Genomic DNA, 115,343 nt, shown 5'->3' with positions numbered 1-115,343 from the left:
GCGGGCGGACGGTCAGACCGTGGCGGCCTTGGCGCGGGTGGTCGTGGCGATGGTCGCGGAGCCGACCACGCGCGTGCCGTCGTACAGCACGACCGCCTGGCCGGGGGCGACGCCGCGGACGGGCTCGGTGAAGGTGACGCGCAGTTCGCCGTCGACCAGCTCGGCGGCGACCTCGGTCTCGCCGCCGTGGGCGCGCAGCTGGGCGGTGTAGGTGCCGGGTCCCTCGGGCGCGGTGCCGCACCAGCGGGGCTTGATCGCGGTGAGCGCGGTGACGTCGAGGGCGGCGGCCGGGCCGACGGTGACGGTGTTGGTGACCGGGGAGATGTCCAGGACGTAGCGCGGCTTGCCGTCGGGGGCCGGGGTGCCCAGGCGCAGGCCCTTGCGCTGGCCGATGGTGTAGCCGTAGGCGCCCTCGTGGGTTCCGACGCGGTTGCCGTCCTCGTCGACGATGTCGCCCTCGGCCTTGCCGAGCCGGCCGGCGAGGAAGCCCTGGGTGTCGCCGTCGGCGATGAAGCAGATGTCGTGCGAGTCGGGCTTCTTGGCGACGGCCAGGCCGCGCCGCTCCGCCTCGGCGCGGATCTCGTCCTTGGTGGTGACGGTGTCGCCGAGCGGGAAGAGGGCGTGCGCGAGCTGGCGGTCGTCCAGCACGCCGAGGACGTAGGACTGGTCCTTGGCCATGTCGGAGGCGCGGTGCAGCTCGCGGTTGCCGTCCTCGTCCACGAGGACCTTGGCGTAGTGGCCGGTGCAGACGGCGTCGAAGCCGAGCGCGAGCGCCTTGTCCAGCAGCGCGGCGAACTTGATCTTCTCGTTGCAGCGCAGGCAGGGGTTGGGGGTGCGGCCGGCCTCGTACTCGGCGACGAAGTCCTCGACCACGTCCTCGCGGAAGCGGTCGGCGAGGTCCCAGACGTAGAACGGGATGCCGATGACGTCGGCGGCGCGGCGTGCGTCGCGGGAGTCCTCGATGGTGCAGCAGCCCCGCGCGCCGGTCCGGAACGATTGCGGGTTCGCGGAGAGCGCGAGGTGGACACCGGTCACGTCGTGACCGGCTTCCGCGGCGCGCGCGGCGGCGACGGCGGAGTCCACGCCACCGGACATGGCGGCGAGGACGCGGAGGGGGCGCGGCGAGGTCTCAGTCATAGCCCTTCCAGGGTACGGGGCGGCGGGAACCGCGGACGCCGGGTGTGCGTTGACGATCTCGAAGGGACCGGGGAACGGGACGTACGGGGTGGAGATGGACGACGGGGACCGGCGGCCGAGCCGGCGCGCGCTGCTCATCGGCGGCGCGGTGGCCGCCGCGGGGGCGGCGGCGCTGGCTCATGAGGAACTGACCCGGCTGTACTGGCGGCTGCCGGGCGTGGAGCGGGCCAGGGTGCCGGGCGCGGTGGACTTCGCGGGCGCCCGCTGGGTGGCGGCCGCCTCCGCCAACTACCGCCACGCGGACCGCCCGGACGACTACGCGGTGGACCGGGTGGTCGTCCATGTCACCCAGGGCGGGTACGCCTCGGCGGTGAAGGTGTTCCAGGACCCCGCGCACCAGGCGGCGGCCCACTACATCGTGCGGCAGGACGGCAGGGTCACCCAGCTCATCCGGGAGCTGGACGTGGCCTTCCACGCGGGCAACCGGTCCTTCAACGAGCGCAGTGTCGGCATCGAGCACGTCGGCTTCGTGGACGACCCGAAGTCCTTCACGGACGCGATGTACGCCGCCTCGGCCCGGCTGACGGCCGCCATATGCGCGCGGTACGGCATGCCGGCGGACCGGGAGCACATCGTGGGGCACGTCGAGGTGCCGGGCACCGACCACACGGACCCCGGCCCGCACTGGGACTGGGACCGCTACATACGCCTGGTGCGCGGCGCGCGTACGGCGCCCGGCGGGACCTCGGCCTAGACCAGGCCGGCCGCGCGCACGTTTCGTTCGCGCAGCTCGGCGACCACGCGGGCCACGGTGGTGAAGTCGTCGCCCAGGTGCAGGACGGTCAGATCGTGGTGCACCGCGGTGGCACAGACCAGCAGGTCGAGGGGCCCGGCCGATCGATGCTGCCCCTTCTGTGTCAGCTTGTACTGGGCCGTATCGACCCAGCGCCAGGCGCCCTTCGGCACGGGCGCGAGGGAGCAGAGCGCGTCCAGTTCGTCGGCGAGTTCGTCGCGGTGCGCGGAGTTCACGGCCGAGTACAGGAACTCGGTGCGCGTCGGCTCGGAGATCCAGAAGCCGCCCGCTTCGATGTAGCCCTCCCAGGGCCCCAGCGCGCCCGGGGTGCGGAACAGGTACCACAAAGCGGAGGTGTCGAGCAGGAACCTGTTCACCCGGCGGCGTCCGTACGGGCCCGCTTCGCCGCCGCGTGCGCCCGCGCGGCAGCGTCGAACTCTCCGCGCGCACCGCGTTCGGCGAGGGCCTCGGCCGCCCGGAGACGCTCGACGCGCCGCACATACTCACGCAGGGCCGTGTTGACGGTCTCCTTCTTCGTCGCAGTGCCCATCAGCCGCATGGCCGCGGCCAGCGTCTCGTCGTCCAGGTCGATCTGCGTGACGGTCATGAGCCACCTCACCCACAGCAATGTCGGCTATATACATGGGAAGCGTACATCATCCACATAGGACGGAGGGCTGCCCGAACGGAGTCCGTCCGTGCCTCTCAGGTCAGCCCGGCCGCGCGGGCGCGTTCCACGGCGGGGCCGATGGACTTGGCGACGGCGTCGACGTCGTCCTGGGTGGAGGTGTGGCCCAGGGAGAAGCGGAGGGTGCCGCGGGCGAGGTCGGGGGCGGTGCCGGTGGCCAGCAGGACGTGGCTGGGCTGGGCGACGCCCGCGGTGCAGGCGGAGCCGGTGGAGCACTCGATGCCCTGGGCGTCCAGCAGCAGGAGCAGGGAGTCGCCCTCGCAGCCGGGGAAGGTGAAGTGCGCGTTGGCGGGGAGCCGGCCGCCGGGTGCGGGGTCGCCACCGAGCAGGGCGTCGGGGACGGCGGCCCGTACGGCCTCCACCAGGCGGTCGCGCAGGGTGCCGATCTCGCGGGCGAACCACTCCTGCCGCTCGGCGGCGAGGCGTCCGGCGACCGCGAAGGAGGCGACGGCGGGCACGTCCAGCGTGCCGGAGCGGACATGGCGCTCCTGGCCGCCGCCGTGCAGCACGGGCACGGGGCTGTGCTCGCGGCCGAGCAGCAGGGCGCCGATGCCGTAGGGGCCGCCGACCTTGTGACCGGAGACGGTCATCGCGGCGAGCCCCGAGGCGGCGAAGTCGACCGGCACCTGACCGAAGGCCTGCACGGCGTCGGCGTGCAGCGGAATCCCGTACTCGGCGGCGATGTCGGCGAGTTCACGCACCGGCATCAGGGTGCCGATCTCGTTGTTGGCCCACATCACGGTGGCCAGCGCCACGTCGCCGGGGTCGCGGGCGATGGCCTCGCGCAGCGCCTCGGGGTGGACGCGGCCGTGGCGGTCGACGGGGAGGTACTCGACGGTGGCGCCCTCGTGCTCGCCCAGCCAGTGCACGGCGTCCAGCACGGCGTGATGCTCGACGGGGCTGGCCAGGACCCGGACCCGGGCGGGGTCGGCGGCGCGGCGGGACCAGTACAGACCCTTGACGGCGAGGTTGTCGGCCTCGGTGCCGCCGGAGGTGAACACGACCTCGCTGGGGCGGGCGCCGAGCGCCTCGGCGAGGGTTTCGCGGGACTCCTCGACGGTGCGGCGGGCCCGGCGGCCGGAGGCGTGCAGGGAGGACGCGTTGCCGGTCACGCTCATGTGGGCGGTCAGCGCCTGCGCCGCCTCGGGAAGCATGGGGGTCGTGGCCGCGTGGTCGAGGTAAGCCATGGTGACGCCGATTCTACGGGCCGCGCGGAGGCGGTCCGGGCCCGGCGTCGGTGCCTCACAGGCTCCAGGACACGGTGTCGGTCAGCTGCATGGTGAGGACCAGGACGACGACGTCGGCCGCGCCGAGGGCCATGCCGAGGCAGGCGCGGCCCCGGCGGCGCGTGCCGCGCCAGAGGGAGACGGCCGCGAGGACGACGGCGACCGGCCCGAGGACGAGGTTGAGGACGAGCAGGCCGAGCAGGCCGAGGACGAAGGACGCGACGGCCATGCCGTCGGCGTCGCGCGGGCGCGGCCTCGCCTCGACGTGACCGGTGGCAGGTGCGGTGAGGTGCAGCATGGTGCTCAGCTCCTGATGGTCGCTCACGGGCGGTCGGATCAGTCGGCGGAGGTGTGGCGGCGGCCGTGCCGTTCACGGACGGCGAAGATCACCAGCCAGACGCCGATGAAGGCGGCGGCGGCGACGCTGACCGGCAGCGGGGCGTGGGCCACGGTACCGAGCACGACGCCGAGCAGCATGAGTGCGGCGACGAGGAACAGCATGGTTCGATCCCCCCTCTGGGACGTCTTGGTGAACAGTTGTAGTAACACTTGTTCACTGACTCCGAGTCTAACCCTCCGCACGGCTTTTCAATTCCGGAGAACAATTGTTAACTGGATGACATGAGTCACACCGTCGGCATCCGGCAGGCACAGAAGCAGAAGACCCGTCAGGCGTTCCTGGACGCGGCCCTGCTGCTGCTGGAGGAACAGAGCCTGAGCAGTCTGGGCCTGCGCGAGGTGACCCGTGCGGTGGGAGTGGCGCCGACCGCGTTCTACCGGCACTTCCGCTCGACGGCGGACCTCGGCGTGGCCCTGGTCGACGAGTCGCTGGGCAGCCTGCACCCGATGGTGGGACCCACGGTGTCGGCGGCCGACGACCCGGAGGAGCGCATCGGCCGCGCGGTCGAACTGATCGACCAGCATGTCCGCGCCTTCCCGGCGCACGTCCGCTTCATCGCCCGTGAGCGGCACGGCGGGGTGCAGCCGGTGCGCGAGGCGATCCGGGCGCAGCTGGCGCGGTTCGCCGAGGAGGTCAAGGCCGAGCTGGCCGAGGGCCGGGAGGCGGAGGGCTGGGGGGACGACGACCTGACGATGCTCGCGCATCTCTACGTCGACCAGATGCTCATCACGGCCCAGCTCTTCCTGGAGGCGCTGGAGGCACCCCGGGGCGAGTGGGAGCGCGTGTCCCGGCTGGCCACCCGGCAACTGCGCCTGATCAGCCTCGGCAGCAGGCACTGGCTGGACCGGGACACGCCCCCCGCCCCCTGAGGGGGCGCGCTCAGCCCAGCCGGACGCGGGCGAGCTGGCGGGACTGCGCGACCAGCCGGTCCTCGCTGTCCCAGACCTCGGCGTCCTCCTCCAGGAAGCCGCCGGCCAGATTGCGGGTGGTGATGGACACCCGCAGCGGCCCCGGCGCGGGCCGGTGCCGGACGTGCACGGTCAGTTCGACGGTGGGCACCCAGCCGGTCAGCCCGATCTCGAACGCGGTCGGCGGCAGCGCGTCCACCGCGAGCAGCAGCGAGAGCGGGTCCGCGTCGCGGCCGTCGGCCAGCCCGAACCAGGCCCGCATCTCGCCCTTGCCGGAGGGCGCGCCGACCGCCCAGCCGACGGTGGCCGGGTCCAGCTTGAGCATCAGCCGCTCGGTGATGGCCGAGCTGCCGTCGACCGGGGCCGGGCCGTCCGCGGGGCCGAGGCACCGGTCCAGGGGCGGGATCGCGGGCGGGGTGGCCGTCGTCCGCACGTCGTCGGGCAGGGCGTCGAGGTCGCCGTAGGAGGCGAGGACGCGGATGCGCTCCACCTCGTTGCCCTCGGCGTCGTACTGGAACAGCGACGCCTGGCCGGTGGAGAGGGTGCGGCCGGTGCGCACGGTCTCGGTGCGGACGACCGCGGGGCCGGGCTGGGAGGCCGTCAGGTAGTGCGCGGAGACGGTGAACGGGTCCGGATGCGGGAGCGCGTCCGCGAGGGCCCGGCCGAGCACAGCCAGCAGGTAGCCGCCGTTGACGGCGCTGATGATGGTCCAGCCGGCCGAGAGGTCGATGTCGTAGACGCCGGGCGCGCGCCGGACGACCGCCGTGTCACGGTCGAACTCGCTGTCGCCGATCACGGCTCGGGTGGCGGATGCGGAGGCTGCTTCTGGCATGGATGAACGGTACAGCAGTTCATTACTAAGCGGTAGCTTTCTGCGTTGCGACCGCGTGAACAGCGGGTCTCACTCCTCGGTCACGGTGGAGCGCCGGTTCCAGGCGCGCGGCGCCCGCCAGTGGAACCTCATGGCCAGCAGCCGCAGGAGGAACGCCACGGCGGCGGCGAGCCCGCTGGTGAGGGAGGTCAGGGCGTCGAAGCGGATGCAGAGCACCACCATGGTGGCGCCGACGATCGCGGGCACCGCGTACAGGTCGCGGTCCCAGCGCAGCAGCGAGGGCACCTCGTTGGCGAGCACGTCGCGCAGCACACCGCCGCCGACGGCGGTGGCGAGGCCCAGGGTGGCGGAGGCGGTCAGGCCGAGGCCGTGGCTGTACGCCTTGGTGGTGCCGGTGACGCAGAACAGGCCGAGTCCGGCCGCGTCGAAGACGAGCACCGCCGCCTGGATGCGCTCCACGTGCGGGTGGAGGAAGAAGACCACGACCGTGGCGATCAGGGGGGTGACGAAGAACCCGAGGTCGGTGAAGGCGGCCGGGGGCACGGCACCGATGATCAGATCACGGAAGAGCCCTCCGCCCAGCGCGGTCACCTCGGCGAGCACGGCCATGCCGAAGACGTCGAAGTTCTTGCGGACGGCCAGCAGGGCGCCGGAGATGGCGAACACGAAGATGCCGATGACATCGAGCGTGTGCTGGACGGAGGGACTGAAGATCTGATCGAGCTGCACCCGCACATTCTGACCTGTCGCGGGGCGTGCGCCTTGCGAAGCAAGGCGGGAGCGGCGGCCGCCGGGTGAACGGCGGCCGCCCCCTCACTACTTCTCGTCCGTCTTCTCGACCTTCTCGGCCGTCTCCACCGGGGCGGCCGTCTCGGGCTTCTCGGCCGTGTCGGTCTCCTTGACCGCCTCAGCCTTCTCGGCCGTGTCGGCCTTCTCGACCTTCTCGGCCTTCTCGGTCTTGGTGACCGCCGGCTTCTCCGTCCCGGTCTTGGGGGTGGCGGTCTCCGCCACCTCCGCCGCGACGGCGGCCGACGTCTCCGCCGACTCCTCCAGCACCGCGTCCGGCACCAGCTCGGAGGCCTCCTTCGCCGCCGTCAGCAGGACGGTGTCCTGCGGGGCCTGGTCGGCGAAGTTCTCCGGGTGGTGGCAGGCGACCCGCTGGCCCGGGCGCAGCTCCAGGAGCAGCGGCTCGGTGGTCTTGCAGATCTCCGTCGCCTTCCAGCACCGGGTGTGGAACCGGCAGCCCGAGGGCGGCGAGATCGGCGAGGGCACGTCGCCGCGGAGCAGGATGCGCTCGCTCTTGGCGCCCCGGCGCTTGGGGTCCGGGATCGGCACGGCCGACATCAGCGCCTTGGTGTACGGGTGCATCGGCGCCGCGTACAGCGAGGTGCGGTCCGCGATCTCGACCATCTTGCCGAGGTACATCACCGCGATCCGGTCCGAGACGTGCCGGACGACCGAGAGGTCGTGCGCGATGATCACGTACGTCAGACCCAGTTCCTCCTGGAGGTCGTCCATGAGGTTGACGACCTGGGCCTGGATCGACACGTCCAGCGCGGAGACCGGCTCGTCGGCGACGACCAGCTTCGGCTTGAGCGCGAGCGCGCGGGCGATGCCGATGCGCTGGCGCTGGCCGCCGGAGAACTCGTGCGGGTAGCGGTTGTAGTGCTCGGGGTTGAGACCCACGACCGACAGCAGCCGCTGGACCTCCTTCTTGATGCCGCCCTCGGGCTCGACTCCCTGGAGCCGGAAGGGGGCCCCGATGATGGTGCCGATGGTGTGCCGGGGGTTCAGCGAGGAGTACGGGTCCTGGAAGACCATCTGCACGTCGCGGCGCATCGGGCGCATGCCCGAGACCCCGAGGTGGGTGATGTCCTTGCCCTCGAACTCGATGGTGCCCGCGGTCGGCTCGTCCAGGCGGGTGATCAGCCGGCCCATCGTGGACTTGCCGCAGCCCGACTCGCCCACGACGCCCAGGGTCTCACCGGCGCGCACCTCGAAGTCGATGCCGTCGACCGCGTGCACCGCGCCGACCTGCCGCTGCAGCAGCCCCTTCTTGATGGGGAAGTGCTTCTTCAGGCCGCTGACCTTGAGCAGGATCTCGCCGTCCGCGCCGGCGTCGCCTTTGGCCTGCGCGGGGATCGTCACTGCCTTCTCGTCGCTCACAGCTTCGGCGCAATCTCTTCGGTCCAGATCCGCTCCCGCTGCTCCGTGCTCATGTGGCAGGCGGCCCAGTGCGTGCTGCCGACCTCGGTCAGCTCGGGGCGGACCGTGCGGGTCACGTTGTCCTTGGGGAGGTCGGCGTACGGGCAGCGCGGGTTGAAGGCGCAGCCGGACGGGATGTTGATCAGGGAGGGCGGAGAGCCCTTCACCGGGATCAGGCGGTCCTGCTGCTCGCGGTCGAGCCGCGGCATCGAACCGAGCAGACCCCAGGTGTAGGGGTGCCGGGGCTCGTAGAACACCTTCTCCGCCGGGCCCCGCTCGACACAGCGGCCGCCGTACATCACCAGGATGTCGTCGGCGAGTTCCGCGACGACGCCCAGGTCGTGGGTGATGACGATGACCGCGGAGCCGAACTCCTTCTGCAGGTCGCGGATGAGGTCGAGGATCTGCGCCTGGACGGTCACGTCCAGGGCGGTCGTCGGCTCGTCGGCGATGAGCAGTTCGGGGTTGTTGACCAGCGACATGGCGATCATGGCGCGCTGGCGCATACCGCCGGAGAACTCGTGCGGGTAGCTGTCCACCCGCTTGTCCGGCTGCGGGATGCCCACCCGGTCGAGCATCTCGACCGCGCGCTTGCGGGCGGTCTTCTTGTCGACGTCGTGGTGGATGCGGTACGCCTCCACGATCTGCTGGCCGATCGTGTAGTACGGGTGCAGCGCGGACAGCGGGTCCTGGAAGATCATCGCCATCTCGCGGCCGCGCATCCGGCGCACCTGGTCGGGGTCGGCCGACAGCAGCTCGGTGCCGTTCAGCCAGATCTCGCCGGAGATGCGGGCCTTCTGCTTGCCGTACTGGCCGGCGGTGTGCAGGCCCATGATGCCGAGCGAGGTGACCGACTTGCCGGAGCCGGACTCGCCCACGATGCCGAGGGTCTTGCCCTTCTCCAGCGTGAAGGTCAGGCCGTCGACGGACTTGACCAGGCCGTCGTCGGTCGGGAAGTGCACCTTGAGGTCGCGCACGTCCAGGAACGCCTTGTCGGCGGACTTGGTCTCGGCGGGCTCGCCCACCGCGGCTCCGGTCTTGCTGAGTTCGGTCATGAGAGCCTCACGCGCGGGTCGATCACGGCGTACAGGATGTCCACCAGGAGGTTGGCCACCAGCACCGCCACCGAGGTGATCAGGGTGACGCCCAGAATGACGGGCAGGTCCTGGTTCTTGATGGCGCCCAGGACGGCCTGGCCGAGGCCGGGCAGGCTGAACGTCGTCTCGGTCAGGATCGCGCCGCCGATGAGGGCGCCGAGGTCCATGCCGAGCATGGTCAGGATGGGGGTCATCGTGGAGCGCATGGCGTGCTTGCCGATGACCGTCTGCTCCTTGAGGCCCTTGGCACGCGCGGTGCGGATGTAGTCCTCGCCGAGGATCTCCAGCATGGTGGCGCGGGTGATCCGGGCGTACATCGCCGCGTACAGGAAGGCCAGGGTGATCCAGGGCAGGATCATGCCGCCGAACCAGCCGCCGATGCTCTCGTCCAGGGGCACGTACTGGGCGTCGATCAGCCCGAGCCCGTAGGAGAAGACCGCCAGGGAGAGCAGACCGGTGAAGTAGATGGGGAGCGAGACGCCGCCCAGGGCCACCACCATGGCGGTGCGGTCCCACAGGGTGCCCCGCTTGAGCGCGGAGAGGACACCCGCCGCGACACCGAAGACCAGCCACAGGACCGCCGCGCCGAGCGCGAGGGACAGCGTGACCGGGAAACGGTCCGTCAGCACCGGCCAGATGGCCTGTTCGCTGCGGAACGAGTAACCGAAGCAGGGTGCGGCACAGTGGGTGACATCGCCGCCGGCCGCGTACGTGCGGCCCACGAAGATGCCCTTGAAGAACTCCCACACCTGCTGGAAGATCGGGTCGCCCAGACCGAGCTTCTCCCGGATCGCCTCGACTGCCGCGGGGTCGGCCTGCTTGCCCACGAAACTCGTGGCGACGTCGACCCCCGCCCACTTGGGGACGAGGAAGAAGATGCCGAAGACCACCATGACGATGACCACGAGCATCACTGCGGCGGCGAAGAGCCGCCTGATGAGGTAAGCGAGCACAGCTTACGGCCCGCCGCGGACCGTGAACCGCCGGAGATCCTCCGGCGGTTCACGGTCTCGCCGCGCCGGCCTTCACCTGCCTTTCGTGCCGTTCGGCGGGTGTGCCGGGGTTACTTCGAGGACTTCAGACCGAGGTTGACGAAGTCGTACATGCCGCTGTAGCCGTTCGACGTGTAGATGTTCGCGACGCGGTCCGAGCGCCAGTTGATGAACTTCTCGAAGACGAAGGGCAGGTAGTAACCGCCCTCCATCACCTTGTGGTTGATCTCAGTGGCGATCTTGGTCTTGCCGGCGTCGTCCAGCGTCTTCACGTAGTCGCCGAAGAGGCCGTCGATCTTCTTGTCCTTGATGAGGGCGTAGTTGTTGTTGCCGCTCTCGAGGACGTACTTGCTGTTCCACAGCGGGAGACCGTAGCCCTGCACGGACGGGAAGTCCGGGCCCCAGCCCATGATGATGATGCCGTAGCCCTTCTTCTTCACGTTGGCGGGGCTACCGATGATGCCGGGGGTCTGCGCACCGTCGAACTGGTCGATCTGGACCTTGACGCCGATCTTCTTCAGCGAGGCCTGCAGCGACTCGGCGGTGGCCACCTCGACCGGCTTGTTGTTGCGGACCGCGATGGTGGTGCTGAAGCCGTTCGGCTTGCCGCAGGCCTTCAGCTCCTCCTTGGCCTTGGCGACGTTGCCGTTCTTGTTGGCACCGGCCACGCCGTACGGGTCGTACTTCTGGCCCTCGGCGCCGGGGACCGACGGCGGGAGCATGTTGGTGCCGATGTCGCCGCCGGCGACCGGGCCGCCACGGGCGGTCTGGAGCGAGACGTGGTCGGCACCGTAGATCACGGCCTTGCGGCAGTGCTCGTTGTCGAACGGCTTCACGCTCTGCGGGAAGGTGGCGTAACGGACGTAGCCGGAGACCGGGTTGTCCAGGTTGCCCTTGTGCTGCTTGAGGGCGGCCGTGCGGCCCTGGGGCGACATGCCGGTCTGGGCCAGGTCGATGTCCAGGTCGCCGTTGATCAGACGCTGGTCCAGGTCGTTGGCGTTGGAGAAGAACTTGATGGTGATCGCGTCCGGGTACGCCTTGCGGACCGGGTCCGAGGACGCCTTCCAGTTCTCGTTGCGGACCAGCTTGAGGTCCTTGCCGGGGGCGTACGAGGCGAACTTGTACGGGCCCGAGGAGAACGGCTTCAGGCCGTACTTGGACTTGGTGTCCATGTCCTGGCGGACCGGGGAACCCGAGGTCAGCGCCAGCATCTCCTCGAAGTCCGAGTTGGCCTCGGGGAGGTGGAAGACGATGGTCTTGTCGTCCGGGGTCTCGATGGCCTTCAGGCCCAGGTGGTCCTTGGCCTTGTCCTTGTAGGGGCCCTTGTACTCGGCCTTCGGGTCCAGGACCTCCTTCAGGTAGGTCGGACCGCCGGACAGCACGTCCTGCGCCCACACGCGCTCGATGCCGTACTTGACGTCCTTGGACGTGATCGGCTTGCCGTCCTCCCACGTCACACCGTCGCGCAGGGTGTACGTGTAGGTCTTGCCGTCGTCGCTGACCTTGGCGGCGGCGGTGGCGAGGTCCGGGGTGATCTCGGCGCCCGCGGCACCCGGCTCGGTCTTGTTCGTGACCAGCTGGCGGCTGTAGTAGCGGGAGAAGTTCCACATGAAGCCGTAGTAGCCGCGCGTGGTGTCCCACGAGTCGGCGTCCTGGACGGACCCGAAGCGCAGGGTGCCGCCCTTCTTGGCCTCGGACGCCTGGGCGACCTTGTTGTTGGCCGCGTCGAAGCCGGCCGCACCGTTCTTCGAACCGCCGCCGTTGTCGTCGCCGCCGCCGCACGCGGCCGTGGTCAGCAGTGCCGCGACCACGGCGGCAGCGGCCGCGGTCCGCTTGGCCCGCCCTGAGGTGCGTTGGGTAGTCACGATCTCGGATCCTCCGGATTTGATGAGAGACCCCGTGCTGGTTCCACGGGTCGCTTGGGGGTACGGCGTGGTCAGCGGGAAGCCTTGGGGTCCAGGGCATCCCGGACGCCGTCGCCGAACAGGTTGAAGGCAAGAACGGTGATGAAGATCGCCACACCGGGGACCACCATGTACATGGGGTCCGAGTCGTAGTAGTCGATCGCGTTCGAGAGCATCTGGCCCCAGGAGGCGGTGGGCGGCTTGACGCCCACGCCCAGGAAGCTCAGGGCCGCCTCGGTGAGGATGTTGGTCGGGATCATCATCGTGGAGTAGACGATGATCGGCGCGACCAGGTTGGGCAGCAGCTCCTTGAACAGGATGTAGAACCGTCCGGCGCCCAGCGAGCGGGCCGCGTCGACGTACTCGCGCTCACGCAGCGAGAGGGTCTGGCCGCGCACCACGCGGCCGATGTAGGGCCAGCCGAAGAAGCCGATGACCAGGATCATCACGAAGACACGGACCGCCGAACCGCTCAGCCCCAGCATGCTGCTGGGCATCACCGAGACGAGCGCGATGATGAACAGCAGCTGCGGGAAGGCGAGCAGACCGTCCATCACCCGGCTGATCACGGAGTCGACCCAGCCGCCGAAGAACCCGGCGAGGATGCCGAGCACGGTGCCGAGGAAGACGGCCACCACGGCCGACAGGAAGCCGACCAGGAGCGAGATCTGCGCACCGTAGAGGATGCGGGAGAGGATGTCGCGGCCGTTGACCGGCTCGACGCCCAGCAGGTGCTCGCCGCTGATGCCGCCCAGGGAACCCTTGGGCGTCCCGAACAGCGGATCGATCAGGTCCTCGTGGTGGAGGTCCGGGTCCTGGCCGAGCAGCTGGCTGAGGACCGGCGCCAGCAGGGCGATCACGATGAGCAGGACGACCACGGTGCCGCCGGTCAGGGCGAGCTTGTCCCGCTTCAGCCGCTCCCAGGCGATGCGCCCCAGCGAACGTCCCTGGACGTCCTTCGCCTTGGCGCTCGCCACCTCGGCTTCCTCGAGCGCGTTCGGGGCCGCGTCAGCGGTCGGCTCGTGCAATGGTGCCGTCATTCTGACAGGGACCCCTCTCAACCGGCCTGAACCGGCCCACACTTGCCGCGCGAGCGGCTTCGAAGACTGTCGTACACGGGGTGAGCACCCCTGGATCGGGAGTCTTCAACGCCTGGGCGATCGGTTTCCAGAGTTGACGATGAATGGATGCCTAAACGTGATGCAAGCAGGCACGTTCCGATATCCGAACGACGGGTAACAGCGGTAGGACACAGGTGAATTCGGGACGACGCGCGCCAAAGGCAGCCAATCACTGGCATTTGCGCGTGAACACGTCCTAATACCTGGGCAGTTCACACCGTCGCAACACGGGACCTCCACGTGACCTACCCGGAACAGGGCGTGACGAACACCTGGTTCACACAGATCTTCCGGATCGCCCGGGCACAGTTCGCAGCCGGCCTTCGGGCATGCCGAAATGCCGGAGCGGCCCTTGAAATGCGGGATTCCGGAAGAGGGGAATTACCAGGGAAAGGTAAAAAGACAAAAGAGAAAGGGGCGCGGCGCCGCGCCCCCGGGGTCAGTAGGCCCCGCGCGGGGGCGCGACCGGATAGCCGCCCGTGACCGACGCCCCGGCGCCGTGCGCCTCACGGTCGTAGAACGGCCGGGAGTTGGCGCGCATCCACATCACGACGGGGTCGTACTCGTCGGTCATGGCGACCGTGGAGACCGGCAGACCCTCGGGGACCGCGCCGACCGACTGCTGCATCATCGCGCGGACGGAGTCGACGGCGGCCGGGGTGGTGTCGTACACGTCCAGGCCCAGGGCGAGGTACGGGGCGCCGAGGGCGGGCTGCACCCAGGCCCGGCGCAGTGAGCGCAGGGCCGGGGTGCGGTGGGCGTTCTGCGCCAGCAGGGCGTAGAACTGCGGTACCTCGATGGCCGGTTCGGACAGCCGCAGCGGTCCGGCGGGCCGGCGGTCGAGGCCGGTGGCGATGCGGCGCAGGTCCAGCCAGGGGATGCCCACGCCGCCGCCGGGGGCGTGCGGGTTGAGCCAGAGGCCGTAGTGGTCCGGGTAGAGGGTGCGGGCGACGTCGAGGCCGTCGACCACCTCGTAGGACCGGCTCCAGCCGCTGGCGGAGAGTTCCTGCGCGGAGGTCACGCAGGGGGCGTAACCGAAGTCGTCGACCCGCATGTTCGCGTACTGCGCGTCGGGCGAACCGGCCTGGCCGTGCCACAGCAGCATCCAGATCTGGCCCGACGAAGGGGTGGCGAGGGCGCGGAGCAGTGCCTCGTAGGCGTCATAGCGTCCGGGAGTGACCTGGCGCAGCATGTGCTCGACGCTGCCGCTTGGGCTCGCGCTCACCTGTCCTACCGCCCCTTCGTTCTGTTCCCCGCGTGTGATGACAGCTTAAGCGCCTGCCCGGGCGAGGGGTTGAGCCGGTTCGCGGGTGCGGGTGCGTCGTGGCTTGTCGCGTCCGTTCCCCGCGCCCCCGCGAGGCCGGGACTGCGCTGGTCAGTTGCCCCATTGGTAGAAGGGGCGGACGTTCGCCCGCAGCCAGTCGGACACCGGGTCCTGGGCGGCGTCCAGGAGGACCAGGTTGACGGGCCAGGGGGCCGGGGCGCGGCCGAGGGCCTTGCCGAGGGCGTCCAGGGGGAGGGCCTGGGCGTCCCCCTCCCACTGGGAGAGTTCGACGCCGACGAACAGGACCGGCTCGGCGGTCTCGATGACGGCGAGGCAGCGGCGGGCGCTGACGACCACGCCGGTCGCGGCGAACTCGGCGGAGGCGGCGGTGAGGAAGTCCACCGGGTCCTCCTGCCAGTCGGGCTCGAAGAGCCGGACCCGGCCGCCCGTGGCCGGACCGTCCAGCGGAGTGCGCCCGGAGCGGCTCAGTTCGGCCACCGCCTCCGGGGGCAGCGGGAGTCCGGCCACCCCGCCGGGGTTGATGACGACGCCCGCCTGCGGCGGCAGGCCGCGCGCGAACTCCACGGCGGGGGCGACGGTGTGCGGGAGGTGCCCGCCGGGCGACTGGCGGAACTGCTCCTCGGAGGAGAAGACCGGGACGTACACCTGGCCGTCGATGTCGACGGTGGGCAGGTCGAGGGGGCCGCTGTGCGGGCCGCCGCCGTTGGGCAGGGGTATCCACACGAAGCTGCGCGCCAGCACCTCGACGACGCGGGCGCCGGCCGCGGGTATGCCGAGGGAGGCGGAGAGGACCTCCTCCAGTTCGTTGCCGGGCCATCCGCCGTGCGGGTGGGGGTGTGCCTGTGCCGGGAAGTCCGCGGGAAGGTCCGCCGGGAAGTCCATGTGCCTACCGCCTGCTGGGAGTCGTGCTGTGGTGCAGAAGGCTAACCGGTACGGGTGCCGCGGTTCACTCGGCGAACTCGATCCGGCTCAGGCCGTTCGCCGAGGCGCGGTCCATGAGGACCACCGCGTCGCAGCCGGCGGGGCGCTCGCCGTGCTCCAGGGCGTCCAGCAGGCGGGCGGTGACCGAGCGGTGGCGCCGGAAGGCGTACCGGGAGACGCCCCGGCCGCGTTCGCGCTGGCCCTGCCGGGCGGTGGCGGCGGGCACGTCGAGCAGGATCAGGTGCAGGGCGCCGCCCCGGCGGCGGGCCTCGCGGGCGAGCCAGGCGCGCACCCAGGGCTGGGTGCCGCAGTCGTGCACGACGACGCCCTCGCCGCTGCGCAGGGCCCTGCGCAGCCCGGCGTAGTGGGCGAGGCGGACCAGGGGGCGGTAGAGCGCGTAGGGGAGGGCGGCGGGGAGGCGGGCGGCCCAGCGGTCGCGGGCGTCCTGGGAGTCGACGCGGTGGCCGGGGACCGTACGGCGCATGAGGGTGGACTTGCCGCTGCCGGGCAGACCGGTGACGACGGCGAGGTCGCGGGGGCCGAAGCGCAGGGTGCGCGGGCCGCCGCCGGGGCGGTCGCGCAGGTCGCGGACGGCCGGCACCGGCCCGGCCCGGCGCTCGCGGACGGGCGCCGCGGGCTGCTGCGGCACCGGGATGCCGGTGGTCGTGGCGTACACCGTGGGTCTGTTCACCGTGATCGTCCTCCCCCTGTGGGCTTCAGTCATCTGGTGCCCAACCAATGTAAAGAGAAGGTAATGCGCGAGGTCGCCGGTTGGGTCCCCGGACGGCTACGGGCATGTCACAGCCGGTGGGCCCTTCAGGGCCGGGCCCGGCCGTGCGATGATGTGCCCGCCAACTGCATACCGGCCGTTTGAATCCGCGCGGGAGAGTCCCCAGCCGGGGCGCCGAAGGAGCAAGTCCCTCCCTTGAATCTCTCAGGCACCGTTACCGCGTGGGCGAGGCACATCTGAAAAGCGGGCCGCTGACGGCAGTGGCCCCACCCAAGGTGCAAGCCGTGACGACCCCCCTCGGGGAGGGTCATGGCGAACCTCTCAGGTTCCGATGACAGATGGGGAGGAACGTTCCTCGCCCCATCCCCGTTGTCCTGGGAGACGACCGATGAGTAGCACCGAACTCCGTCACACCGCGCTCGACGCCGTGCACCGCTCGCACGGCGCGACGATGACCGACTTCGCCGGCTGGGACATGCCCCTGCGCTACGGCTCCGAGCGTGACGAGCACGTGGCGGTGCGCACCCGGGCCGGACTGTTCGACCTCTCGCACATGGGCGAGATCACGGTGACCGGCCCCCAGGCCGCCGCGCTGCTCAACCACGCCCTCGTCGGCGACCTCGCCTCGGTCGGTGTGGGCCGCGCCCGCTACACCATGATCTGCCGGGCCGACGGCGGCATCCTGGACGACCTGATCGTCTACCGCCTCGCCGAGCACGAGTACATGGTGGTGGCCAACGCCTCCAACGCCCAGGTCGTGCTGGACGCGCTGACCGAGCGCGCGGCCGGCTTCGACGCCGAGGTCCGCGACGACCGCGACGCCTACGCGCTGCTCGCCGTCCAGGGCCCGGAGTCCCCCGGCATCCTCAAGTCCGTCACCGACGCCGACCTCGACGGCCTGAAGTACTACGCCGGGCTGCCCGGCACCGTCGCGGGCGTGCCCGCGCTGATCGCCCGTACCGGCTACACCGGCGAGGACGGCTTCGAGCTGTTCGTGAAGCCCGAGCACGCGCCGCAGCTGTGGGAGGCGCTGATGGAGGCCGGCGCCGCCGTCGGCCTGGTCCCGTGCGGCCTGTCCTGCCGGGACACCCTGCGCCTGGAGGCGGGCATGCCGCTGTACGGGCACGAGCTGACGACCGGGCTGACGCCCTTCGACGCCGGTCTGGGCCGCGTGGTCAAGTTCGGCAAGGAGGGCGACTTCGTCGGCCGCGAGGCGCTCGCGCAGGCCGCCGAGCGCGCCGAGGCCGAGCCGCCGCGCGTCCTGGTCGGCCTGGTCGCCGAGGGCCGCCGGGTGCCGCGCGCCGGGTACGCCGTCGTCGCGGACGGCGTGGTGATCGGCGAGGTCACCTCCGGCGCCCCCTCCCCCACCCTCGGCAAGCCGCTGGCCATCGCCTACGTCGACGCCGCGCACGCGGCGCCCGGGACCGCGGGTGTGGGCGTGGACATCCGGGGCAGCCACGAGCCGTACGAGGTCGTGGCGCTGCCCTTCTACAAGCGCGCCAAGTAGGACACCGGCGCCGGGTGCGGCCGCCCCGCGGCGTGACCCTGCGCACATTTCACCCGCTCTTCAGCGGTTCGAGCCCTTTTCCCCCGACGAGCACGTCCTCGCGTACAGGAGAATTCTGGTCATGAGCAACCCGCAGCAGTTGAGCTACAGCAAGGAGCACGAGTGGCTGTCGGCCGCCGAGGGCGGCGCGTCGACGGTCGGCATCACCGAGCACGCGGCCAACGCGCTCGGCGATGTGGTCTTCGTGCAGCTCCCCGAGGTCGGCGCCGAGGTCACCGCGGGCGAGTCCTGCGGCGAGCTGGAGTCCACCAAGTCGGTCTCCGAGCTGTACTCCCCCGTCTCCGGTGAGATCACCGAGGTCAACCAGGACGTCGTGGACGACCCCTCGCTGGTGAACTCCGAGCCCTTCGAGGGCGGCTGGCTGTTCAAGGTGCGCGTCGCCGCGCAGCCGGAGGACCTGCTGACCGCCGACGAGTACACCGCCTACATCGCAGGCTGAGGAGCCGGAAGCCGTATGACTGACGTCCTGAACACGCCCCTGCACGAGCTGGACCCGGAGATCGCCGCCGCGGTCGACGCCGAGCTGCGCCGCCAGCAGTCGACCCTGGAGATGATCGCCTCCGAGAACTTCGCACCGCTCGCGGTGATGGAGGCCCAGGGTTCGGTCCTGACCAACAAGTACGCCGAGGGTTACCCGGGCCGCCGCTACTACGGCGGCTGCGAGCACGTCGACGTGGCCGAGCAGATCGCCATCGACCGGCTCAAGGAGCTGTTCGGCGCCGAGTACGCCAACGTCCAGCCGCACTCCGGCGCCTCCGCCAACCAGGCGGCGCTGTTCGCGCTGGCCCAGCCCGGTGACACCATCCTCGGGCTCGACCTGGCGCACGGCGGCCACCTCACCCACGGGATGCGGCTGAACTTCTCCGGCAAGCAGTTCGACGTGGTCGCGTACCACGTCGACGAGGAGAGCGGCCTGGTCGACATGGCCGAGGTCGAGCGCCTCGCCAAGGAGCACCGCCCGAAGGTGATCATCGCGGGCTGGTCGGCGTACCCGCGGCAGCTCGACTTCGCGGAGTTCCGCCGGATCGCGGACGAGGCCGGGGCGTACCTGTGGGTGGACATGGCGCACTTCGCCGGTCTGGTCGCGGCGGGCCTGCACCCGAACCCGGTCGAGTACGCGGACGTGGTGACCTCCACCACGCACAAGACGCTCGGCGGCCCGCGCGGCGGCATCATCCTGGCCAAGAAGGACTTCGCCAAGAAGCTGAACTCCTCGGTCTTTCCCGGCTTCCAGGGCGGCCCGCTGGAGCACGTGATCGCCGCCAAGGCGGTCTCCTTCAAGGTCGCGGCCTCGGAGGGCTTCAAGGAGCGCCAGCGTCGTACGGTGGAGGGTGCCCGCATCCTGGCCGAGCGGCTGACCGCGCCGGACGCCCGCGAGGCCGGGGTGAACGTGCTCTCCGGCGGCACCGACGTGCACCTGATCCTGGTGGACCTGCGTGAGTCGGAGCTGGACGGGCAGCAGGCCGAGGACCGTCTCCACGAGGTCGGCATCACGGTCAACCGCAACGCCGTCCCGAACGACCCGCGGCCCCCGATGGTCACCTCGGGTCTGCGGATCGGCACGCCGGCCCTGGCCACCCGCGGCTTCACCGCCGAGGACTTCGCCGAGGTCGCGGACGTGATCGCGCTGGCGCTGGGGCCGTCGTACGACGCGCAGGCGCTCGCGGCCCGCGTGCGGGCGCTGGCGGACAAGCACCCGCTGTATCCGACGCTGGGCGAGTAGTACCCCGTATGTGTCACCCGGGTGCCCCGCCCACTGCCGGTGGGCGGGGCACCCGTGCCGTGTCCGCACCACCTTTCGCACCTGTCTGTACCTGTTCGTATTGAGGAGTCACCGTGGCCGTCTCGGTCTTCGACCTGTTCTCGATCGGCATCGGCCCGTCCAGCTCCCACACGGTCGGCCCGATGCGGGCGGCGCGCATGTTCGCCAGCCGTCTGCGCAACGAGGGTCTGCTGGACCCCGTCGCCGCCGTCCGCTGCGAGCTGTACGGCTCGCTCGGCGCCACCGGCCACGGCCACGGCACCCCGAAGGCGGTGCTGCTGGGCCTGGAGGGCGCCTCCCCGCGCACCGTGGACGTGGAGGGCGCCGACGCCCGCGTCGAGGCGATCCGCGAGGCGGGCCGGCTCAGCCTGCTCGGCGAGCACGAGATCGCCTTCTCCTTCGACGACGACCTGGTCCTGCACCGCCGCGAGACCCTGCCGTACCACGCCAACGGCATGACGCTGTGGGCGTACGACGCCTCGGGCGCGGAGCTGCTGACCAAGACGTACTACTCGGTCGGCGGCGGCTTCGTCGTGGACGAGGAGGCGGTCGGCGCGGACCGGATCGTGCTGGACGACACGGTGCTGAAGTACCCGTTCCGCACGGGTGACGAGCTGCTGCGGCTCACCAAGGAGACGGGTCTGTCGATCTCCGCGCTGATGCTGGAGAACGAGCGGGCCTGGCGCACCGAGGACGAGATCCGCGCGGGCCTGCTGGAGATCTGGCGGGTCATGCGCGAGTGCGTGGCCCGGGGCATGTCCCGCGAGGGCATCCTGCCGGGCGGCCTGAAGGTGCGCCGCCGCGCGGCCGTCTCGGCCCGCCAGCTCCGCGCCGAGGGCAACGCACTCGCGCACGCCATGGAGTGGATCACCCTCTACGCGATGGCGGTGAACGAGGAGAACGCGGCGGGCGGCCGCGTGGTCACCGCGCCCACCAACGGCGCGGCCGGCATCATCCCGGCGGTGCTGCACTACTACATGGACTTCATTCCCGGCGCGGACGAGGAGGGCGTGGTCCGCTTCCTGCTGGCGGCGGGCGCGATCGGCATGCTCTTCAAGGAGAACGCCTCCATCTCCGGCGCCGAGGTCGGCTGCCAGGGCGAGGTCGGCTCCGCCTGCTCCATGGCCGCGGGCGCCCTCGCCGAGGTCCTCGGCGGCTCCCCCGAGCAGGTGGAGAACGCGGCCGAGATCGGCATGGAGCACAACCTCGGCCTGACCTGCGACCCCGTCGGCGGCCTGGTCCAGATCCCCTGCATCGAACGCAACGGCATGGCCTCGGTGAAGGCCGTCACCGCCGCCAAGATGGCGATGCGCGGCGACGGCTCCCACAAGGTCTCCCTCGACAAGGTCATCAAGACCATGAAGGAGACGGGGGCGGACATGAGCGTCAAGTACAAGGAGACGGCGCGGGGCGGGTTGGCTGTGAACATCATCGAGTGCTAGGGACACGGTCCCTGAGCGGCGCTCGCGAAATCGCGGGTACGTGACAGGGTGGCGTCGGCGGCGCGGAAGCGGAGCGACGATCCGTCGGAGGAGGCGGACACCTGGACCGTGCCGTCGGGTGCTCTTTCGACGTGGACGTCCTTCCGCCCCGGGGCGCCCCAACCCCGCACGCGCACGTCCCGTACATCGGGGAAGCGCAGATAGAACTCGAAGCCCTCGGTGCCGTGCGCACGGGAGAATCCGAGGGTGACGGAGCGGCCTCGTTCGTCGAAGTGGACGTAGAAGAGGTCGCTGGCGCTCAGGATCTCGTGCGTGCACAGCGCTGGGAGCTCCGGGCTGTTCTCGGCGGCGCCCTCAGAGGTGTTCATAGAAGGTCTTCTCGCTCGGGTCGGGAACCGTGGTGTGGAGCCTGGTGCCGAGTCTGCCGCGGAAGTGGTGAGGCCCGCTGTCCTCGCCCTCCGGGCCGACGCGGAATCCGCTGATGTGGCCGGCGAGCACATCGGTACCGCAGGTGAAGCGGAGGAAGCCGGGCTTGCCGCCGTGCGACACCGCGACGCGCATCCTGTGCCTGCTCTCACCGAGCACGGCCAGTTCGACGGACATGAGCGGTCCGGGTTCCCAGGTGTCCAGTTCCAAGTCCTCCACGGCCAGGAACTGGAGCTGTCCCTGCACCGTGTCGACGCCTGCGGCCGCCCATTCCTCCGGCAACGGCAAGGGCGGAGCGGGCAGGTCCAGCCGCAGTGTCACGGTGGGGCCGTGCCAGTCGAGGTGGACGGACCGGAGTCTGACGGAACTCAGGTCCAGAGGGTCCGGGCCGTAGAGCGGGGCGAGAGCCTCGCTGTTCCGGGGGGAGAGTTCGGCGGTCACCGCGACAGTGTCGCTCGTGTCCGGGGAGCTGGCCGTTCCGGGGCCGCCGGGCGCTGACCCGGCTGGGCCGCGAGGAGTGGGGCACGGTCGGCAAGGTGCTGGACCGGCCCCGCGTCCGCCGCCGCGACTGGCAGGAGGGCGCGCGGAGCTGACCGCGCGGTTCAGGGCGTGCCGTCCAGGCCCCAGGCCTCGGCGAGGAGGGTGAAGGAGCGGGCGCGGTGCGCGGGGTCGTAGGTGTAGGTCGTGATGATGAGTTCGTCGGCCTCCAGGTCCGCGACCAGCGCCTCCAGCTCGGCTACCACCGTCCCGGGTGAGCCGACGGCGCGTACCTGCTGGAAGTCGTCCGCGAACCGGGCGGCTTGGGGGCCGATCACGGTCTCCAGGTCCCGGACGGGCGGGCGCAGGGGGCCGCGCCGGCCGGTGTAGATGCCGGCGACCATCTGCTGGGCCGTGGTGAACAGGTGGTGCGCCTCGTCGTCGGTCGGCGCCACCAGGACGTTGACGCCGGCCATGGCGTAGGGACGCTTGATCTCGGCGATGCCGGACTCCGTCGTGAAGCGCTCCCGGTACAGCGCGAGCGCCTCGTGCCGCAGCTGCGGGGCGAAGTGGGAGGCGAAGGCGTAGGGCAGTCCGAGGTAGGCGGCGACGGCCGCGCCGTCCAGGCTCGACCCCAGCATCCACAGCGGGACCTGGGTGCCCCGGCCCGGCACGGCCTGCACCTCCGCTTCGGGCCCGTCGTCGGGGCCGAGGTAGCGGTGCAGGTCGACGACGTCCTGGATGAACGTGTCGGTGGCGGCCGCGCCCCGGCGCAGCGCGGCCGCCGTGGTCGGGTCGGTGCCCGGTGCGCGGCCGAGTCCGAGGTCGATGCGGTCGCCGTACATCTCGGCGAGCGTGCCGTAGTACTCGGCGACCATCAGCGGGCTGTGGTTGGGCAGCATGACGCCGCCCGAGCCGAGCCGGATGCGGGTGCTGTGCTCGGCGGCCCGGCCGATGAGCAGGGAGGTCGCCGAGGAGGCGAAGGTGATGACGTTGTGGTGCTCGGCGTACCAGTACCGGTGGTAGCCGAGGGAGTCCGCGAGCCCGACCATCTCCACGGACTGGTCGAGGGCGGTGGCCGTGTCGGTGCCCGATGCCACGGGTACGAGGTCGAGGACCGACAGCGGAACGCGCGAGGCCGTCATGTGGGCGCCCCCCGTCTTCGCGTGCGGAGTGCCTCCACTGCGAAGGTGTCACAGCCGGGACCGGCCCGCAATCAGAGCCGGTGCCCGTGGGCCTCCGGTCAGCACATGCCCCGAAGGAACCCTGATACTTAGCCTGCTAACTACTTCCTTGAGTAAGCCAACAGTCATGGCAGAGACGAGCAACCGCACCGGGGAGGACCCGCGGGACCCCGCCGGGGCCGACGCGGGCGTACGAGAGCTGGCGCAGGCCGCCGACCGGCCGTTCTACGCGATGCGCCGCTCCCGCGCGGCCACCATGGGCCGCTCCGGGGCCGGGCTCTCCATGGCCCAGCTCACCCTGCTGGAGCCCCTCGCCGCGGCCGCGCCCGAGGACGGCCTCCCGGTCGGCAGGCTCGCCGCCACCGCCGAGGTCAGCGTCCCCACCGCCACCCGCATGCTCAAGCAGCTGGAGACCGCGGGTGTGGTCACCCGGCAGCGCTCCCCGCACGACGAGCGCCAGGTCCTCGTCCGCCTCACCGAGGACGGCGCCGACCGCCTCACCGCCATGCGGACGGAGCTGCGGGGCCGCCAGACCGAGGCGCTCTCCCGCTGCTTCACCCCGCGCGAGCGCCACGAACTCGCCACCCAGCTCGGCCGGTTGACCGAAGTCATTGGCGACACGGTGCCGGCGACGGAGCGCGAGGACCGCTAGCCGGGCGCGCGCCGTGCGGGACCCGGAGCACCCGCACCCTCAACTCGGCAGCGATGAGCGGAACTTGACTTCCTCACCTGGGGCGAAGAGACTCGGGTGAGTCTGGTGTGGTGTGCCCGGACGCCCTCTGCCTTGCCTCTTCTCCCCCCTCCTTCCCGTCCCGCCGCGGTGGAAGACGCCGTCGCCGGATCGGCTCCGCCAGCCAGGAGAACACATGTCTCTGACCCTCCAGTTCACCGTCCGCACCGACAAGGGGCTCATCCGGGAAGTCAATGAGGACTCCGTGTACGCGGCTCCCCATCTCCTCGTGGTGGCGGACGGGATGGGCGGTCATGCCGGGGGCGAGGTGGCCAGCTCCGTCGTCATCTCGCACATGGCCGAGCTGGGGCCGGAGCGCACCCGGGCGGAGCCCATGGAGGCGCTCCGCGAGGCGATACTCGCCGGGAACCTGGCCATCGCCCGCGCGGTGCGCTCCTCGCCGGAGCTGGAGGGGATGGGGACCACCATCACGGCGGTCCTGATGGAGGCCGACAGCGACCGGTTCATCGTGGCCAACGTCGGCGACTCGCGTACGTATCTGATGCGCGACGGCGAGCTGGTGCTGCTGACCCGCGACGACTCGCTGGTGCAGACCCTGCTGGACGACGGCCGGATCACCGCGGCCGAGGCGCTCGCGCATCCGCAGCGGTCCATGGTGACCAAGGCCCTGGTGGGCGGGGAGTCGCTGAGCCCCGCGCTGTTCCGGCTGGAGACGCTGCCCGGCGACCGCTTCCTGCTGTGCTCGGACGGGCTGAGTGATCTGGTGGCCGAGTCCGAACTGGCCGTGACGCTCGGCCTGCCCGGCCGGGACGACGCCGCCGACCGGCTGGTCGAGCTGGCGCTCGGCGCGGGCGGCAACGACAACGTCTCCGTGGTGGTCGCGGACGTCGTCCACGGCGACGCCTACGCCCCCGACGAGGCCCCGGTCATCGCGCGCGCTCCCCTGCAGGAGGACACCCCCGCCCCGGAGCGCCGGGGGCGGCGGGGACGCACCGTGCTCGTGCTGGCCGCCGTCGTGGTGGCGGCGGCCGTCGCGTACTACGTGTTCGGCTGAGCCTGCTGGAAGACGCAGCCCGCGTGGGCGCCGGCGGCGTAGGAGATGACGTCGGCGCGGCCGGCGGGCAGGCCGCGCAGGAAGGCGCCCGCGTAGGCGCGGCCGATGAGGAAGGCCCCCCAGTTCAGCACCCAGGGCTCGGGCTCCCCGCTCTCCCGGCCGGGGAAGGTCTCGGGGAGCGGGGTGACCAGTTCCTGCACGATGTGCGGGGTGGCCAGGGCCTGTTCCAGGCTCGCCGCCCAGCGGGCGTCGTCGACCGCGCGGCCCAGTACGGTGCCGGAGCCGCCGAGGCCGTGCGCGGGCTTGAGCACCAGGCGCTCGCGGTGGCGCCGGCAGTACGCGAGCAGGTCGGCCCGCTCGCCGTCGACGCGGGCCGTGCCGGGGCGCAGTTCGTGGGTCCACGGGAGCAGGCGGCGTACGAGGTCCCGCTCCCCCGCGTCCAGGGTGTCCTGGCAGCGGTCCTCCCAGAGCATGGCCAGGGCCCGCTTGTTGCCGTGCATGGAGGTGCGCAGCGGGGACAGCACGGGCACCCCGCACCGGGCGAACAGGTCGAGCAGCGCCTCGGCCTCGACGAGCGTGGCCGCGTCGGCGGTCAGCTCGCCCAGGGTGAAGTAGCGGTACACCAGGTCGGCGGGGCGTCCGCCGGCCAGGAGGCGGCCGCCGGACTCGCGGACCTGGCCGGTGTGGCAGCCGTACGCCTCGATGCCGTGCGGGGCGAGCAGCGCGGCGAGCGCGGTGATCTCCGGTTCGGTGGCGCGGTAGCCGTCGGGGCAGTCCATGAGGGCGACCCGGCAGGTCTCCCCCGTACGGCCCGCGGCCTGCCGCAGCTGTCCGGCGAGCACGGCGGCCGGGTCGGGGAAGCGCAGGTGCTCCCGCGCGGCGAACGCGGCCAGTTCGGGGTCGGCCAGGGTGAGCCGGTTGAGTTCCGCGATCTGGAGGCCGCCCAGCGCGCTGCTGATGTTGAACTCCAGCATGCGGAAGCCGGTCCGGTCCCGGTAGAGGTCGGCGCGGCCGATGCGGGCGGGCTCGGGCACCGGGGGCCGCAGGGCGAGCCGGGACTGTTCGGGGCGCAGTCCGACCGCCGCAGCGAAGGCGTGCGGGTCCCCGCCGAAGAGGCGTTCGGGCAGGGTGAACAGCAGGTCGGTCACCCCGTCGAGGTCGGCCTGGAGCCGGCCGGCCTCGTCCGCGGTGAGGAAGGCGGGCCGGCTGAGGAAGCGGTCCTCCAGGGCCTGGTGGACGAGGTCCAGCCGGGCCGGGTCCGGGTCGCGGAGGGTGAGGGGGCGGCGTCCGGGGCCTGCCAGGTAGCGGTCGGTGAGAGTGGCGGGCGGGGCGGTCGTCATGGGGCGGGTGTCTCCTCGCCCGGTACGGGCCTTGTCGTGATGCGGATCTCGGCGGCGGCGGCACGGGCGCGGGCCAGGGCCTGGCCGGGGTCGTCGCCGACCGCGAGGACCCAGCCGCAGCGGTCGTCCGAGCCGCGCAGCTCGGGAACCGTGTCGCCGGGGGCGACGTCCAGGGCGGTGTCGACCACGCCCGGACCCGCCGCGGCGGCCTCCTCGCCGGTGATCTCCGTGACCGGGCCGGGCGGCGCGGTCAGGAACCATACGGCGGCCGCGCCGGCGGTGGCGGCGGGCGCGGGCGGCACGGCTCCCGCCACGTGCGCGGCGAGCAGGTCGCGTACGTCCGCGCCGGTGACCTCGCGGACGAGGTCGATGATGCCGTCGCCGCCGGGGCGGTCGTGGGACTCCACGACGCGCGGCCCGCGCGGGGTGACGATGATCTCCGTGTGCGCGGGCCCGTCCGTCAGCCCCACCGCGTCGAGGAAGGCCGAAGTGGCGGCCTCCAGCGCCCGGTGCCGGGCGGCGTCGACGCGGGCGGGCACGAGGTGGCCGATCTCCACGGCGTTGTCGCCGGTGAACTTCTCGGTGACGGCGAGCACGTGGTGCTCCCCGGCGCGGGAGAAGGACTCCACGCTGTACTCGGGCCCGGCGAGGAACTCCTCCGCGAGCAGCGTGTCCGGCGCGGCCTCGACCAGCCGGGCGGCCCGCTCCACGTCGGCCGTGTCCCGCAGCACGTGGATGCCCTGACTGCCCGAGCCGTCGCGCGGCTTGAGCACGACGGGCAGTCCGGCCCGCTCGGCGAAGGCGGCCAGGTCGCCCGGCGCCCGCATCAGCGCGGCTTGGACGGCGGGCGCGCCCGGCGCGTCCGCGAGGGCCTCGCGCATCCGCGCCTTGTCCTTGAGCAGCAGCACGGTGCGCGGCGGGTTGCCGGGCAGGCCGAGGGCGTCGCGGATGCGGGCGGCGGTGGTCAGGAAGCGTTCGCGGACGGTGACGACCCGGTCGAAGGGGACGGCCTTGTGCAGGGCGAGGGCGTGGTCGAGCCAGGCGTCGCCGTCGGCGCCGGACAGCAGCAGCGCCTCGTCGCAGGCGTCCTGGTGGCCGGGGCCGAACTCGGCGAGCGTGCCGCCGTACAGGACGTGGCAGCCGTGGGCGCGCAGTGCCCTGGGCAGCCGGGTGCCGCCGCCGAGCACGAGGACGGTCGGGGCGGCGGAGGGGCCTGTGCCGTTCATACGGATTCCTGGGTGAGCGCCGGGTCCTTGGTGACCCGTGGGACGACGGGGGTGGCGGGGGCGGGCCGGGCCCGGCGCGCGGCGTGCGGGGCGGCGGAGGCGATCAGGGCGACGACGGCGCCCAGCAGCAGCCAGCCGCCCACCGGGCGCCAGTCGGGGCCGGGGGCGAGCAGGAGCGTGGTCAGCGCCAGCGGGGCCACGACACCGGTGACGCCCCGGCCGAGGGAGAAGAAGCCCTGGTACTCGCCGTGCGAGCCGTCGGGGGCGAGTTCGTAGCTGAGGCCGTACCCGCCCGCGGACTGCCAGAGTTCGCCGGCCGTGTGCAGGACCATGCCCGCCAGCAGCAGGCCGACCGCGGCGAGCGGCGCGGAGGTGAGGACGGCGCAGGCGATGGCGGCCCAGCCCGCGAGGAGCACGAGGCCGGCGCGGCGGACCGCGCGGGCGGCGGTGTCCACGTCCCCGGTGCCCCGGGAGAACGGCACCTGGAGCAGGACGACCAGCACGGTGTTGGCGAGCACCACGGCGGAGATGGTCCACTCCGGGGCGCTGGTGTGGTCGGCGATCCACAGCGGCAGGGCCAGGGACAGCACGTCGTAGTGGATGCTGGTCAGTCCACAGATCAGGGTGACCAGGGCGTAGGGGCGGTCGCGCAGGACGGTGCGCCGGGCGGGCACCGCCTCGCCGGTGGGCGCGGGCCGGACCGGGGGCACCTTGCGGAGCGGCAGGGCGGCCAGTACGTAGGCGCAGGCGTTGAGCAGGACGACGGTCAGATAGGCGGCGCGGCTGTCGGCGGCGAGGGCGAACGCGGCGAGCGCGGTGCCGATGCTGAGCCCGGCGTTGGTGACGGACTTCAGCAGGGCGCGCAGCCGCACCCGGGCCTCGCCGACGCCGACGCCGCTGATGACGGCGCCGCGCGCGGCCGCGCCCCCGCGTTCGGCGACGGCGGCGGCGCAGGTGACGAGGATGAATCCCCACAGGGAGTGGACCAGCGCGAACGAGGCGGTGGCGAGGGCCTGTCCGGCGAGGGCGGCGGCATAGGTGCCGCGCGCGCCGAAGCGGTCGGCGACCCGGCCGGCCGGGACGGCCGCCGCCAGGCCGGTGAGCCCGGCCACGGCGAGGCCGACGCCGACCTGGGCGGCGGAAAGGCCGACGGAGCGGGTGAAGAAGAGCGCGCTGACCGGGAGGAGGAGCCCGCTGCCGGTCTGGCCCACGAAGGTGGACAGGACGAGCGCGCGCGGCGCCCCCCGCTCCGGCAGCAGGGCCCGTATCCGGCCGGACCACCTGGCTGACGGTGCGTCAGTCATGTACGTCCTCACCGATAAGCCGGGCCAGTTCGCCGAGGACCAGCTCGGCGTGGCGCTCGGGGTCGGGCACGGGGTGGACCAGGGAGCGGACGGCGCCGGTGCGGTCCAGGACGACTCCGGCGCGCTCGAACAGGGTCCGGCCCTCGGCGCGTACCTCGGGCACGCCGAGCGCGCGGCCGAGGGAGAGGTCCTTGTCGCCGATCAGCGGGTAGCCGAGGGCGCGTTCGGTGGCGAACTCCGCCAGCTCGCCCGGCGCGTGGGCGCTGACGCCGAGCACCCGCGCGTCGGCGCGGGCGAACCGGGCGGCCGCGTCGCGGGCGGAGCACAGTCCCGTGGTGCAGCCGCCCAGTTCGGGCACGCGCTCCCCGATGCCGGGTTCGGTGATGAAGAACAGGACGGTCCACTCGTGGTCGGGCGACGGCACGGCGAGAGGGCCTTCGGGCGTGCTGACGGTGTGCTGCATGGGGTTCCTTACGGGTGGGGTGCGCGGGTGCGACGGGGGATGCTCACACGGAATCCGCGTACCGTTCCACCTCCCACGGGGTGACGATCCGGTGCCAGGCGTTGAAGTCGGCGCGGCAGTGCTGTTCGTGGGCGGAGGCGGCGAGGTCCCCGAGGGCACCGCGTACGACGGTGTCCTCGGCGAGGGCGCGCAGCGCGGTGGGCAGGTCGGTGGGGAGCGGGGCGATGCCGCGGGCGGCGAGTTCGGCGGCGCCGAGGGTGTCGGCGGGCTCCTCGCAGGCGTCGGGCAGCTTCAGCCCGCGCTCCGCGCCGTCGGCGAACGCGGCGAGGACACCGGCGAACAGCAGGTGCGGGTTGGCGGCCGGGTCGGGGCTGCGCAGTTCCAGCCGGGTGGAGCCGGGCACGGCCGGGTCGCCGACGACCTTGAACGCGGTGGAGCGGTTGTGCCGGGCCCAGCTGACGTGCACCGGCGTGCCGGAGGCGGGGACCATCCGCTTGTAGGAGTTGACGGTGGGGTTGCCGAGCGCGGTGAGCGCGGGGGCGTGGTCCAGGACTCCGGCGAGGCAGGCGCGGAACAGCGCGGACATGCCCTGCTGGTCGTCGCCGTCGTGGAACAGGGGGCGGTCGTCCTCGGTGCCGCGCATCGAGACGTGGACGTGCAGCGCGTTGCCGTACAGGTGGGCGAGCGGCTTGGGCATGAAGACGGCCTTGAGGCCCCGGCGGCGGGCCATGGCCCGGGCGGTGTGCTTGAGCAGGAGCAGCCGGTCGGCGGTGGTGAGGGCGTCGCCGTGCAGGAAGACGATCTCGCGCTGGCCGGGGCACACCTCGTGGTGGTGGCCGGTGACGGTCAGGCCCATGCGGTCCAGGGCCTCGCTGATGTCGCGGCAGACCTCGTCGGCCTCCTCGGTCTCGCCCAGGTCCCAGTACCCGCCCCGGTCGGAGGGGTCGAGGCGGCCGGGGGCGGACTCGCGCAGCAGGTAGAACTCGGCCTCGACGCCGAACACGGGCCGCAGTCCGCGGCGTTCGGAGTCCTCGACGGCCCGGCGCAGCACGGCCCTGGGGTCGGCGGCGAAGGGGCGGCCCGCCGCGTCCCGTACGTCGCACAGGACCATGCCGACGGTGCGGCCGGCGGGGGTGGGCCAGGGGCGGACGACGAAGGTGTCCGGGTCGGGGACGAGCCGCAGGTCGCTGTGGTCGGGGTCGCCGAAGCCGAGCAGGACGGAGCCGTCCAGGGTCCAGCCGTCGGCGCGTACCGCGTCCCAGCGGGCGGCGGGGATCTCCAGCGTCTTCAGCCGTCCGGCGATGTCGGTGAAGAGCAACTGGACGAAGTCGGTGTCGGCGGGCTGCTGCCCGGCCGGGACGGCGGTGGCCATCACGCTTCTCCTCGGTAGTACGGGGCCGGCGTGCCCGCCCGGCCGGGCACGGCGCACGCGACCGCGAGGCCCGGACGGGACCTCGGCGGGACATGGGCGCACAGGACCCGGTCGGCGAGCAGGCCGAGGGAGCTGAGGTTGGGGAAGCCCGGACCCTGGGCGAGGGCCGCCAGGTTGGGCAGGTGCAGCGGGGCGGGCAGGCCGGGCACGGCGAGCGAGCGGTCCACGGCCCGCTCCACGGCGGTGCGGGCGAGGGTGCCGCCGACGGCCGCGGTGAGGGCGGCGCGGGCGCGCGGACCGAGCAGTGCGGTGAACCACATGGGGTCGCCGCCGGTGGCGTCCACCACGAGGTCGGCCTCGATCGCGCCGGGCCGTCCGCCGTACTCGTAGGTGAGCGCGACCGGGGTGCCCGGGCGGGTGCCGGTGGCCCGGCCGGGCCGCCAGCTCACCCGTGCGGTGCGGGCCAGGTCCTGCTGGACGTCGAGGGAGAAGACGGCGCGGTCGGTGCGCCGGATGAACTCCCTGCGGTCGCTCTCGGTGAGCGCGGTCCAGCCGGTGGGGTCGCTGTAGTAGCGGTTCTCGAAGGGGCTCTCGCCGCGGCTGTAGAGGGCGGCGCGCGGGGTGACGACGGTGACCTCGCGCTCCTGGGCGACGGCGAGTTCGCGGACCACGGTGCCTGCGGTCTCGCCGGAGCCGACGACCACCACGTGCCGTATCCGGGAGGGCAGTCCGGCGACCGCGAGCCGCCAGAAGCCGGCGGTGTCCAGCACCCGGTCGTCGTCGGCGGTGAGCGCGGTGCCGGAGGGGCCGGGCCCGGACACCACCAGGGCCCGGCCGCGTACGGTGCCGTGTCCGCCGGGGGCGGTGTGGCCGAGGGTCCAGCCGTCGTCGTCGGCCTCGGCGCTGTGCACCTCGCCGGTGACGACGCGCAGACCGGCCTCGCGGGCGGCCCAGTCGAGGTAGTCGGCCCATTCGCGGTGGCTGGGCTGGGGGCGGCCCCGGTCGACCCAGCGGGCGTAGCCGCCGCGGCTCATGAGGTGTCCGGCCCAGCCGTAGCCGGAGGTGAGGCGGACGATCTCGGCGACGAGCGGATCGTGCGGGTCGCCCCAGGCGGTGGCGTCGTAGGGGAAGCCGAGGTCCTTCTCGGGCAGGGTGCCCAGGCTCTGGCGGCCGTTGGTCCAGCCGTGTCCCTCGCGCCAGTGGGCGGCGGTGCGGTCGCGTTCGACGGCGACCACCTCGGGCGCGTCGAGCCCGGCCTCCCGGAGCACCTTGGCCTTGACGGCGAGGGCGACGGCCTTGGGGCCGGCGCCGATGACCAGCAGGGGCAGGGCGTCGCCGGAGCCCCCGTGTGCGAGGGCCGGGCCGGCGGACGGGGCGGGCGGGTGCGGTGCGAGGTGTCTCATCGCCGCCCTCACCGGAATCTGGCCGGGTCGAAGGCGGCCGGTATGCCCGCGCCGTGGCCGCCCTGGAGGCGTTCGGCGAGCTGGTGGGCGAGGACCTGGGAGTAGGGCATGCCGTGTCCGCTGAAGGCGGCCATGACCCACAGTCCGGGGCGGCCGGGCAGCTCGCCGACGAGGGGGCAGCGGTCCGGGGTGAAGGCCATGACGCCGCTCCAGGCGCGCACCACGGGGACGCCGGCCGTCTCGGGCAGCAGGGACGGCAGCGCGGTGGCGAGCCGGTCGGCCAGCTCGGGCGAGAAGGCCGGGGTGTTGTCGTCGGCGGGCAGGTCGATGCCCTCGTCGCGGCCGGGCACGGTGGCGCGCAGGCCGCCCAGGAGCAGGGAGCCGTCCATGTTCTGGCCGCCGTAGACCAGGCCCCGGTCCAGGCCCCACTGCGGGATGCGGAAGGGCACGGGCGCGGTCTGCACGAGCTGGCCGCGCACCGGGGTGATCAGGGCGTCGAGTTCGGGCAGCAGCCGTCCGGTCCAGGCGTTGAGGGCGACCACGACATGGTCGGCGACGACGTCGCCCGCGTCGGTGGTGACGCGCCAGGTGCCGTCGTCCGTCCGCTCGACGGAGGTCGCGGTGACGCCGAGGCCGAACACGGCGCCGTGGCGGCGGGCCGCGTCGGCGATGCCGCGCACGTAGCCCACCGAGTGCACGGCGTCCTGGTCGGGCCGGTGCAGTCCGCCGAGCACGGTGTCGGGCAGGTCGGTGCCGAACACCCGGCGGGCCTCGGGCAGGTCGAGCCACTCGGCGGCGATGCCGTCGGCGCACAGGGCGTCGGCGGTCCGCTTGAGTTCGAGCGCCTCGTCCTCGCTGTCGGTGAGGTCGAGTTTGGCGGTGGTGGTGCGGTGGGCGTCGATGCCCTCGCGGGCGGTGACCTCGCGGACCAGGTCGCGGTTGACGAGGGTGGCGCGGTAGACGGCGAGGGCCTGCTCGTGGCCGAGCCGGTCGATGGCGGGCGCGTGCTGGGCGTTGCCGCCCTGGATGACGCGTCCGGCGTTGCGGCCGGACGAGCCCTCGGCGGGGCTGTCGTTGCGGTCGACGACCAGGGGTGCGCGGCCGGCCCGGGCGAGCCAGTAGGCGAGCGTCGAGCCCATGACACCGGCGCCGAGCACGAGGACGTCGGCGCGGCCCGGCAGCGGCGTGCCGCCGCCCGTCCAGCGCGGTCCGCTCGCCAGCCAGCAGGAGTCGGGGGATCGCATGGGGTTCCTTGCGTACGAGGATGTGGTCACCGGGGCTCAGGTCCAGCACTCGGAGCTGGGCAGCCGGCGCGCGGGCGGCTCGCCGGGCGCGGGCGGTGACGTGACGATGCCGACCAGGGCGGCGGCGCGCTCGGCGCGGGCCACGGCGGTCTCGGTGTCCGGGCCCACGGTGAGGACGTAGCCCAGGCGGTGCAGGTTGGTGGTGACGGGTTCGACCACGTCGCCGGGGCGGGTGAGCAGCACCAGCCGCTCCCGGGCCGGGTCCAGCAGCGCGGCGGCCTCGGGCACCCCGTCGATCCGGCGGACGACCCCGGCCGGGGCGGTGAGGAAGCGGATCGCGGCGCCCCCAGCGGGCCGGGCGGCGGCGAGCGCGTCGAGGTCGACCGGTTCGCCGAGGGCGAGGTCGGCGGCGAGGCCGTACACGTCGGTGCCGGTGGTGAGGTGGACGAGGTCGAGGATGCAGTCGCCCGCGGGGCGGGGGTTGACCTCGACGATCCGGGGGCCGTCGGGGCCGAGGATCATCTCGGTGTGCGCGATGCCGTGGTCGAAGCCGACGGCCTTGAGCGCGGCGACGGCCACCTCCTCGACGCGCTCCGCGAGTGCGCCGGGCAGCCGGGCGGGCACCGCCTGGCCGAGTTCCACGAACGAGTCGTCGCGGGTGGCGAGTTTCTCGGTGCGGGCGAGGACGACGGTGCGGCCGTCGATGGTCAGCGTCTCCACGCTGATCTCGTCGCCGAACAGTTCCTCCTCGGCGAGCAGGGTGCCGTTCTTGGTGAAGGCGGCCGCGTGCTCCCAGGCGTCGTCGGTCTCGTCGGGTCCGGCGACGCGGATCACGCCCCGGCCCGCGGAGGAGTCGGCGGGTTTGAGGATGAAGGGGTGGCGCAGGCCGGCCAGGGCCCGCGTGCGCGCGCCGGTCCCGGTCAGGGCGGCGTCCAGCACCCGGAACTCCGGTCCGGGGACGGAGCATTCGGCGAGGCGGGCGCGGGCCCACGACTTGTCCGTCAGGTTGCGCAGCGTGCCGGGCGGGCAGCCGGGCAGCCCGAACTCCTCGGCGAGGCGGGCCACCACGGGCAGGGTGGAGTCCAGGAAGCCGATGACGCCCTTGCGGCCGGGTGCGGCGGCCAGTTGGGCGCGGCAGGCTTCGTAGATCTCCTCGGCGGGCCGCTGAGGTGAGAGCGGGACCTGGCGGTCGGCCAGGCGCAGGTAGGCGGCGGTGGCGCTCTCGGCGAGCGCCAGGTCGATGTCCGGACGGGCGGTCCAGGAGCGCAGGGCCTGCTCGCGCAGGCAGCCGACGCGGACGAGCAGCAGAAGGGCGCGGGTGTCCAGTGCCATGTCTTTCCTAGGTGGTGGGGTGACTGCGGCGGCGGTCGTGTGCCGCCGCTCACCCCCAGCCGGTGTCGGCGGCCGGTACGGCCCGGCCCGCGCGGGTGCGGCGTCCACCGTGTGGTGTTCCGGATGGCCGCGCCGCCGGCGCCAAGGCCGTCGCGGACGCGGTCGGTTGCTCGAAATGGATGCTCACGCACCCCATGGGCGTAGTCATGTGCCCGTTATCTCCCCGTTGTCGGAATCTCGTTGTCCGAAATCCGGACTCGATCCTTGCCATCGAGGGGGTGTGGTCGCCACGTCCTGGACGGATCATGGATAGGCACTGCCGGATGCGGAAGGCTGAATGAATGACAACCAAACATGAGGAAAACGACGAAAGCGGACTGGACGCGGTCACCCACGCGATGCGGTTGCTGTACGCCGTGGCGCTCCGGCAGGGTGCCTGGGACCGGGACGAACTGCAGCGGGGCCTCGGCCTGTCCGAGCCGCTCGCCGAGCGCGCGTTCCGGCGGCTGGAGGAACTGGGTCTGCTGGTACCGGAACCCGGGCGTCCGGGTGTGTACAGCCGCCGTCTGCTGGAGGCCGCCGAGGCGCGCGCGGTACCCCCGCTGCGGCGCGCGGCGCGGGACGCGCAGGACCGGATCGACACCGTGCGCGGGGAGTTCGCGGCGCTGCGCGAGGTACGGGACACGGAGCGGCGGTCCGGCGACCGCTCCGGCGACCTGCTCACCGTGGACGTCCGGGACATCGACGCGGTGCTGGAGGAGCAGGCCCTCGACTGCCGTACGGAGGTGCTGACGGCCCAGCCGGGCGGTCCGAGGCCGGTCGGCGTGCTGGACCAGGCGCAGCACCGGGACATGGCGATGCTCCGGCGGGGCGTGCGGATGCGCACCGTCTACCAGCACAGCGCCCGCTTCAACCCGGCCACGGAGGCGTACGTGGAGCGCCTGACCGAGGCGGGCGCGGAGGTGCGCACGCTGCACACCCTGTTCCCCCGGCTCATCGTCTTCGACCGGCGCACGGCGTTCGCGCCCGCGCACGACGGTCCCGGCGTGCTGCGGATCAGCCACCAGGGAGTGGTGTCGTTCCTGGTCAGCGCGTTCGAGACGGCCTGGCGGACGGCCGCGCCGTTCGCCTCGGCCTACGCCAGCCGCCGGGACGGCCTCGTCATCTCGGACATGCAGCGGGCCATCGCCCGGCTGCTGCTGGAGGAGCCCAAGGACGCGGCCGTCGCCCGTCACCTCGGCATCAGCGAGCGCTCCTGCCGCCAGCACATCGCCAAGCTCATGACTCAGCTCGGGGCGCACAACCGCACCCACCTGGGCTTTCTGCTCGCCTCGGCGCTCCGGGAGGACGACGCGCACGCCTCCGGGTGACCGGTTCAACCGATCGGGTCACAGCCCGAGTTGGCGGGTGTGGGCTACTGTGGACCCGAGACGGACCTCGACGCGGGGCAAGCCCACCCCCCACCCGTACTTCCCGCCCGGCACCCCACCCCGGCACCTGGTCCGCCGCCGCGCGAGAGCCCAGCCCGTGCCGGCCGGCGCGAACTCCGCCGACGCGAAAACCGCGAATACCGTTGCCTTATCCCTGCGAATGTGTCCGCCCCAACAGACCGAGCAAAGGCTCTTGCCCCGGCATATTCACCCGCCCTAGGGTGGGGCGGAAATCCTCGGGCTCCAGGAATTCACGTCACCGGCAAGGAGGCTGCCGCACGATGTGGGACACATCTCCTGACCACCTCTTTTTAGGCAGATAGTCAGTACGGGACGGGCCTGTCCCGTCCCGACCTTCGGCCATCCTCTTCACAGAGATTAAAACGGGGGCAACATTGGACGGCAGTGCGCCGCTTCCGGAGGAAGAACACCGAGGAGGCGGGACCCTTGTCGACGCTTTACTGCATTCTTTCCGGACCAGAGGCGACAGCGTCGCCGTGGAGTGCGGGGACGACCGGCTGACCTACGCGGGGCTCGACCTGTGGTCCGACGCCGTCCGCGCCGCGCTGGCCGGTCTTGGCGTCCGGCCCGGCGACCGGGTGGCCGTCCGGCTGGCCCCGGGACCCGGCGCGATCGCGGCGATCGCGGGCATCGTCCGGGCGGGCGCGGCCTACGTCCCGCTGGACGTGCGCAATCCGCCCTCGCGCAACGCGTTCATCCTCGAAGACTGTGCCGCCTCCGCGCTGATCGGCGACCACGGCGACACCGCCGACGACACCGCCGGTGGTGACGCGAGCGGCCTGCCCGTCCTGACCGGGCGGGAGCTGGAGCTGCTGCGGACCGCTCCCCCGGCACCGCCCGGCGTGAGCGCCCCTGTGCCCGGGGACACCGCCTACGTCATCTACACCTCCGGAACCACCGGCCGTCCCAAGGGCGTTCCGGTGACGCACGCGGCGGTGTCCGCCCTGCTGGCCGCCGCCTCGGGCCTGTTCGCCTTCACGGCCGAGGACCGCTGGCTGCTCTTCCACTCCCTCGCCTTCGACTTCGCCGTGTGGGAGATGTGGGGCGCGCTGACCACCGGCGCCCGCCTGGTCGTCCTCCCGCAGGACGCGGCCCGCTCCGCCGAGAGCACCCTGGCCGTGGTCGCCGGGCGGGGGGTGACGGTGCTGAACCAGACCCCGACCGCGTTCGCCGCGCTCTCCGCCACGGCGCTCGCCTCGGGCACCGCGCTGCCCGCCCTGCGCTATGTGGTCTTCGGCGGCGAGAAGCTGACGCCGGGACTGCTGCGGCCCTGGGCCGGCCGGTACGGCCTGGACGGTCCCCGGCTGGTCAACATGTACGGGATCACCGAGGTCACCGTCCACGCGACGTACCACGAGGTCACGTCCGAGGATCTGGCCGGGGACGACTCGCGCGTGGGCCGGCCGCTGCCCGGGTTCCGCACGCGCGTGGTGGACGAGGACGGCCGGGACGCCGCGCGGGGCGAGCTGTGGCTGGCCGGGCCGCAGGTCACCGCCGGCTACCTGGGGCGCCCGGAGCTGAACGCCGAACGGTTCGTCACCGTCGCCGACGGAGAGCGGGCCGTGCGCTACTACCGCTCCGGGGACCTGGTGAGCACCCGCCCCGACGGGGGCCTGCGCTACCACGGCCGGGCCGACCTCCAGGTGAAGCTGCGCGGCCACCGCATCGAGCTGAGCGAGATCGAGTCCGTGGTGCGCGACCACCCCCGAGTCGGTGACGCGGTGGTGTGGGTGCACACCTTCCGGCCGGGTGACGAGCGGCTGGTGTGCGCGTACACCACCTCCGACGGCGACCCGGTGGAGGCGGGACCGCTGCACGAGCACGCGGGGCGCGATCTGCCGCCGTACATGCGGCCCGCGCGCTATCTGCATCTGCCGGAACTGCCGCGCACGGTCAACGGCAAGGCCGACCGGGCCGCGGTGGCGCTGATCGACCCGGCGCCCCGCCGGAGGACGGCCGCCGCGGCGGATGCCGCGAGCGGTACCGAGACTTATCTGTCCCGGTTGTGGGAGGAACTCCTCGGCACGGAGGAAATCACGCGAGATGCGGATTTCTTCCAGCTCGGCGGGCATTCCCTCATGGCGTTCCGGATGCAGATGCGGATATCGCGCGATCTCGGTGTCCGGGTCTCTCAGAAGGATTTGCTGGCGAATCCCCGGCTGGCGGACATGGTCCGGCTGGTCGAGGCGCGCCGCGCCGAATCCCCCGCACTCCCCCGCACCTAGCGCGGAACCTCTCTCCGTCACGTTCCGCCCCTTTCTCCCGATTCCCGTTGGCGTGTCCGCAGGCGAGTGGACACCCGAGAACATCAGGGACTGATGTGTCATGCCTCCGATCCACACCTGTGTGGGCTGCCGCCGTGTGATCCGGCCGGACGTGACGGCTTCGAGCCGCCCGCACGGCACCCTGTGCGCGCGGTGTTTCGACGCCCTCCAGACCACCCTGTCCCGGCTGCCGCGCCTGTACGCGGAGGCGGAGCAGGCCCTCTCACCCGCCGGTGCCCCCTCTCTCCTGCGTGTCTCGGGGACCTCACGCACCGAGGCACTGCCCGTGCGCAGCCAGGCGGTGGAGGCGCGGTCGGCCCTCATGGCGGTCCTGTCGTCGTGGTCGGCGCTGGTCGCGGACGAGCGCCGGGTCGGCGCGCCGGACCGGGAGGTCCGGGAGATGGTGGCGTTCCTGCGCCGTCATCTGGAGTGGCTGGCCCGGCATCCCGCACTGCACGAACTCCTCGGTGAGCTTGAGGAGTCGGTGGCGCTGGCCGGGCGCTGCGTACAGCCGGGGCAGTCCCGGCAGGTGTCCGTGGGCGCGTGCCGGGAGCCGGAGTGCGCCGGGAACCTCGTCGCCCACATGCGCTCCGGGGGCGCCGCGGCGGCGTCCGAGATCCGGTGCGACAGCGATCCCGCCCACCGCTGGGCCCCGCACGAGTGGCACGCCTTCATCCCGCGCGCCGCCTGCCCCGTCTGACCGTCCGAGCAGGGAAGAACCACCCACATGGCAAGTCCACTGGGACTGAGCGTCACCGACGTCGTCGAGATCTGGCGGGTTCCCGCCGGGACCGTGTACCGCCTGGCCAGTCAGCACGGCTGGCGCCGCTACCGGGAGTCGGGCCGCACGCTGTACCACCCGATCGATGTGAGCACCACGCTGAGCGAGCGGTCCGTGGATCGGGGTGAGCGGTGCGAGTCGGCGTAGTGATCCTGCCCGAGCACACCTGGCCGGAGGCGCGGGCCCACTGGCGGGCGGTGGAGGAGCTGGGCTTCGACCACGCCTGGACCTACGACCACCTGGCGTGGCGGAGCCTTGCGGGCGAACCCTGGCTGGGCACGGTCGCCACGCTGGCCGCTGCGGCCGCGGTCACCTCCCGGATCGGGCTCGGCACCTTCGTCACCTCCCCCAACTTCCGCCATCCGGTGCCCTGGTCGCGGGAGGTGATGGCGCTGGACGAGATCTCGGGCGGGCGCTTCTCGTGCGGGGTGGGCGCGGGCGCCACCGATGTGGACGCGGTGATGCTGGGCCGGCCCCCGCTGTCGCCGAAGCAGCGGGCGGACCGGCTGACGGAGTTCACCGAGCTGCTGGACCGGCTGCTCACCGAGGACCATGTCGACTTCGGGGGCGAGTACTTCACGGCTGTGGACGCCCGTACGGTCTCCGGGCGGGAGCGCCGGTCCCGGGTGCCGCTGATCGTGGCGGGCAGCGGTCCGCGGACCCTGCGTCTGGCCCGCCGGCTGGGCGACGGCTGGGTGACCATCGGTCCCGAGGGCGCGGACGGCGAGGAACGCTGGTGGGCCGGGGTCGAGCGGCTCGCCGGGTACATGGACGAGCTGAAGCCCGAGCCCGGTTTCCAGCGCCATCTGTCGCTGGACGCGTGTCCCGGTTACTCCCTCAGCAGTGCCGCCCGGTTCGCCGAGATGCGGGAGCGGGCGGCCGGGCTGGGTTTCACGGACGTGATCGTGCACCATCCGCGCGCCGAGGGCGTGTACGCGGGCCGGGTCGCGGTGCTTCAGGAGGTGGCTCAGCTCCGCGCGGGCGCGGCCGGGGGTGCGGCGGGGTCGAGGCAGCCCTGACGCAGGGTGCGGAAGAACCACTGGTTGAGCCGGGCCACGGTGGTCCGCTCGAAGAGGTCCTTGCGGTACGTCCAGATCGCCTTCAGCCCCTCGGGGCGTTCCTCCAGCCACAGGGTGAGGTCGAGCCGGGCCTCGGCGTCGTCGTCCGGGGCGGGTTCGCCGGTGAGCCGTATGCCGCCGTCGTAGGTGGCGGGCTCGGTGTTCTGCACCCCGAACGCCACCTGGACCAGCGGGTTGTGGGTGAGTGAGCGGGGCGGGTTGAGGGCCTCGACCAGCTTGTCGAACGGTACGTCCTGGTGCTCGGCGCCCCGCAGCACCCCTTCGCGCACCCGGTCGACGTGGGTGTCGAAGGGGGCGCCGGTGTCGACGGCGAGCCGGAGCGGGACGACGTTGATGAAGCAGCCGACGCAGTCCTCGGCGGCGAGGCTGGTGCGGCCGGCGAAGGCGCTGCCCACGACGATGTCGCCGGTGCCGGACCAGTGCGCGAGCACGGCGGAGAACGCGGCGAGGCCCACCATGTTCAGCGTGGTGCGCCGTTCACGGGCGAACTCGGTGATGTCCTCGGCGAGTTCCCAGGGCAGCGTGAAGTGGAGTCCGGCGCCCGCGTGGCCGCCGTCCGGTCCCTGGGCGGAGCGCGGACGGTCGGTGGGCACGGCGAGCAGGTCGGGGGCGCCGCGCAGCAGCCCGGCCAGGGAATCGACCCGTGCCTTGCCCTCGGGTCCGGCCAGCCAGGCGGCCTCCGCCTCGGCGAAGGCGGTCATGCCCGGCCGCCCCGACAGGTCGGCCCTTCCCCCGGCGGCGCGGGCGTCGTAGGCGAGTCCGAGGTCGCGGACCAGGATGCCCAGTGACCAGCCGTCGAACACGATGTGATGTGCCGTCAGCTCCAGTGCGATGACGGTGTCGTCGCGGTGGACCGTGCGGAAGCGGACGAGCGGGGCGTGTTCCAGGTCGAAGGGCTCGGCCGGGCTGCCGGGTTCCGTCGCGCGCTGTACGGGGAGTTCGACGCGGTCGCGGACGAACTGGGCGGGGTCGCCGTCGTCGTCCCAGCCGAACTCGGTGCGGAAGGCGTCGTGCGCGGCGGCGACGTCGGCGAGCGCCGCCCGGAGCAGGCCGGGGTCGGCGCCGGGTTCGATGCGGACGACGGCGTCGATGAGGTAGGCGTCGCTGCCCGGATTGAACTGTTCGGTGACCCACAGTCTTCGCTGCGCGGCCGTCAGCGCGGCCGGTCCTCGCACGCCGGTGCCGTTCACGAGCACGCCGCCTCCATCCGCAGTTCGCTTCCGTCGCCGGAGAGTTCCAGCGTGATCCGCACCTGGCCGAGTTCGCCGGTACGGGTGACATGGGTGCCGCCGCACAGGGCCGACGCCTCACCCTCGGCGAGCCCGCACCGGAAGTGGCGCAGGGCGTCGATGCCGGGCCCCTCGGCGGCCACGCCGACCGGGGCGTCCTCGGCGATCCAGCCGGCCATCAGGGTGTTGACCCCGGCCTCGATGCCGGGCAGCCCGGCGGCGAGGCCCTCGGCGGAGAAGCCCTTGCGGCGCAGCGACTTGCCGAGCCGGTAGTGGTCGACGCTGGCGCGGGCGGAGATCCGGGAGTCGGTGATGGCGAGCTTGTCGAAGTCGGGGGCGCCCAGGGCGTCCGGCTTGGCCTCCTTGGTCCAGTGGGGGGCCAGCATCCGGTTGAGCGCCAGTCCGGCCAGCTCGCACAGGGTGTGCCCGGCGGAGAGTCCGTACCGCCGCTCGGCGTCCACGTCCAGGCGGACCCGCTCGCCGGTGAGCGGGCCGGGGTCCGCCGCGAGGACGTGGACGACGTGCCAGTCCCAGCCCTCCTCGCCGCGGCGCACCGGGATGCCGGGGCCGACGGCGAGGGGCGCGGAGCCGTCGCGGGGCGCCGCGCCGATCAGGCAGTCCTCGACGGCGTACGCCTCCGACCGGGCGGTGAGCACGCCCCGGTCGGCCGGCTGGTCGGGCCAGGTGTGGTCGACCGGGTGGAAGGGCGTGGTGTCGCAGACGACACCGAACCCGCCTTCCAGGGCGAGCACTTCGCGGACCACGGCTTCGCCGGTGAGCGCGCCGGAGGGGAAGGTGACCAGGGTGTTGCCGTGCATCGGGTCCTATCCGAGGTCGAGGCCGAGCAGGTCGTCGTAGGTCTCCCGGCGGAGCCACACCGAGGCGGTTCCGCCGCGGACGGCGACGACGGGCGGGCGCGGGGTGTGATTGAAATTGTTGGACAGGCTACGGCAGTAGGCGCCGGTGCAGGGCACGGCGAGCAGGTCGCCGGAGTGGATGTCCGAGGCGAGGTAGTCGTCGCGCACCACCACGTCGCCGGCGTCGCAGTGCACGCCGACCACGCGGGAGAGGCGGGGCGCGGCGGTGGTGAGGCGGTCGGCGAGGACGGCCGAGTAGATGCCGTCGTACAGGGCGGGGCGGATGTTGTCGCTCATGCCGCCGTCGACGGAGACGAAGGCGCGCAGGCCCTCGACGTTCTTGACGGTGCCGACCCGGTAGACGGTGCAGGCGGACCGGCCGACCACCGCGCGGCCGGGCTCGATGGCCAGCCGGGGTGTCGGGACGCCGAGTCCGCGGCAGCTCTCCTCGCTGAAGCGGCGCAGCGCGTCGGCGATCTCGGCCGGGGTGAGGGGCTGGTGGTGGTCGCGGTAGGCGATGGCGAAGCCGCCGCCCACGCTGACCTCGGGGAGTCCGGCGCCGCAGGCGCGGATGAAGTCGGCGCGGACCTTCATCATGCGGGCGACGCCGACCTCGAAGGAGTCCATGCCGAAGATCTGCGAGCCCAGGTGCATGTGCAGCCCGGCGAGTTCGATCTCGTCGGCGTCGTGCGCGTAGGCCACCGCCGCGGCGGCGTCCCCGGTGCGCAGGGAGAAGCCGAACTTCTGGTCGTCGTGGGCGGTGGCGATGTTGGCGTGGGTGTCGGCGCGCACGCCGACGTTGACGCGGACCAGCACGGTGGGCCGTACGCCGGTGTCGGCGGCGAGCTCCTTCAGCAGGGCCAGTTCGTCGAAGGAGTCGACGACGATGCGGGCGACGCCGTGCCGCAGCGCGGTGGTGAGTTCCTCGGCGGACTTGTTGTTGCCGTGCAGCACCATGCGCTCACCGGGGAATCCGGCGGCGATGGCCGTCTTCAGCTCGCCCAGGGTGCACACGTCCAGGCCGAGTCCGGCCTCGGCGCAGATCCGGGCGACGGCCTTGCACAGGAACGCCTTTCCCGCGTAGTACACGTCGAAGTCGTCGAAGGCGGTGCGGAACTCGGCGCAGCGGGCCCGGAAGTCGTCCTCGTCGAACAGGTACATCGGGGTGCCGAACTCGGCCGCCAGGTCGGTGACGCGCAGCCCGCCCACGGTGAGGACACCGGAGGAGTCGCGGGCGGCGGTGGCCGGCCACAGGTGCGGGGAGAGGGCGTTGAGGTCGGCCGGTTCGGTCAGCCAGTCGGGCTTGAGGGTGTCGCTCATGTCGTTCATTCGCCTTCCGCCGGGAAGAACCCCGGGATCTCGGTGGCCGTGCCCGCCTCGACGGCCCGGTCCAGTACGTAGGAGCCCACGGCGAGGTCGAGGACGCCCATGCCGAAGGGGGAGAAGATGACGGGCCGGCCGGGGTCGGGGGCGACCCTGCCGTGCAGGACGTCGGCGAGGGTGCCGGTGATGAAGTCCCGGCCGCCGGTGAGCTGTTCGGCCAGGTGCGGGGAGGTGTTCGCCTTCAGGCAGTGGTCGACGTCGTCGCAGAGGTTGGCGGCCTCCAGCAGGGTCTCGGGCGCCAGGTCGCGCAGCGAGACGTGCAGCACGGTCTGGCCCGGCTTGAAGCGGTGGCCGGCCGGGACGTACGGGGCGAGCGCGGTGGTGGCGAAGACGACGAGGTCGGCGTCGAGGGCCGCGTCAAGGCCGGTGGCGGTGCCGCCGGGGAAGCGGGCGGCGAAGGCGGCGGCCGCGGCGGGGTCCAGGTCGTGGCAGTGCACGCGCTCGGCGCCCAGGCCGTTCGCGGTGAGGTAGCGGCAGATCTCCCGCGCGATCACCCCGGTGCCGACCACGCCCCAGCTCGCGGGCGGGCCCGGCACCAGGGTGCGGGCGGCGAGCGCGGCGGAGGCGGCCGTGCGGGCGGCGCTGATCGCGGCGGACTCCAGCAGGGCGACGGGGTAGCCGGTCTCGTAGTCGTTGAGCACCAGGACGGCCGAGGCGCGGGGCAGGCCGCGTCCGGTGTTCTTCGGGAAGCTGGATATCCACTTGATCCCGGCGACGTCGGCGCCGCCGCCGAGGTAGGCGGGCAGGGCGATGATGCGGCTGTCGGGCTTGTCGGGGAAGCGCAGGAAGTAGCTGTCGGGGTTGATGGTGTCACCGGCGTCGTGCAGCAGGTACGCCTCGCGCACCCGCTCGACCACCTCTTTCTCGTGGCCGGCCAGCGCCTCGCGCACGGCCTGGCCGCCGACCACCGTGAAGGGGCGTGTCGTCGCTGTCACTTGCTGCTCTCGCTCTCTGCCGTCACCGGCGTGCGGGCGGGCGGCAGCGGCCGCCCCCCGATGTCCTTCAGGAAGTCCGGGCCGTAGTGGGCGGCCACCCAGGTGTCGTCGTAGACGGTGTCGAGGTAGGCGTGGCCGTGGTCCGGGGAGACGGCCAGCACCCGGCTGCCCGCGGGTATCCGGTGGGCGCTCGCGCGGACGGCGGCGAGCACGGTGCCGGTGGAGCCGCCGACGAGCAGTCCGTGCTCGGCGGCGGTGCGGCGGCAGGCGACGATGGCGTCCGGTTCGGGCACCAGCATCCGTTCGTAGCCGACGTGCCGGCCGTGCCGGAAGATCTCCGGGACCCGGCTGGAGCCGAGGCCGGGGATGAGGCGCCGGGCGGGCGGGCCGCCGAAGGTCACGGAGCCGACCGCGTCGACGCCGACGACGACCGTGGACGCGCCGATCCGGTCGAAGTGCTCCAGGCAGCCCATCAGCGTGCCGGAGGTGCCGACGCCGACGAAGAGCCGGTCGGGCACCCCGAACCCCTCGGTGATCTCGACCGCGGTGCCCTCGCGGTGGGCGGCGACGTTGGCCGGGTTGGCGTACTGGTTGAGCCACACCAGCGCCGGGTCGGCGGCGAGCTTGAGGCTGATGTGGGCGATGCGGGAGCCGAGGAAGCCGTCGTTGGCGTCGCGCTGGTCGACGATGACCACGTCGGCGCCGAGTGCCCGCATCTGCTGCACGCTGCGGTAGTTGGCGTTGGGGTCGGTGACCAGGGTGACCGGGTAGCCGCGGGCGGCGCAGATCGAGGCCAGCGCGATGCCGAGGTTGCCGGAGGTGGACTCGATCAGCCGGGTGCCGGGGCCGATCCGGCCGGCCTGCTCGGCGGCGGCGATCATCGCGCGGGCGGCCTTGATCTTGATGGAGCCGGCCGGGTTCTGCGCCTCCAGCTTCAGCCAGGTCTCGGCGTGCGGCAGGAATCCGGGGAGCCGCACGAAGCAGTGCGGGTCCCCGGCGTCATGGGCGCTGTCGTACAGCATGCGGGCCCTCCGGTGCTCGGCCGGCGGCGGACCGTCGTAGGACGTCGGCCAGCAGGTGGGGTCGGGACTGGTTGAGGTAGTGGCCGCCGTCCTCGGTGCGGACGACGTGCGGGGTGCGGGCCAGCAGGCCCCAGCGGCCGGCGGTGTGTTCGTGGTCGCGGGTCACCGGGTCGTCGGCGGCGAGCACCACGGTGAGCGGGTGGTCGGCGCGGCTCGGGCCGGTGAGCAGCTCTTGCAGGAAGGCGTTGCCCAGCGCGGTGTCCCGGCGCAGCGCCCGGAGCACGGCGGGCGCGGTGTCGGGTGCGGGGGCGCCCGGCTCACCGGGTACGACCCATCCGGCGACGGTCTCCTCGGAAGCGGCGCTCACCTCGGTCACGGGGTGGTCGGCGGGGTCGGTGGACTTCAGGGTCTTGCCGAACAGGACGACGGGCGGCGGGGTGGGCAGCGCGCGGGCGAGCGCGAGCGCGGCTCCGGCCCCGGCGCAGTGCCCTAGGAGGACCAGCGGGCCGTTCGGATCGCCGATCTCGGCGGCGAGGTCGCGCAGCAGCGCGCCGGTGGCCGGTACGTCGTCCTCGCGCAGGTCGAGCACGCGGAACCGGACCGGCCCGGTGTCCTGCAGCGCCTTGGCGAGCGGCAGGTAGCCGACCGGGGTGCCGCCCGCGTACGGGAAGCAGACCACGGTCAGCCCGGGGTCCGGGGCGTCGGCCAGCTCCACCAGCAGCCCGCCGGTGCCGGCGGCGCCGCGGGCCAGGGCGCGGGCGGTACGGCTCTGGAGCAGCCCGCGCACGGTGACCAGGCCCTCGGAGCGGGCGGCCACCGTCATCGCGGCCAGGGAGTGGCCGCCGAGGTCGAAGAAGTCGTCGTTGGCGCCGACGGACTCCTCGGGCACGCCCAGCGCCTGGGCGAACAGCCGGACGATCGCGCGTTCGGTGTCGTCGGCGGGCGGTTCGGGGGTGCGGGCGGTGAGCACGGGCAGCGGGCGGGCGGCCAGGGCGTTGCGGTCGGCCTTGCCGTTGCGGTTGAGCGGCACTCTCTCCAGCCGGGCCACCACGTCGGGCAGCATGTAGGCGGGGAGCAGCCGGGCGGCCTCCTCGCGCAGCCGGCCGAGGTCGGGCTCGGCGGTGCCGGTGTACCAGACGGCGAGCACGGTACGCCCGCCGTGCCGGCGGACCTCGGCGAAGACCTGGTCGACGCCGTCGAGCCGGGTCAGCGCCTGCTCGATCTCGGGGAGTTCGACGCGGTGGCCGCGCAGCTTGACCTGCTGGTCCCGGCGGCCGACGCAGTCCAGGGTGCCGTCGGGCAGCCAGCGGCCGAGGTCGCCGGTGCGGTAGGCGCGGGCGGAGGTGGTGTCCAGGGTGTTGGCGGGGAAGGCGGCCGCGGTGCGCTCGGGGTCGCCCACGTATCCGGCGCCGACGCAGGGGCCCGTCACATGGATCTCGCCGAGGGTGCCGGGCGGGACCGGGGTGCCGTTCTCGGCGAGGACGTGCAGGGTGGTGTTGATGACCGGGGTGCCCACGGGGACGCGTTCGGTGTGCGCGGGGCCGCGCAGGACGTGGTGGGTGATGTCGTCGGACGCCTCGGTGGGCCCGTAGGCGTTGACCACCGGGATGTCGGGGAACGCGGCGAACCAGCGGCGGGAGAGGGCGGGGGCGAACGCCTCGCCGGTGACCATCAGCCAGCGCAGGTCGGGCAGTTGGCGCGGGGAGCCGCCGAAGGTGTCGAGCAGGGCGTCGAGCAGGGAGGGCACGACCTCCAGCACGCTCACGCCCTCGGCGACGACGGTGTCCAGGAACTCGGCGGGGTCGGTGACGGCGTCGTGGATGACGCTGCGGCCGCCGGTCAGCCACGGGGCGACGAGCTGCCACACGGAGATGTCGAAGCACTGGGAGGCGACCTGGGAGACCACGTCGTCGCCGGTCAGCGCGAGGTCGTCGACCTTGGCCTGGAGGTGGTTGAGCATCCCGCGGTGCTCGACGACGGCGCCCTTGGGTTCGCCGGTCGAGCCGGAGGTGAAGATGACGTAGGCGGGGTCGTCGGGGCCTGGTTCACGGGCGGGCCGGGCCCCGGGCGCGGCGAGCAGGGCGGTGTACTCGGCCTCGGTGACGACGTGGCGGCAGCCGCTGCGGGTCACGGCGTGCCGGAGCCGGTCGGCGGGGTCGCCGGGTTCCTGCGGCAGGTAGACGGCGCCCGCCTTCATGACGCCGAGCAGGGTCACCGCCCAGGGCAGCCCGCGCGGCATGCGCACCGCGACCACGTCACCGGGTCCGGCGCCGCGCGCGGTAAGGGCGTGCGCCAGCCGGTCGGAGACGCGGTCGAGTTCGGCGTAGGTGAGCGTCGCGGTGCCGTGGCCGACGGCGGTGCGGTCGGGGTGGCGGGCGGCGGTGCCGGCGAACCGGTCGAGCAGGGTGGCGCCGGGCACCTCCCGGACGGGACCGGACCGGTGCCGGGCGAGCCAGTCGCGTTCCTCCTCGCTCATGAAGGTGCGGGCGAAGGGCGCGGCGTCGGGGTCGGCGGCCAGGGCTCGCAGCGCGCGCAGGTAGTAGCCGCCGAAGCGTGCCGCCCCGGCCCGGTCGAAGACCGAGCCGTCGTAGTGGAGTTGCAGGGCCACGGAGTCGTCGAGGGCGTCGCGGGAGAACTCGGCGCGCAGCGGGAACTCGGTCTGGCTGTGCACGGAGACCCGCCGCAGCCGGGCGCCGTGGCGGCGGGCGAGGGCGCCGAGGACGTGGAAGTGGGTGAAGTTGAAGACGGCCTCGAACAGCGGGCGGCGCAGGTGCCTGGTCGTCTCGCCCAGGGGGTAGCGGCGGTGCGGCAGGAGCGCGCCCTCCTCGTCGTAGACCCGCCGGACCAGCTCGGCCCAGCTGGCCGCGTCGGTGCGGACGCGGAAGGGGAGGGTGTTGAGGAAGAGGCCGAGGGTGCGCTCGGCGTCCTGCCGTTCGGGGCGGCCGCTGTGTTCGTAGCCGGTGGTGATGTCGTCGCGTCCGGCGGCGAAGGAGAGCACGGCGCTGTGCGCGGCGAGCAGCACGGACTTGAGGGGGACGCCGAGCCGGGCGGCGGTGGCGAGCAGGGCGGTGCCGAGGTCCGCGTCGAGGGGGACGTCGAGGGTGCGGACGGTCTCGGCGGGGTCGAGGGCGGCGCCGGGGGTGCGGGGCAGGGTGGTGGCGTCGGCGCCGTCGAGCCGGCCGAGCCAGAAGTCCCGGTCGCGCGCGGAGTCGACGGCCCGCTGCTCCAGGGCGACGAACTCCTCGTACCCGGTGCCGGGCGGGCCGTCCTGGCCGGTGCTGCCGAGGCAGAGGTCGAACAGGTCGTAGAGGAGCCGGTTGACGCTCCAGCCGTCGAGGGCGGCGGCGTGGTAGCTGAGCAGCAGGTGGTGGCGGTCGCCGCCGAGCAGGACGAGCCGCATCCGTACGGGGCCGACGGTGCCCTCGGGGAAGCCGGTGGCGAGTTCCGCGGCTCCGGCCCGCTCCAGGTAGGCGCGCTGGGCGTCGGCGTCCTGGCCGGTGAGGTCGACGACCGCGCACCAGTCGGGGGCGTCGCGGTGGACGACCTGGACGGGCCGGGAGAAGCCGGTGGTGTGGAAGGAGGTGCGCAGCATGGGGTGCGTCCGCGCGGCCTCGGCGGCGGCCCGCAGGAAGAGGGCGGGGTCCAGCGGGGCGTCGTAGCGGTAGCCGGAGACGTCGTGGTACACGGCGGCGTCGCGGGTGGCGATCTCGTAGAGCAGCCCGGCCTGGAGGCTGGAGAGGGGGTAGGCGGCCTCGGCACCGGCGGGCAGCGCGGCCCGGTCGGCGGCCGGCAGGCCGGGGAAGGGGGCCGGGGTCTCGGGGGTGCCGGGTGCGCTGCGGCGGACCAGGGGGGCGAGCAGGGCGACGGTGGGGTGGGCGAACAGCTCCTGGAAGGTGAAGTCGAGCCCGGCGCGGCGGGCGGCGGCCAGGACGCCGATGAACTTGATGGAGTCGCCGCCGAGTTCGAAGAAGTTGTCCGTGGTCCCGAGGTCCTCGCGGCCTAGCGCGGCGGCGAAGATCCGGGCCAGCTCCTCCTCCAGTGGGGTGCGCGGGGCCACCCGGCCGGTGCCGGAGCCGGAGCCCGCCGGCAGCGCGGCGAGGGCCTTCAGGTCCCGTTTGCCGTTGGGGGTGCGCGGGATCGCCGGGACGGGGACGAACCGGGCCGGGACCATGTAGGAGGGCAGCTGCCGGGCCAGCCCGGCGCGCAGCGCGTCCGGGTCGGGCCGCGCCGACACGACGTACGCGCACAGGGCGCCCTCGCGCAGGGCCACCGCGCACTCGGTGACGCCGGGCAGGGCGGCGAGGGCGTGCTCGATCTCGCCGGGTTCGATGCGGTGGCCGCGCACCTTCACCTGGTCGTCGAGGCGGCCCAGGTACTCCACCGTGCCGTCCTCCCGCCAGCGGGCGGCGTCCCCGGTGCGGTAGGAGCGCTCGCCGGGCGCGGTGGGGTCGGGAACGAAGCGTTCGGCGGTGAGTCCGGGGGCGCCGAGGTAGCCGCGGGCCAGGCCGGTGCCGCTCAGGTACAGCTCGCCGGGGACGCCGACCGGGGCGGGGCTGCCGTCGCGCAGGAGGACGCGCAGCCGGATGTTGTCGATGGGGGTGCCGAGCGGGACCGGGCGGCGCGGGTCGTGGCCGGTGCAGTCGTGGTGGGTGACGTCGACGGCGGCCTCGGTCGGCCCGTAGAGGTTGATCAGCGCCGGGGCGCCGGGGCCGGGGAAGGCGCGGGCGAGGGCGGGTATCGCGTCGGCGGGCAGCGCCTCGCCGCTGGCGAAGATCCGGCCGAGCCCGGCGGGCGCGGTGCCCTCGGCGCAGTGCGCGAGGAACGCCTGGAGCATGGAGGGCACGAAGTGCACGGTGGTCACGCCGTGTTCGGTCATGCGGGCGGCGAGGGCGGCCGGGTCGCGTTCGTCGCCGGAGGGCAGGGTGGTCACCGCGCAGCCGGCGAGCGCCCACCAGAAGATCTCCCACAGGGAGACGTCGAACGCGGTGGGCGTCTTGTGCAGGACGACGTCGGCGGGGGTCAGTGGGTACTGCCGCTGCATCCAGCGCAGCCGGTTCACGATCGCCCGGTGTTCCACCATGACGCCCTTGGGGCGGCCGGTGGAGCCGGAGGTGTAGATGACGTAGGCGAGGTCGCGTCCGGTGGCGAGCGGGGGCAGGTCGGTGCCGTCGAGCGCGCCGAGCGCGGGGTCGGCGGGGTCCACGAGGTGGGCGGCGCCGGGGCAGTCGGCGCCGACGGCGATCCGGACGCCGCTGTGGGTGACCATGTGGCGGCGGCGCGCCTCGGGCAGCGCCGGGTCGACGGGCAGGTAGGCGGCGCCCGCCTTGAGCACGGCGTGGAAGGCGGTCAGCGCCTCGGGGCCGCGGGGCAGCGCGACGGCGACGATCTCGCCGGGTCCGGCGCCCAGCTCGCGCAGCCGGCGGGCGAGCCGGTTGGCGCGGGCGTTGAACTCGGCGTAGGTCAGGCCGTCCCCGTCGAGCACGGCCGGCCGGCCGGGGTGCCGGGCGGCGGCGTGCTGGACGAACTCGTGCAGCAGGACGGCGGGCCCGTGGTCGCGGGCGGTGCGGTTGGCCCGCTCGACCGGCTCCGCCTCCGCGGCGTCCGGTGTCCCGCGCACCGGGCCGAGGGCGGCGATGCGGGCGTGGGCCCGCGCGAACCGGGCGGCCAGGCGGCGTGCGGTGCCGGGCAGCAGGAGGTCGGCGCGGTAGGTGAGCTTCAGCCTGCCGCCGCGCACCGCGAACCCGACGGTGATCCCGTCGGGCAGTCCGGTCCGGGTGTACGGCAGCACCGCGAGGTCGGTGGGGACGACGCCCTCGGCGGCCAGCACCTGCGCGGGCGGGACGTCGAGGTGGGCGGCGCCCTCGCGGTAGGCGCGGCGGACCTCGGTGAGCAGGGCGCGGGCGTCGGTGCCGACGTCGACGAGGACGGGGAAGTCCCGGTCCCCGGCGCGGGTGCGGACGCAGACGCGGGCGCTGTCGGTCTCGCCCGCGGCGACCGCGGCCGCCGCGGCGGTGACGAACACCTCGGTCAGGGTGGCCTCGTCACCGGTCAGCGCGCTCGCGCGGGTGACGGCCCCGGGGTCGAGGTCCTGCTCCCACACCCCGGTGTCCGGTTCCTCCGGGCCGGTGCCCGCGAGGAGGTCGTGGTGGAGCAGGGTGGCCGCGTCGAGCGCGGTGGCCCAGCGCCGCCAGTACCGGGTCTGCTCCGGGTACTCGTTCAGGGCCTGGCTGCCGCGCAACGTGGTCATCGTGCTGCTCCAAAGTCGAAGTCGGCGTCACTGGCGTAGGTCCGCGCCGTCGGGCGCCGCAGCACCGGGCCCTCGGGGGCGGTGGCGATCTCGTCCAGTGCCAGCAGGACGGAGTCCAGCAGGTGCTCGGCGGAGGCCCGTTCGTACAGCTCGGTGGAGTGCTCCAGGTCGCACACCAGGCGGTCGGGGCGGACGTGGACCTGGAGGTTGAGGTCGAAGCGGGTGGTGCCGGGGTGGAGGAAGTCCAGCGAGGCGGTGAGCCCGGCCTCGGCGAACTCGTAGGAGTCGAGGTTCTGCAGGCCGAAGAAGGCGTCGATCAGCGGGTCGCGCAGTCCGGGCCCGGCGGTGCCCAGTTCGCGCACCAGCCGGTCGTAGGGGACGGCACCCCGGTCCAGCGCGTCCTGGTGGCTCTCGCGCAGGGCCGCGACCAGGGCGCCGAGCGTGGTGTCCGCGCCGAGCCGGACCCGCAGCGGCACGGTCTGCACGAACATGCCTACCACGTAAGCGAGTTCGTGGTGGGTGCGGCCGTGCACGGGGGTGCCGACCACCAGGTCGGTGAGGCCGCCGACGCGGGCCAGTGCGGTGGCGTAGGCGGCGAGCAGCACCACGAACGGGGTGGTGCCGTGCACGCGGGCGGTCTTCTCCACCGCGTCGGCGGCGACCGGGTCGCGGCGCACCCGGCCCCCGGCGTCGGTGGGGCGCGGGGGGCGCGGCCGGTCGGTGGGCAGGGTGCCGCCGCCGGGCGCCCCGGCGAGCGCGGTCAGCCAGTGGCCGAGGTCGTCGTCGCGTCCGGCGCACCAGCGGGCGGCGTCCAGCCAGCGCAGCGGCACGGGCGGGGGCGTCCGCCCGGCGAGCAGGACGAGCAGTTCCCGCACGAGGACGCGGACCGAGACGCCGTCCGCCACGGTGTGGTGCAGATCGAGCAGGAGCCGCCGTTCGCCGGCCAGGCGGGCGCGGAGCAGCGGGGGCGCGGCGAGGTCGAAGGGGCGCACGAACTCGCCCTCGGTGTCGACCGGTTCGAGTCGTACGGTGACGCCGTCGAGGACTTCCTGCCGGATGCCGTCCGTGTCGGCGGTGAGCCGTGTGCGCAGGGCCTCGTGCCGGTCCGCCAGGGCGTCCAGCGCGGCCTGGAGCCGCTCGGGGTCGAGGGGCGCTGCGAAGTCCAGGCGCAGCGGGATGTTGTAGGCCACCGAGTCCGGGTCCGCCTGCCAGAGCGCGTACAGCCCGCGCTGGGCGGGGTGCGCGGGCCCGGTGCGCCCGGTGCCGCGCGGCACGGGCACGGTGGCCTCCCCCGGGTGGGCGAGCAGGGCGCGCATCCCGGCCGGGGTGGGGGCCGCGTAGACCTCGCGGAAGCCGAGCCTGCGGCCGAGGCGGGCCTCGATCCGGTCCAGCAGCACCCCGAGGCGTACGGAGTCGCCGCCGAGGGCGAAGAAGTCGCTGTCGGGGCCGATGGCGGCCGGGTCCTGGCCGAGCACCCGGGCCCACAGCCCGGTCAGTTCGTCCGCAGCCGGGGTGTCCTCGTGCGTCCGGGGCGCGGGCAGCAGGGCGGTGTCGACCTTGCCGCTGGCCTTCAGCGGCAGCCGGTCCAGGACGGTGAGGTGGGCGGGGAGCAGGTAGCGGGGCAGCCGCTCGGCGAGCGCCGTGCGCAGGGCGCCGGGGTCGGCGCCGGTGACGGCGTAGGCGCTCAGCCGGGCCTCCCCGGTCTCGTCGCGGACGGCGACGGTGTGGGCCTGGCGCACGCCGGGCAGGGCGAGCAGGGCGGCGGTGACCTCGGCGGGTTCCACCAGGTTGCCGAGGATCTTGACCTGCTGGTCGGCGCGTCCGTGGAAGCGGACCACTCCGTCGGCGTCGCGGGTGACCAGGTCGCCGGTGCGGTAGCGGCCGCCCGGGAAGCGGGCCGCCGTGAGTGCGGGGTCGCCGAGGTAGCCGCGGGCCAGCCCGGCGCCGCCCGTCCACAGTTCGCCCTCGGTGCCGTCCGGCACCGGCTGCCCGGCCTGGTCGCACACGTACAGCTCGGTCCCCGCCACGGCCCGGCCGATGGGCAGCGGGTCGGGGACGGGGGCGGTGACGCGGTGCACGGTGGTGAAGACGGTGTTCTCGGTGGGCCCGTAGCCGTTGTAGAGGGCCAGGGAGGGGCAGTGGGCGAGCACCGCTGCCGCGTGCCCCGGGGAGACGACGTCACCGCCGGTCATCAGGGTGCGCAGGCCCGCGAACATGGCCGGGTCGTGGTCGGCCATGCGGTGGAACAGGGGTGCCGTCAGCCAGGCGAAGCCGATCCGCTCCCGGCGCAGGAACGCGGCGTACGCGGCGGGCCGGGCCATGGTCTCCGCGTCGGCGATGTGCAGCGAGCCTCCGTTCAGCAGCGCGCCCCACACCTCCAGCGTGGCGGCGTCGAACTCGGGGGCGGCGCCGTGGGCGGCCCGTGTCCCGGTGGGCAGCCAGGGGTGCGTGGGCTCGCTCACCAGCCGCAGCACGCCCCGCTGTTCGACCACGACACCCTTGGGGGCGCCGGTGCTGCCGGAGGTGAACATGACGTAGGCCGGGGGTGTGTCCCCGGTGCCGTCGGGGACGGGACCGGCGGCGCGGGCCGCCGCCGTCACCTCGGACATGGTGCGCACGTCCCGCCCCAGGGCCGGATCCGCGGCCGCGTCCGGGAGGCGGACGACGAGGCGGGGCCGGGCCAGGTCCCCGATCTGCCGCAGCCGGGCGGCGGGCCAGCCGGGGTTGAGGGGGAGGTACGCGGCTCCCGCGAGCACCGTGCCGACCAGTGCGGTCACCCCGGCCGCCGAGCGCCCGCCGAGCAGACCGACCAGGTCTCCCCGGCGCACGCCCAGCCCGGCCAGGCCGCGAGCGAACTTCTCCGCCGCCACGGCCAGTTCGCCATAGGTCAGCGTCGTCGTGCCGTCGCTGACGGCGAGGGCGTCCGGCTCCCCGGCCGCCCGGTCCCGAAACAGTTGCGCGATCACCGCGTGCTCCTCCCCCGTCGTGCGCCGCCCGGTCGGGCGGGTCAGATCTGCTCGGCCAGGGCGCGCAGCCGCGCCGCGAACTCCCCGGCTCCCTCCGCGCCGCCCTCCTCGGCGGCGCGCCGGCCCACCTCTGCGGTGAAGGCGCCCAGGGTCGGGTTCTCGAAGAGCGCCCGCACCGGCACGGCGAGGCCGAGCAGGTCCTCGACGCCGTAGGTGAGCTGGGTGACCAGCAGCGAGTGGCCGCCGAGGACGAAGAAGTCGTCCCCGGGCTCCGGTGCGGCGTCGGTGAGCAGCACCTCGGCCCACAGCGCGCCCATCACCCGGCCGAGCAGCTCCCCGTCCGGGCCGGGCGGCCCCGGGGCCGGGGCGGGCGCCTGCGCGGCCGGGGTCTTCGGCGCGGTGCCGAGCGCGGCCAGCTCGGGCAGGTCGTACGCGGAGATCCGGCGCCCGGTGTCCGCCGCGAGCTGCCCGAGCAGCCGCAGCCAGGCCGCGCACAGGGTCTGCACGGTGGCCGCGTCGAACAGGTCGGTGCGGTAGGTGAAGGTGCCGCCGAGGGTGCCGTCGCGCTGCTCCAGCATCAGTTCCAGGTCGAACTTGGCGGTGCTGTAGGCGGGCCGCACCTCCTCCGCTTCCACGCCGGGCAGGCCGAGCGTGCCGGTGCCCGCGTCGTCCAGCGAGAACACCACCTGGAACAGGGGGTTGTGGCCGAGGTCGCGGCGCGGGCGCAGCTCCTCCACCACCCGCTCGAAGGGCACGTCCTGGTGGGCGTAGCCGTCGAGCGCGGTGTCCCGGACGCGGGTGAGCAGGTCGGCGAAGACGGGGTCGTCGTCGACGCGGGTGCGCAGGGCCAGGACGTTGGTGAAGAAGCCGATCACCGGCTCCAGTTCGACCCGGGTACGGCCCGAGGCGGGTGTGCCGACGACGAGTTCGGGGTCGCCGCCCGCGCGGGCGAGGAGCACGTCGAAGGCGGCGAGCAGCGTCATGAACAGGGTGGCGCCGCGCTCCCTGCCGTAGGCGCGCAGCGCGCCGTACACCTCGTCCGGGACCGTGAAGGCGACCGAGGCGCCGGCCCGGGTGACGGCGGGGGTGCGGGGCCGGTCCAGGGGCAGCGTGGTGGTCTCGGGGGCCCCGGTGAGCCGTTCCCGCCAGTGCGCGAGTCCCGCGCGGCCCTCCTCGCCGTCGAGCCAGGCGCGCTGCCAGACCGCGAAGTCGGCGTACTGCAGGCTCAGCGGGGCGAGCCCGGCCGGGCGGGACTCGGTGTGCGCGGTGTACAGCTCGCCCAGTTCGCGCAGGAGCAGCCCGGAGGACCAGCCGTCGGTGGCGATGTGGTGCTGGTTGAGCAGCAGGAGGTGCTCGTCCTCGCCGGTGGCGACGAGGGTGGCCCGGATCAGCGGCCCGTGCTCCAGGTCGAAGGCGCGCAGTTCGTCGGCGCGGATCAGCTCGCGCAGGGCCGCCTCGCGGGTGGTGCCGTCCAGTCCGGAGAGGTCGGCGCGCCCCAGCGGCACGCTCACCGTGTCCCGGACGAGCTGGACGGGCCGCCCGCCGGTGCCGCGTACGTACACCGTGCGCAGGGCCTCGTGCCGGTCGGTCAGCGCCTGGAGGGCGGCCGCCAGGGCGTCGGTGTCGAGCGGGCCGCGCAGCCGGAGGGTCTCGGGGACGTTGTAGCTGACGTCGCCCTCGCCGAGCCGGTCGAGGAACCAGAGCTGTTCCTGCGCGTAGGAGAGCGGATGTCCGGCGGGGTCCCGGGGGACGGCCGTGACGGGCCGTTCCGCGCGGCCGTCGCCCGCGCGGGCCAGCTCGGCGGCGAGGGCGGCCACGGTCGGGTGCTGGTAGAGGGTGCGCAGCGGCACGTCCCGGCCGAGCACGCGGCGCATCCGGGAGACGACCTGGGTCATCAGCAGCGAACTGCCGCCCAGGGCGAAGAAGTTGTCCGAGCGTCCGACCTCGGTGAGCCCGAGCACCTCGGCCCAGATCCCGGCGAGGATCTCCTCCACCGGGGTCCGGGGCGCACCGCCCGCGGCGGCGCGTCCCGCGGCGGAGGCGGGTTCGGGCAGCGCGCGCCGGTTGATCTTGCCGTTGGCGTTCAGCGGCATCTCGTCCAGGGTGACGAGCACCGAGGGCAGCATGTAGGCGGGCAGCCGGTCGATCAGGTACGGGGTGAGGTCGGGCCGGGCGGCGGCGACGAAGGTGACGTAGCCGACAAGGCGGGTCTCCCCGGTGCCGCTCGCGGTGTGGACGACCACGACGGCGTTGTCCACGTCGGGGTGGGCGCGCAGCACGGACTCGATCTCGCCCAGTTCGATGCGGAAGCCGTTGACCTTCACCTGGTTGTCGATCCGGCCGAGGATCTCCAGCACGCCGTCGGGCCGGTACCGGGCGAGGTCGCCGGAGCGGTAGAGCCGGGCGCCGGGCTGCGGGGAGAACGGGTCGGGCAGATAGCGCTGGGCGGTGCGGGAGGCGTCGCGGTGGTAGCCGCGGCCGACGCCGGCCCCGCCGACGTACAGCTCGCCGGGCACGCCGACGGGCTGCGGCTGGAGCCGGTCGTTGAGGACGTAGACCTGGTTGTTGCCGGTGGGGCGGCCGATCGGGACGATGCCCTCGATGACCTCGGGCACCTCCGCGCGGGCCAGGGTGGCGTTGTCGATGGCGGTCTCGCTGAGCCCGTAGGCGGCGACGATCTGGGTGTCGGGGCGGCACAGGGCGCGTACCCGCATGTAGTCCCGCGCGTACCAGATGTCGCTGCCGGCGACGAGCAGGTCCAGGAAGGACAGGTCGGCGCCGGTCTCCTCCAGGTGGTCGACCAGCGCGGCCAGGATGGGGGTGATGAACTCGGCGCTGTTGACGTCCTCGGCCACCATCAGCCGGTACAGGTCCGGCGGGGACATGACCGTCTCGTGCGGGACGACGACCAGCTTGGCGCCGCTGAACAGGGCGCGGGTGGCGTCGGCGATGAAGATGTCGAAGGCGAAGCTCGTCATCTGCAGGTGGGAGCGCATCGGGTGGCCGCCCAGATACGCCGACTCCCAGAAGCGGAAGTAGTTGACGTAGTTGGCGTGCGTGACCATCGCGCACTTCGGGGTGCCGGTGGAGCCCGAGGTGTAGAACATGCAGGACAGGTTGTCCGGGGCGACCTCGGCGTCCGGCGCGGTGCCGGGCAGCCCGGCCAGCGCCGCGGCCTCCTCGTCCAGCAGCAGGGCGCCCTCGACCGGCGGCAGGTCGCGCAGGGTGGCGGTGGTGGTCACGACCAGGGGCACGGCCGCGTGCGCCAGCATGTACTCCAGCCGCTCGCGCGGGTACTCCGGGTCGAGCGGCACGTACACGCCGCCCGACTTGAGCACGCCGAGGAAGGCGACGACGGTGTCCGTGCCGCGTTCCATGCAGACGCCGACCGGGGTCTCGGCGCGCACTCCGCGCCGCCGGAGCAGATGGGCGAGCCGGTTGGCGCGGCGGTCCAGCTCGGCGTAGGTCAGCCGGTCCTCGCCCTTGACCACGGCGAGGGCGTTGGGGGTGCGGGCCGCCTGCGCCTCGAACAGGGCGTGCATGGTGGTCACGTCACCGACGGGGGACGCGGTGTCGTTCCAGTCGCGGAGCTGGCGGCTCTCCTCCTCCGCGGTGAGCAGGGGCACGGTGGCCACGGGGGCGTCGGGCGCGGCGACCAGCCCGGTCAGCAGGCGCAGCCAGTGTCCGGCGGCGCGGCGCATGGTGGCCGCGTCGAACAGGTCGGTCGCGTACTCCAGTTCGCCCTGGAAGCCGTCGCCCTTCTGGATGAGGTCAAGGCTGAGGTCGAACTTGGAGGTGAGCCGCTCGTCCTCCAGCAGTTCGGCGGTGAGCCCCGGCAGGGTCAGCTCGCCGGTCTGCCCGGCGGCGAGCATGCCGAAGCTGGCCTGCACCAGCGGGGAGTAGCTGGGGTCGCGCTCGGGCTCGACCACCCGGACCACGTCGTCGAACTGGACGTCCATGTTCTCGAAGGCCGCGTACACCGACTCGGCCACCTGCGCGAGCAGCGGGCGGAACCCGGCGGCCGGGTCCACGTCGGCGCGGATCGCCAGGGTGTTGACGAAGCAGCCGATCAGCGGGTCGAGGTCGGGTTCGGGACGGCGGACGACGGGCACGCCGACGGCCAGGTCGTGCTGGCCGGTGTAGCGGGCGAGCAGCACGAAGAAGGCGGAGAGCATGACGGCGAACGGGGTGACGCCCTCCTCCTCCGCCAGCCGCTCGACGGCCGCGGTGAGGTCCGCGCCCACCTCGAAGGGGGCGGCGGCGCCCTGGTAGCTCTGCACGGCGGGCCGGGGCCGGTCGGCGGGGAGCTGGAGGGTGGGCGGCGGGGTGGCGAACCGCTCCTGCCAGTAGCGCAGTTGCCCGGTCGTGTCGGTGGCGCGGCTGCACTCGGCCCAGTCGGCGTACTGGAGGTTCAGCGTGGGCAGCCGGGGTTCGCGGCCCTCGGTGTGCGCGCTGTACAGCTCGCCCAGTTCGGCGAGGAGGACACCGCAGGAGGAGCCGTCGAAGACGATGTGGTGGAAGGTGAGCACCAGCACGTGGTCGGTGGCGCCGGCGCGCACCAGGGCGGCCCGCAGGACGGGCCCCCCGGCGAGGTCGAAGGGCGCGTGGGTCTCCTCGGTGACGAGCTTGCGCAGGAGGTCCTCGCGCTCCTCGGCGGGGGCGGCCGACAGGTCGTGCACGGGCAGCGGCACATGGGCGCCGGCCGCGGTGACCTGCACGGGGACGCCGTCGCGGTCGGGGAAGCGGGTGCGCAGCACCTCGTGCCGGGCGACGATCTGCCGCAGGCAGCGCTGGAGCACACCGACGTCGAGCGCGCCGCGCAGCCGCAGCACGACGGGCAGGTTGTAGAGCGAGCCGCCGGGCTGCACCCGGTCCATGAACCAGAGCTGCTGCTGCGGCAGCGACAGCGGCCGGTCGGGGCCGTGGGCGTCCTCGGGCGCGGCCGCGACGGGGGTACGGCGGCGGGTGTGGCGCGGAACGATGGTCATCGGGCGTCCTCCGTGCTGTCGTCCCGGTGTGCTGCCAGTGCCTCGACCTCGGCGCGCAGCCGGTCGGCGTAGGCGTCGATCCGCTCGGCGGGCAGGGCGGCCGCGTCGTACTGCACGACGAGCCGGGCGCCCGCCGGGCCGATGTCGGCGTTGGAGGCGAGGGCGAACCCGACGTCGACGGTGTCGTCGTGCTCGGAGACCACGCGCGAGCCGTCCGTGGCGGGGGCGATGCCGGTGAAGCGGGTGAAGTTGAAGAAGGAGTCGAACAGCGGTCCTGATCCCGCGAGTTGCTGGATGTCGGCGAGCGGCATCAGGTGGTGGCCCATGAGGGACCGCTCGTACTCCCAGAGCCTTCCCGCGAGTCCGGGCGCGCCGGGGTCGGTGCGGACGGGGAGGGTGTTGAGGAACAGGCCGAGGGTGCGGTCGCCGCCCTCCTCGGCGGGCCGGGCGCTGACCACCAGGCCGGTGACGACCTCGCCGGCGCCGTCGGTGCCGAACGCGGCGGCGAGCGCGCGGACGTGCGCGGCGAGCAGCAGCGATTTCACCGGCACCCCGGCGAGGCGCGCGGCCTCGTCCAGTGCGCCGGCGGTGGCTCCGGCGGGCTCCAGCACGCGGGAGGTGCCGATGGCGGGGACGTGTTCCCCGGCGAGCCGCAGGGGGTGCGCGCCGGCCAGGGTGTCGCGCCAGAAGGCGCGGGTGCCGGTGTCCTCGCGGGCGGCGAGTTCGGCCTCGACGTGGCGCCGGTAGGGCAGCACCGGTCCGGTCGCGGGGGCCGGGGTGCCGGACCGGTGGTGGTCGAGGCGGGCCAGCAGTTCGCTGGTCATCAGGTGCAGGCTGAGGCCGTCCAGCACGCCGTGGAAGTGGGTCTGCACCAGCTCGTAGGTGTGCTCGCCGGTGCGCAGGGCGTGCAGGCGCAGCATGGGGGCGCGCCAGTCGAAGGGGGTGGCCTTCTCGGCGTCCACGACCTCGCGCACCCGGCGCCGCCGCTCCTCCTCGGGCAGGCCCGTGAGGTCCTCGGTGCGCACGGGCACGGTGGCCCGCTCGTGCACGAGCTGCATCGGGCGGCTGAACGCGGCCAGGTCGAAGGAGGTGCGCAGGATGTCGTGCGCGGCGGTGAGGTCCTCGGCGGCGGCGGCCGTCGCCTCGGGCGCCCAGGGCCCTTCGACGGTGTCGACGGTGACGACGTGGTACGCGTGCCCGTCGCCCTCGGAGAGTTCGCCGAGGTAGACCATGCCGAGCTGGAGGGCGGTGAGCGGGTAGGCGTCGCTCACGCCCGCCGGGACCAGCGCCCGGTCGGCCGGGTCGAGCAGCGCGAAGGGCGCTCCGGCGGCCGGTGCCGCGGCCTGGGTGCCCTCGATGCCGGCGGCGAGCGCGCGCACGGTCTGGTTGCGGAACACGTCCCGCAGCGGGAAGGACAGGCCGGCCTTCACGGCCGAGGCACGCATCCGGATGGCGCGGATGGAGTCGCCGCCGATGGCGAAGAAGTTGTCCTCGACGCCGATGTTCTCCCGGCCGAGCACCTCCTCCCAGATGGTGATGAGGGCGCGTTCGGTGGCGGTGGCGGGCCGGGCGGTGGTCCGGGGCCGCTCGGGCGCGGGGAGCGCGGCCCGGTCGATCTTGCCGTTGACGGTGAGCGGGAGGGCGTCCAGCAGGACCACGGTGGCCGGTACGAGGGGCTCGGGCAGCCGTTGGGCGAGCCACTGGCGCAGCAGGGCGGCGTCCGGCACGGCGACGGGCGGCTCGGCGGCCGGGCGGGGGTCGTCCCGGTACTCGGGGCGGACCGCGCACAGCGTGAACCGGTCGGTGCCGGTGAGGAGTTCGTCCTGCTCGCAGAAGACCTCGAAGCCGTGTCCGCGCAGGTGCCCGGCGATCTCGGCGAGCCGTCCGTGCGGGGCGGCGCCGGTGTCGTCGTGGACCTCCATGGCGATCTGCTGGACCTTGGCGAGGTGTGCGTCGTCCAGGCCGCGCAGCACGTCCTGTTCGGCGCGCTGCACGTCGATCTTCAGCAGGTCGATGCGGTCGACCCCGGTCTCGGTGAGCACGTCGGACAGCCGGCGCAGCCGGGCCTGTTCCTCGCGCGGGGTGAAGCGGTCGGCGAGGATCTCGGAGACCTCGCCGAGGAGTTCGTCGTCGCGCTGGTTCTCCAGGAAGGTCTGGACGAGCGCGATCTCGGCCTCCGGGTCGGCGTACTCGGCCTGGCCGGACATCATGGAGTAGCCGGGGTAGACGGTGAACGCGGCCGACTGCTCGCGGTCGGAGAGACCGAACCCGAAGATCTCGGTGGGGCCGGTGCGGTGGCGGAGGTTCTCGGTGAGGCGGGCGTGGGCCTCGGGCAGCGGCTCGAAGGCGAGGATGCGGGCGCCGGGGCAGGCCCGGTCCACGAAGAGCGAGAACATGCCGATGTTGGCGCCGACGTCGACGACGACCGCGTCCTCGCGCAGGGTGATCCCGCCGCGCAGATAGGTCTGCTGGACGAAGATCTCGTCGAACAGGTAGCGCGTCTCGTGCGGGTTGATGCCGGCGATGTCCTCGACGTTCAGCGGGCGTCCGGTGGCGCGGCGGGGCACGGCGTAGCCGACGAGGGTGCCGGTGCCGGACTTCTCGTCCGCCCGCCAGTCGGCCACAGCCTGGGCGACGGCGGGGTGCTGGGCGAGCACGGCGGCGATCTCGGCGGGCTCGGCGCGGTAGCCGTTGATCTTGAGCTGTTCGTCGGCGCGTCCGAGGTGGGCGAGGCGGCCGTCGGGCAGGAGGCGCACCCGGTCGCCGGTGCGGTAGCCGCGCACTCCGTCCACGGTCGTGAAGCGGGCCTCGGTGGCCTCCGGGTCGCCCCAGTAGCCCTGCGCCACCTGCGGTCCGGTGACGAAGAGTTCGCCGGGGACGCCCGGTGGTACGGGCCGTCCGGCGGCGTCCAGCACCCGGACCCGGAAGCCGGGCAGGGGGCGGCCGATGGAGGGCTCGGTGTCCGCGGTGACGGGGGCCGCGGTGACGTCGACGGTGCATTCGGTGGGCCCGTAGACGTTGACGGCGCGTACGCCCTCCAGTTCGGCCACCCGCTGCCACAGCCCGGCGTCCACCGGCTCACCGCCGATCAGCAGCAGGCCGGGCAGCCGCTGGCCGCTGGCCCGGTGGTCGAGGACGAGCCGCAGGTGGGAGGGGGTGCAGTCGAGCACGTCGGCGCCCCGGTGGGCGAGTTCGCGCAGCAGCGCGGGCACGTCGCGGCGGGTCTCCTCGGAGACCAGGCACAGGGAGCGCCCGGCGGCGAGCTGGATCAGCTGCTTCATGGAGGCGTCGAAGCCGAAGGAGGCGTTGACGGCGACCGTCAGGTCCTCGGCGGCGTCCGCGTACACGGTGGCTTCGAGGGCGTCGAAGAGGTGGGCGGCGCTGCCGTGTCCGACGACGACCGGGCGGGGCGTGCCGGTGGAGCCGGAGGTGAAGATGACGTACGCCGGGTCGCCGGGGGTGACCGGGTGCGGCGCGGCGGTGGCGCCGGTCGCGGCGGGCGCGTCGAGTTCGAGGGTCGGCAGGGCGCCGGCGAGGCCGCGCAGGGCGGCGGAGCCCTTGGGGGCGACGGCGAGCGAGGCGTCGACGGTGGCCGCGAGGCGGCGCAGCCAGGGCGCCGGGTGGGCCGGGTCGAGCGGGACGTACACCGCTCCGGCGCGCAGCACGCCGAGGAAGGCGGCGACGGTGACGGCGGAGCGCTCGCCGAGGACGACGACGCGGTCACCGGGGCCGACGCCGTGTTCGCGCAGGCGCGCGGTCACCGAGGCGGCGGCGTCGTCGAGTTCGCCGAAGGTGAGGGTGGCGTCGGGGGCGGCGACGGCGGTGCGCGCCGGGTCGGCACCGGAGACGCCCGCGTCCAGCAGGCCCAGCAGGGTGTGCTCGCCGAGGGGGGCGGCGGTGCCCTCCCATCCGGCCAGCAGCGCGGCCTCGGCGTCCTCGGGGCGCCCGCCGGTGAGCTGGGCGGTGACGGCGCCGAGCAGGAGCCCGGCGGCCGCCGGGTCGGCCACGGCGGGGTCGGCGGTGAGGGCGAGGCGCAGGGTCGCGCCGTCGCGGGTGCAGGTCAGGTGCAGCGGGGCCTCGGGGCGGGGTGCGTCCAGGGTGGCCCCGGTGGCGCCGAGCGCGGCCAGCGGGCCGGGGTCGGCGGCGCTCACGTGGGTGAAGCCGGCGGCCACGGAATGGTCGAGCGGGGTGACGCGCAGGCTGCGGGAGCGGACCTGGGCGAGCAGCTCGGCGGCGGCCTCGGCGGTGAGGTCACGGGGGACCTCGCAGCGGACGGGGGCGGCGAGCGGGCCCACGACGCCCTGGGTGCCGTCGACGGACCGGCCGTCGTCGTGCAGGGCGAGGGCGAGCGTCTCGGCGTCGGCGTACCGGCCGAGCGCGGTGACCCAGGCGGCGAGCGCGCGGGCCGCGTCGTCCCCGTCGGGGGCGGGGCATGCGGCGCGGTACTCCCCCACCGGCTCGTCCCCGGTCACGCCGGGGGCCTGGGCGGGCAGGGTGAGCGCGGTCAGGGCGGCGGGGTCGGCGGGCAGGTCGGCGCGGTCCTGCTCGCTCTGCCACTCCACGACGTCGAGGAACTGGGTGCGGTCCTCGTCCTCCACCGGGGCGGCGCCGCCGTAGCAGGCGGCGAGCTCGGTGAGCAGGACGCGCAGGCTCTCGGGGTCGGCGATCAGCACCGAGGCGTCCAGGGCCAGTTCGTCCGGGCCGTACACGACCCGCAGCGGGGCCTCGCCGTCCGGGGCGCCGTCGGCCGGGTGCACGTCGGCGGTGGCGTCGTCGCGGACGACCTGCACGGGCAGCCCGGTGCCGGTGAGGTCGCCGATGTCGAGGCGCAGGGTCTCGTGCCGGGCGACCAGCGCGGCGACGGCGGCGCGCAGCCGCGCGGGGTCCAGGGGCCCGGCGAGGCGGACCCTCGCGCCGACCCGGTCCTTCGGGGCGTCGGCCCACAGCCGCCGCTGCTGGGCGGAGAGCCGGTAACTGTCGACCGTGGTCACAGGACGTCTCGATTCACGTAGAGGTCGGACATGGCGACGAGGGTGCGGCGTTCGCCGGTGAAGGGGGCGCGGCCGTGGGTGGCGAGGAAGTTGTCCACCATCAGCACGTCGCCGCGCCGCCAGGGGAAGGAGACGGCCGCCTCCTCGTACAGCCCGCGGATCAGGGCGGCGACCTCGTCCTCGATGGGGGTGCCGTCGCCGTAGTGGACGTTGCGCGGCAGGCCCTCGGGGCCGTACTCGCGCAGGAGGGCCTCGCGGACCTCCGGCGGCATGTTGGAGGAGTGGAAGAGGTGGACGTGGTTGAACCACACCTCCTCGCCCGTGCGCGGGTGCCGGGCGGTGACCTGGCGGACGGCCCGGGTGCGCAGGCCGCCGTCGCCGGTCCACTCGAAGCCGGTGGCCGACTGCCGGCAGTACGCCTCGACGTCGGCCCGGTCGGTGCTCTGGAACACCTCGTGCCAGGGCAGGTCGAGGGCGTCGCCGTAGTTGCGGACGTAGAGCACGCCGTGCCGCTGGAAGCGCTCGCGGACCTCCGCCGGGATCAGCGGGGTGACCTTCCGCTCGTCGGCGAGCGGGGTGGCGCCGCCGGTCTCGGCGGGCAGGTCGCAGTAGAAGTACAGCCTGCTGGGCCAGTTGTGGGAGTACGACATCTCGTGGTGCAGCGGGATGGTCTGGTCGGAGGCGAACTCCGTGGAGGTGAAGACCTTGTCGGCGACCTCGTTGCGGGGCGCGGCCCGCTCCAGGTAGCCGAGGAGTTCGGGGCCGACGACGCGGGCGGCCCGGCCGAAGTGGTCGGGGTCCGGCACGGAGAAGCCCCGGAAGAGGACGGCGCCGTGCCGGTCGAGGTGCTCGGTGACCTGTGCGCGGTTGGCGTCGAGGTGGCTGACGAGGTCGAGTTCGGGGAACCGGGACTCGACGACCATCCCGAAGTCACCGTCCAGGAAGGACGTGGTGACGGGTTCGACGGTGGTGCGGCGGGCGCGCCGCACGGGTCCCGCGCTCATCGCTCACCGCCGGTGGTGGCGGCGGAGCGGGGGTCGGCCATGGCGGCGAGGATGCGGCGCGGGCCCTCGAACGGCTCGCGGGCGTGGGCGGAGAGCATGTTCTCCACCACCAGGACGTCGCCCTGGCGCCAGTCGAAGCCGGTGGTCTCCTCGGCGTAGGCGGCGCGGATCTCCTCGACCACCTCGTCCTCGATGCGCTGCCCGTCCCCGTAGAAGGTGTGGTACGGCAGGTTCTCCTCGCCCAGCGCCGACAGCAGGCCGTCGCCGACCTCCCGGGGCAGGGTGGAGTTGTGGAAGAACAGGGCGTGGTTGAACCAGGTCTCGTCGCCGGTGAGCGGGTGCCGGTGGATCGCGGGCCTGCTCTGCCAGGTGCGCAGCTGGTCGCCGTCGACCCAGGACCAGGAGATGCCATTGCGCTCGCAGTACGCCTCGGCCTCCTCGCGCCGCTCGGTCTGGAAGGCCTCCTGCCAGGTGAGGCTGATGCCGGGCACGTAGTTGCGCACGTAGCGCACCCCGCGCTCGCGGAACCGCCCGACGGTGTCCGGCGAGAGGCGGGCGAGCACCCGCCTGCTGTCGGCCAGCGGGGTGCGCCCGCCCCGGGTGGCCTCGCGCTGGCAGCAGAAGACGATCCTGAGCGGCCAGTCCAGGGTGTACGACTGCTCGTTGTGCAGGGCGATGTGCTGGTCGGCGGGGTGGTCGGTGGAGGTGTAGACGCCCTCGGTGACCTCGTGCCGGGGTGAGGAGCGCTCGCCGTAGCCGAGCACGTCGGTGGAGAGGGCCTCCATGAACGCGCGGAACTTCTCCGGGGTGTCGATGCCGAAGCCCCGGAAGAGGACGGCGCCGGCCCGGTGGGCGAGGCCGTCCACGGTGGCCTTGTTGCCGGCCAGCCAGGCGGTCAGGTCGGCGCTGGAGTCGCCCCGCACCAGGGCGGGGAGGGTGCGGCCCTGCCAGGCGTCGTCCACCTCGATGGAGCCACCGCGTGCGCGACGGCGGGAAATGGTTGACACAGTTCCTCCGAATCACGGCATTTCACAAGGGCGGGCGTGCCAGAGCCCGGCGCGGGAGTGCGGGAAGTCAGCCCAGCCGCGCGGCGAGGGCGGCGGGGGTGGGTGCCTCGAAGACGGCGGCGATCGGGACCTCCCGGCCGAGCGCGGACCGGACCCGGTTGACCAGGCGGGTCGCGAGCAGGGAGTGGCCGCCGAGCGCGAAGAAGTCGTCGTCCGGCCCGACCTGGTCGGCGCCGAGCACCTCGGCGAAGATGCGGCACAGTCCGGTCTCGGCGTCGGAGAGCGTCCGGCCGGCTGAGAGGCCGCCGCCCACGACACGCGGGCGGGGCAGCGCGGCCCGGTCGACCTTGCCGTTCACCGTCAGGGGCAGCGCGTCCAGCGCGACCACGGCGGACGGCACCATGAAGGACGGCAGCCGGGCGGCGACCGCCTCGCGGACCGCCCTGACGTCGGCGTCGGCGGGGACCACGTATCCCACCAGCCGGCGGTCGCCGGGTTCGTCCTCCCGGACCACAGCGACCGACTGGCCCACTCCGGGCCCCGCGCTCAGCGCGGCCTCCACCTCGCCCAGCTCGACCCGGAAGCCGCGCAGCTTGACCTGGAAGTCGCGTCTGCCGACGAACTCCAGCAACCCGTCGGGGCGGTGGCGCACCACGTCGCCGGTCCGGTACAGCCGCGATCCCGGCTCGCCGAAGGGGTCGGGCACGAACCGCTCCGCCGTCGGCCCCGGCCGCCCGGCGTATCCGCGGGCCACCCCGGCACCACCCACGAACAGCTCGCCCTCGCTGCCGAGCGGTACGGGGGCGAGGCGGGCGTCCAGGACGTGGCAGGTGAGGTGGTCGAGCGGGATGCCGATGGGCGAGGTGGCGGGCCAGCCGGCGGCGTCCCCGTCCAGGAGGTGGGCGGTGGCCGCGTGGGTCTCGGTGGGGCCGTAGAGGTTGTGCAGCCGGCGGCCGGTGCCGAAGAAGCGGCGCATGGCGGGGCTGACGGTGAGGGGTTCGCCGCCCTGGGCGACATCGGTGAGGGCGGGCAGATCGAGCCCCTGCTCCAGCGCCTCCTCGCACAGGCCGTGGATGACGGCCGTGGGCGCGAAGAGTTCGGAGACGTTCTCCCGCGCCATCCAGCGGACCAGGTCGGCCGGGCTGCGCCGCACCTCCTCGCGGGGCACCGCGAGGGTCTTGCCCGAGCCGAGCGCCGAGAGGATCTCCTGCGGCGCGGGGTCGAAGCCGAGCGAGGCGAACTGGGCGGTGACGCGGCCCGGTTCGTCCCCGATGACCCGGGCGTGCCAGGCCAGCAGGTTCTCGAAGGCATCCATGGGGAACGCGACCGCCTTCGGGCGGCCGGTGGACCCGGAGGTGTAGATGACGTACAGCAGCCGGCCGGGGGCGAGCCCGCCGGGGTGGGTGAGGGGCGTGTCGTCGTAGCCGTCGAGGTCCGGGTCCATGGGGACCGTCGCGGTGCCCGGCGCCAGCAGTTCCGCCACCTCGTCGGAGGCCACCACGCACACCGGGGCGGCGTCCTCGACCATGAACCGGATGCGGTCGGCCGGATGCCCGGGGTCGACCGGCAGATAGGCGGCGCCCGCCTTGACCACGGCGAGCAGGGTGACCACGAACTCCGGTGAGCGCGGCATCGCCAGCGCCACCACCGTGTCCTGCCCGGCCCCGCGCTCCCGCAGCAGCCGGGCGAGCCGGTTGCTGCGGGCGTCGAGCCGGGCGTAGCTGATCCCGGTGCCCTCGTGGCGTACGGCGACGGCGTCGGGGCGCAGTCGGACCTGGGCCGCGAAGGCGTCCAGGAAGGGGGTGGGCTCCGCGTCCGCGGCCCCGGTGGACAGCGTGCGCAGCAGGGCGCGTTCGGAGTCGGGCAGCAGCGCGAGGCGGCTCAGCGGGCGGCCGGGGTCGGCGACGGCGTCGCGCAGCAGGGCGCACAGGCGGCCCGTGAGGCGTTCGGCGGTGACCGGGTCGAACAGGTCGGTGCTGTACTCCAGCGTGCCGCGCAGTCCGGCGGGGCCACCGTCCGGGGCGAACTCCTCGGTGAAGCCGAAGACGAGGTCGAACCGGGAGACGGGCAGCCGCAGTTCGGTCGTCTCCACCTGGACCCGGTCCAGTTCGAAGGCGGCCGGGCGGCGGTCCTCGAAGACGAGCATGGTCTGGAAGAGCGGGTGCCGTCCCAGTGACCTGGGCGGCCGCAGCGCCTCCACCAGCAGTTCGAAGGGGAGCGTCTGGTGGGCGTAGGCGTCCAGGTCGGTGGCGCGGGCGCGGCGCACGAGCTCCGTGAAGGACGGGTCGCCGCCGGTGTCGGTGCGCAGCACCAGGGTGTTGACGAAGAAGCCCACGGCGTCGTCGAGCCGGTGCCCGGCGCGGCCTCCGACCGGGGTGCCGAGCACGGTGTCGGTGCCCGCGCCGATCCGGGTGAGCAGGGCGGCGAGGGCCGCGTGGACGACCATGAACGGGGTGGCGCGCAGCTTCCTGGCCAGGTCGGCGACGAGCCGGTGGGTGTCCGCGTCCAGCCCGAACGGCACGACGTCGCCGCTGTGGCTGGCGCGGGCCGGGCGGGGCCGGTCGGTGGGCAGTTCCAGGTGGTCGGGCAGCCCGGCCAGCCGGTCCCGCCAGTGGGCGAGGGAGCGGCCGGCGGCACTGCCGGGGTCGGCCGGGTCGCCGAGCGCCTCGCGCTGGCCGAGGGCGTGGTCGGCGTACTGCACCGGCAGCGGCTCCCAGGCCGGGGCGTCGCCCTTGACGCGGGCCCGGTACGCCTCGGCGAGGTCGTCGGCGAGGGGACGTACGGAGAGTCCGTCGACGGCGATGTGGTGCAGGACGAGCAGCAGATGGTGCGCCTCGGGGCCGGTCCGCAGCAGCCGGGCGCGCAGCGGGGGTTCGAGGGACACGTCGAAGGCACGTCCGGCGAACGCGTCCCGTTCGGCCGCCACTCGGCCGGGTTCCACGTCCTCGGCGGGCAGTTCCGGCAGGACCTCCTCGGGGGCGAGCACCTGCTGGTAGGGCTCGCCCAGGTCGCCGGGCAGGACGGTGCGCAGGCTCTCGTGGCGGGCCAGCACGTCCAGCAGGGCCCGGTGCAGCGCGGCCGGGTCCAGCGGGCCGGTGAGGGCGAGCGCGTAGGGCACGTTGTAGACGGGCTTGGGGCCTTCGAGGCTGTTGAGGAACCACAGCCGCCGCTGGGCGTAGGACAGCGGGGGCTCGGCGGGCCGCTCGCGGGGGCCCGGTTCCGGTCCGGTCCGGGGCGCCCCGGCCAGCCGTACGGCGAGACCGGCCGGGGTGGGCGTCTCGAAGACCGCGGCGAACGGGAGGTCCCTGCCCAGGGCGGACCGGATCAGGTCGACCAGGCGGGTCGCAAGCAGGGAGTAGCCGCCGAGGGCGAAGAAGTCGTCGTCCGGACCGACCTCGTCCGCGCCCAGGACCTCCGCGAAGAGCCGGCACAGCACCGACTCGTCCCCGGACAGGGCCCGTTCCGCGCCCGCGCCCAGCACCCGGGGCCGGGGCAGCGCGGCGCGGTCGATCTTGCCGTTCACCGTGAGCGGCAGCGCGTCGAGCACCACCACGGCGGACGGCACCATGAACGACGGCAACCGCCCGGCCACCGCCTCCCGGATCTCGGCCGGACCGGTCCGGGCGGCCACCACGTACCCCACCAGCCGCCGGTCGCCGGGCCCGTCCTCGCGGACGGCGGCCACGGCCTGCGCGACCCCCGGCACGGCGGCGAGCGCGGCCTCCACCTCGCCCAGCTCCACCCGGAAGCCGCGCAGCTTCACCTGGAAGTCCCGCCGGCCGGCGAACTCCAGGACACCGTCGGCCCGTTCGCGCACCAGGTCGCCGGTGCGGTACATCCGCGCCCCCGGCTCGCCCGAGGGGTCGGGCAGGAACCGCTCGGCGGTCAGCGCGGGGCGGCCCACGTACCCGCGTGCCACGCCCCCGCCGCCCACGTACAGCTCGCCGTCGATGACCTGGGTGCGGACGCCCGGCAGGGGGCGGCCGATGGGGACGGCGGCCGCGCCGTCCGGCTCCCGGCCGTCCCCGGTGCGGTGGACGGTGGTGGTGACGGTGGCCTCGGTCGGGCCGTAGACGTTGCAGAACTCGACGTGCTCGCCGACGGTCCGCTTCCACGCGGCCAGCCGCTCGCCGGCCGCCTGCTCCCCGGCGGCCAGCACGAACCGCAGGGGTGCGGCGGCGAGCCGGGCGAGGAGGGCGGCGTCCTCGGTCAGGGCGTGCCAGAAGGCGGTGGGCAGCGAGGCGACGGTGACGCCCTCGGCCTCCAGGAAGCCGACGAGTTCGCGCGGGGTGCAGCGCAGCCCGTCCGGGCGGGTGACGAGCGTGGCGCCGTGGGCCAGCGCCGGGAAGATCTCTTCCACGGAGGCGTCGAAGCTGAGCGACCGGCACTGAAGGACCCGGTCCGCAGGGGTGAGCCGGAAGGTGCCGGCGGTGGCCCGCAGGTGATGGGCGAGGGCGCGGTGCTCGACGAGCACGCCCTTGGGGCGGCCGGTGGAGCCGGAGGTGTGGATGACGTAGGCCGCGTTCGCGGGCAGCACGTCCGCGTCGGCGCCCGGCCCGCCCTCGTCCGCCTCCCCGTCCGCGAGGGCGTCCTCCAGGAACACGACGTGCTCGGGGGCGCCGCCGGCGGAGGCGAGCAGGTCCCGGGTGGTGACCAGGCAGCGGGCGCCGGTGTCGGCGAGGACGAAGCGCAGCCGCTCGGCCGGGTAGGCGGGGTCCAGGGGGACGTAGGCGCCGCCCGCGCGGAGCACGCCGAGCACGGTGACCACCGCGTCGGCGCCGCCGGGCAGGCACAGCGCGACCGGGTCCTCGGGGCGTACCCCGAGGGCGGTCAGGCGCCGGGCGAGGCGGCCGGAGAGGCGGTCCAGCTCGCCGTAGGACACCTCGCGCGCGCCCTCGCGCACGGCGACGCGTCCGGGCTCGGCGCGGGCCTGCCGCAGGATGCGTACGTGCACCGGGACCGGTGGCTCCGTCATGCGCTCTTCCCCCGTCATTCGCTCCCCCAAGGTCGCTGGCACCGCCGGTTCAGGCGAGTACGTCGTCACCGAACAGCAGGACCTCGGAGTTCACCGCGTTCAGCTTGTCGTTGGAGATCATCAGGCGGCCCGAGTACAGGTCCCGCAGGTGCCGGGCGACGGAGAACTCGCCGTCCTCGCTGTATCCGGCCATGCCGCAGACCTCCAGGGCCAGCACGGCCACCCCGACGGACTCCTCGGAGGCCGTGATCTTCAGGGCGTTGGCGCGTGCGGTCAGGTCGCCGTCGAACTCCCCGGCGCCCTCCCAGCGGGCGTGGTCGCCCGCGAAGGCCCGCACCCCGTCCACCAGGGCACGCAGTGCGGCGTGCATCCGGCCGAGGCGCGGGTTCGGTACGAAGGTGCCCGCGCGCAGGGCGGTACGGGCGCGGGCGCGGGAGCAGTGGACGGCGCGGCGGTAGGCGCCCGCCGCGACGCCGGTCCAGGCGGCCGCCCACAGGACGTGGGAGACGGGCACCATCGAGCGGGTGGCGAGGGAGCCGAACGGCTCGTCGAGCACCTGCCCGGCGTCGACCAGACCGCGCAGCTCCAGCGGGGCGCTGCGGGTGCCGCGCATGCCGAGGGTGTTCCACTCCCCGGTGGCGCGCAGCCGCACCTGGTCGGCGCGGGCCAGCACCAGCACCTGGTCGCCGGGGGCGGCGGCCGCGTCGCGGCGCAGGGTGACGAGGTAGGCGTCGGCCTCCGTGCCGTAGGAGACGGTGGTGGCCCGCTTGGTGAACTCGTATCCGCCGCCGAGGGGTTCGAGGGCGGCGCGGCTCTCCCGGAGGTTGCCGCCGATGCCCTCCTCGGAGGTGACCGAGGCGATCAGCCGCTGTCCGGCCGCGGCGGCGCGGAGCGCCTCGGCGACGAGCGGCTGCGTCTCGGCGGCGCGGAGCAGGGCGTGCACCTGGATCTGGTGCATGGCCCAGATCATGGCCGTGGAGCCGCACAGTTCACCGAGGCGCAGCGCGATCTCCGCGAGCGCGGGCACGTCCAGGCCGAGACCGCCGTGGGCGGCGGGTATGCCCGCACCCATGAGTCTTCGGCGTCTGAGCGCCTCGATGTTGTCCTTGGGGAAGGCGGCGTCCCGGTCGGCGCGCACCGCGCCCTCGGCCAGGGTGCCGCGTTCGAGCTCGATGGCCGCGAGTGCCTCGCGGAGCGTGGTGTCCATGGCCTCGGTCGTCTCCGTCGTCATCGTGCCGTCCTTCACCGCTGCGGGGCGGGCGCGTGGGCGGTGTCGACCGCCCGGGCCAGTTCGGCCAGCACCGGGTGGTCGAGCACGGTGCGGTGGCTGATGGCGGCGCCCAGGTCGCGGGCGATCCGCATCTTCATGCGGAAGGCCAGCAGCGAGTTGCCGCCGCGCTCGAAGAAGTGGTCCGTGCGGCCGATCCCGGGCCGGCCGAGCAGCTCGGCCCACAGTCCGGTGAGGTACAGCTCGGTGGGCGTCAGCAGGGCGGCCGGTGCCTCGTCGGCGCGGGCGCGGCGGCGTTCGGCGAGGAGGCCGAGCAGGGCGGCCACGTCGCGTTTGCCGTGGTGGTTGGCCGGGATGCCGGGCAGGATCAGCACGGAGCCGGGGACCATGAAGAACGGCAGCTCCTTCTCGGCCGCCTCGCGCACCCCGGCCTCCTCCAGCGGGCCGTCGCCCGCCACGAAGGCGGTCAGCATCCGGTCGGTGCCCTCGCCCTCGGCCACCACGACCGCGTCCCGTACTCCCGGCAGGGTGCGCATCAGCCGCTCCACCTCGCCGAGTTCGACACGGAAGCCGCGTATCTTGCACTGGTTGTCGGCCCGGCCCACGTAGTCCAGCACCCCGTCCTCGCGCAGCCGGACCAGGTCGCCGGTGCGGTAGACCCGCCCGGTCCCGGTGCCGTGGGGGTCCGCCACGAAGCGCTCCGCCGTCAGTTCGGGGGCGTCCAGATAGCCGCGCGCCAACTGGAGGCCGCCGATGAGGAGTTCGCCGGTCTCGCCGGGTGCGGCCGGGCGGCCGTCGTGGAAGACGTGCGCGGTGACGCCGTCGAGGGGGCGGCCGATCGGGATCGCGTCCCCTTCCGCGTCCCGGGCGGTGATGCGGTGGGCGGTGCAGGCGGTGGTGCTCTCGGCCGGGCCGTACAGGTTGTAGAGGCCGCCGGTGAAGCCGCTGCCGAGGATGTTGCGGCAGGCGGCCGGGAGGATCACGTCACCGGCCACCTGCAGGACGCGCAACGGGGCGAAGGCGTCCGGGTGTTCGGTGGCGACGTGGTTGACGACCATGGTCGGCACCAGCATCGCGGTGATCCCGAGCCGGGTGAGTCCGGCGCGGAACCCGGTCTCCAGCAGCTCGGGCACCGGCGGCAGGACGACCACCTCGGCGCCGGCCGCGAAGGTGTTCCAGATCTCGTAGTGGAACAGGTCGAAGGAGAGCGAGGAGATCTGGCCGACCCGGTCCTCTGCGGTGAGCGGGGCCAGGGCGCTGTTCCGGGCGAAGGCGACGAGGTTGCGGTGCTCCAGCACGATCGCCTTCGGCGTGCCGGTGGAGCCGGAGGTGAACAGCACGCTGGCCGCGTCGTCGGGGGCGGGCCGGGCGGCGGGGGCCGGGGCGGTGCCGTACACGGCGGGCAGCGGGACGACCGCGGTGCCGAGACCGGTGAGCCGGGGTGCCCAGTCCTCGCGGGTGAGGACCGCCGCCGCGCCGCTCGCGGTCAGCATCAGGTCGCGGCGGGTGTCGGGGTAGCGGTCGTCCACGGCGACGTAGGCCGCGCCCGCCTTCAGCACACCGAGGACGGCGGTGAACACGTCGGCGGACCGGCTGGTGTACAGCCCGACCCGGTCCCCCGGACCGATGCCCCGCGCGGTCAGCAGGGCGGCGACCACGTCCGCGCGCCGGTCCAGCTCCTGGTAGGTGAGCACCGTGTCCGGGTCGCTCACCGCACGGCGCAGCGGGTGCCGGGCCACGGTCCGGGCGAAGAGGTCCAGCAGCGAGCGCGGCGCGTCTGCCGGGTCGTGGTCACGCGGATGGGACACGTCGGACTTCCTCTTCTGCCGGATGGGTTCGGGTGCCGGGCCTCGGCCCGTCATGCGGTGGGCGGGCCCAGCAGGGTCAGGGCCAGCTCCCTGGTGCGGGGGTCGCGCAGCAGGTCGTTGCGGCCGCTGTCCACGAGGTGGTTCTCCGTGCCGCTCGCGCCGGGCCACTGCCGCGGGCCCGTGTGGCCGGGGGTGCGGACGTGCAGGACGCGGCCGCCCCAGGCGGGCCGGGTGGTGTGCAGGGAGGCGGTCAGGTGGGCGATCCAGTCCAGGTAGAAGCCGGACACCTGCGTCGCGGCCGCCCGGGCCTCCGCCTCGTCGAAGCCGTCGCCCAGGAACACCTCGGCGGCCAGCCGGGTCATCCGGTCCTCGACCGCCGCCATCGCCTCCCCGGGCCGCCCGGTCAGGGCCGCGTCGGAGAGCAGCTCCGGATCGTCGTCCAGCGCCTGCGCGGCCCCGCCGGTGAGCTGCCCGGCGACCGTGCGGGCGGCCTCGCGCACCGCGTCCGGCCGGCCCGGCTCGCCGTCGAACAGCAGCAGCGGTACGGGTGCGCCGGGCGTGCTGAGCAGCGCGGCCAGTTCGTGCGCGAGCGGGGCGGCCATGCAGTAGGCGAGCACCGCGCGCGGGGCCGGGCCCGTGCGCCGCGCGGCGATCGCGGCGGCCTGCGCCCCCGCGTCCGGCACCCGGCTGTACGGCGCGGTCAGCCCGTACTCGACCTTCCAGCCCGCCTCCTCCAGCCGCAGGTCGGCGATCCGGGCCTCGTCCCGGCGGCCGGGGAAGTCCAGGGCCAGCAGGACGTCAGTCATGGCACACCGCGCCTTCGAGGAAGCCCGCGACCTCGCCCGGCAGCCCGGGGTCGGCCATGATCCCGTAGTGGTCGCCGGGCACGGGGGTGACGGTCAGCCCGCCCGAGGTGACGGCGCCCCAGCCCCGGTCCCCGGCGGCCCAGGTCTCTCCGGCGGCGGCCAGCAGCCGTACCGGGCCCCGGTGTCCGGACGGCACCCGGAACCGGCCGACCGCGCCGATGTTGGTCTCGAACCGCTCCAGCAGCCGCCGCGCGGCGTCCCCGTCCCGTGCGGGGTCCAGCAACCCGCGTTCCTCGGCGCGCCGCCACAGCTCCGCCCGGCCGGTGATCCCCTCACCGAGGTCACCGCCCGCGGAGGAGCCCCAGTCCTGCGCGAACCACTGGACGAGGTCGGCCTCGCCCGGTGCCTCGGCCCCGGGGTCGGGCACATGGCTGTCGATCAGCACCACGGGCACGGTCCGCCCGGTCCGGTCCTGGAGGCGGCGGGCCATCTCGAACGCGACGACCCCGCCCATCGACCAGCCGCCGAGGGCGAGCGGCCCCTCCTCCAGCAGCGGTGCGGCGGCCGCCAGGTAGGCGTCGGCCATCGCCTCCACGCTGTCCAGGCCGACGGCCTCGATCCCGTACACCGGCATGGGCAGTCGCCGGGCCAGCGGGACGTAGCAGGTGATGCCGCCGCCGACCGGGTGGACCAGGAGCAGCGGCGCCCCCTCGCCCGGGGCGAGCCGGACCAGTTCGGCGGGCTCGGTGCCGCCCAGTCCGCGCTCGACGGCCGCCGCGAGCCGCTCGATGGTGCGGGCCTCGAACAGCACCCCGGCGGGGAGTGCGACGCCGTACTCCAGCCGCACCCAGTTGAGCATCCGGATGCCCATGAAGGAGTGCCCGCCGAGGTCGAAGAAGTCGTCCCGCCGGCCGATGTCGGTGCGGCCCAGCAGCCGCGCCCAGACGTCCCGCAGGAACTCCTCGGCCGGGCTCCACACGGTGTCGTCCGGTTCCGGGAGCGAGGGCTCGGGCCGCGCGGCCGCGGCGGCTGCCGGTGCCGCCCAGGGGGCCGTGCCGAGGGCGCCCAGGCGGGTGCCGGGGGCGGTGACGGCGGTGGTCAGCAGCTCCAGCAGCTCGCGCAGGAACCGGTCGGCGCTCTTGTCGTCGTACAGCTCGGTGGCGTACTCCAGGCTCAGCACCAGGTCCCCGTCCTCCTCCCAGGTGGTGAGAAGGAGGTCGAACTTGGCGGTGGACGTGCGCTCGTCCACCGGCTCGGCGGTCAGCCCGGCCGGGGGCGGTACCACCTCGCCCGAGGCGCCCTGGTGGGCGTAGAGCACCTGGAACAGCGGGGAGGTGCCGGGCAGCCGGAGCGGGTTGGCGCTCTCCACCACCCGGTCGAAGGGGACCTCCTGGTGGTCGAAGGCGTCCAGCACGCCGAGCCGCGTACGGCGCAGGTGGTCCAGGAAGGCGGGGTCGCCCGTCAGGTCGGCGCGCAGGACCAGGGTGTTGACGAAGCAGCCGATCAGCGGCTGGAGTTCGGGCCGCACCCGGCCGGAGACCGGCGAGCCGACCAGCACGTCGGTCCGGTCCGAGGCGAGCCCGATCATGGCCTGGAGGGCGGCCAGCACCACCATGTACACGGTGGCCGTCTCCGCGCGGGCCAGCGCCACCAGCGCGTCGTGCGTCGCGGCGGGCACCCGCACCCGCAGTTCGCGTCCCTCCCCGGTGCGCCGGACGGGCCGGGGCCGGTCCGGCGGCAGGGTGCTCAGGATCGGGGCGTCGGCCAGGCGCTCGGTCCACCAGCCGGTCTGCCGGGCCAGCACCCCGCCCTCCAGCCGCTCCTGCTGCCAGGCGGCGTAGTCGGTGTACTGGATCTCCAGGTCGGGCAGTCCGGCACCGGTGTACGCCTGCCACAGGTCGTCCCAGAACAGGGCGGCGGAACCGCCGTCGTAGACGACGTGGTGGAAGCAGAGCAGCAGCAGGTGTTCGCCGGGGGCGGCGCAGGTCAGCCGGGCGCGGAAGAGCGGGCCGCCGTCCAGCCGGAAGGGGGCCTCGGCGCTGCCGTCCCAGTCGGGCGGGAACAGCAGCCCGGCGAACTCCTCGACGGGCAGCACCCGGACCCGGACCTCCCCGTCCTCGGCGACGAACACCGAGCGGAGGGTCTCGTGCCGGCGGGCGACGGCCAGCAGGGCCCGGCGCAGCGCCTCGTGGTCCAGCGGGCCGCGGATGCGCACGGAGAGACCGATGTTGTAGGCACCGGCCCGGCCCGCCTGCTCCAGGAACCACATCGAGCGCTGGGTCTCGGAGACCGGGGCGAGGCCGGTCTCCGCCCGGCGCGGGATTCTCGTCCTGGCGAACGCCTTCACGGCACTCCTCACTTCACCAGTGGCAGCAGACGGCTGAGATTCGCGGCGACGCTGAGCCGGTCGCGCGCGTAGCGGTCGGCGTCGGCGTGCAGCCGCACGCACTGGCGCCAGGTCTGCACCCGGCACAGGATCGCGCCGGGCCGGGCCAGTTCGCGCAGGCGCAGCAGTTCCGCGGGCGAGGCGAACTCCCGCCACGCGTCCAGGTAGGTCCGCGCGAGGGCGTCCCGGAAGAACTCCGGCATCGCGCCGACCTCGGTGACCCGGTCGATGGTGGTGAGCGAGTACAGGGGGTGCCCGACGACGCTCTCCGCCCAGTCGAACATCACGTCGCCGTGGTCGCGGAAGGACAGGTTGCCGTGCCACCAGTCGACGTTGAGCAGGGTGTCGGGCAGTGCGGCGGCGGCCAGTTCCTCGCAGGTCTCGCGGAACCGGGGCGCGTAGGCGCGCAGCCGGCGCCGGTCCGCCTCGCCGATGCCGCCGTCGAGGTCCCCGGCGAGCCAGTAGGTGTCGTCGAGGATCTCCTCGTACAGGCCGGGCAGGGCGGCCGGGCGGCGGTCGGGGACCCCGAGCGCCAGCAGGGCGTCGGTCTCCCCCGCGAGGTGCCGCTGCATGCGGGCGTAACTGCCCAGCGCCCGCTGGTAGATGGGGAGGTGTTCCTCGGTGAGGTCCTCCTCGACCACCCGGGCCTCGCCGATGTCGAGGGAGAGCATCCAGTGCTCGTCGGGGTGGCGGGCGATCAGCGGGACGGTGTGCCCGGGGAACCGTCCGGCGAGCAGCGCGGTCAGGTCGGGCTCGTAGGCGAAGGGGTGCGGGGCGGCCTTGAGGAAGGCGTGGGTGTCCCCCGCCGGGATGCGCAGGGTGCACGCCCAGGGGGAGACGATGAGCTGCTCGGGCGCGGCGGTTGCGGGGGTGCCGTGCCGGGCGAGTTCCGTCTCGGCCCAGGCTCCGGCGCGGGCGAGCCAGCCCGGCTCGGTCCACGGCACCTCGGGCAGTGCCGCGCCGCCGCCGACCCGCTCGGCGACGAGCGCGGCCGGCTGGCCGGGGGCGAAGGTCACCTCGGCCAGCCGCTCGGCGTCGTACCACTCGCCCCTGAGGTCGTCGGCGCCGAGCGCCTGGAGCGCGTGCACCCGCAGTCCGTCGGGCAGGTGGGCGAGCGGGCCGAGGTAGACGGTGTCGAGACCGTGCTCCGCGGCGAGGTGGGCGCGGATCTCCGTCGGCATGGACGCCTCGTGCGCGGGCAGCCCGTGGGTGCCGTCGTCCATGCCGGTGAGGAAGACCTCCGTGCCCTTCCTACGCGTTGTCAGGCTGAGGTTCATCAGCTCTTCCCTCCCACAGCTCACGCATGCGGTCACTGGTGCCGAGCAGTTCGTCGAGCGTGCCCTGGGCGACGACCCGGCCCTCGTCCAGGACGACGATGTGGTCGGCCTCGCGGAAGGTCTCCCGGCGGTGGGAGACGGCCAGGCAGGTCAGCGGCGAGGCGGCGCGGCGTTCACGCAGGCCCTGCCACAGCCGCCGTTCGGTGGGGCCGTCGAGGGCGCTGGAGATGTCGTCGAAGACGAGCAGTTCGGGTTCGCGGGCCAGCATGCGGGCGGCGGCGACCCGCTGGACCTGGCCGCCGGAGAGCTTGGTGCCCTTGTGCCCGACGACCGTGTCCACGCCCTCGTCCAGGCCCCGCACGTCCTCCTCCAGGACGGCGGTGCGCAGGACCGCGCGCAGCGCGTCCTCGTCCTCCGCCGCGCCGAGTTCGATGTTCTCCCGGACGGGCGCGGAGAACAGGCGCGGCACCTGCGGGGTGTAGGCGGCGCGCGGCGGGGCGAGCCGCTCGCTGTCCTCGCCGTTCCACCGCACCTGGCCGCCCTGCCGCTCCAGCAGGCCGAGCACCCCGCGCAGCACGGTGGTCTTGCCCGAACCGGTCTTGCCGGTGAGGACGACCAGCTGGCCCTGTTCCAGGCGGAAGCTGATGTCGTCGACGCCGTTGGCCGAGCCGGGGTAGCGGCAGGTGAGGCCGTCCACCTCCAGGGTGCGCAGGCCCTCGCGGGGCGCCGGCAGCCGTACCGGGTCGGGCCGGAGCACGTCGCCGACGGCGCCCGGGGCGACCTCCTCCAGCCGTTCCAGCGAGGCCCCGGACGCCTTGTACAGGGCGAGGTTCTGGCTGAACAGCGAGGTGAAGTCGGTGACCCAGCCGACGTAGATGACGAAGAGGGCGAGGTCTCCGACGGTGAAGCTGCCCTCGGTGATGCTCTTGGCGGTGAGGGCGAGGACGACACCGGTGCCGAGCGCGGAGGTGTTGGTCCACACCGAGGCCAGGAACACGTCGGTGAACAGCCTGCTCTGCAGGGTCTTCTTGCGCCGGTCCTCGTTCAGGGTGCCGAGCCGGGACATCATCTGTCCCTTGGCCCCGGCGAGCCGGATGGCCTGGACCGAGCCGAGCATCTCGCCGAGGAAGGCGTTGACCTCGCCCGCCGCCGCGCGGCTGCCGCTGTGGTACTTGCGGATGCGCTTGCTGGCCGTGTTGATGACGATCCCGGCCAGCACCAGCGGCACGCAGACCACGGCGGTGACGACGGGGTCGATGGCCAGCATGATGACGAGCGCGCCCAGCGCCTGCACGGCCGCGCCGGACACCATGAAGGTGTAGCCGACCATCGAGGCGGCGTTGGCGGTGTCGGCGACGAGCCGGTTCACCGCGTCACCGGCGGGCATCCGCAGCGCGGTGGCGCCGGGCCGGGCGAGCAGGGCGCGGACGGCGCCGCGGGTGAGCAGGGCCTGGCCGTGGGCCTCGCAGATGCCGTCGTAGGCGACGCAGGCGATCAGGCCGCCGACGCGGACGAGGGCGACCGCGACCAGCAGGGCGATCAGCAGCCACAGCCCGTTGTCCAAGCCGGCGTCGCCGGAGAGCCGGTTGAAGATCTCCCGCACGATCAGGCCGGGCACCACCAGGATGCCGCTGCGCACCAGCTGGAGCAGGAAGTTGACGGTGAACGGTCCGGGCGCGGAGCGCACCACCCGGCCGAACGTCTCGTACGCCTTCACGCGGCACTCCCGGCGAGCAGGGAGGACAGGTGGGAGGCGGGGTCGGCGGCGAGCGCGGCCCGCTCGCCGGCCTCGCGGACCCGGCCCTCCTCGAGGATCACCACGTGGTCCAGGTCCTTGATGGTGGACAGATGGTGGGCGATCACCAGCGTGGTCCGGCCTTCCATGAGTTCGGCCGTCGCGCGGCCGGTGAGCTGTTCCGTGGCCGGGTCGAGCCTGGACGACGCCTCGTCCAGGATCACCACGGCCGGGTCGCGCAGGAACACCCGCGCCAGCGCGATGAGCTGGGCCTGCCCCGCGGACAGGGCGCCGGTGCCCTCCAGGACGGTGTCCAGTCCCTCGGGCTGCTGCCGGATCCAGTCGGCGACGGCGAGCCCGTCGAGCGCCTTCCAGACCTGCTCGTCGGTGACGTCCGGGTCGAACATGGTGAGGTTGTCGCGCACGCTGGCCCGGAAGATGTGCACGTCCTGGGTGACCACGCCGACGTGCCGGTGCAGTTCGTCCAGCGGGATGTCGCGGATGTCGACCCCGGAGAGGCGGACGGCGCCCCGGTCGGCGTCCATGGCCCGGTGCAGCAGCCGGGCCACGGTGGTCTTGCCGCTGCCGGTGCGGCCGAGGAGCGCCAGCGACCGCCCGGCGGGGATGGTGAGGCTGACGTTGTCGAGGGTGGTGCTCCCGGGGGCGTACGAGAAGTGCACGTGGTCGAGTTCGACGGTGACCGGAGCGGCGGGGAACGGCGTGGTGCCGGTGTCCTTGACGCGGCTCTCGGTGTCGAGGATCTCGGCGGTGCGGTCCATGCCGGCCAGGGCGACCTGGAGGCCGTCGGCCCGGTAGGCGATCCGGAACAGCGCCATGGAGAGCATGCTCGTGTAGAAGTACGACACGTAGAGCTGGCCCAGCTCCATCCGGCCGTGCGAGATGAGGTAGGCGCCGAGGGCGAAGATGGCGCCGGTCGCCAGGGAGACGCTGGTCTCCAGCACGCTGGAGGAGGCGCGGACCGCGATGGCCTCGACCTTCATCAGTTTGCGGAAGCGGTCCAGCAGGCCGTCCAGGCGGGCCATGACGTAGCGTTCGGCGCCGTTGCCGCGCACGTCCTCGGTGGCGCTGACGCTCTCCTCCAGGAAGCTGGAGATCTCGGCGTTGGTCTGCCGCATGGCGGTGAAGTACGGCTTGGCGCGCCGCTGGGCGACACGGACCAGCGGGAGCACGAGCAGCGCGAACAGCAGCAGGGTGAGCCCGGTGCGCCAGTCGGCGAAGAAGCTGACGCCGACGATGCCGACGGCGAGGACCGCGTTGGCGAAGACGTGGAAGACGAAGGTGGAGAAGAAGTTGCCCATCGTGGCCACGTCGCCGTCGATGCGCTCGATCAGCTCGCCCGGGGTGTGCTCCTTGTGGAAGGACATGTCCAGGTCGAGGCAGTGCTCGGCGAGGTCGGTGCGCAGGGTGTTGGTCGCGCGCCAGCTCAGGTCCTCGGCGAGGTAGCCGGCGGCGGCGACCACGCACTGGTTGAGCACGGTGAGCGCGATGAACACGAGCGCGATGTCGACCAGGGCGTCGGCCCCGCGGCCGTCCTCGGCGCCGTCGATGAAGCGGCCGAGCCACTGCGGGTTGAGCACGGTCAGGGCGACGTTGCCCATGACCAGGACCCCGAGGACCGAGGCGCGGACCCGGTGGCCGTGCAGGTACCTCCACAGGAGGGAGACGCGCTTCTTCACCGCTCGCCCGCCGGCTCGGCCCGCTCCATGTGGCGGCGCAGGCTGAGCGGACGCATGTCGGTCCACACCTCCTCGATGTGGGCGAGGCACTCGGCCTTGGTGCCCGAGGGCCCGCTCGCCGTCCAGCCGGGAGGCATCGGGTCGTCCACCGGCCAGATCGAGTACTGCTCCTCGTGGTTGACGACGACCTGGTAGGTCACGGTGTCCTGGCTGTCGCTCATGTCCTTCTTCTCTCTCGCTGCTGTCGTGCCGGGCCGGGGGTCGGGCGGGCGGTGCGCGGCTCACCGGCGGGCCGGGACCGCGGCCGCGATCAGCCGGTCGACCCCGGCACTGACGCGGGCCTCCGGTTCGGCGCCGACGGAGATCCGGACGAATCCGGCGCACGAGGCGCCGTACCCGCTGCCGGGGACGACGCTGACCCCGTGGTCCAGCAGCAGGTCGCGGGCGAACCGCTCGCTGTCGGCGCCGGTGCGGCCGATGTCGGCGAACAGGTAGAACGTCGAGTCCCCGGCGAGGGTCTCGATCCCGGCGGCGGTGAGCGTCTTCTCGACGCGGTTGCGCCGGGCGACCACCTCCGCGATCTGCGGGCGGGTCACCGCGAGCAGGGCGCCGAAGTGCTCGGCGAGGAAGTGGCACAGGATCGAGGGGGCGCAGGTGACGATGTGCTGCTGGAGCTTGAGCACGTCGTCGAGGAAGGCGCCGGACCCGATGAGGTAGCCGACCCGCCAGCCCGATATCCCGTAGTTCTTGGACATCGAGTTGCAGATCACCGTGTGCCGCTTCTCCGGGTCGTGCACCCCGAGGGAGACGAACTCCGCGCCCAGCGGCACGAACTCGTTGTACGCCTCGTCCGCGATCAGGGTGAGGCCGTACCGGTCGGCCAGCCGGTGCAGTTCGGCCACCTCGTCGGCGGTGAGCAGGTTCCCCGAGGGGTTCTGCGGGTTGTTGACGACGATGGCGCGGGTACGCGGGGTGATGTGGTTCTTCAGCTCGCCGACCGGCACGTGGTGCGGGACGGCCACCGGGACGCCCCCGGCCAGCCGGATCTGGTCGGGGTAGCTGACCCACAGCGGCTCGCGGACGAGGACCTCGTCACCGGGGCCGACGACCGCGAGCAGCGCCATGAACAGCGCCATCTTGGAGCCGGCGGTGACGATGAGTTCGCGCTCGGGGTCGACGGGCACCCGGCACTGGTCGCGGTAGTAGGCGGCGAGTTCCTCGCGCAGGCGGGGCACGCCGCGCGAGTGGGTGTAGTGGTGCAGGTCGACACCGGTGCCCGCGGCGAACGCGGGCACCGGCAGGTCGAAGAAGGCTTCGCCGAGGGACAGCGTGATGACGTCCCGGCCGGCCTCCTTCATGTCGTAGACGAGGTTGTTGACGGCGATGGAGGACGCCTGGCCGATGGCGTCGAGCCGTCCGGGCCGGTTCCGGCCGGCGGGCCCGGCGGCGAGGTCAGAGGACACGGACCTGCCCGTTCCCCCACACCACGTTCTTCACCGAGGTCAGCGACTCCAGGCCCATCGGGCCCCGGCTGTGCAGCTTCTGGGTGGAGACACCGATCTCGACGCCGTACCCGAACTCGCCGCCGTCGGAGTAGCGGGTGGAGGTGTTGACGAAGACGGAGCCGGTGCTGACCGCGCGGGTGAAGCGCTGGGCGACGGCGATGTCCTGGGCGACGATGCCGTCCGCGTTCATGGTGCCCCACCTCCCGATGTGGGCGATGGCCTCGTCCAGGTCGTCGACGACCTTCACTGCGAGGATCAGGTCCAGGTACTCGGTGCCCCAGTCCTTCTCCTCGGCCGCGACCGCCGCCGGCCACACCGCGCGCACCCGCTCGCAGCCGCGCACCTCCACGCCGAGCCCCTTCAGCTCGTCCAGGGCGCCCGGCAGCCACTCCTCGGCGAGGTCGCGGTGGACCAGCAGCGTCTCCATCGCGTTGCACACGCTGGGCCGGGAGGTCTTGGCGTTGACGACGATCGCGGTGGCCATCGCGCGGTCGGCGGTGGCGTCGACGTAGGTGTGGCAGTTGCCGTCGCCGTCGATGACGGTGGGGACGGTGGCGTTCTCCTCGACCGTGCGGATCAGCTCCGGGCCGCCGCGCGGCACCAGCAGGTCGATGTAGCCCTTGGCGCGCAGCAGTTCCAGCGCGGCCTCGCGGGAGACGTCGTGGATGAGCTGGACGGCGTTGTCCGGGATGCCCTCGACACCGGCCAGGGCCTCCCGGAGGACCTCGATGATGGCGGCGTTGCTGTGGTAGGCGATGGACGAGCCGCGCAGCACGGCCGCGTTGCCGGACTTCAGGCAGAGCGCGGCCACGTCGGCGGTGACGTTGGGGCGGGCCTCGTAGATGACGGCGACCACGCCGAGGGGCTCGCGCACCTGCTCGATGACCAGGCCGTTGGGGCGCTCCTGGCGGCCGACGCCGAGGCCGACCGGGTCGGGCAGGCCGGTGATGACGCGGATGGCCCGGACCATGCCGGCGATCCGGGAGTCGGTCAGCGTCAGGCGGTCCACGAGGGTGGCCGAGACTCCGGCGGCGCGGGCCTTCTCCACGTCGACGGCGTTGGCCTCGATCAGCCGGTCGCGGTGGGTCTCCAGCGCGTCCGCCATGGCGTCGAGGGCGGCGTCCTTCACCTCCGTCCGCAGGACGCGGAGTTCGGCGGCGGCCTCCTTGGCAGCGCGGCAGATGTCGATCACGGACACGGTTCTACCTCCAGCAGGCTGACGTATTCATCGGGATGCAGCACCGGCGCTCCGGCCGGGAGCCGGGTGATCTCCTTCGCCCCGAGGCGGGCACGGCCGCGCGCGAGGAGGTCACCGTGTGCCGTGACGAGGTCGATGACGGTCCCGGCCGGGAAGTCGCCGCCGGCGGCGGCGACGCCCCGCCGGTCGAGCGGCCCGCGCGCGGCGAGCGCGGACTCGCCGTCCGGGGTGCAGACGAGGCGGCCGCCGGGGGGCTGGGCGAAGGCGGACCACAGGGCGCGCAGGGGCTCGTCGGTCCTGGCGGCGCGCACCAGGGTGCCGCGCGGCCGGCCCCGGCACGCCTCGACGGCCGCGTCGGCGCCGTCGAAGCGGGCGATGACGGTGGGCACGCCGCTGCGGGTGGCGATCCGCGCGGCGCCGAGCTTGGCCGCCATGCCGCCGGTGCCGTGCGCGGAGTCGGCGCCGGTGGCGGCCGTCTCCAGGTCCGCGGTGATGACGTCGACGACGTCGATGCGGCGGGCGTCGGGGTGCAGCCGGGGGTTGCGGTCGTAGAGGCCGTCCACGTCGGTGAGGAGCATCAGGGCGCGGGCGCCGAGGCGGGCGGCGAGCAGGGCGGCGAGCACGTCGTTGTTGCGCACCATGATCGCGTCGTTCTCGTTGACGACCGGTACGGCACCGGCCGCCAGGGTGTGCAGCAGGGCGGCGCGGACGGAGGCGCCGTGCTCGGGGTCCCAGATGTCGCGCGGGGTGAGCAGGAACTGGGCCGAGGCCAGGCCCTGCCGGGCGAAGGCGGCGCCGACGGCCTGGAAGTGCGGGCCCTGGCCGAGCGCCGCCATGACCTGCCTGCGCGTCCCGGTCTCTCCGGGGCCCTCGCCGAGGGTCTCCCGGCCGAGCGCGATGGCGCCGGAGGCGACGACGACGGCCGTCAGGCCCTCGTCGCGCAGCCGGCGCACCATGGCGGCGACGACGTCCGCCTTGGCGGCGTCCACCTCCGCTCCCTCGACCAGGGAGGAACTGCCGATCTTGATGACGACGCACGAGGACGCCGTGGCCTCGGCTGCGGGCAACGCTTCTGTTCCGGACATACGTCCGCACCCCCGTCGTACGCGGATGAAGCAGAGAACGATGAGCGGCGAAAACACGTACGACGCCGCTCGGAGATCCCGAGGGCGTCGTGGGAAGGGCACGCGGTGCGCGCGGCCACCGGACTTCTCCGGGGCGCCTGCGGGCACACTGCGGCAACATCGAGAAGTTTTCTTCGGACCAGCTCAGAAAGTCAAGGGGTTCGTCACCGCGAATTGGCCGGCATCGGTACGGGGTTGGCGTGGCGGGGAGGTGAACACGGGCGGAGGGAGATGTTCCGAGCCGGGGTACGGGGGGCACAAGAACTTCATGCTTCATGGCATCGACGTCAGCGCGTACCAGTCCTCGTCGTACGACACCGACGGACTCTCGTTCGCCTTCATCAAGGCGACGGAGGGCCGTTCGTACGTCAACTCCAGACTCGCGGCCCAGACGAAGACGGCGCGCGACGCGGGTCTGGTCACGGGCTTCTACCACTTCCTGTGGCCGGGCAACCTCACCGACCAGGCGGAGTACTTCCTCAGCCACGCTCCCGACCGGCCGGGCGACATCCTGGCCGTCGACTGGGAGACCACCGGCGACGGCACGCACGCGAGCAACGCGGAGAAGGACACCTTCATCCGCAAGCTGCGGAGCCTGCGGCCGGACAACCGGGTGGTGCTGTACACCAACCGGAACTTCTGGCTGAACATCGACACCACGTCGTACGCGGGCGACGGCCTGTGGATCGCGGACTACGTGAGCGCGGGCAAGCCCCGCATCCAGGCGGACTGGAAGTTCCACCAGTACACCTCGGAGCCGTACGACAAGGACGTGGCGGACTTCTCCGGCAAGGCCGCGCTCAAGGCGTGGGCGACCGGGCGGTGACGGGAGGGGTGTCCACGCGGCGCGGACACCCCTTCCGGATGCGTCACTTGCTCAGGTAGGCCCAGAACTCGTCGAAGGTCAGCACCTTGTCGCCGTCGATGTCACGGGTCCTGATGACGGCCTCGGCCACCGACTCGGTGACGTTGAAGTCGCCCTGCTGGGCGAGCGCGGACTTGAACTCGGCCGCGGTGATGAACCCGTCGCCGTCCGCGTCGATCCGCTGGAACTGCTTGCGTGCTTCCTCGATGTCCGCCACCGATCCGCCCCTCTGTGCTCGTGACTCTCATACCGTGTCGGCGTACTGCCGCTGGTCAGATTAACGCTCCCACCACCGGCGGTTCCCCCCGGACCGAGAGGCGGGCTCGATGGAGACGTTGCCGGAACTGCTCGACGCGGTGGCGCGCGACCGGTTCCCTCCCCCGGACGGCACGGTCACCGTCCTGCCCCAGCTCTGCCAACGGGACGCCGGGGTAGTGGCGTTCACCGCGCACACCCTCGTCCTCACCGACGAGGACCCCGCCTGGGTGCGCGCGGCCCTGGCGGCCGTGGACTGCGATCCCCTCGCCGCTCCCCTGCACCCCGGCTTCCTGACCGCCCTCATGGACCGCACCGGCCGCACCGCGGAGACCGTCGACGCGCTCTGGGTCGGCACTCCCCTGCCGGGCCCGCCCGTACCGGCCCTGCGCGAGGTCGCGGACACCGGGCACCCCCGGGTGGTCCGCGCGCGCCGGCGCCGGGACTCGGTGCGCGTGTGGGAGGCCGGAGGCGGGCTGCTGGTGACCGGGCGCGGGGTGGGCGGCCGGCTGGAAGTGGCGCTGGAGGTGGAGGGCGGGGGTGCCGGGCTCGGGCGGGCACTGGCTCTCACCGCGCGCCGGCTGGCCGACGGGCCGGTGTGGGCGCAGGTCGCGCCGGGCAACGCCCGCAGCGCGCGGGCGTTCCTGGCGGCCGGCTACCGGCCCGTCGGTGCCGAGCTGCTGCTCAGTGCCAGGGGCGGTAGTACGGATTGCTCTGGCAGTTGCTCATGATCTCGGTCTTGGTCGCCTTGTCCACCGGGCAGACGCCGATGACGTACTGGCGCTGGATGCCGCCGGGGAAGGCGACCTCGACCTGGTCGGCCCACTTGTGGGTGTCACCGATGGTCTTGTTGACGTCCACCCCGCCGGGGGCGTCGATGTAGTAGTTGTAGCCCGACTTGTACCAGGTCTTGTACAGGTCGTGGTCGTAGGTCGTGGAGACGTACGGCGAGGGCTGGTTGACGAGGACGTAACGCTCCACGTCGTACTGCCCGTTCACCGTGTCCTTGGGCAGGAAGCCCTCCTCGAAGACGACGGCCGGGCCGCGGCTGTCGCTGCGGTAGAGGGTGCCGCAGCCGGTGCGCCACACCGGGTCCGGGGTGATCCGGTCGACATCCACCCGGCGGTCGGCGGCGGCCTGCACCTTGTCCGCGAACTGCGGACAGGAGGGCGCGGCGGCGCGGGACTTCAGCTCCGCGGGAGCGGCGGCGGGCGTGGCGGCCGTGGTCGCGAGGACGGCGCCGAGGGAGAGGGCGGCAGCGGTGACGCTGCGCCGCAGACGAGTTGTGATCATGCCCCGCACGATGGCGGTCCGGCGGGGGCGGGTGGTGGACCCTCACCCCATCGGGGGCGTGTCCGGCCGCCTCAAGTCAGTTGGTCCTAGCGGTCGGAGACCCGCATCTCGAACCATGTGGTCTTGCCCCGGGGCAGCAGGTCGACGCCCCAGCGGTCCGCGAGCTTGTCGACGAGGAACAGCCCCCGCCCGCTGATGTCCGTCTCCTGCACCGGCATCAGGCAGGGCAGCCCCCGCGAGGGGTCGCGCACCTCGACGCGGACCCAGCCGCGCCGGCGGCGCATCCGCAGTCCGAACACGCGGGCGCCGGTGTGGCGGACGGCGTTGCCCACGAGTTCGGAGACGAGTAAGACCGCGTCCTCGGTCAGCTTGGGGGTCAGCCCCCAGTGCCGGAGGATGACGATCTGGGCGAGTCTGCGCGCGGTGGCGGCGGACTCGGGGCGCGACGGCAGCGGAACCTCCGCCTCCGCGGGGTTGCCGAACAGTTCGAGCGCTCTGAGCCCTTGTTCGTCCTCGACCGCGGGCGACCAACGCGCCGCGGCAGCACGGCTGTGTCCCCGTGGCTGATCGATCCCATCCAGCCCCGCCATGGGCCCATGATGGCCGTCACGGCGGGCCTCCGGGGCCGATCCGGAGGAATACGCCCCCCGTACGCCCCCCGTCTGCTCCAGTCGCTCGGCATATGCCGGTGGCAGGTCGGGGTCGGCGGGGACCCGGTCGACCTGCGGCGACGGCTCGGTTCCGGGCAATCGTGCGGCTCCCTCGGCGAGGCAGGCTTAAGGTGCGGTTAAGGCTGCCATAAACCGACCTGCAGAGAGAGCCGAATCAGACGACGCGTCAATTGCTGGAAGAGTGCCAGCTCTTACCGGGGGCCGGCGGCACCTCCCCGGGGGCTCAGCGGAACTTGGCCTTCCCCGGCCCCTCCTCCACGAAGCTGCGCATCCCCCGCTCGCGGTCCTCGGTGGCGAACAGCCCCGCGAACCAGTTCCGCTCCACCGTGAGCCCGGTGTCGATGTCCGTCTCCAGGCCGGCGTCGACCGCCTCCTTCGCCGCGCGCAGCGCGAGCGCCGGGCCCTGGGCCAGCCGGGCGGCCCAGGTGTGAGCCTGCTCGTACACCTCGCCGGCCGGGACGACCCGGTCCACCAGGCCGAGGGCGAGCGCCTCGTCGGCCTTCACCATGCGGCCGGTGAAGATGAGGTCCTTCGCCCGGGAGGGGCCGATGAGCCGGGACAGCCGCTGGGTGCCGCCCGCGCCGGGGATCAGGCCGAGCAGGATCTCGGGCTGGCCCAGCTTGGCGTTGTCCCCGGCGATCCGGTAGTCCGCGCACAGCGCCAGCTCGCAGCCGCCGCCGAGCGCGTACCCGGTGACGGCGGCGACGACGGGCTTGGGGATGCGGGCGACGGCGGTGAAGGCGTCCTGGAGGGCGCGGGAGCGCAGGACCATCGCGGTGTGGTCCATCGCCTGCATCTCCTTGATGTCCGCGCCCGCCGCGAACACCTTCTCCCCGCCGTAGAGCACCACGGCGCGCACGTCCTCGCGGCGCGTGGCCTCCTCGGCGAGCTCCTTGAGCCGGTCCTGCGTGGCGACGTCCAGCGCGTTCATCGGCGGCCGGTCCAGGCGCAGCGTGCCGACGCCTTCGGCGACTTCGAGATTCACGGTCATGCGCGCCAGGTTAACGGCCACTAACGCCGAAGGGCCCGGTGCCGTTGCTCACAGCACCGGGCCCGTCGCGCGGACCGCTACTTCGTCCAGTCCGCCCAGCTCATGTTCCAGCCGTTGAGGCCGTTGTCCGGGGAGACCGTGCGGTCGTGCGAGTTCTTCACGATCACCACGTCACCGACCATGGACTTGTTGAAGAACCAGGCCGCCGGGACCCCGCCGTCGTACCCGCCGCGCACGTCGCGCAGACCGACGCAGCCGTGGCTGGCGTTGTAGTTGCCGAAGGCGCCGCCGCCCCAGTAGTTGCCGTGGATGAAGGTGCCGGAGTCCGTGAGGCGGATGGCGTGCGGCACGTCCTTGATGTCGTACTCGCCGCCGTAGCCGACCGTCTCGCCGTTCATCCGGGTCACGGCGAGCTTCTCGGTCATGACCATCTTGCCGTTCCAGGTCTCGTAGCCGGGCTTGCCGGTGGTGACCGGGAGGGTCTTGAGGGTCTTGCCGTCCCGCACGACCTTCATGGTGTGCTTCTTGGCGTCCACGTAGGAGATCTGGCTGCGGCCGATGGTGAACTTCACCGTCTTGCGCTGCTTGCCGTACACCCCGTCGCGGCCCTCGACGCCGTCCAGGTCGAGGTCGACGGTGACCTTGGTGCCGGGCTTCCAGTAGCTCTCCGGGCGGAAGTCCAGGCGGTCGTTGCCGAACCAGTGGCCCTCGACGTCCACCGCGGGCTCGGTCTTGATCCGGATGGCCTTCTCGACGGCGGCCGGGTCGGTGATGCCGCGCGTGAAGCGCAGCGAGAACGGCATGCCGACGCCGACGGTGGACCCGTCCTCGGGGGTGAAGGTGCCCACGAAGGTGTTCTCGGGCGTCAGCGTGGTGAAGCTGGAGTCCTCGGCGGCCTTGCGGCCCCGCGAGTCCTCGGCGACCGCGTGCACCGTGTACTTGGTGGCGGCGGCCAGGTGCCGGGCCGGCGTCCAGGCCGCGCCGCCCTTGGAGAGGGTCCCGTCGACCTGCGTGCCCTTGGCGTCCTTGACGACGACGCTGGTCAGCCGGCCTCCGGCGACCTTCACCTTCAGCGCGCCGCTGGTGTCCACGGCCTTGGCGCCGGACTCCGGCGCGATGGTGACCGCGGCCGAGGACTGCTTGTCCTGGGCCGGTTCCTTGTTCTTGGCGTTGTCCGAACCCCCCTGGCTCTCGCCCCCGCCGCACGCCGCGAGCGACAGCACGAGCGCCCCCGCCATGAGCGCCAGCCCCTTACGACCCCTGTGCCGACTTCCCGCCGAAGCCCCCGATATCGGCCGCACGTTCAAGTCGTTCTCCCCTCCCGGACCTGGCCACAGGTCCACACCCCGGCGCGTCCCGCGCTCATCTGGGCATGCTAGCCGCCGGTTTCCGGGCTCGGCGTCCGCCGAATGTCACCGTTCAGTCGCAACTTCAACGAGTCGCCGATACCCGGAATCCCCAGCTCACCCGGTCACCTGAGCACGCTGCCCGCCTTCCACTGCTTCCATGCCATGTTCCACCCGCTGAGGCCGTTGTCCGCGGAGACCGTCTTGTCCTTGCTGTGGACGACCTCGATCACGTCCCCGACGAGGCTGCGGTCGAAGAACCAGCCCGCCGGGGTGTCCGCGCCCCCGCCCTTGACGTCACGCAGTCCCACGCAGCCGTGGCTGACGTTGACCTCGCCGGGAGAGTCGGGCGACCAGTAGTTGCCGTGCAGGAAGGTGCCGGAGTCGGTGAGCTTCATGGCGTGCGGCACGTCCGGGATGTCGTACTCCCCGCCGAAGCCGACCGTCTGGCTGTTCATGCGGGTGACCTCCAGCATGTCCATCACCACCATCTTGCCGTTGTACGTGGGCGTCTTGGGGGCGCCCGCCGTGATCGGCACGGTGGCCAGCAGCTCGCCGTCCCGGCGCACCTGCATGGTGTGGGCGGCGGCGTCCACCAGGGAGACCTGGCTGCGGCCGACGGTGAAGGAGACCTTCTTGCGCTGGAGTCCGTAGACGCCGGGCGCCCCCTCCACGTCCCGCAGGCGGATGTCGACGGTGACCTCGGTGCCGGGTTTCCAGTAGCGCTCGGGGCGGAAGTCCAGCCGGTTCCTGCCGAACCAGTGGGCGCGGACCTCCACCGCCGGCTTCGCGGTGACGGTGACGGCCTTCTCCACCGCGGCCTGGTCGGTGATGTCCCGGCTGAAGGCGAGGGAGACGATCATCCCGGTGCCGACCGTGGAGCGGTTCTCCGGGGTGACGTAGCCGATGAACCGCTGGTCGGGGACGTAGGTGGTGAACGTGGTGTGCCGGGCCGAGCGGTGGCCGTCGCCGTCCACGGCGACCGCGTCCACGGTGTACCGGGCGGCCAGCGCCAGTTTGTCGTCGTCCGGGTGCCAGGAGCGGCCGTCCGGGCCGATGCGGCCGGGGACGGCGGTGTCCTGCGCGTCCTGCGAGCGGGTCACCGTGACCTTCTCCAGCCGTCCCTCGGGCACCCGCACCCGCAGCCGCTGTTCGGGGCGCACCCCCTTGCCGCCGTCCTCGGGGGTGACACGGATGACGTCCTCGGCGGCCGGGGGCCTGCCCGGCGGGCCGCCGATGCCCAGGGGGCCGGAGCCGTCCGCGGTGCAGCCGGCGGCCCCGGCCAGCAGTACCGCCCATGAAAGTGCCGTGGCCAGTGCGGCCAGCGCGCGCCTCGCGCGTCCTTGTACGTGCGTCACGCCGACACAACGACGCGGCACGCTCCGGGGAAACGTGAGTGCGACCCCACGGGTGGGCAGAACAGAGGGAAGGACGACGTGAAGGGGAGCCGCCGCGCCCGCGCCGGAGCCGTCGGGGCGCAGCCGTACCGGTCGGCCGAGCGTGCCGCGGGCCGAAGAGCCCGCGGTGCGGTCGGCCCTTCGGCGCGGCCGGTCGCGCCCCGGAAGGCCGAGCCACCGAAAGAGGGGCCGAACTGGTGACGAGCGCAGCCGAGCAGCGGGCACGGGCCGGGGAGCCGCCCGCCCAGAGCGGGACCGCCACTTCCCCGGTGCGCGGCGCCCGGGACGCTGCGCCGTCGGTGTGGCCGGGGACCCCGACCCCGCTGGGGGCCCGGTTCCGTACCGGCCCGGACGGGGTGGCGGGCACCAACTTCGCGCTGTGGGCGGGCGGCGCGGAGGCGGTGCGGCTGTGCCTGTTCGACGAGCGGGGCCGCGAGACACAGGTCGGGCTGACCGAGCTGACGCACGAGATCTGGCACGGCTTCGTGCCGGGGGTGCTGCCCGGCCGGCGCTACGGCTACCGGGTCCAGGGCCGCTGGGACCCGTGGACGGGCGCCCGCTGGAACCCGGCGAAGCTGCTGCTCGACCCGTACGCCCGCGCGGTGGATGGCGAGTTCGCGCTGCCGCCGGAGGTGTACGGCCATGTCCGGGACTGGCCGGACCAGGGGTACGCGGACACGGTGCGGGACGACCGGGACTCGGCGCCGTTCGTGCCCAAGGGCGTGGTGGTGCACGACGACGACGACTGGTCCGACGACCGCCGGCCCAAGACGCCGTGGGCGGACTCGGTCATCTACGAGGTGCACGTCAAGGGCTTCACCAAGCTCCACCCCGGCATCCCCGACGAGCTGCGCGGCACCTACGCCGGTCTCGCCCATCCGGCGGCGGTCGAGCACCTGGTGAAGCTGGGCGTGACGGCGGTGGAGCTGCTGCCCGTCCACCAGTTCGCGCACGAGGACCACCTGCTGCGCCGGGGCCTGAAGAACTACTGGGGCTACAACTCCATCGGCTACTTCGCCCCGCACGCGGCCTACGCGGCCTCCGGCACCACCGGCGGGCAGGTCGGCGAGTTCAAGCGGATGGTGCGCGCGCTGCACGCGGCCGGCATCGAGGTGATCCTCGACGTGGTCTACAACCACACCGCCGAGGCGGGCGAACTCGGCCCCACGCTCTCGCTGAAGGGCATCGACAACCGGGGCTACTACCGCCTCCAGCACGACGCCCGCCGCTATGCCGACTACACCGGCTGCGGCAACACCCTGCACGTGGTTCAGCCCCAGGTGCTGCGGCTGATCACCGACTCCCTGCGCTACTGGGTGACCGAGATGGGCGTCGACGGTTTCCGCTTCGACCTCGCGGCGGCGCTGGCCCGCTCGATGCACGACGTCGACATGCTGTCGCCCTTTCTGGCCGTCATCGCCCAGGACCCGGTGCTGCGCCGGGTGAAGCTGATCGCCGAGCCGTGGGACATCGGCTCGGGCGGCTACCAGGTGGGTGCTTTCCCGCCGCTGTGGACGGAGTGGAACGACCGCTACCGCGACACCGTGCGCGACTTCTGGCGGCACGCGCTGCCCGACGTCCGCGAGATGGGCTACCGGCTGTCCGGCTCCAGCGACCTGTACGCCTGGGGCGGCCGCCGCCCGTACGCCTCGGTCAACTTCGTCACCGCGCACGACGGGTTCACCCTGCGCGACCTGGTCTCGTACCACGGCAAGCACAACGAGGCGAACGGCGAGGACAACCGGGACGGCACCGACGACAACCGCTCATGGAACTGCGGCGCCGAGGGCGAGACGGACGACGGGGACGTACGGGCGCTGCGCAGACGGCAGTTGCGGAACCTGCTGACCACGCTGCTGCTGTCCACCGGGGTGCCGATGCTGGTCGCGGGCGACGAGCTGGGCCGCACCCAGCGCGGCAACAACAACGCCTACTGCCAGGACGGCGAGCTGAGCTGGCTGGACTGGTCCCTGCTGGACGACCCGGAATGGCGGCCCCTGTTCGAGCTGACCTGCCGGCTGATCGCCCTGCGCCACCGGCATCCGGTGCTGCGCCGCCGCGCCTTCTTCTCCGGCCGCGCGCACTCGGCGGACGGCCTCAGGGACCTGGCCTGGTTCACCGCCCAGGGCGCGGAGATGACGGAGGGCGACTGGTACGCCCCCGCCGCCACGCTTGGCATGTATCTGTCCGGCCGGGACATCCCGGGCCGGGACGAGCGGGGCGCGGCGGTGGTGGACGACAGCTTCCTCGCGGTGCTGCACGCCGGCCACGAGCCGACCGCTTTCACCCTTCCGGGTGCCCCCTGGGCGACGGGCTACGAGGTGGTGGTGGACACCTCCGGCGAGGAGCAGCTCCAGGCGCCTGGCACGGTGCTCACGGCGGGCGGTGACGTCATGGTGCCGGCGAGGACGGTGCTGCTGCTGCGGGTGGTGTGAGGCGGCGCGGGGGGCCGGAAAACTCGGTGGGCGGGACACCGACCGGTCCGTAGGCTCACCACGGTGTCCACTACCCCCGCCCCCGCCCGGCGACGCTCCGCCGCCCGTACCCTGCTGCGGCTGTGGCCGTACGTACGGCCGGTGCGCGCCCGGTGGTTCACCGCCGCGGCCGTCGCGGTCGTCGCCTCCTGCACCGGTCTGGTGATCCCGCTCGTACTGAAGTGGATGGTCGACGGCCCGGTCGCCGCCCGTGACCCGGCCGGGGTGTGGCTGGGCGCGCTGTACCTGCTGCTGATCGGGCTGGCGGAGGCGGTGCTGTTCGGCGTCCGGCGCTGGCTGGTGGCCCGCCCGCTGGCGGGGGTCGAGGCGGGCATGCGCGCCGACCTCTACCGGCGGCTCCAGCGGCTCCCGGTGGCCTTCCACGACCGTTGGCCCTCGGGCCAGTTGCTGTCGCGGGGCACCGGTGACCTGATGCTGGTGCGCATGTTCCTCGCCTTCCCGCTGACCTTCCTGCTGGTCAACGGGGTCACGATCCTCGCGGGCGTGGGGATCATGCTGGCGCAGGACTGGGTGCTCGGGCTGGTCGTCCTCGGCCCGGCCGTGCCGCTGATGTGGGTGTGCGTGGTGGTGGAGCAGCGGTACGCGCACGCGTGCCGCCGCGCGCAGGACCAGGTCGGCGACCTGACCACGCTGGTCGAGGAGAGCGTCCTCGGCATCCGGGTCGTCAAGGGCTTCGGGCGCCACCGCAGCCAGGCGCGGGCGTTCCGGCGTACGGCGCTCATGCTGCGGGACACCGAGATCGGCAAGGCGCGGCTGCTGGCGGTGATCTGGGCGGTCATCGTGATCCTGCCCGAGGTGGCGATCGGGGCCTCGCTGGTCCTGGGTGTGCTGCGGGTGGCGGACGGTTCGCTGTCGGCGGGCACCCTGGTCGCCTTCCTGAGCACGGCGCTGGCGCTGCGCTGGCCGGTGGAGTCCATCGGCTTCCTGCTGGCGATGTGCCAGGAGGCGGCGACGGCCACCGAGCGGTACTTCGAGGTGCTGGACGAGGCCCTGGAGGACGCGGCGGACGCGGCCTACGCCAAGGACACCGCGCACGCCGCGGACGCCGCGGACGCGCCCGGCGACGCCGTGCCCGGGTCCGGCGGGCGGGGCCTGCGCTTCGAGGGCGTGGGTTTCCGCCACACCGACGCGGCCCCCGGCACCCGGCCCGTGCTGGACGGCGTCGACCTGCACATCCGCCGCGGCGAGTCGATGGCGCTGGTCGGCGCGACCGGCAGCGGGAAGACCACGCTCACCGCGCTGGTCCCACGGCTGCACGACGCCACCTCGGGGCGCATCACCCTCGACGGCGTCGACATCACCGCGCTCCCCCGCGAGGAACTGCGCGCCCGGGTCGCCGTCGCCTTCGAGGAACCCACCCTGTTCTCCGCGAGCGTGGCGGAGAACGTCCTCATGGGCGCCGGGAAGGACGCCGGACGCGACGTGCTGGAGCGGGCCCTGGCCGTGGCGCACGCCGACTTCGCGTACGCGCTGCCCGAGGGGCCGGACACCCGGGTAGGCGAGCAGGGACTGAGCCTGTCCGGCGGCCAGCGCCAGCGCCTGGCGCTGGCCCGCGCGGTGGCCGGCCGGCCGGAGTTCCTGGTGCTGGACGACCCGCTGTCCGCGCTCGACGTGCACACCGAGGCGGCCGTGGAGGCGGCGCTGCGCCGGGTGCTGGCCGACACCACCGCGCTGATCGTGGCCCACCGCCCGTCCACGGTGCTGCTGGCCGACCGGGTCGCCCTGCTCTCCGGGGGCCGGATCGCGGCCGTGGGCACCCACCACGAACTGCTGCGCACCAACGCCGAGTACGCGCACCTGATGTCCGGCGGCCCGCGCGAGGCCACCGGGGAACCCGAGGAACGCCGATGACCACCACGACGTCCGCCGCCCCCACCACGGACGACGACCTCCCCGGCCCGCGACACGACGAGGACCGTGCCGACCCCTTCGACCGGGACGTGCTGCCCACCCCGCCCGGCGCCACCTCCGCGCTGCTGCGCTCACTGCTCGCCCCGCGCCGGGCCCGGGTCGCGCTCGCCGTGCTCCTGCTGCTGCTCCAGCAGGCGGCGGCGCAGACGGGCCCGCTGCTGGTGGCGTACGCCATCGACACCGCCGTGCCCGCGGTGCGGCGCCACGACCACGGGCCGCTGCTCGCGGTGGCGGCGGGGTACGCGGTGTGCGCGCTGGCCTCGGGCGGGCTGCAGTTCGCGTTCATCCGGGCGTCCGCACGGGTCAGCCAGGACGCGCTGCTGGACCTGCGCGGCCGGATCTTCCGGCACGCGCAGGCGCTCAGCGTGGACTTCCACGAGCGCTACACCTCCGGCCGGCTGATCTCCCGGTCCACCACGGACGTGGAGGCGCTGCGCGAACTCCTCGACGAGGGGCTCCAGGAGCTGGTGACGGTGGTGCTGTCCTTCGTGTACATCGCCGGGCTGCTGCTCTGGCTCGACGCGGGCCTCGGAGCGGTCGCGATCGCGTCGTTCGTACCGCTGTACCTGCTGGTGCGGCGCTACCAGAAGCGCGCACAGCGGGTGTTCGCGGTGCGCTCCACGGCGGTCGCGGCGCTGATCGTGAAGTTCGTGGAGACGATGAACGGCATCCGCCCGGTGCGCGCGTTCCGCCGGGAGGCGGCCAACGACGCCGAGTTCGCCGTCCTCAACCGCCACCACGAGCGCAGCAACGGCGACACGCTGCTGGAGATGGCCCGGTACGTGATCGGCTCCCGGCTGGTCGCCAACACGGCCGTGGCCGGGATCGTGCTGTGGGGCGCCCACCGGGTGGCCTCCGGCACCCTGGCGCTCGGTGTGCTGGCGGCGGCGGTGCTGTACCTGCGGCGGCTGTACGACCCGATCGACCGGCTGGGGATGTTCCTCAACTCCTACCAGTCGGCGGCCGCCTCGCTGGAGAAGATCGCCGGACTGCTGGCCCAGGTCCCGTCGGTGCCGGAGCCCGGGATCTCCCGTGAACTCCCTTCGCTGAAGACCGACTTCCCCGGCCGCGAGGTGGTCTTCGACGGGGTGCGGTTCGCCTACCGCACCGGCGGCGAGGTGCTCCCCCGCTTCGACCTGACCCTCCCGGCCGGGCAGACCGTCGCCGTGGTCGGCTCCACGGGCGCGGGCAAGTCGACGCTGGCCAAGCTGCTGGCCCGCTTCTACGACCCGACCGAGGGCGCCGTCCTGCTGGACGGGGTGGACCTGCGCGAGCTGCCGCTGCCCGAACTGCGGCGCGGGGTGGTGATGGTGACCCAGGAGTCGTTCCTGTTCTCCGGCACGGTCGCGGACAACATCGCCATCGGCCGGCCCGAGGCGAGCCGGGAGGAGATCGAGGAGGCGGCGAAGGCCATCGGCGCGCACGAGTTCATCAGCGCCCTGCCCGACGGCTACGACACCGACGTACGCAAGCGCGGTGGCCGTATCTCCGCGGGCCAGCGCCAGCTGGTGGCGTTCGCGCGGGCGCTGCTCGCCGACCCGGCGGTGCTGATCCTGGACGAGGCGACCAGCTCGCTGGACGTGCCCGGGGAGCGGGCGGTGCAGCGGGCGATGACGACCGTGCTGCGCGGCCGGACGGCGGTGGTCATCGCCCACCGGCTGTCCACGGTGGAGATCGCCGACCGGGTCCTGGTGATGGAGACGGGCCGGATCGCGGAGGACGGCCGCCCGGACGAACTGATCGCCGGTTCCGGTAGGTTCGCGGAACTGCACAAGGCGTGGCGGGACAGTCTGGCTCAGTGACGGCCGGTTGAACGGGGGCAGGATGATCGACGCGTACGGAGATCCCGGCATACCTGACACGCGCGGCGGCTGGCGCTACCTGAGGTGGCTGGCGATGCGCCAGCCGGGGCGTTCGCTGGCCGGCGCGGTGTTCGGCTCGTCCTGGCTGGTGCTGATGGCGGCGCAGCCGTACCTGCTCTCGCGGGCGGTGGACGAGGGGCTGGTCCCGGGGCGGCTCGGGGTGCTGGCGGCCTGGACCGGCGCCATGTTCGCGGCCGGGACGGGGTGCGCGTGGCTGAGCATCATGCGGCACCGCACCATGACGCGGGTGCGGATGGACGCCAACTTCCGCACGGTGAAGCTGGTGGTGGAGCACGCGGCCCGGCTGGGCGCCGCGCTGCCGCGCCGGGTGGGGGCCGGTGAGGTCGTCACCGTCGGGGTGGGCGATGTGCAGACCCTCGCGCAGGCGCTGACCGTGATGGGGCCGGGGGTCGGCTCGGTGGTCGTCTACTCGGCGGTGGCCGCCCAGTTGCTGACGATCTCGGGCGCGGTCGCCGCGGTGGTGCTGCTGGGGGTGCCGGTCATCGCGCTGCTCACCGGTCCGCTGACCCGCCGGCTGCAGGGCACCGAGACCGAGTACCGGGAGCGGCAGGGCATCCTGACGGCACGCATCGGCGACCTCGCGGGCGGGCTGCGCGTGCTGAGCGGCCTCGGCGGCAAAAGCCTGTTCTCGGACGCGTTCGCCGGGGACTCACGGCGGCTGCGCGAGCAGGGCTACCGGGTCGGCGCGGTGACGAGCTGGGTGCAGGCGCTGGGGCTCGGCCTGCCCACGCTGTTCCTGGCGGCCGTGACCTGGCTGGCGGCCCGGCTGGCCGCCGAGGGCCGGATCACGGTCGGCGAGCTGGTGTCGGTGTACGGCTACGCGGCGGTGCTGATCGGCCCGGTCGCCTTCTTCGTGGAGATGAACTACGACCTGAACCGCGCGGTGGTGGCCGCCCGCCGGGTGGTGGCCCTGCTGCGGCTGGCCCCGGAGCCCGACGAGGGCACCCTCCCCGCCCCCGGGGGCCCGGCCGGGCTGCACGACCCGGCGTCCGGAGTGCGGGTGGCCCCCGGACGGCTGACCGCGCTGGTCTCCGCCCGTCCCGCCGACGCCGCCGCCGTGGTGGACCGCCTGGGCCGGTACGGTCCCACCGAGGCGCTGTGGGGTGACGTCCGCCTGGACGCGGTGCCGCTGGCCGAGGTGCGCGCGCGGGTGCTGGTCGCGGACAACGAGGCCGACCTGTTCGCCGGCCCCCTGCTGGAGACGGTGTCCGCCGGGCGCCCGGCGGACCCGGCCGCGGTGCGCCGGGCGGTGCGCGCGGCGGTGGCCGAGGACGTCGTGCGCGGGCTGCCCGAGGGGCTGGACACGGTGGTGTCCGGGCAGGGCCGCAGCCTCTCCGGAGGGCAGCGGCAGCGGGTCCGGCTGGCGCGGGCCCTGCTGGCCGACCCGGAGGTGCTGCTGGCGGTCGAACCGACCTCGGCACTGGACGCGCACACCGAGTCGGCGGTCGCCGCGCGGCTGCGCGAGGCGCGCGAGGGCCGTACGACGGTGGTGACGTCGACGTCGCCGCTGCTGCTGGACGTGGCGGACACGGTGCTGTTCCTGGTGGACGGCAAGGTGGCCGCGAGCGGCCCGCACCGGCTGCTGCTGGAGCGCGACAAGGGCTACCGGGCGCTGGTGGCGAGGGACTCGGGCGACGGGGAGGCCGCGCGGTGACGACGGACACGGGAGCGCTTCCGGTGGCGGAGCGGGCCGCGGTACGGCGGGCGGCCGCCCGGCTGGTCCGCGCCGACGGGCGGGCCTTCGCGGCCGCCCTGGCCCTGAACGCGCTGGCCGCCGGGGCGGGTGTGGTGAGCCCCTGGCTGGTGGGCCGGATCGTGGACGAGGTGCGGGCGGGCCACGGGGCCGGCGCGGTGGACCGGCTGGCCCTGTGGATCGTGCTGTGCGCACTGGCCCAGCTCGTACTGGCCCGCTGGGCGCGGTACGTGGCGCACCGGTTCGGGGAGCGGACGCTGGCCCGGGTGCGCGAGACCTTCGTGGAGCGGCTGCTGCGGCTGCCCGCCTCGGTGGTGGAGCGGGCCGGTACCGGGGACCTGACCGCGCGTGGCACGGCGGACGTGGCGACGGTCGGCACCACCTTGCGGGACATCGGCCCCGAGCTGCTGGTCTACGCGGTGCAGGCGCTGTTCGTCCTCGGCGCGGTGTTCGCGCTGAACCCGTGGCTCGGTCTGTTCGGGCTGCTCGGACTGACCCCAATCTGGCTGGCGGTGCGCTGGTACCTGCGGCGGGCGCGGGACGCCTATCTGGCCGAGGGCGCGGCGACCTCGGCGGTGGCGGAGATCGTGGCGGCGACCGCGGCGGGCGCCCGGACCGTGGAGGCGTTCGGGATGCGGGCGGCGCGTACGGTTGCGAGCCGCGAGGCGCTGGAGGAGTCCCGGCGCACCCGCTACCGCACGCTGGGGCTGCGCACCGTGTTCTTCCCGTGGGTCGAGATCTCGTACACGGTCCCGGTGGCCGGGGTGCTGCTGGTCGGGGGCTGGCTGCACGGGCGCGGTCTCGTCGGGCTGGGCGAGGTGGTGGCCGGGGCGCTGTACATGCGGCAGTTCACCGACCCGCTGGACATGGTGCTGATGCGGCTGGACCAACTCCAGAGCAGCGGCGCCTCGTTCGCCCGGGTGGAGGGCATCGCCGAGGCGCCGGACGGCCCGGCGGACACCTCGGCGGCCCCGGCGGACGACCGGATCGAGGTGCGCGGGGTGCGGTACGCCTACGAGCGCGGTGGCGAGGTGCTGCGCGGCGTGGACCTGACGGTCCGGCCCGGCGAACGGCTGGCCCTGGTCGGCACGTCGGGTGCGGGCAAGACCACGCTGAGCCGGCTGCTGGCCGGGATCGAGGCGCCCGCCTCGGGCTCGGTGACGGTGGGCGGGGTGCCGGTCGCCGACCTGGAGCCGGCGCGGCTGCGCCGCCAGGTGGTGCTGGTGACCCAGGAGCACCATGTCTTCCTGGGCTCGGTGCGCGACAACCTGCTGATCGCCGAACCCGGTTCCTCGGACGAGGAGTTGTGGCGGGCGCTGGCGGCCGTGGGCGCCGACGGCTGGGTGCGCGAGCTGCCCGGGGGGCTGGACACCCGGCTGGGCCAGGGCGGCCGGGTCACCGACGGCTCCCAGGCGCAGCAGCTCGCGCTGGCCCGGGTGGTGCTGGCCGACCCGCACACGCTGATCCTGGACGAGGCGACCGCCCTGCTGGACCCGGCCACCGCCCGGCACACGGAGCGGGGTCTGGCGGCGGTGCTCGCGGGCCGCACGGTGATCGCCATCGCGCACCGGCTGCACACCGCGCACGACGCGGACCGGGTCGCGGTGATGGAGGACGGACTCGTCACCGAGCTGGGCACCCACGACGAACTCGTCGCGGCGGACGGCGCGTACGCGACCCTGTGGCGGACCTGGCACGGGGACGGCTCGACAGCCTGAGTGGGCTGTCAACGCCCGTAGAACATAAGGGAGTTGGCCGATAGGGGAACGCACCCTTCCGGCCAACTTCCCGATGCGCTCATGACAGGTCCCCCGCCCCCCTGTCACTCTTCCCACGACCGACTCACAGCGACCGCACAGCGCTCACGCACCCCGCGACGCGCGATCCGCGCCCGTACGTGCGTCATGCACCGCGCACCGCCCTGTTCTGCCCCGGACGCCTCAACCCACCGTCCGGTCTCCCTCGGCCGCGTGACCGGCGGCCACGCAGAAGGAGTCAGTGTTGAGCAGCAGCCCCTGCCGCAGACCCGTCTCCCCGCGCCGTCGCACCGCCACCGTGGCCCTCGCCGGTGTCGCCGCGCTGATCGCCGCGGCCGTCCAGTCCGGCGCCGCGACCGCCGCCCCGGCGAAGCCCGCGCCGGGCAAGGCCGATCCCGCGCACAGCTCCGTACGCCTCACCCCCGCCCAGCGCACCGGACTGATCCGCGCCGCCGAGGCCGGGCGGGCGGACACGGCCCGCTCCATCGGGCTCGGCGCCCGCGAGCGGCTCGTCGCCCGTGACGTCGTCAAGGACGGCGACGGCACCCTGCACACCCGCTACGAGCGCACCTACGCCGGCCTGCCCGTGCTCGGCGGCGACCTGATCGTGGACACCGCCCCCTCGGGCGCGACCCGGCGCGTGCTGAAGGCGTCCGGCGCCGCCCTGAACGTCGCGGACCTCACCCCGGCCGTGCCGAAGGCGACGGCGGAGCGGCAGGCGGTGGCGCGGGCGAAGAAGCTCGGCGGCACCGCCCCGGCCGCCGACAGCGTGCGCGAGGTGATCTGGGCGGCCGGCGGCAAGCCGGTCCTCGCCTACGAGACGGTGGTCGGCGGCCTCCAGGACGACGGCACCCCGAACGAGCTGCACGTCGTCACCGACGCGGCGAGCGGCGCGAAGCTCTACGAGTACCAGGGCATCCGCACGGGCGTCGGCAACACCCAGTACAGCGGCCAGGTGCCGCTCACCACCACCCAGTCCGGTTCCGCGTACACCCTGACCGACGGGGACCGCGGCGGCCACAAGACGTACAACCTCAACCGGGGCACCTCCGGCACCGGCACGCTCTTCTCGCAGAGCGGCGACACCTGGGGCAACGGCACGATCTCGGACCCGGCGACGGCGGGCGCGGACGCGCACTACGGCGCGGCGGTCACCTGGGACTTCTACAAGAACACGTTCGGCCGCAGCGGTATCAAGAACAACGGCGTGGGCGCCTACTCCCGTGTGCACTACGGCAACGCGTATGTGAACGCCTTCTGGAGCGACTCCTGCTTCTGCATGACCTACGGCGACGGCTCGGGCAACGCCGACCCGCTGACCGCGCTGGACGTCGCCGGGCACGAGATGAGCCACGGCGTCACCGCCAACACGGCCGGGCTCAACTACTCCGGCGAGTCGGGCGGCCTGAACGAGGCGACCTCCGACATCTTCGGCACCGGCGTGGAGTTCTACGCCGCCAACAGCTCCGACCCCGGTGACTACCTCATCGGCGAGAAGATCGACATCAACGGCGACGGCACCCCGCTGCGCTACATGGACAAGCCCAGCAAGGACGGCGCGTCCAAGGACAGCTGGTACTCCGGTATCGGCGGCATCGACGTGCACTACTCCTCGGGGCCGGCCAACCACTTCTTCTACCTGCTGAGCGAGGGCAGCGGCGCCAAGGTGATCGACGGGGTCTCCTACGACTCCCCCACCGCCGACGGCCTCCCGGTCACCGGCATCGGCCGGGACAAGGCCCTGCAGATCTGGTACCGGGCGCTGACCACCAAGTGGACGTCCACCACCAACTACTCGGGCGCCCGCACCGGCACCCTGGCCGCGGCCGGGGAGCTGTACGGCACGACGAGCGCGGAGTACGCGGCGGTGCAGGACGCCTGGGCGGGCATCGGGGTGGGCACCCGGCCCGGCGGCGACACCGGCACCTCGTACGAATCCACCACCGCCGTGGCGATCCCGGACAACGGTGCGGCCGTCACCTCGGACATCACGGTCTCGGGCAGGAGCGGAAACGCGCCAAGCAACTTGCGCGTGGCCGTGAACATCACCCACACCTGGCGGGGTGACCTGGTGATCGATCTGGTCGGCCCGTCGGGCACCTCCTACCGGCTGAAGAGCTTCAGCTCCTCGGACTCCGGTGACGACGTGGACGAGACCTACACGGTGAACGCTTCCGCCGAATCCTCAAACGGCACTTGGAAGTTGAAGGTCCAGGACCAGGCCGCGCAGGACGTCGGCACGCTCAGTTCCTGGAAGGTCACCTTCCCGTAGACCCCCCTCGGGCCGCCCCTCGCGGCCGGTGAACGGGGGTCGTCCGGCGGGTGAACAGCCCTCCGGACGGCCCTCGTTCACACGCCTGCAACAACAACAAGACGCAATGTTTCGGCCAACATCAGATCAGGGTCATGACATGTACGCGTCCCTGGTGCCACGCTCTCCCCACCCGCCGCAGCTACACAGCTACTTCAGTACGCACCACCCCGGTCGGTGACCCCACACCGACCGGAAAGCCCCCACGTCAAGGAGCTACTGTGAGCACCCTCTACGCGCGTCGCAAGCGCACCACCCTCGTCATCGCCACCGCCGTGGCCGCCGGCGCGCTCCTCTCCACCGGCCTCACCTCCAGCGCGAGCGCCGAGAACAAGACCCTGGCCGGCGCCCCGACCCTGCTGTCGGCCTCGGCCCGCACCACGCTGATCCAGCAGGCCCAGTCCGACGCCCCCGGGACCGCCCAGCGCATAGGTCTCGGCGCCAAGGAGAAGCTGGTGGTCAGAGACGTCGTCAAGGACGTCGACGGCACCGTGCACACCCGCTACGAGCGCACCTACGCGGGCCTGCCGGTCCTCGGCGGCGACCTCGTGGTGCACACCGCCAAGTCGGGCAAGGCCGCGGGCGTCACCAAGGCGACCGGCGCGGTCATCAAGGTGGCCTCCCTCAAGCCGCAGATCGCCCCGGCCAAGGCGGAGAAGCAGGCCCTCGGCGCCGCGAAGACCCTCGGCTCCGCCAAGACCGAGGCGGACGGCGCCCGCAAGGTGATCTGGGCCGGCTCCGGCAAGCCCGTCCTCGCCTACGAGACGGTCGTCGGCGGCCTCCAGGACGACGGCACCCCGAACCAGCTGCACGTCATCACCGACGCCGCCACCGGCAAGAAGCTCTACGAGTACCAGGGCATCGAGACCGGCACCGGCAAGACCCTGTACTCCGGCACGGTCAGCCTCAACACCACGCTGTCGGGCTCGACGTACCAGCTCTCCGACGGCACGCGCGGCGGGCACAAGACGTACAACAAGTCCCACACCACCAGCACCAGCCAGGGCACCCTGTTCACCGACGCGGACGACGTCTGGGGCACCGGCACCGCCTCCAGCTCGACCACGGACCAGACGGCCGCCGCCGACGCGGCCTACGGCGCGCAGGCCACGTGGGACTTCTACAAGAACACGTTCGGCCGCAGCGGCATCAAGAACAACGGCGTCGGCGCGTACTCCCGCGTCCACTACGGCAACCAGTACGTGAACGCGTTCTGGGACGACTCCTGCTTCTGCATGACCTACGGCGACGGCTCGGGCAACAACCACCCGCTGACCTCGCTGGACGTGGCGGGCCACGAGATGAGCCACGGCGTCACCTCCAACACCGCGGGCCTGAACTACTCGGGCGAGTCCGGCGGCCTGAACGAGGCCACCTCCGACATCTTCGGCACCGGCGTGGAGTTCTACGCCAACAACGCCTCCGACCCCGGTGACTACCTCATCGGCGAGAAGATCAACATCAACGGCGACGGCACCCCGCTGCGCTACATGGACAAGCCCAGCAAGGACGGCGGCTCGGCGGACTACTGGTCCTCCTCGGTCGGCAACCTGGACGTGCACTACTCGTCCGGCATCGCCAACCACTTCTTCTTCCTGCTGGCCGAGGGCAGCGGGGCGAGGACGATCAACGGGGTCTCGTACAACTCCCCCACCGCCAACGGCTCCACCCTCACCGGCATCGGCCGCGCCAAGGCGCTGCAGATCTGGTACAAGGCCCTGACCACGTACATGACGTCCACCACCAACTACAAGGGCGCCCGCACGGCGACCCTGAGCGCGGCCTCCGCGCTCTACGGCTCCGGCAGCGCCGAGTACAACGCGGTCGCCGCGGCCTGGACCGCGGTCAAGGTGAGCTGAAGTACCAGTAGTTGAGACAGGGCGCCCCCTGGGAAGGTGATCTTCCGGGGGGCGCCCTACTCTTGTGACCCATGTCCTCGGCGCCCTTCACCTACGAGCCGGTCGGCGCGACCCGCGACGACCTGGCCGTCTGCCCGCCCGGCTTCCACCACCTCTTCTCCCGCACCCGGATCGGCGAGGGTCCGGGGGTCTTCCGCCGGGCCACGGAGGCGGTCCTCACCTGGGAGATGCACCGCGCGATGGGCGTCGGCATGGACACCACCGCCGAACGCGCGGCCCCCGGCACGGAGGTCACGGTGAACCTCGCCGGGATGATCAAGGCCCCCTGCCGGGTCGTCTGGACCGCCGACGAACCCCGCCGCGCGGGCTGGGCCTACGGCACCCTCCCCGGCCACCCCGAACACGGCGAGGAGGCCTTCGTCGTCGACCGCACCGGCGACGGCACGGTCTGGCTCACGGTCGCCGCGTACAGCCGCCCCGCCAAGTGGTACACCCGCACCGTCGGCCCGGCCGCCCGCGCCCTCCAGCACGCCTACGCCCGCAGATGCGGCGCCACCCTGAAGCGGCTGTGCGCGCCGGAGGACGAGAGCTAGGGCCTTTCTTCCGGATCAGGCCGGCTCGGTCCGACGGTGCCTTCGGGCCGACCCGAGCGGGGTCTGGTGCGTGCGGCTGCAAGGCGGAGGAGGGCGTCGACGCGATGGGGGTCCCCCCGCGCGAGCGCAGCCGAGCGTGGGGGAGTCGGCAACCGACGACAACGCGGCTGGGGGTCCCCCCTGCTCGCAGAGCTTGGGGGAGGGCGTGCCAGACCCCGCGACCCCGGCAAGATCCGGAAGACAGGCCCTAGTCCGTCGCCGGAGGACGGGCGGCACGGCCCGCCCTCCGACGGCGCGGACTCAGCGCAGCAGCACCCCCGCCGACTCCACCGCCTCCTGCGGTGGTGCCGTGACCAGGCCCGTCTCCGCCGTGGACGCCAGCAGGCGGTGGGCGGGCAGGATGCGGACGGTGTAGCCGAAGGGCCCGGTGCGGTCGAGGAAGAGGGGGCCCTCGTAGAGCCAGCGGCCCTCCAGGTCGGGGTTGCCGACCGGCTTCAGCGGGACCGTGCTCGCGTCCGTGATGCGGTCGCCGGAGTCGACCCGGCCGGACACCACCTGCACTTCCACGTCGTCCGGCGTCAGCTCGCCGAGCCCGACCCGCACCCGGAGGCCGACGCTGGAGCCCAGCTCCGCGGTGGCGGTGGGCGCGGTCGTCTCCACGTGGTCGACGCTCACCCCCGGCCAGGCGGCCCGCACCCGCGCCTTCCAGCCGGCCAGTTCCCGCGCGGTGTCCGGGACGAGGGCGCGGTGGGCCTGCGCGGCCGGGGCGTAGAGCCGTTCGACGTACTCGCGGACCATGCGGCCGGCCAGCACCTTGGGGCCGAGCAGGGTGAGTGTCTGGCGGACCATCTCGATCCACCGGTCGGGCAGGGAGGCCCGTCCGCGCTCGTAGAAGCGCGGGGTGACCCGGCCCTCCAGGAGTTCGTACAGCGCGGCGGCCTCGATGTCGTCCCGCCGCTCGGTGTCGGTGGCCGCGCCGTCCGCCGTGGGGATGGCCCACCCGAAGTCGGGCTGGAACCATTCGTCCCACCAGCCGTCCAGCACCGAGAGGTTGAGGCAGCCGTTGAGCGCGGCCTTCATCCCGGAGGTGCCGCACGCCTCCAGCGGGCGCAGCGGGTTGTTCAGCCAGATGTCGCAGCCGGGGTAGAGCTTCTGGGCCATCCCCATGCCGTAGTCGGGCAGGAACACGATCCGGTGCCGCACCCGCGGGTCGTCGGCGAACCGCACGAGTTCCTGGACGAGCTTCTTGCCGCCGTCGTCCGCCGGGTGCGCCTTGCCCGCCACCACGATCTGCACGGGCCGCTGCGGATGCAGCAGCAGCTCGGTCAGCCGCTCCTTGTCCCGCAGCATCAGCGTGAGCCGCTTGTACGAGGGCACGCGCCGGGCGAAGCCGATGGTCAGCACGTCCGGGTCGAGCACCCCGTCGATCCAGCCCAGCTCGGCGTCGGCCGCGCCGCGCTGGCGCCAGGAGGCGCGCAGCCGGGACCGCACCTCCAGCACGAGCTGTTCGCGCAGGGTGCGGCGCAGCTCCCAGATCTCCTGGTCCGGGATCTGGGCGACCGCGTCCCAGCGCTCGGAGCCGCCGACGGTCAGCGCGTCCTCGGCCCGCTGCGTGCCGAGCTGGCGCGAGCCCAGCCGCAGCACCTCGGGAGCCACCCAGGTCGGGGCGTGCACCCCGTTGGTGACCGAGGTGATCGGCACCTCCTCGGCGTCGAAGCCGGGCCAGAGCCCGGCGAACATCTCCCGGCTGACCTGCCCGTGCAGCAGGGACACCCCGTTGGCCCGCTGGGCGAGGCGCAGCCCCATCACGGCCATGTTGAACAGGTTCGGCTCGCCGCCCGGGTAGGTCTCGGTGCCGAGCGCCAGGACCCGGCGCGGGTCGAGGTCCGGCAGCTCGGCGTCGGGCCCGAAGTGCCGGGCGACCAGGTCCCGGTCGAAGCGGTCGATGCCGGCGGGGACGGGGGTGTGCGTGGTGAACACCGTCCCGGACCGGACGGTCTCCAGCGCCGGGTCGAAGTCGAGCCCCTGGCGGGCCAGTTCGGCGATCCGCTCCAGGCCGAGGAACCCGGCGTGCCCCTCGTTGGTGTGGAACACCTCGGGCGCCGCGTGCCCGGTGAGCCGGCAGTAGGTGCGCACGGCGCGGACACCTCCTATGCCGAGGAGCATCTCCTGCAGCAGCCGGTGCTCGCTGCCGCCGCCGTAGAGCCGGTCGGTGACTCCGCGTTCGGCGGGGTCGTTCTCCTCCACGTCGGAGTCGAGGAGCAGCAGCGGCACCCTGCCGACCTGGGCGACCCAGATCCGGGCGTGCAGGGCGCGGCCGCCGGGCAGCGCGAGGGAGACGCGGGCGGCGGTGCCGTCCTCCTCCTTGAGCTGGGTCAGCGGCAGCTCGTTGGGGTCGAGGACGGGGTAGTGCTCCTGCTGCCAGCCGTCGCGGGAGAGGGACTGGCGGAAGTAGCCGTGCCGGTAGAGCAGTCCGACGCCGATCAGCGGGGCGCCCAGGTCGCTGGCCGCCTTCAGGTGGTCGCCGGCCAGGATGCCGAGGCCGCCGGAGTACTGGGGCAGCGCGGCGGTGATGCCGAACTCGGGCGAGAAGTAGGCGACGGCGGCGGGCAGCCCGTCGCCCTGCTGCTGGTACCAGCGGGCGCCGCTCACGTAGTCGTCCAGGTCGTCGGCGACCGCGGTCAGGCGGCGCAGGAAGCGCCGGTCCTGCGCCAGCTCGGCCAGCCGGGCGGGGCTGACCCGGCCGAGCAGCCGCACCGGGTCGCCCTCGGCGGCGGCCCAGTGCTCGGGGTCGACGGACTGGAACAGGTCGCGCGTCTCCGCGTGCCAGGACCAGCGCAGGTTGCGCGCCAGGTCGCTGAGCGGCCGGAGTGGTTCGGGGAGAACGGGACGGACGGTGAACCGACGGATGGCCTTCACATTCCACCTCGGACGCGTCGCGGGGTGAGACGCACGGCGCTGTACGTCTCGTCGTCATTGTCGACGGTAGTGGTTACCGGGGCGTCACCGGTGAAGCATCCGGGTGAAGCGGTCCGAACATGGCACATCCGGTACGTACGAGACCGGATGTGGACGGGTTGTGCCCGGTGCGGGTGCGCCCGGATTTGGCCGAAGCCCGCCGGAACGGGGGGAGTCAAGGCGCTCGGGGTGGGAATCCGGAGAAGGTGCCGGTCTTGTCCGGGGGCGTACGCGCGAGTAGTTAACACAGTGCCGGATTGCCCACCCGAACCGGATGGGAAGGCTCACCCGGTACGGCCCCGCAGGCACCACAGCACCGCAGCAGGACCCATCTCCCGCACACCCGCCCACACACATGTCGACGCGGACAGGAGCGGTCATGCCCGCCACGCACCACTCGTCAGCACCGGTGACCCCCGGCAAGGCGGCCGGCAGAAAACCGGCCCGGCCGGCCCGGACGGCGGCCCCGCCGGACGACACCCGGACGGCCACGCCCGAGCCCCCGAGAGGACAGCCGGTGGTGGGCCGCATCCCGGTCCTGGACGTGCGGCCCGTGGTCCAGGGCGGGCGCAGGCCCGCCAAGGCGGTGCCCGGCGAGGTCTTCGAGGTGTCGGCCACCGTGTTCCGCGAGGGGCACGACGCCGTCGCCGCCGATGTGGTGCTGCGCGACCCGGACGGCCGTCCCGGTCCGTTCACCCCGATGCGGGAACTGGCCCCCGGCACCGACCGCTGGGGCGCCACGGTCAGCGCGGACCGGCCCGGCCGGTGGACGTACACGGTCCAGGCGTGGTCGGACCCGCTCTCCACCTGGCGGCACACGGCGGAGATCAAGATCCCGGCCGGCATCGACACCGGACTCGTCCTGGAGGAGGGTGCGCGGCTGTACGAGCGCGCGGCCGCCGGGGTGCCCGCCGGGCGCCGGGAGGTCGTGCTGGACGCGGTCGCGGCCCTGCGCGACGAGGACCGTCCGGCCGCCTGGCGGCTGGCGTCGGCCCTGGCCCCGGAGGTGTCGGAGATCCTCGCCCGCCATCCCCTGCGCGAACTGGTCACGTCCTCCGACCCGATGCCGTTGCTGGTGGAGCGGGAGCGGGCGCTGTACGGCTCCTGGTACGAGTTCTTCCCGCGCTCCGAGGGCACCCTCGACCGGCCGCACGGCACGTTCCGTACGGCGGCGAAGCGGCTTGAGGCGATCGCGGAGATGGGCTTCGACGTCGTCTACCTTCCCCCGATCCACCCGATCGGGACCACGCACCGCAAGGGCCGCAACAACACCCTCACCGCCACCCCCGACGACGTCGGCGTGCCCTGGGCGATCGGCTCGCCCGAAGGCGGCCACGACGCCGTCCACCCCGACCTGGGCACGCTGGAGGACTTCGACTTCTTCGTGGACCGGGCCCGCGCCCTGGGCCTGGAGATCGCGCTGGACTTCGCCCTCCAGTGCTCCCCGGACCACCCGTGGGTGGAGAAGCATCCGCAGTGGTTCCACCACCGCTCCGACGGCACCATCGCGTACGCGGAGAACCCGCCGAAGAAGTACCAGGACATCTACCCGGTCGCCTTCGACGCCGACATGGACGGCCTGGTCGACGAGACCGTCCGCGTCCTGCGGCACTGGATGGACCACGGGGTCCGCATCTTCCGCGTCGACAACCCGCACACCAAGCCCGTCGTGTTCTGGGAGCGCGTCATCGGCGAGATCAACCGCGCCGACCCGGACGTCATCTTCCTGGCCGAGGCGTTCACCCGCCCCGCGATGATGCACACCCTCGCCCAGATCGGCTTCCAGCAGTCCTACACCTACTTCACCTGGCGCAACAGCAAACAGGAGTTGGCGGAGTACCTCACCGAACTCTCGGGGGAGGCGGCCGCCTACATGCGGCCCAACTTCTTCGCCAACACCCCGGACATCCTGCACGGCTACCTCCAGCGGGGCGGGCGCCCGGCCTTCGAGATCCGTGCCGTCCTCGCGGCGACCCTCTCCCCCACGTGGGGCATCTACAGCGGCTACGAACTCTGTGAGAACGAGCCGTTGAAGGCGAACAGCGAGGAGTACGGGGACTCGGAGAAGTACCAGCTCAAGCCGAGGGACTGGGAGGCCGCGGCCCGCGAGGGCCGGACCATCGCGCCCCTCATCACCCGGCTCAACGGAATCCGCCGGGAGAACCCGGCACTGCACCAGCTCAGGGACATCCACTTCCACCACGCGGACCAGGACGGAGTGATCGTCTACTCCAAGCGCAGCGGATCGAACACGGTTCTGGTGGTCGTCAACCTCGACCCGCACCACACCCAGGAGGCCACGGTCTCGTTGGACATGCCGCAACTCGGCCTCGAATGGCACGAGTCGGTGCCGGTGCGCGACCTGCTCACCGGTGAGTCCTTCAACTGGGGCAGGGCCAACTATGTGCGACTCGAACCGGGTCGTCGACCCGCGCATGTGTTCTCGGTTCTGCGACCGTCCAACCCGCGGATCGGAGGGTCACCCGCCATATGATCGTCAACGAGCCCGTTCCCGACACCTTCGAGGACACTCCGGCCAAGGACCGGGACCCCGAGTGGTTCAAGCGTGCCGTCTTCTACGAGGTCCTGGTCCGATCCTTCCAGGACAGCAACGGCGACGGCGTCGGTGACCTCAAGGGTCTGACCGCCAAACTCGACTATCTGCAATGGCTCGGCGTGGACTGCCTCTGGCTCCCGCCGTTCTTCAAGTCGCCGCTGCGTGACGGTGGTTACGACGTCTCCGACTACACGGCCGTGCTGCCCGAGTTCGGTGACCTCGCGGACTTCGTGGAGTTCGTGGACGCCGCCCACCAGCGGGGCATGCGGGTCATCATCGACTTCGTCATGAACCACACCAGCGACCAGCACCCGTGGTTCCAGGAGTCCCGCGCCAACCCCGACGGCCCCTACGGCGACTACTACGTCTGGGCCGACGACGACAAGCAGTACCAGGACGCCCGGATCATCTTCGTCGACACCGAGGCGTCGAACTGGACGTACGACCCGGTGCGCAAGCAGTACTACTGGCACCGCTTCTTCTCGCACCAGCCGGACCTCAACTACGAGAACCCGGCCGTGCAGGAGGAGATGATCTCCGCGCTGAAGTTCTGGCTGGACCTCGGCATCGACGGGTTCCGGCTGGACGCCGTGCCGTACCTGTACCAGCGCGAGGGCACCAACTGCGAGAACCTCCCCGAGACCCACGACTTCCTGAAGCGGGTCCGCAAGGAGGTCGACGAGCAGTACGCCGACAAGGTCGTGCTGGCGGAGGCCAATCAGTGGCCCGAGGACGTGGTCGACTACTTCGGCGACTACTCCACCGGCGGCGACGAATGCCACATGGCGTTCCACTTCCCGGTCATGCCCCGCATCTTCATGGCCGTACGCCGCGAGTCCCGCTACCCGGTCTCCGAGATCCTCGCCAAGACCCCCGCCATCCCCACCAACTGCCAGTGGGGCATCTTCCTGCGCAACCACGACGAGCTGACCCTCGAAATGGTCACCGACGAGGAACGCGACTACATGTGGGCCGAATACGCGAAAGACCCGCGTATGCGCGCCAACATCGGCATCCGTCGCAGGCTCGCCCCCCTCCTCGACAACGACCGCAACCAGATCGAACTGTTCACCGCACTCCTGCTCTCCCTGCCCGGCTCGCCGATCCTCTACTACGGCGACGAGATCGGCATGGGCGACAACATCTGGCTCGGCGACCGCGACGCCGTCCGCACCCCCATGCAGTGGACACCCGACCGCAACGCCGGCTTCTCCTCCTGCGACCCCGGCCGCCTGTTCCTCCCCACGATCATGGACCCCGTCCACGGCTACCAGGTCACCAACGTCGAAGCGTCGATGTCCTCGCCGTCCAGCCTGCTGCACTGGACCCGCCGCATGATCGAGATCCGCAAACAGAACCCCGCCTTCGGACTCGGGTCCTACACCGAGCTGACGTCCTCCAACCCGGCGGTGCTCGCCTTCCTGCGCGAGTACGAGGACGACCTCGTGGTCTGCGTGCACAACTTCTCGCGGTTCGCGCAGCCCACCGAGCTGGATCTGCGCCCGTTCCTCGGGCGGCATCCGGTCGAGCTGTTCGGCGGAGTGCGCTTCCCGGCCGTCGGGGAGCTGCCGTATCTGCTGACCCTCGCGGGCCACGGCTTCTACTGGTTCCGGTTGCGCCAGGACGCGGCGTAGTACCGGCCGGGTGGGGCGGCCGCCGGTTTCCGCCGCCCCGCTCGGGGCACCGTTCAGTAACACCCCGACGACCCGGGGAAAGGACGTGACGCCCATGGCGGAAACGGTCACCCCCTCCAGCACGTCAGGTACCGACGCATCACTCCTCGAATCCCTCGATCCCCTGCTGCGCGAATGGCTGCCCCGGCAGCGCTGGTTCGCCGGGAAGGGGCGCGAGGTCACCGGCTTCGATCTCGCGGCCACCACCGAACTCCTGCCCCTCGATGGGCGGTTGGGGCTCTATCACCTGCTGGTGCGCGTCCGTCAGCCACCGGCTCCGGGCGTCCCGCCGCAGCCCGGTGACTGCTACCAGTTGCTGATAGGCGTGCGCGAGGCGCTGCCGCCCAGGCTGGCGCCCGCGCTGAT

At 73.3% G+C, this 115,343-nt stretch carries 83 protein-coding genes and 1 riboswitch (1 of these 84 only partly in view); of the genes, 26 read left to right on the top strand and 57 right to left on the bottom strand.

The features are described from left to right. Positions 1-12: 12 nt before the first annotated feature. Entirely contained in the window at positions 13-1,137 is a 1,125-nt protein-coding gene (gene mnmA / locus ABZ898_RS02515) for a tRNA 2-thiouridine(34) synthase MnmA (protein WP_361651926.1), read from the bottom strand. 94 nt (positions 1,138-1,231) lie between these two features. Between mnmA and ABZ898_RS02510 the strand changes: the two genes are divergently transcribed. Beyond that, positions 1,232-1,891, top strand: a complete 660-nt coding sequence (locus tag ABZ898_RS02510; RefSeq protein WP_361652278.1) for an N-acetylmuramoyl-L-alanine amidase — start codon at positions 1,232-1,234, stop codon at positions 1,889-1,891. Here the strand turns inward: ABZ898_RS02510 and ABZ898_RS02505 are convergent. The 5 genes from ABZ898_RS02505 to ABZ898_RS02485 form a co-directional block, all read right to left on the bottom strand. Then, a complete protein-coding gene (locus tag ABZ898_RS02505) occupies positions 1,888-2,307 on the bottom strand; it encodes a PIN domain-containing protein (protein ID WP_361651925.1) in 420 nt (139 codons plus the stop codon). The genes ABZ898_RS02510 and ABZ898_RS02505 overlap by 4 nt on opposite strands. Continuing rightward, the gene (locus tag ABZ898_RS02500) at positions 2,304-2,537 is read right to left on the bottom strand and encodes a type II toxin-antitoxin system VapB family antitoxin (RefSeq protein ID WP_361651924.1); all 234 of its coding nucleotides are present in this window, start codon (positions 2,535-2,537) and stop codon (positions 2,304-2,306) included. Before ABZ898_RS02500 ends, ABZ898_RS02505 begins: the two co-directional genes overlap by 4 nt. A 98-nt stretch (positions 2,538-2,635) precedes the next feature. Beyond that, positions 2,636-3,805 carry a cysteine desulfurase family protein gene (locus ABZ898_RS02495; RefSeq protein ID WP_361651923.1) on the bottom strand — a complete coding sequence of 390 codons (1,170 nt, stop codon included), beginning with the start codon at positions 3,803-3,805 and terminating at the stop codon, positions 2,636-2,638. 55 nt (positions 3,806-3,860) lie between these two features. Continuing rightward, the gene (locus tag ABZ898_RS02490; RefSeq protein WP_361652276.1) at positions 3,861-4,142 is read right to left on the bottom strand and encodes a DUF4190 domain-containing protein; all 282 of its coding nucleotides are present in this window, start codon (positions 4,140-4,142) and stop codon (positions 3,861-3,863) included. Between the two features lie 38 nt (positions 4,143-4,180). Beyond that, on the bottom strand, positions 4,181-4,345 hold the full coding sequence (locus ABZ898_RS02485; protein ID WP_361651922.1) for a hypothetical protein: 165 nt from the start codon (positions 4,343-4,345) through the stop codon (positions 4,181-4,183). A gap of 120 nt (positions 4,346-4,465) precedes the next feature. On the opposite strand from ABZ898_RS02485, the gene ABZ898_RS02480 reads away from it, so the two are divergent. Continuing rightward, positions 4,466-5,113: a TetR family transcriptional regulator gene (locus ABZ898_RS02480; protein ID WP_361651921.1), complete on the top strand. Its 648-nt coding sequence runs from the start codon at positions 4,466-4,468 to the stop codon at positions 5,111-5,113. A gap of 10 nt (positions 5,114-5,123) precedes the next feature. Here the strand turns inward: ABZ898_RS02480 and ABZ898_RS02475 are convergent, their stop codons facing one another. The 10 genes from ABZ898_RS02475 to ABZ898_RS02430 all read right to left on the bottom strand — a co-directional run bounded on the left by ABZ898_RS02475 (position 5,124) and on the right by ABZ898_RS02430 (position 16,200). Continuing rightward, positions 5,124-5,984 (bottom strand): thioesterase family protein, encoded by an 861-nt coding sequence (locus ABZ898_RS02475; RefSeq protein ID WP_361651920.1) that lies wholly within the window; start codon positions 5,982-5,984, stop codon positions 5,124-5,126. Between the two features lie 69 nt (positions 5,985-6,053). Continuing rightward, complete coding sequence (locus tag ABZ898_RS02470) at positions 6,054-6,713, bottom strand: trimeric intracellular cation channel family protein (RefSeq protein ID WP_361651919.1); 660 nt, start codon at positions 6,711-6,713, stop codon at positions 6,054-6,056. Positions 6,714-6,800: 87 nt separating this feature from the next. Next, positions 6,801-8,150, bottom strand: coding sequence for a dipeptide ABC transporter ATP-binding protein (locus tag ABZ898_RS02465; protein ID WP_361651918.1), 1,350 nt, complete (start codon positions 8,148-8,150; stop codon positions 6,801-6,803). After that, entirely contained in the window at positions 8,147-9,244 is a 1,098-nt protein-coding gene (locus ABZ898_RS02460; RefSeq protein WP_361651917.1) for an ABC transporter ATP-binding protein, read from the bottom strand. Before ABZ898_RS02460 ends, ABZ898_RS02465 begins: the two co-directional genes overlap by 4 nt. Further along, complete coding sequence (locus ABZ898_RS02455; protein WP_361651916.1) at positions 9,241-10,239, bottom strand: ABC transporter permease; 999 nt, start codon at positions 10,237-10,239, stop codon at positions 9,241-9,243. The genes ABZ898_RS02460 and ABZ898_RS02455 overlap by 4 nt, the downstream gene beginning before the upstream one ends. A gap of 110 nt (positions 10,240-10,349) precedes the next feature. Further along, positions 10,350-12,143, bottom strand: a complete 1,794-nt coding sequence (locus tag ABZ898_RS02450; protein ID WP_361651915.1) for an ABC transporter substrate-binding protein — start codon at positions 12,141-12,143, stop codon at positions 10,350-10,352. 71 nt (positions 12,144-12,214) lie between these two features. Then, complete coding sequence (locus ABZ898_RS02445; protein WP_361651914.1) at positions 12,215-13,222, bottom strand: ABC transporter permease; 1,008 nt, start codon at positions 13,220-13,222, stop codon at positions 12,215-12,217. 520 nt (positions 13,223-13,742) lie between these two features. Beyond that, positions 13,743-14,528, bottom strand: a complete 786-nt coding sequence (locus tag ABZ898_RS02440; protein ID WP_361651913.1) for an enhanced serine sensitivity protein SseB C-terminal domain-containing protein — start codon at positions 14,526-14,528, stop codon at positions 13,743-13,745. A gap of 150 nt (positions 14,529-14,678) precedes the next feature. Next, on the bottom strand, positions 14,679-15,470 hold the full coding sequence (locus ABZ898_RS02435) for an enhanced serine sensitivity protein SseB (RefSeq protein ID WP_361651912.1): 792 nt from the start codon (positions 15,468-15,470) through the stop codon (positions 14,679-14,681). A 64-nt stretch (positions 15,471-15,534) separates the two neighbouring features. Then, a complete protein-coding gene (locus ABZ898_RS02430) occupies positions 15,535-16,200 on the bottom strand; it encodes an AAA family ATPase (protein ID WP_361651911.1) in 666 nt (221 codons plus the stop codon). 180 nt (positions 16,201-16,380) lie between these two features. Continuing rightward, positions 16,381-16,469: riboswitch (glycine riboswitch) on the top strand. Between the two features lie 158 nt (positions 16,470-16,627). On the opposite strand from ABZ898_RS02430, the gene gcvT reads away from it, so the two are divergent. From gcvT to ABZ898_RS02410, 4 genes are all read left to right on the top strand, one after another. Further along, entirely contained in the window at positions 16,628-17,746 is a 1,119-nt protein-coding gene (gene gcvT / locus ABZ898_RS02425; protein ID WP_361651910.1) for a glycine cleavage system aminomethyltransferase GcvT, read from the top strand. A gap of 121 nt (positions 17,747-17,867) precedes the next feature. Next, entirely contained in the window at positions 17,868-18,245 is a 378-nt protein-coding gene (gcvH, locus tag ABZ898_RS02420) for a glycine cleavage system protein GcvH (protein WP_361651909.1), read from the top strand. 15 nt (positions 18,246-18,260) lie between these two features. Continuing rightward, a complete protein-coding gene (gene glyA, locus ABZ898_RS02415) occupies positions 18,261-19,529 on the top strand; it encodes a serine hydroxymethyltransferase (RefSeq protein ID WP_361651908.1) in 1,269 nt (422 codons plus the stop codon). A 113-nt stretch (positions 19,530-19,642) separates the two neighbouring features. Continuing rightward, positions 19,643-21,010, top strand: coding sequence for an L-serine ammonia-lyase (locus ABZ898_RS02410; RefSeq protein ID WP_361651907.1), 1,368 nt, complete (start codon positions 19,643-19,645; stop codon positions 21,008-21,010). Here the strand turns inward: ABZ898_RS02410 and ABZ898_RS02405 are convergent. The 3 genes from ABZ898_RS02405 to ABZ898_RS02395 form a co-directional block, all read right to left on the bottom strand. Beyond that, entirely contained in the window at positions 21,007-21,378 is a 372-nt protein-coding gene (locus ABZ898_RS02405; RefSeq protein WP_361651906.1) for a hypothetical protein, read from the bottom strand. The genes ABZ898_RS02410 and ABZ898_RS02405 overlap by 4 nt on opposite strands. Then, on the bottom strand, positions 21,365-21,877 hold the full coding sequence (locus ABZ898_RS02400; protein ID WP_361651905.1) for an Imm50 family immunity protein: 513 nt from the start codon (positions 21,875-21,877) through the stop codon (positions 21,365-21,367). The genes ABZ898_RS02405 and ABZ898_RS02400 overlap by 14 nt, the downstream gene beginning before the upstream one ends. A gap of 161 nt (positions 21,878-22,038) precedes the next feature. Continuing rightward, positions 22,039-23,058 carry an LLM class flavin-dependent oxidoreductase gene (locus ABZ898_RS02395; RefSeq protein ID WP_361651904.1) on the bottom strand — a complete coding sequence of 340 codons (1,020 nt, stop codon included), beginning with the start codon at positions 23,056-23,058 and terminating at the stop codon, positions 22,039-22,041. Between the two features lie 166 nt (positions 23,059-23,224). Between ABZ898_RS02395 and ABZ898_RS02390 the strand changes: the two genes are divergently transcribed. Both ABZ898_RS02390 and ABZ898_RS02385 read left to right on the top strand, forming a co-directional pair. After that, a complete protein-coding gene (locus ABZ898_RS02390; RefSeq protein ID WP_361651903.1) occupies positions 23,225-23,749 on the top strand; it encodes a MarR family transcriptional regulator in 525 nt (174 codons plus the stop codon). A 214-nt stretch (positions 23,750-23,963) separates the two neighbouring features. After that, on the top strand, positions 23,964-24,842 hold the full coding sequence (locus ABZ898_RS02385; protein WP_361651902.1) for a protein phosphatase 2C domain-containing protein: 879 nt from the start codon (positions 23,964-23,966) through the stop codon (positions 24,840-24,842). Here ABZ898_RS02385 and ABZ898_RS02380 read toward each other — a convergent pair. The 8 genes from ABZ898_RS02380 to ABZ898_RS02345 are packed head-to-tail and all read right to left on the bottom strand — an operon-like array spanning position 24,827 to position 34,526. Further along, positions 24,827-26,182, bottom strand: a complete 1,356-nt coding sequence (locus ABZ898_RS02380) for a hypothetical protein (RefSeq protein ID WP_361651901.1) — start codon at positions 26,180-26,182, stop codon at positions 24,827-24,829. The two genes, ABZ898_RS02385 and ABZ898_RS02380, sit on opposite strands and share 16 nt — an antisense overlap. After that, the gene (locus ABZ898_RS02375; protein WP_361651900.1) at positions 26,179-27,408 is read right to left on the bottom strand and encodes an ATP-grasp domain-containing protein; all 1,230 of its coding nucleotides are present in this window, start codon (positions 27,406-27,408) and stop codon (positions 26,179-26,181) included. The genes ABZ898_RS02380 and ABZ898_RS02375 overlap by 4 nt, the downstream gene beginning before the upstream one ends. Beyond that, positions 27,405-28,712, bottom strand: coding sequence for an MFS transporter (locus tag ABZ898_RS02370; RefSeq protein WP_361651899.1), 1,308 nt, complete (start codon positions 28,710-28,712; stop codon positions 27,405-27,407). The genes ABZ898_RS02375 and ABZ898_RS02370 overlap by 4 nt, the downstream gene beginning before the upstream one ends. After that, entirely contained in the window at positions 28,705-29,175 is a 471-nt protein-coding gene (locus ABZ898_RS02365) for a redoxin domain-containing protein (protein WP_361651898.1), read from the bottom strand. The genes ABZ898_RS02370 and ABZ898_RS02365 overlap by 8 nt, the downstream gene beginning before the upstream one ends. A 43-nt stretch (positions 29,176-29,218) precedes the next feature. Next, a complete protein-coding gene (locus tag ABZ898_RS02360) occupies positions 29,219-30,547 on the bottom strand; it encodes a glutamine synthetase family protein (protein WP_361651897.1) in 1,329 nt (442 codons plus the stop codon). After that, positions 30,547-31,950 carry a SidA/IucD/PvdA family monooxygenase gene (locus tag ABZ898_RS02355; protein ID WP_361651896.1) on the bottom strand — a complete coding sequence of 468 codons (1,404 nt, stop codon included), beginning with the start codon at positions 31,948-31,950 and terminating at the stop codon, positions 30,547-30,549. The genes ABZ898_RS02360 and ABZ898_RS02355 overlap by 1 nt, the downstream gene beginning before the upstream one ends. A gap of 8 nt (positions 31,951-31,958) precedes the next feature. Then, on the bottom strand, positions 31,959-33,194 hold the full coding sequence (locus tag ABZ898_RS02350) for an FAD-binding oxidoreductase (protein ID WP_361651895.1): 1,236 nt from the start codon (positions 33,192-33,194) through the stop codon (positions 31,959-31,961). Positions 33,195-33,230: 36 nt separating this feature from the next. Beyond that, positions 33,231-34,526 carry an ATP-grasp domain-containing protein gene (locus ABZ898_RS02345; RefSeq protein WP_361651894.1) on the bottom strand — a complete coding sequence of 432 codons (1,296 nt, stop codon included), beginning with the start codon at positions 34,524-34,526 and terminating at the stop codon, positions 33,231-33,233. A 341-nt stretch (positions 34,527-34,867) separates the two neighbouring features. On the opposite strand from ABZ898_RS02345, the gene ABZ898_RS02340 reads away from it, so the two are divergent. The 5 genes from ABZ898_RS02340 (at position 34,868) to ABZ898_RS02320 (ending at position 40,041) form a co-directional block, all read left to right on the top strand. Beyond that, complete coding sequence (locus ABZ898_RS02340; protein ID WP_361651893.1) at positions 34,868-35,896, top strand: LuxR C-terminal-related transcriptional regulator; 1,029 nt, start codon at positions 34,868-34,870, stop codon at positions 35,894-35,896. Positions 35,897-36,351: 455 nt separating this feature from the next. Beyond that, positions 36,352-38,202: an amino acid adenylation domain-containing protein gene (locus tag ABZ898_RS02335; RefSeq protein WP_361651892.1), complete on the top strand. Its 1,851-nt coding sequence runs from the start codon at positions 36,352-36,354 to the stop codon at positions 38,200-38,202. 151 nt (positions 38,203-38,353) lie between these two features. Further along, positions 38,354-38,941, top strand: a complete 588-nt coding sequence (locus ABZ898_RS02330; RefSeq protein WP_361651891.1) for a hypothetical protein — start codon at positions 38,354-38,356, stop codon at positions 38,939-38,941. A gap of 27 nt (positions 38,942-38,968) precedes the next feature. Continuing rightward, positions 38,969-39,169, top strand: coding sequence for a hypothetical protein (locus ABZ898_RS02325; RefSeq protein ID WP_361651890.1), 201 nt, complete (start codon positions 38,969-38,971; stop codon positions 39,167-39,169). After that, complete coding sequence (locus ABZ898_RS02320; RefSeq protein ID WP_361651889.1) at positions 39,154-40,041, top strand: LLM class flavin-dependent oxidoreductase; 888 nt, start codon at positions 39,154-39,156, stop codon at positions 40,039-40,041. Before ABZ898_RS02325 ends, ABZ898_RS02320 begins: the two co-directional genes overlap by 16 nt. Here ABZ898_RS02320 and ABZ898_RS02315 read toward each other — a convergent pair. The 23 genes from ABZ898_RS02315 to proB all read right to left on the bottom strand — a co-directional run bounded on the left by ABZ898_RS02315 (position 39,990) and on the right by proB (position 86,430). Beyond that, complete coding sequence (locus ABZ898_RS02315) at positions 39,990-41,297, bottom strand: condensation domain-containing protein (RefSeq protein ID WP_361651888.1); 1,308 nt, start codon at positions 41,295-41,297, stop codon at positions 39,990-39,992. The genes ABZ898_RS02320 and ABZ898_RS02315 overlap by 52 nt on opposite strands. Then, on the bottom strand, positions 41,288-42,148 hold the full coding sequence (locus ABZ898_RS02310) for a metal-dependent hydrolase (protein ID WP_361651887.1): 861 nt from the start codon (positions 42,146-42,148) through the stop codon (positions 41,288-41,290). Before ABZ898_RS02310 ends, ABZ898_RS02315 begins: the two co-directional genes overlap by 10 nt. Positions 42,149-42,154: 6 nt before the next feature. Then, the gene (lysA, locus tag ABZ898_RS02305) at positions 42,155-43,507 is read right to left on the bottom strand and encodes a diaminopimelate decarboxylase (protein ID WP_361651886.1); all 1,353 of its coding nucleotides are present in this window, start codon (positions 43,505-43,507) and stop codon (positions 42,155-42,157) included. Between the two features lie 5 nt (positions 43,508-43,512). Continuing rightward, entirely contained in the window at positions 43,513-44,505 is a 993-nt protein-coding gene (gene sbnB, locus ABZ898_RS02300; RefSeq protein ID WP_361651885.1) for a 2,3-diaminopropionate biosynthesis protein SbnB, read from the bottom strand. Next, a complete protein-coding gene (gene sbnA / locus ABZ898_RS02295; RefSeq protein WP_361651884.1) occupies positions 44,502-45,527 on the bottom strand; it encodes a 2,3-diaminopropionate biosynthesis protein SbnA in 1,026 nt (341 codons plus the stop codon). Before sbnA ends, sbnB begins: the two co-directional genes overlap by 4 nt. Beyond that, a complete protein-coding gene (locus ABZ898_RS02290; protein WP_361651883.1) occupies positions 45,505-51,774 on the bottom strand; it encodes an amino acid adenylation domain-containing protein in 6,270 nt (2,089 codons plus the stop codon). Before ABZ898_RS02290 ends, sbnA begins: the two co-directional genes overlap by 23 nt. After that, positions 51,771-54,740 carry an amino acid adenylation domain-containing protein gene (locus ABZ898_RS02285; protein WP_361651882.1) on the bottom strand — a complete coding sequence of 990 codons (2,970 nt, stop codon included), beginning with the start codon at positions 54,738-54,740 and terminating at the stop codon, positions 51,771-51,773. Before ABZ898_RS02285 ends, ABZ898_RS02290 begins: the two co-directional genes overlap by 4 nt. A 41-nt stretch (positions 54,741-54,781) precedes the next feature. Continuing rightward, positions 54,782-59,728: an amino acid adenylation domain-containing protein gene (locus ABZ898_RS02280; RefSeq protein ID WP_361651881.1), complete on the bottom strand. Its 4,947-nt coding sequence runs from the start codon at positions 59,726-59,728 to the stop codon at positions 54,782-54,784. After that, on the bottom strand, positions 59,725-64,719 hold the full coding sequence (locus tag ABZ898_RS02275) for an amino acid adenylation domain-containing protein (protein ID WP_361651880.1): 4,995 nt from the start codon (positions 64,717-64,719) through the stop codon (positions 59,725-59,727). Before ABZ898_RS02275 ends, ABZ898_RS02280 begins: the two co-directional genes overlap by 4 nt. Then, the gene (locus ABZ898_RS02270; RefSeq protein ID WP_361651878.1) at positions 64,716-65,723 is read right to left on the bottom strand and encodes a TauD/TfdA family dioxygenase; all 1,008 of its coding nucleotides are present in this window, start codon (positions 65,721-65,723) and stop codon (positions 64,716-64,718) included. Before ABZ898_RS02270 ends, ABZ898_RS02275 begins: the two co-directional genes overlap by 4 nt. Next, positions 65,720-66,730, bottom strand: coding sequence for a TauD/TfdA family dioxygenase (locus ABZ898_RS02265; RefSeq protein WP_361651876.1), 1,011 nt, complete (start codon positions 66,728-66,730; stop codon positions 65,720-65,722). The genes ABZ898_RS02270 and ABZ898_RS02265 overlap by 4 nt, the downstream gene beginning before the upstream one ends. Positions 66,731-66,797: 67 nt before the next feature. Beyond that, positions 66,798-71,705, bottom strand: a complete 4,908-nt coding sequence (locus tag ABZ898_RS02260; protein ID WP_361651874.1) for an amino acid adenylation domain-containing protein — start codon at positions 71,703-71,705, stop codon at positions 66,798-66,800. A gap of 49 nt (positions 71,706-71,754) precedes the next feature. Further along, the gene (locus tag ABZ898_RS02255) at positions 71,755-72,936 is read right to left on the bottom strand and encodes an acyl-CoA dehydrogenase family protein (RefSeq protein WP_361651872.1); all 1,182 of its coding nucleotides are present in this window, start codon (positions 72,934-72,936) and stop codon (positions 71,755-71,757) included. A gap of 11 nt (positions 72,937-72,947) precedes the next feature. Beyond that, positions 72,948-74,741 (bottom strand): non-ribosomal peptide synthetase, encoded by a 1,794-nt coding sequence (locus tag ABZ898_RS02250; protein WP_361651870.1) that lies wholly within the window; start codon positions 74,739-74,741, stop codon positions 72,948-72,950. 50 nt (positions 74,742-74,791) lie between these two features. After that, positions 74,792-75,547: a hypothetical protein gene (locus ABZ898_RS02245; protein WP_361651869.1), complete on the bottom strand. Its 756-nt coding sequence runs from the start codon at positions 75,545-75,547 to the stop codon at positions 74,792-74,794. Continuing rightward, entirely contained in the window at positions 75,540-77,894 is a 2,355-nt protein-coding gene (locus tag ABZ898_RS02240; RefSeq protein ID WP_361651867.1) for a condensation domain-containing protein, read from the bottom strand. The genes ABZ898_RS02245 and ABZ898_RS02240 overlap by 8 nt, the downstream gene beginning before the upstream one ends. A gap of 8 nt (positions 77,895-77,902) precedes the next feature. Then, positions 77,903-79,210: a hypothetical protein gene (locus tag ABZ898_RS02235; RefSeq protein WP_361651865.1), complete on the bottom strand. Its 1,308-nt coding sequence runs from the start codon at positions 79,208-79,210 to the stop codon at positions 77,903-77,905. Then, the gene (locus ABZ898_RS02230) at positions 79,185-80,927 is read right to left on the bottom strand and encodes an ABC transporter ATP-binding protein (protein WP_361651864.1); all 1,743 of its coding nucleotides are present in this window, start codon (positions 80,925-80,927) and stop codon (positions 79,185-79,187) included. Before ABZ898_RS02230 ends, ABZ898_RS02235 begins: the two co-directional genes overlap by 26 nt. Continuing rightward, positions 80,924-82,642, bottom strand: a complete 1,719-nt coding sequence (locus ABZ898_RS02225) for an ABC transporter ATP-binding protein (protein ID WP_361651862.1) — start codon at positions 82,640-82,642, stop codon at positions 80,924-80,926. Before ABZ898_RS02225 ends, ABZ898_RS02230 begins: the two co-directional genes overlap by 4 nt. After that, complete coding sequence (locus ABZ898_RS02220; protein ID WP_361651860.1) at positions 82,639-82,863, bottom strand: MbtH family NRPS accessory protein; 225 nt, start codon at positions 82,861-82,863, stop codon at positions 82,639-82,641. Before ABZ898_RS02220 ends, ABZ898_RS02225 begins: the two co-directional genes overlap by 4 nt. A 60-nt stretch (positions 82,864-82,923) precedes the next feature. Further along, positions 82,924-84,105 (bottom strand): aminotransferase class I/II-fold pyridoxal phosphate-dependent enzyme, encoded by a 1,182-nt coding sequence (locus ABZ898_RS02215; protein ID WP_361651858.1) that lies wholly within the window; start codon positions 84,103-84,105, stop codon positions 82,924-82,926. Then, positions 84,095-85,345 carry a glutamate-5-semialdehyde dehydrogenase gene (locus ABZ898_RS02210; protein ID WP_361651856.1) on the bottom strand — a complete coding sequence of 417 codons (1,251 nt, stop codon included), beginning with the start codon at positions 85,343-85,345 and terminating at the stop codon, positions 84,095-84,097. The genes ABZ898_RS02215 and ABZ898_RS02210 overlap by 11 nt, the downstream gene beginning before the upstream one ends. Next, positions 85,336-86,430, bottom strand: a complete 1,095-nt coding sequence (gene proB, locus ABZ898_RS02205) for a glutamate 5-kinase (RefSeq protein ID WP_361651854.1) — start codon at positions 86,428-86,430, stop codon at positions 85,336-85,338. Before proB ends, ABZ898_RS02210 begins: the two co-directional genes overlap by 10 nt. Before the next feature lie 307 nt (positions 86,431-86,737). Between proB and ABZ898_RS02200 the strand changes: the two genes are divergently transcribed. Further along, positions 86,738-87,295: a glycoside hydrolase family 25 protein gene (locus ABZ898_RS02200; protein ID WP_361651852.1), complete on the top strand. Its 558-nt coding sequence runs from the start codon at positions 86,738-86,740 to the stop codon at positions 87,293-87,295. A 43-nt stretch (positions 87,296-87,338) separates the two neighbouring features. Here ABZ898_RS02200 and ABZ898_RS02195 read toward each other — a convergent pair whose 3' ends face one another. Beyond that, positions 87,339-87,551: an EF-hand domain-containing protein gene (locus ABZ898_RS02195; protein ID WP_361651850.1), complete on the bottom strand. Its 213-nt coding sequence runs from the start codon at positions 87,549-87,551 to the stop codon at positions 87,339-87,341. A gap of 109 nt (positions 87,552-87,660) precedes the next feature. On the opposite strand from ABZ898_RS02195, the gene ABZ898_RS02190 reads away from it, so the two are divergent. Beyond that, positions 87,661-88,320 (top strand): GNAT family N-acetyltransferase, encoded by a 660-nt coding sequence (locus tag ABZ898_RS02190; RefSeq protein ID WP_361651849.1) that lies wholly within the window; start codon positions 87,661-87,663, stop codon positions 88,318-88,320. Here the strand turns inward: ABZ898_RS02190 and ABZ898_RS02185 are convergent. From ABZ898_RS02185 to ABZ898_RS02165, 5 genes are all read right to left on the bottom strand, one after another. Further along, positions 88,274-88,882 carry an ADP-ribosyltransferase gene (locus ABZ898_RS02185; RefSeq protein WP_350753722.1) on the bottom strand — a complete coding sequence of 203 codons (609 nt, stop codon included), beginning with the start codon at positions 88,880-88,882 and terminating at the stop codon, positions 88,274-88,276. The genes ABZ898_RS02190 and ABZ898_RS02185 overlap by 47 nt on opposite strands. Before the next feature lie 86 nt (positions 88,883-88,968). Continuing rightward, the gene (locus tag ABZ898_RS02180; protein WP_167513973.1) at positions 88,969-89,472 is read right to left on the bottom strand and encodes an ATP-binding protein; all 504 of its coding nucleotides are present in this window, start codon (positions 89,470-89,472) and stop codon (positions 88,969-88,971) included. Positions 89,473-89,776: 304 nt separating this feature from the next. Further along, entirely contained in the window at positions 89,777-90,544 is a 768-nt protein-coding gene (locus ABZ898_RS02175) for an enoyl-CoA hydratase-related protein (protein ID WP_361651847.1), read from the bottom strand. Positions 90,545-90,621: 77 nt separating this feature from the next. Then, a complete protein-coding gene (locus ABZ898_RS02170; protein ID WP_361651846.1) occupies positions 90,622-91,782 on the bottom strand; it encodes an Ig-like domain-containing protein in 1,161 nt (386 codons plus the stop codon). A 233-nt stretch (positions 91,783-92,015) separates the two neighbouring features. Beyond that, positions 92,016-93,248, bottom strand: a complete 1,233-nt coding sequence (locus ABZ898_RS02165) for an Ig-like domain-containing protein (protein ID WP_361651845.1) — start codon at positions 93,246-93,248, stop codon at positions 92,016-92,018. Between the two features lie 236 nt (positions 93,249-93,484). Between ABZ898_RS02165 and glgX the strand changes: the two genes are divergently transcribed. From glgX to ABZ898_RS02125, 8 genes are all read left to right on the top strand, one after another. Next, a complete protein-coding gene (gene glgX, locus ABZ898_RS02160; RefSeq protein WP_361651843.1) occupies positions 93,485-95,722 on the top strand; it encodes a glycogen debranching protein GlgX in 2,238 nt (745 codons plus the stop codon). 63 nt (positions 95,723-95,785) lie between these two features. After that, on the top strand, positions 95,786-97,633 hold the full coding sequence (locus tag ABZ898_RS02155) for an ABC transporter ATP-binding protein (protein ID WP_361651841.1): 1,848 nt from the start codon (positions 95,786-95,788) through the stop codon (positions 97,631-97,633). After that, positions 97,630-99,495 carry an ABC transporter ATP-binding protein gene (locus tag ABZ898_RS02150; RefSeq protein ID WP_361651839.1) on the top strand — a complete coding sequence of 622 codons (1,866 nt, stop codon included), beginning with the start codon at positions 97,630-97,632 and terminating at the stop codon, positions 99,493-99,495. Before ABZ898_RS02155 ends, ABZ898_RS02150 begins: the two co-directional genes overlap by 4 nt. Positions 99,496-99,517: 22 nt before the next feature. Continuing rightward, complete coding sequence (locus ABZ898_RS02145; protein ID WP_361651838.1) at positions 99,518-101,230, top strand: ABC transporter ATP-binding protein; 1,713 nt, start codon at positions 99,518-99,520, stop codon at positions 101,228-101,230. Beyond that, positions 101,227-102,987 (top strand): ABC transporter ATP-binding protein, encoded by a 1,761-nt coding sequence (locus ABZ898_RS02140; protein WP_361651836.1) that lies wholly within the window; start codon positions 101,227-101,229, stop codon positions 102,985-102,987. The genes ABZ898_RS02145 and ABZ898_RS02140 overlap by 4 nt, the downstream gene beginning before the upstream one ends. A 283-nt stretch (positions 102,988-103,270) precedes the next feature. Continuing rightward, the gene (locus ABZ898_RS02135) at positions 103,271-105,298 is read left to right on the top strand and encodes a M4 family metallopeptidase (protein WP_361651834.1); all 2,028 of its coding nucleotides are present in this window, start codon (positions 103,271-103,273) and stop codon (positions 105,296-105,298) included. A gap of 260 nt (positions 105,299-105,558) precedes the next feature. Further along, entirely contained in the window at positions 105,559-107,196 is a 1,638-nt protein-coding gene (locus tag ABZ898_RS02130; RefSeq protein WP_361651832.1) for a M4 family metallopeptidase, read from the top strand. A 71-nt stretch (positions 107,197-107,267) separates the two neighbouring features. Continuing rightward, positions 107,268-107,789, top strand: coding sequence for a DUF1990 domain-containing protein (locus ABZ898_RS02125; RefSeq protein ID WP_361651830.1), 522 nt, complete (start codon positions 107,268-107,270; stop codon positions 107,787-107,789). A gap of 300 nt (positions 107,790-108,089) precedes the next feature. Here ABZ898_RS02125 and ABZ898_RS02120 read toward each other — a convergent pair whose 3' ends face one another. Continuing rightward, the gene (locus ABZ898_RS02120; protein ID WP_361651829.1) at positions 108,090-110,708 is read right to left on the bottom strand and encodes a glycosyltransferase family 1 protein; all 2,619 of its coding nucleotides are present in this window, start codon (positions 110,706-110,708) and stop codon (positions 108,090-108,092) included. 418 nt (positions 110,709-111,126) lie between these two features. Between ABZ898_RS02120 and ABZ898_RS02115 the strand changes: the two genes are divergently transcribed. The 3 genes from ABZ898_RS02115 to ABZ898_RS02105 form a co-directional block, all read left to right on the top strand. Beyond that, entirely contained in the window at positions 111,127-113,241 is a 2,115-nt protein-coding gene (locus tag ABZ898_RS02115; protein ID WP_361651827.1) for an alpha-1,4-glucan--maltose-1-phosphate maltosyltransferase, read from the top strand. Next, the gene (gene treS, locus ABZ898_RS02110) at positions 113,238-114,938 is read left to right on the top strand and encodes a maltose alpha-D-glucosyltransferase (protein ID WP_361651825.1); all 1,701 of its coding nucleotides are present in this window, start codon (positions 113,238-113,240) and stop codon (positions 114,936-114,938) included. The genes ABZ898_RS02115 and treS overlap by 4 nt, the downstream gene beginning before the upstream one ends. Before the next feature lie 94 nt (positions 114,939-115,032). Beyond that, positions 115,033-115,343, top strand: partial view of a maltokinase gene (locus ABZ898_RS02105; RefSeq protein WP_361651823.1) — the beginning only. Its footprint extends 1,087 nt past the window's final position; the window shows 311 of its 1,398 coding nt (coding positions 1-311); it begins with the start codon at positions 115,033-115,035; the stop codon falls past the right edge of the window.

The organism is Streptomyces sp. NPDC046860, from assembly GCF_040645115.1.
Taxonomy (GTDB): Bacteria; Actinomycetota; Actinomycetes; order Streptomycetales; family Streptomycetaceae; genus Streptomyces.
The sequence above is the reverse complement of the archived record's forward strand: the minus strand, read 5'-3'. Positions and strand labels throughout refer to the sequence as shown.

Coding starts and splice junctions, on each gene's coding strand:
- mnmA (WP_361651926.1), bottom strand. CDS start 1,137: ATGACTGAGACCTCGCCGCGCCCCCTCCGCGTCCTCGCCGCCATGTCC.
- ABZ898_RS02510 (WP_361652278.1), top strand. CDS start 1,232: ATGGACGACGGGGACCGGCGGCCGAGCCGGCGCGCGCTGCTCATCGGC.
- ABZ898_RS02500 (WP_361651924.1), bottom strand. CDS start 2,537: ATGACCGTCACGCAGATCGACCTGGACGACGAGACGCTGGCCGCGGCC.
- ABZ898_RS02495 (WP_361651923.1), bottom strand. CDS start 3,805: ATGGCTTACCTCGACCACGCGGCCACGACCCCCATGCTTCCCGAGGCG.
- ABZ898_RS02490 (WP_361652276.1), bottom strand. CDS start 4,142: ATGCTGCACCTCACCGCACCTGCCACCGGTCACGTCGAGGCGAGGCCG.
- ABZ898_RS02485 (WP_361651922.1), bottom strand. CDS start 4,345: ATGCTGTTCCTCGTCGCCGCACTCATGCTGCTCGGCGTCGTGCTCGGT.
- ABZ898_RS02480 (WP_361651921.1), top strand. CDS start 4,466: ATGAGTCACACCGTCGGCATCCGGCAGGCACAGAAGCAGAAGACCCGT.
- ABZ898_RS02475 (WP_361651920.1), bottom strand. CDS start 5,984: ATGCCAGAAGCAGCCTCCGCATCCGCCACCCGAGCCGTGATCGGCGAC.
- ABZ898_RS02460 (WP_361651917.1), bottom strand. CDS start 9,244: ATGACCGAACTCAGCAAGACCGGAGCCGCGGTGGGCGAGCCCGCCGAG.
- ABZ898_RS02445 (WP_361651914.1), bottom strand. CDS start 13,222: ATGACGGCACCATTGCACGAGCCGACCGCTGACGCGGCCCCGAACGCG.
- ABZ898_RS02435 (WP_361651912.1), bottom strand. CDS start 15,470: ATGGACTTCCCGGCGGACCTTCCCGCGGACTTCCCGGCACAGGCACAC.
- gcvT (WP_361651910.1), top strand. CDS start 16,628: ATGAGTAGCACCGAACTCCGTCACACCGCGCTCGACGCCGTGCACCGC.
- gcvH (WP_361651909.1), top strand. CDS start 17,868: ATGAGCAACCCGCAGCAGTTGAGCTACAGCAAGGAGCACGAGTGGCTG.
- glyA (WP_361651908.1), top strand. CDS start 18,261: ATGACTGACGTCCTGAACACGCCCCTGCACGAGCTGGACCCGGAGATC.
- ABZ898_RS02405 (WP_361651906.1), bottom strand. CDS start 21,378: ATGAACACCTCTGAGGGCGCCGCCGAGAACAGCCCGGAGCTCCCAGCG.
- ABZ898_RS02395 (WP_361651904.1), bottom strand. CDS start 23,058: ATGACGGCCTCGCGCGTTCCGCTGTCGGTCCTCGACCTCGTACCCGTG.
- ABZ898_RS02390 (WP_361651903.1), top strand. CDS start 23,225: ATGGCAGAGACGAGCAACCGCACCGGGGAGGACCCGCGGGACCCCGCC.
- ABZ898_RS02385 (WP_361651902.1), top strand. CDS start 23,964: ATGTCTCTGACCCTCCAGTTCACCGTCCGCACCGACAAGGGGCTCATC.
- ABZ898_RS02380 (WP_361651901.1), bottom strand. CDS start 26,182: ATGACGACCGCCCCGCCCGCCACTCTCACCGACCGCTACCTGGCAGGC.
- ABZ898_RS02375 (WP_361651900.1), bottom strand. CDS start 27,408: ATGAACGGCACAGGCCCCTCCGCCGCCCCGACCGTCCTCGTGCTCGGC.
- ABZ898_RS02370 (WP_361651899.1), bottom strand. CDS start 28,712: ATGACTGACGCACCGTCAGCCAGGTGGTCCGGCCGGATACGGGCCCTG.
- ABZ898_RS02365 (WP_361651898.1), bottom strand. CDS start 29,175: ATGCAGCACACCGTCAGCACGCCCGAAGGCCCTCTCGCCGTGCCGTCG.
- ABZ898_RS02360 (WP_361651897.1), bottom strand. CDS start 30,547: ATGGCCACCGCCGTCCCGGCCGGGCAGCAGCCCGCCGACACCGACTTC.
- ABZ898_RS02355 (WP_361651896.1), bottom strand. CDS start 31,950: ATGAGACACCTCGCACCGCACCCGCCCGCCCCGTCCGCCGGCCCGGCC.
- ABZ898_RS02350 (WP_361651895.1), bottom strand. CDS start 33,194: ATGCGATCCCCCGACTCCTGCTGGCTGGCGAGCGGACCGCGCTGGACG.
- ABZ898_RS02345 (WP_361651894.1), bottom strand. CDS start 34,526: ATGGCACTGGACACCCGCGCCCTTCTGCTGCTCGTCCGCGTCGGCTGC.
- ABZ898_RS02340 (WP_361651893.1), top strand. CDS start 34,868: ATGACAACCAAACATGAGGAAAACGACGAAAGCGGACTGGACGCGGTC.
- ABZ898_RS02325 (WP_361651890.1), top strand. CDS start 38,969: ATGGCAAGTCCACTGGGACTGAGCGTCACCGACGTCGTCGAGATCTGG.
- ABZ898_RS02310 (WP_361651887.1), bottom strand. CDS start 42,148: ATGCACGGCAACACCCTGGTCACCTTCCCCTCCGGCGCGCTCACCGGC.
- lysA (WP_361651886.1), bottom strand. CDS start 43,507: ATGAGCGACACCCTCAAGCCCGACTGGCTGACCGAACCGGCCGACCTC.
- sbnA (WP_361651884.1), bottom strand. CDS start 45,527: ATGCTGTACGACAGCGCCCATGACGCCGGGGACCCGCACTGCTTCGTG.
- ABZ898_RS02290 (WP_361651883.1), bottom strand. CDS start 51,774: ATGACCACGTTGCGCGGCAGCCAGGCCCTGAACGAGTACCCGGAGCAG.
- ABZ898_RS02280 (WP_361651881.1), bottom strand. CDS start 59,728: ATGACCATCGTTCCGCGCCACACCCGCCGCCGTACCCCCGTCGCGGCC.
- ABZ898_RS02270 (WP_361651878.1), bottom strand. CDS start 65,723: ATGAGCGCGGGACCCGTGCGGCGCGCCCGCCGCACCACCGTCGAACCC.
- ABZ898_RS02260 (WP_361651874.1), bottom strand. CDS start 71,705: ATGACGGAGCCACCGGTCCCGGTGCACGTACGCATCCTGCGGCAGGCC.
- ABZ898_RS02255 (WP_361651872.1), bottom strand. CDS start 72,936: ATGACGACGGAGACGACCGAGGCCATGGACACCACGCTCCGCGAGGCA.
- ABZ898_RS02245 (WP_361651869.1), bottom strand. CDS start 75,547: ATGACTGACGTCCTGCTGGCCCTGGACTTCCCCGGCCGCCGGGACGAG.
- ABZ898_RS02235 (WP_361651865.1), bottom strand. CDS start 79,210: ATGAACCTCAGCCTGACAACGCGTAGGAAGGGCACGGAGGTCTTCCTC.
- ABZ898_RS02220 (WP_361651860.1), bottom strand. CDS start 82,863: ATGAGCGACAGCCAGGACACCGTGACCTACCAGGTCGTCGTCAACCAC.
- proB (WP_361651854.1), bottom strand. CDS start 86,430: ATGTCCGGAACAGAAGCGTTGCCCGCAGCCGAGGCCACGGCGTCCTCG.
- ABZ898_RS02200 (WP_361651852.1), top strand. CDS start 86,738: ATGCTTCATGGCATCGACGTCAGCGCGTACCAGTCCTCGTCGTACGAC.
- ABZ898_RS02190 (WP_361651849.1), top strand. CDS start 87,661: ATGGAGACGTTGCCGGAACTGCTCGACGCGGTGGCGCGCGACCGGTTC.
- ABZ898_RS02185 (WP_350753722.1), bottom strand. CDS start 88,882: ATGATCACAACTCGTCTGCGGCGCAGCGTCACCGCTGCCGCCCTCTCC.
- ABZ898_RS02180 (WP_167513973.1), bottom strand. CDS start 89,472: ATGGCGGGGCTGGATGGGATCGATCAGCCACGGGGACACAGCCGTGCT.
- ABZ898_RS02175 (WP_361651847.1), bottom strand. CDS start 90,544: ATGACCGTGAATCTCGAAGTCGCCGAAGGCGTCGGCACGCTGCGCCTG.
- ABZ898_RS02170 (WP_361651846.1), bottom strand. CDS start 91,782: ATGGCGGGGGCGCTCGTGCTGTCGCTCGCGGCGTGCGGCGGGGGCGAG.
- ABZ898_RS02150 (WP_361651839.1), top strand. CDS start 97,630: ATGACCACCACGACGTCCGCCGCCCCCACCACGGACGACGACCTCCCC.
- ABZ898_RS02145 (WP_361651838.1), top strand. CDS start 99,518: ATGATCGACGCGTACGGAGATCCCGGCATACCTGACACGCGCGGCGGC.
- ABZ898_RS02125 (WP_361651830.1), top strand. CDS start 107,268: ATGTCCTCGGCGCCCTTCACCTACGAGCCGGTCGGCGCGACCCGCGAC.
- ABZ898_RS02115 (WP_361651827.1), top strand. CDS start 111,127: ATGCCCGCCACGCACCACTCGTCAGCACCGGTGACCCCCGGCAAGGCG.
- treS (WP_361651825.1), top strand. CDS start 113,238: ATGATCGTCAACGAGCCCGTTCCCGACACCTTCGAGGACACTCCGGCC.